Source organism: Peptoniphilus olsenii, assembly GCF_040545475.1.
GTDB lineage: Bacteria > Bacillota > Clostridia > Tissierellales > Peptoniphilaceae > Peptoniphilus_A > Peptoniphilus_A olsenii.
The window spans coordinates 1-91,348 of sequence record NZ_JBEPMA010000006.1; the positions used below are offsets into that span (position 1 = coordinate 1).

General features: G+C 31.6%; 88 protein-coding genes and 1 pseudogene. 21 read left to right on the top strand and 68 right to left on the bottom strand.

Translation table 11 applies throughout. The annotated features are described in order from the left end of the window. The 5 genes from ABID14_RS05875 to ABID14_RS05895 form a co-directional block, all read right to left on the bottom strand. The coding region (locus ABID14_RS05875) for a GTP-binding protein (protein ID WP_354368114.1) at positions 1-188 on the bottom strand (188 nt) is incomplete at its 3' end. Positions 189-261: 73 nt separating this feature from the next. Further along, positions 262-1,611: an MATE family efflux transporter gene (locus tag ABID14_RS05880; RefSeq protein WP_354368116.1), complete on the bottom strand. Its 1,350-nt coding sequence runs from the start codon at positions 1,609-1,611 to the stop codon at positions 262-264. 144 nt (positions 1,612-1,755) lie between these two features. Further along, positions 1,756-2,460 carry a hypothetical protein gene (locus tag ABID14_RS05885; RefSeq protein ID WP_354368118.1) on the bottom strand — a complete coding sequence of 235 codons (705 nt, stop codon included), beginning with the start codon at positions 2,458-2,460 and terminating at the stop codon, positions 1,756-1,758. Positions 2,461-2,746: 286 nt separating this feature from the next. After that, entirely contained in the window at positions 2,747-3,472 is a 726-nt protein-coding gene (locus ABID14_RS05890) for a DUF1835 domain-containing protein (RefSeq protein ID WP_354368120.1), read from the bottom strand. Positions 3,473-3,474: 2 nt separating this feature from the next. Continuing rightward, positions 3,475-3,978 (bottom strand): hypothetical protein, encoded by a 504-nt coding sequence (locus ABID14_RS05895; protein WP_354368122.1) that lies wholly within the window; start codon positions 3,976-3,978, stop codon positions 3,475-3,477. 212 nt (positions 3,979-4,190) lie between these two features. Here ABID14_RS05895 and ABID14_RS05900 point away from each other — a divergent pair, with 212 nt between their 5' ends. The 3 genes from ABID14_RS05900 to ABID14_RS05910 all read left to right on the top strand — a co-directional run bounded on the left by ABID14_RS05900 (position 4,191) and on the right by ABID14_RS05910 (position 7,718). Then, positions 4,191-5,144, top strand: a complete 954-nt coding sequence (locus ABID14_RS05900) for a 2-hydroxyacid dehydrogenase family protein (RefSeq protein ID WP_354368124.1) — start codon at positions 4,191-4,193, stop codon at positions 5,142-5,144. Positions 5,145-5,170: 26 nt separating this feature from the next. Then, positions 5,171-6,211 (top strand): formimidoylglutamase, encoded by a 1,041-nt coding sequence (hutG, locus tag ABID14_RS05905; protein WP_354368126.1) that lies wholly within the window; start codon positions 5,171-5,173, stop codon positions 6,209-6,211. A 205-nt stretch (positions 6,212-6,416) separates the two neighbouring features. After that, a complete protein-coding gene (locus ABID14_RS05910; RefSeq protein WP_354368128.1) occupies positions 6,417-7,718 on the top strand; it encodes a Na+/H+ antiporter NhaC family protein in 1,302 nt (433 codons plus the stop codon). 177 nt (positions 7,719-7,895) lie between these two features. Here ABID14_RS05910 and ABID14_RS05915 read toward each other — a convergent pair whose 3' ends face one another. The 8 genes from ABID14_RS05915 to ABID14_RS05950 form a co-directional block, all read right to left on the bottom strand. Then, positions 7,896-8,045 (bottom strand): FeoB-associated Cys-rich membrane protein, encoded by a 150-nt coding sequence (locus tag ABID14_RS05915; protein ID WP_354368130.1) that lies wholly within the window; start codon positions 8,043-8,045, stop codon positions 7,896-7,898. Further along, complete coding sequence (feoB, locus tag ABID14_RS05920) at positions 8,032-10,185, bottom strand: ferrous iron transport protein B (RefSeq protein ID WP_354368132.1); 2,154 nt, start codon at positions 10,183-10,185, stop codon at positions 8,032-8,034. Before feoB ends, ABID14_RS05915 begins: the two co-directional genes overlap by 14 nt. Positions 10,186-10,193: 8 nt before the next feature. Continuing rightward, entirely contained in the window at positions 10,194-10,433 is a 240-nt protein-coding gene (locus ABID14_RS05925) for a FeoA family protein (RefSeq protein ID WP_354368134.1), read from the bottom strand. 1 nt (position 10,434) lies between these two features. Beyond that, the gene (locus tag ABID14_RS05930; RefSeq protein ID WP_354368136.1) at positions 10,435-10,665 is read right to left on the bottom strand and encodes a FeoA family protein; all 231 of its coding nucleotides are present in this window, start codon (positions 10,663-10,665) and stop codon (positions 10,435-10,437) included. 2,249 nt (positions 10,666-12,914) lie between these two features. Continuing rightward, the gene (locus ABID14_RS05935; RefSeq protein WP_354368138.1) at positions 12,915-13,061 is read right to left on the bottom strand and encodes a YvrJ family protein; all 147 of its coding nucleotides are present in this window, start codon (positions 13,059-13,061) and stop codon (positions 12,915-12,917) included. A gap of 5 nt (positions 13,062-13,066) precedes the next feature. After that, complete coding sequence (locus tag ABID14_RS05940) at positions 13,067-13,285, bottom strand: DUF2922 family protein (protein WP_354368140.1); 219 nt, start codon at positions 13,283-13,285, stop codon at positions 13,067-13,069. A gap of 36 nt (positions 13,286-13,321) precedes the next feature. Further along, entirely contained in the window at positions 13,322-13,522 is a 201-nt protein-coding gene (locus tag ABID14_RS05945; protein ID WP_354368142.1) for a DUF1659 domain-containing protein, read from the bottom strand. Positions 13,523-13,616: 94 nt separating this feature from the next. Beyond that, positions 13,617-14,090: a peptidoglycan recognition protein family protein gene (locus ABID14_RS05950; RefSeq protein ID WP_354368144.1), complete on the bottom strand. Its 474-nt coding sequence runs from the start codon at positions 14,088-14,090 to the stop codon at positions 13,617-13,619. A 1,293-nt stretch (positions 14,091-15,383) separates the two neighbouring features. On the opposite strand from ABID14_RS05950, the gene ABID14_RS05955 reads away from it, so the two are divergent. Then, the gene (locus ABID14_RS05955) at positions 15,384-15,953 is read left to right on the top strand and encodes a sigma-70 family RNA polymerase sigma factor (protein ID WP_354368146.1); all 570 of its coding nucleotides are present in this window, start codon (positions 15,384-15,386) and stop codon (positions 15,951-15,953) included. 139 nt (positions 15,954-16,092) lie between these two features. On the opposite strand, the gene ABID14_RS05960 is transcribed toward ABID14_RS05955, so the two are convergent. The 8 genes from ABID14_RS05960 to ABID14_RS05995 all read right to left on the bottom strand — a co-directional run bounded on the left by ABID14_RS05960 (position 16,093) and on the right by ABID14_RS05995 (position 27,248). Continuing rightward, positions 16,093-18,897: an S-layer homology domain-containing protein gene (locus ABID14_RS05960; protein WP_354368148.1), complete on the bottom strand. Its 2,805-nt coding sequence runs from the start codon at positions 18,895-18,897 to the stop codon at positions 16,093-16,095. A 1,860-nt stretch (positions 18,898-20,757) separates the two neighbouring features. Further along, complete coding sequence (locus ABID14_RS05965; protein WP_354368150.1) at positions 20,758-21,045, bottom strand: GIY-YIG nuclease family protein; 288 nt, start codon at positions 21,043-21,045, stop codon at positions 20,758-20,760. 786 nt (positions 21,046-21,831) lie between these two features. After that, positions 21,832-23,781, bottom strand: a complete 1,950-nt coding sequence (gene tkt / locus ABID14_RS05970; protein ID WP_354368152.1) for a transketolase — start codon at positions 23,779-23,781, stop codon at positions 21,832-21,834. Between the two features lie 11 nt (positions 23,782-23,792). Next, positions 23,793-24,548 (bottom strand): WecB/TagA/CpsF family glycosyltransferase, encoded by a 756-nt coding sequence (locus tag ABID14_RS05975; protein WP_354368154.1) that lies wholly within the window; start codon positions 24,546-24,548, stop codon positions 23,793-23,795. Between the two features lie 478 nt (positions 24,549-25,026). Then, positions 25,027-25,371: a type II toxin-antitoxin system PemK/MazF family toxin gene (locus ABID14_RS05980; RefSeq protein ID WP_354368156.1), complete on the bottom strand. Its 345-nt coding sequence runs from the start codon at positions 25,369-25,371 to the stop codon at positions 25,027-25,029. A 102-nt stretch (positions 25,372-25,473) separates the two neighbouring features. Next, a complete protein-coding gene (locus ABID14_RS05985; RefSeq protein ID WP_354368158.1) occupies positions 25,474-25,746 on the bottom strand; it encodes a hypothetical protein in 273 nt (90 codons plus the stop codon). 54 nt (positions 25,747-25,800) lie between these two features. After that, positions 25,801-25,980: a hypothetical protein gene (locus tag ABID14_RS05990; protein WP_354368160.1), complete on the bottom strand. Its 180-nt coding sequence runs from the start codon at positions 25,978-25,980 to the stop codon at positions 25,801-25,803. 101 nt (positions 25,981-26,081) lie between these two features. After that, on the bottom strand, positions 26,082-27,248 hold the full coding sequence (locus tag ABID14_RS05995; RefSeq protein WP_354368162.1) for an NAD(P)H-hydrate dehydratase: 1,167 nt from the start codon (positions 27,246-27,248) through the stop codon (positions 26,082-26,084). A 208-nt stretch (positions 27,249-27,456) separates the two neighbouring features. On the opposite strand from ABID14_RS05995, the gene tyrS reads away from it, so the two are divergent. Further along, a complete protein-coding gene (gene tyrS, locus ABID14_RS06000; protein WP_354368164.1) occupies positions 27,457-28,683 on the top strand; it encodes a tyrosine--tRNA ligase in 1,227 nt (408 codons plus the stop codon). Between the two features lie 5 nt (positions 28,684-28,688). Continuing rightward, positions 28,689-30,083: a beta-Ala-His dipeptidase gene (gene pepD, locus ABID14_RS06005; RefSeq protein ID WP_354368166.1), complete on the top strand. Its 1,395-nt coding sequence runs from the start codon at positions 28,689-28,691 to the stop codon at positions 30,081-30,083. A gap of 45 nt (positions 30,084-30,128) precedes the next feature. Here the strand turns inward: pepD and ABID14_RS06010 are convergent, their stop codons facing one another. Next, on the bottom strand, positions 30,129-30,419 hold the full coding sequence (locus ABID14_RS06010) for a hypothetical protein (protein WP_354368168.1): 291 nt from the start codon (positions 30,417-30,419) through the stop codon (positions 30,129-30,131). A gap of 1,631 nt (positions 30,420-32,050) precedes the next feature. Here ABID14_RS06010 and ABID14_RS06015 point away from each other — a divergent pair. Next, on the top strand, positions 32,051-32,419 hold the full coding sequence (locus tag ABID14_RS06015) for a Spx/MgsR family RNA polymerase-binding regulatory protein (RefSeq protein ID WP_354368170.1): 369 nt from the start codon (positions 32,051-32,053) through the stop codon (positions 32,417-32,419). 724 nt (positions 32,420-33,143) lie between these two features. Here ABID14_RS06015 and ABID14_RS06020 read toward each other — a convergent pair. The 6 genes from ABID14_RS06020 to ABID14_RS06045 all read right to left on the bottom strand — a co-directional run bounded on the left by ABID14_RS06020 (position 33,144) and on the right by ABID14_RS06045 (position 40,578). Beyond that, positions 33,144-34,673: a ClC family H(+)/Cl(-) exchange transporter gene (locus ABID14_RS06020; protein WP_354368172.1), complete on the bottom strand. Its 1,530-nt coding sequence runs from the start codon at positions 34,671-34,673 to the stop codon at positions 33,144-33,146. Next, entirely contained in the window at positions 34,663-35,877 is a 1,215-nt protein-coding gene (locus ABID14_RS06025; protein WP_354368174.1) for a hypothetical protein, read from the bottom strand. Before ABID14_RS06025 ends, ABID14_RS06020 begins: the two co-directional genes overlap by 11 nt. 60 nt (positions 35,878-35,937) lie before the next feature. Then, positions 35,938-36,849: a CobW family GTP-binding protein gene (locus ABID14_RS06030; protein WP_354368176.1), complete on the bottom strand. Its 912-nt coding sequence runs from the start codon at positions 36,847-36,849 to the stop codon at positions 35,938-35,940. A 151-nt stretch (positions 36,850-37,000) separates the two neighbouring features. Continuing rightward, a complete protein-coding gene (locus ABID14_RS06035; protein ID WP_354368178.1) occupies positions 37,001-38,062 on the bottom strand; it encodes an NAD(P)-dependent alcohol dehydrogenase in 1,062 nt (353 codons plus the stop codon). 529 nt (positions 38,063-38,591) lie between these two features. Beyond that, positions 38,592-39,959, bottom strand: a complete 1,368-nt coding sequence (locus tag ABID14_RS06040) for an MATE family efflux transporter (protein ID WP_354368180.1) — start codon at positions 39,957-39,959, stop codon at positions 38,592-38,594. Next, a complete protein-coding gene (locus tag ABID14_RS06045; protein ID WP_354368182.1) occupies positions 39,952-40,578 on the bottom strand; it encodes an NAD(P)H-hydrate epimerase in 627 nt (208 codons plus the stop codon). The genes ABID14_RS06040 and ABID14_RS06045 overlap by 8 nt, the downstream gene beginning before the upstream one ends. Before the next feature lie 371 nt (positions 40,579-40,949). On the opposite strand from ABID14_RS06045, the gene ABID14_RS06050 reads away from it, so the two are divergent. Then, positions 40,950-41,834: a LysR family transcriptional regulator gene (locus tag ABID14_RS06050; protein ID WP_354368184.1), complete on the top strand. Its 885-nt coding sequence runs from the start codon at positions 40,950-40,952 to the stop codon at positions 41,832-41,834. Further along, entirely contained in the window at positions 41,815-42,345 is a 531-nt protein-coding gene (locus ABID14_RS06055; protein WP_354368186.1) for a phosphatase PAP2 family protein, read from the top strand. Before ABID14_RS06050 ends, ABID14_RS06055 begins: the two co-directional genes overlap by 20 nt. 1,199 nt (positions 42,346-43,544) lie before the next feature. Here the strand turns inward: ABID14_RS06055 and ABID14_RS06060 are convergent. The 9 genes from ABID14_RS06060 to ABID14_RS06100 all read right to left on the bottom strand — a co-directional run bounded on the left by ABID14_RS06060 (position 43,545) and on the right by ABID14_RS06100 (position 53,913). Then, a complete protein-coding gene (locus ABID14_RS06060) occupies positions 43,545-44,219 on the bottom strand; it encodes a uracil-DNA glycosylase (RefSeq protein ID WP_354368188.1) in 675 nt (224 codons plus the stop codon). A 4-nt stretch (positions 44,220-44,223) separates the two neighbouring features. Then, positions 44,224-45,591, bottom strand: coding sequence for a TrkA C-terminal domain-containing protein (locus ABID14_RS06065; protein ID WP_354368190.1), 1,368 nt, complete (start codon positions 45,589-45,591; stop codon positions 44,224-44,226). Beyond that, positions 45,588-47,039, bottom strand: a complete 1,452-nt coding sequence (locus ABID14_RS06070; RefSeq protein WP_354368192.1) for a TrkH family potassium uptake protein — start codon at positions 47,037-47,039, stop codon at positions 45,588-45,590. The genes ABID14_RS06065 and ABID14_RS06070 overlap by 4 nt, the downstream gene beginning before the upstream one ends. Beyond that, the gene (gene trkA / locus ABID14_RS06075) at positions 47,029-48,426 is read right to left on the bottom strand and encodes a Trk system potassium transporter TrkA (protein WP_354368196.1); all 1,398 of its coding nucleotides are present in this window, start codon (positions 48,424-48,426) and stop codon (positions 47,029-47,031) included. Before trkA ends, ABID14_RS06070 begins: the two co-directional genes overlap by 11 nt. An 8-nt stretch (positions 48,427-48,434) precedes the next feature. Beyond that, positions 48,435-49,583 (bottom strand): cation diffusion facilitator family transporter, encoded by a 1,149-nt coding sequence (locus ABID14_RS06080; protein ID WP_354368198.1) that lies wholly within the window; start codon positions 49,581-49,583, stop codon positions 48,435-48,437. Between the two features lie 297 nt (positions 49,584-49,880). Next, positions 49,881-51,077: an AI-2E family transporter gene (locus ABID14_RS06085; protein WP_354368200.1), complete on the bottom strand. Its 1,197-nt coding sequence runs from the start codon at positions 51,075-51,077 to the stop codon at positions 49,881-49,883. 7 nt (positions 51,078-51,084) lie between these two features. After that, complete coding sequence (locus tag ABID14_RS06090) at positions 51,085-51,549, bottom strand: hypothetical protein (RefSeq protein WP_354368201.1); 465 nt, start codon at positions 51,547-51,549, stop codon at positions 51,085-51,087. A gap of 17 nt (positions 51,550-51,566) precedes the next feature. After that, on the bottom strand, positions 51,567-52,433 hold the full coding sequence (locus ABID14_RS06095; protein ID WP_354368202.1) for a radical SAM protein: 867 nt from the start codon (positions 52,431-52,433) through the stop codon (positions 51,567-51,569). Positions 52,434-52,452: 19 nt separating this feature from the next. Continuing rightward, positions 52,453-53,913, bottom strand: a complete 1,461-nt coding sequence (locus ABID14_RS06100) for a nicotinate phosphoribosyltransferase (protein ID WP_354368204.1) — start codon at positions 53,911-53,913, stop codon at positions 52,453-52,455. Between the two features lie 827 nt (positions 53,914-54,740). Between ABID14_RS06100 and ABID14_RS06105 the strand changes: the two genes are divergently transcribed. From ABID14_RS06105 to ABID14_RS06115, 3 genes are read left to right on the top strand one after another with little or no spacing between them, the layout of a single operon-like run. After that, on the top strand, positions 54,741-55,565 hold the full coding sequence (locus tag ABID14_RS06105) for a tRNA lysidine(34) synthetase (protein WP_354368205.1): 825 nt from the start codon (positions 54,741-54,743) through the stop codon (positions 55,563-55,565). A gap of 18 nt (positions 55,566-55,583) precedes the next feature. Further along, a complete protein-coding gene (locus ABID14_RS06110; protein ID WP_354368207.1) occupies positions 55,584-56,348 on the top strand; it encodes an exodeoxyribonuclease III in 765 nt (254 codons plus the stop codon). Positions 56,349-56,360: 12 nt separating this feature from the next. Continuing rightward, positions 56,361-57,563: an FprA family A-type flavoprotein gene (locus ABID14_RS06115; RefSeq protein ID WP_354368209.1), complete on the top strand. Its 1,203-nt coding sequence runs from the start codon at positions 56,361-56,363 to the stop codon at positions 57,561-57,563. A gap of 262 nt (positions 57,564-57,825) precedes the next feature. Here the strand turns inward: ABID14_RS06115 and ABID14_RS06120 are convergent, their stop codons facing one another. Next, positions 57,826-58,218 carry an ATP-binding protein gene (locus ABID14_RS06120; protein ID WP_354368211.1) on the bottom strand — a complete coding sequence of 131 codons (393 nt, stop codon included), beginning with the start codon at positions 58,216-58,218 and terminating at the stop codon, positions 57,826-57,828. A gap of 157 nt (positions 58,219-58,375) precedes the next feature. Here ABID14_RS06120 and rd point away from each other — a divergent pair, with 157 nt between their 5' ends. Continuing rightward, the gene (gene rd, locus ABID14_RS06125) at positions 58,376-58,537 is read left to right on the top strand and encodes a rubredoxin (RefSeq protein WP_354368213.1); all 162 of its coding nucleotides are present in this window, start codon (positions 58,376-58,378) and stop codon (positions 58,535-58,537) included. A 112-nt stretch (positions 58,538-58,649) separates the two neighbouring features. Here rd and ABID14_RS06130 read toward each other — a convergent pair whose 3' ends face one another. Continuing rightward, positions 58,650-59,423 carry a dienelactone hydrolase family protein gene (locus ABID14_RS06130; protein WP_354368215.1) on the bottom strand — a complete coding sequence of 258 codons (774 nt, stop codon included), beginning with the start codon at positions 59,421-59,423 and terminating at the stop codon, positions 58,650-58,652. A gap of 118 nt (positions 59,424-59,541) precedes the next feature. Between ABID14_RS06130 and pepT the strand changes: the two genes are divergently transcribed. Next, positions 59,542-60,753 carry a peptidase T gene (gene pepT / locus ABID14_RS06135; RefSeq protein ID WP_354368217.1) on the top strand — a complete coding sequence of 404 codons (1,212 nt, stop codon included), beginning with the start codon at positions 59,542-59,544 and terminating at the stop codon, positions 60,751-60,753. 229 nt (positions 60,754-60,982) lie between these two features. Here pepT and ABID14_RS06140 read toward each other — a convergent pair whose 3' ends face one another. The 4 genes from ABID14_RS06140 to proC all read right to left on the bottom strand — a co-directional run bounded on the left by ABID14_RS06140 (position 60,983) and on the right by proC (position 65,446). After that, positions 60,983-61,669: a hypothetical protein gene (locus ABID14_RS06140; protein WP_354368219.1), complete on the bottom strand. Its 687-nt coding sequence runs from the start codon at positions 61,667-61,669 to the stop codon at positions 60,983-60,985. A gap of 142 nt (positions 61,670-61,811) precedes the next feature. Further along, the gene (locus ABID14_RS06145) at positions 61,812-63,410 is read right to left on the bottom strand and encodes a Na/Pi cotransporter family protein (RefSeq protein ID WP_354368220.1); all 1,599 of its coding nucleotides are present in this window, start codon (positions 63,408-63,410) and stop codon (positions 61,812-61,814) included. Positions 63,411-64,113: 703 nt separating this feature from the next. Further along, positions 64,114-64,671, bottom strand: coding sequence for a DJ-1 family glyoxalase III (locus tag ABID14_RS06150; protein ID WP_354368222.1), 558 nt, complete (start codon positions 64,669-64,671; stop codon positions 64,114-64,116). Positions 64,672-64,681: 10 nt separating this feature from the next. After that, positions 64,682-65,446: a pyrroline-5-carboxylate reductase gene (proC, locus tag ABID14_RS06155; protein ID WP_354368224.1), complete on the bottom strand. Its 765-nt coding sequence runs from the start codon at positions 65,444-65,446 to the stop codon at positions 64,682-64,684. A 117-nt stretch (positions 65,447-65,563) separates the two neighbouring features. On the opposite strand from proC, the gene ABID14_RS06160 reads away from it, so the two are divergent. Both ABID14_RS06160 and ABID14_RS06165 read left to right on the top strand, forming a co-directional pair. Beyond that, positions 65,564-66,124 (top strand): chromate transporter, encoded by a 561-nt coding sequence (locus tag ABID14_RS06160; RefSeq protein WP_354368225.1) that lies wholly within the window; start codon positions 65,564-65,566, stop codon positions 66,122-66,124. Then, entirely contained in the window at positions 66,117-66,665 is a 549-nt protein-coding gene (locus ABID14_RS06165; RefSeq protein WP_354368226.1) for a chromate transporter, read from the top strand. The genes ABID14_RS06160 and ABID14_RS06165 overlap by 8 nt, the downstream gene beginning before the upstream one ends. Positions 66,666-66,813: 148 nt before the next feature. Here ABID14_RS06165 and ABID14_RS06170 read toward each other — a convergent pair whose 3' ends face one another. The 8 genes from ABID14_RS06170 to ABID14_RS06205 form a co-directional block, all read right to left on the bottom strand. Further along, positions 66,814-67,695 carry a hypothetical protein gene (locus ABID14_RS06170; protein ID WP_354368228.1) on the bottom strand — a complete coding sequence of 294 codons (882 nt, stop codon included), beginning with the start codon at positions 67,693-67,695 and terminating at the stop codon, positions 66,814-66,816. 175 nt (positions 67,696-67,870) lie between these two features. Next, complete coding sequence (locus ABID14_RS06175; protein WP_354368230.1) at positions 67,871-68,854, bottom strand: resuscitation-promoting factor; 984 nt, start codon at positions 68,852-68,854, stop codon at positions 67,871-67,873. Between the two features lie 1,074 nt (positions 68,855-69,928). Then, the gene (locus ABID14_RS06180) at positions 69,929-70,069 is read right to left on the bottom strand and encodes a hypothetical protein (protein WP_354368232.1); all 141 of its coding nucleotides are present in this window, start codon (positions 70,067-70,069) and stop codon (positions 69,929-69,931) included. A 232-nt stretch (positions 70,070-70,301) separates the two neighbouring features. Next, a complete protein-coding gene (locus tag ABID14_RS06185) occupies positions 70,302-70,916 on the bottom strand; it encodes an NUDIX hydrolase (RefSeq protein WP_354368233.1) in 615 nt (204 codons plus the stop codon). Continuing rightward, positions 70,906-71,934, bottom strand: coding sequence for a patatin-like phospholipase family protein (locus tag ABID14_RS06190; RefSeq protein ID WP_354368235.1), 1,029 nt, complete (start codon positions 71,932-71,934; stop codon positions 70,906-70,908). Before ABID14_RS06190 ends, ABID14_RS06185 begins: the two co-directional genes overlap by 11 nt. Positions 71,935-71,979: 45 nt before the next feature. Beyond that, entirely contained in the window at positions 71,980-72,387 is a 408-nt protein-coding gene (gene mscL, locus ABID14_RS06195; RefSeq protein ID WP_354368237.1) for a large conductance mechanosensitive channel protein MscL, read from the bottom strand. Positions 72,388-72,399: 12 nt separating this feature from the next. Beyond that, a complete protein-coding gene (locus ABID14_RS06200) occupies positions 72,400-72,822 on the bottom strand; it encodes a deoxycytidylate deaminase (protein ID WP_354368239.1) in 423 nt (140 codons plus the stop codon). Next, on the bottom strand, positions 72,819-73,397 hold the full coding sequence (locus ABID14_RS06205; RefSeq protein WP_354368240.1) for a ribonuclease H1 domain-containing protein: 579 nt from the start codon (positions 73,395-73,397) through the stop codon (positions 72,819-72,821). Before ABID14_RS06205 ends, ABID14_RS06200 begins: the two co-directional genes overlap by 4 nt. A gap of 89 nt (positions 73,398-73,486) precedes the next feature. Here ABID14_RS06205 and ABID14_RS06210 point away from each other — a divergent pair, with 89 nt between their 5' ends. Beyond that, a complete protein-coding gene (locus ABID14_RS06210; protein ID WP_354368241.1) occupies positions 73,487-74,377 on the top strand; it encodes a fructose bisphosphate aldolase in 891 nt (296 codons plus the stop codon). Positions 74,378-75,072: 695 nt separating this feature from the next. Here ABID14_RS06210 and ABID14_RS06215 read toward each other — a convergent pair. From ABID14_RS06215 to ABID14_RS06230, 4 genes are all read right to left on the bottom strand, one after another. Continuing rightward, entirely contained in the window at positions 75,073-75,492 is a 420-nt protein-coding gene (locus ABID14_RS06215; protein ID WP_354368243.1) for a DUF2188 domain-containing protein, read from the bottom strand. Between the two features lie 9 nt (positions 75,493-75,501). Beyond that, positions 75,502-76,191: a hydroxyacylglutathione hydrolase gene (gene gloB / locus ABID14_RS06220; RefSeq protein WP_354368245.1), complete on the bottom strand. Its 690-nt coding sequence runs from the start codon at positions 76,189-76,191 to the stop codon at positions 75,502-75,504. Positions 76,192-76,429: 238 nt separating this feature from the next. After that, a complete protein-coding gene (groL, locus tag ABID14_RS06225) occupies positions 76,430-78,052 on the bottom strand; it encodes a chaperonin GroEL (RefSeq protein ID WP_354368247.1) in 1,623 nt (540 codons plus the stop codon). A gap of 17 nt (positions 78,053-78,069) precedes the next feature. Then, entirely contained in the window at positions 78,070-78,351 is a 282-nt protein-coding gene (locus ABID14_RS06230) for a co-chaperone GroES (protein WP_354368248.1), read from the bottom strand. Between the two features lie 341 nt (positions 78,352-78,692). On the opposite strand from ABID14_RS06230, the gene ABID14_RS06235 reads away from it, so the two are divergent. Beyond that, positions 78,693-79,676: a helix-turn-helix domain-containing protein gene (locus ABID14_RS06235; RefSeq protein WP_354368250.1), complete on the top strand. Its 984-nt coding sequence runs from the start codon at positions 78,693-78,695 to the stop codon at positions 79,674-79,676. Positions 79,677-79,992: 316 nt separating this feature from the next. On the opposite strand, the gene cas2 is transcribed toward ABID14_RS06235, so the two are convergent. From cas2 to ABID14_RS06295, 12 genes and pseudogenes are all read right to left on the bottom strand, one after another. Beyond that, positions 79,993-80,286, bottom strand: a complete 294-nt coding sequence (gene cas2, locus ABID14_RS06240; RefSeq protein WP_354368251.1) for a CRISPR-associated endonuclease Cas2 — start codon at positions 80,284-80,286, stop codon at positions 79,993-79,995. A 2-nt stretch (positions 80,287-80,288) separates the two neighbouring features. Continuing rightward, positions 80,289-81,323, bottom strand: a pseudogene (gene cas1c, locus ABID14_RS06245) (type I-C CRISPR-associated endonuclease Cas1c). Between the two features lie 8 nt (positions 81,324-81,331). After that, the gene (locus ABID14_RS06250) at positions 81,332-81,595 is read right to left on the bottom strand and encodes a CRISPR-associated protein Cas4 (protein ID WP_354368253.1); all 264 of its coding nucleotides are present in this window, start codon (positions 81,593-81,595) and stop codon (positions 81,332-81,334) included. Between the two features lie 35 nt (positions 81,596-81,630). Continuing rightward, a complete protein-coding gene (locus ABID14_RS06255) occupies positions 81,631-81,852 on the bottom strand; it encodes a hypothetical protein (protein ID WP_354368255.1) in 222 nt (73 codons plus the stop codon). Then, a complete protein-coding gene (locus ABID14_RS06260; RefSeq protein WP_354368278.1) occupies positions 81,842-82,045 on the bottom strand; it encodes a Cas5 family CRISPR-associated protein in 204 nt (67 codons plus the stop codon). The genes ABID14_RS06255 and ABID14_RS06260 overlap by 11 nt, the downstream gene beginning before the upstream one ends. Positions 82,046-82,090: 45 nt before the next feature. After that, on the bottom strand, positions 82,091-82,231 hold the full coding sequence (cas5, locus tag ABID14_RS06265; RefSeq protein WP_354368257.1) for a CRISPR-associated protein Cas5: 141 nt from the start codon (positions 82,229-82,231) through the stop codon (positions 82,091-82,093). A gap of 254 nt (positions 82,232-82,485) precedes the next feature. Further along, positions 82,486-82,611 (bottom strand): hypothetical protein, encoded by a 126-nt coding sequence (locus tag ABID14_RS06270; RefSeq protein WP_354368260.1) that lies wholly within the window; start codon positions 82,609-82,611, stop codon positions 82,486-82,488. Next, complete coding sequence (locus ABID14_RS06275) at positions 82,608-82,853, bottom strand: hypothetical protein (protein ID WP_354368262.1); 246 nt, start codon at positions 82,851-82,853, stop codon at positions 82,608-82,610. The genes ABID14_RS06270 and ABID14_RS06275 overlap by 4 nt, the downstream gene beginning before the upstream one ends. After that, positions 82,834-83,049: a hypothetical protein gene (locus tag ABID14_RS06280; protein ID WP_354368263.1), complete on the bottom strand. Its 216-nt coding sequence runs from the start codon at positions 83,047-83,049 to the stop codon at positions 82,834-82,836. Before ABID14_RS06280 ends, ABID14_RS06275 begins: the two co-directional genes overlap by 20 nt. A 103-nt stretch (positions 83,050-83,152) precedes the next feature. After that, a complete protein-coding gene (locus ABID14_RS06285; protein WP_354368265.1) occupies positions 83,153-84,427 on the bottom strand; it encodes a CRISPR-associated helicase/endonuclease Cas3 in 1,275 nt (424 codons plus the stop codon). Beyond that, complete coding sequence (locus ABID14_RS06290; protein WP_354368267.1) at positions 84,396-84,755, bottom strand: CRISPR-associated endonuclease Cas3''; 360 nt, start codon at positions 84,753-84,755, stop codon at positions 84,396-84,398. Before ABID14_RS06290 ends, ABID14_RS06285 begins: the two co-directional genes overlap by 32 nt. 121 nt (positions 84,756-84,876) lie before the next feature. Next, positions 84,877-86,298 (bottom strand): pyridoxal phosphate-dependent decarboxylase family protein, encoded by a 1,422-nt coding sequence (locus ABID14_RS06295; protein ID WP_354368269.1) that lies wholly within the window; start codon positions 86,296-86,298, stop codon positions 84,877-84,879. 349 nt (positions 86,299-86,647) lie between these two features. Between ABID14_RS06295 and ABID14_RS06300 the strand changes: the two genes are divergently transcribed. The 3 genes from ABID14_RS06300 (at position 86,648) to ABID14_RS06310 (ending at position 90,771) form a co-directional block, all read left to right on the top strand. Next, a complete protein-coding gene (locus ABID14_RS06300; RefSeq protein ID WP_354368271.1) occupies positions 86,648-87,184 on the top strand; it encodes a MarR family winged helix-turn-helix transcriptional regulator in 537 nt (178 codons plus the stop codon). Positions 87,185-87,668: 484 nt separating this feature from the next. Further along, entirely contained in the window at positions 87,669-89,054 is a 1,386-nt protein-coding gene (locus tag ABID14_RS06305; RefSeq protein WP_354368272.1) for a radical SAM protein, read from the top strand. Between the two features lie 232 nt (positions 89,055-89,286). Further along, positions 89,287-90,771, top strand: a complete 1,485-nt coding sequence (locus ABID14_RS06310; RefSeq protein WP_354368274.1) for an aldehyde dehydrogenase family protein — start codon at positions 89,287-89,289, stop codon at positions 90,769-90,771. 111 nt (positions 90,772-90,882) lie between these two features. On the opposite strand, the gene ABID14_RS06315 is transcribed toward ABID14_RS06310, so the two are convergent. Then, positions 90,883-91,348, bottom strand: a 466-nt coding sequence (locus ABID14_RS06315) for an IS3 family transposase (RefSeq protein WP_354368276.1), incomplete at its 5' end; no start/stop codon positions are given.

Here is a 91,348-nt window from a genome sequence, read left to right on the forward strand (position 1 = left end):
GTGATTCCTCTTTCTCTTTCTTCTGGTGCTTTATCTATGTTTGCATAGTCTACGAATTCTCCACCACCGAATCTTTTGTTCATTACTAGCGTTATTGCCGCTGTTAATGTTGTTTTACCGTGGTCAACGTGTCCTATTGTTCCTATGTTTACATGGGGTTTATTTCTTTCAAATTTTTCCTTGCTCATTTTATTCCTCCTAGGATATTATATATAAACTCATGATACAATAAATTGTAAATTTTTTCAAGATTTCGACAATTTAAGTTTGTATTCTCTCTAATTTTTGTCTAACAAATGTGTTCATAAAATATGCTACAAAAATTACTGATGAAATTTCTGCTATTAAATAGCCATACCACACTTCGTTTATGGACATGAACTTTAGTGCAAAATATGCAAAGGGTAAGAGTACTATGATTTGTCTTAATATTGAATCTAATAGTGCCAAAAGTCCATTTCCAAATGCCTGAAAAATAGATGCTCCTACGATTGATATTCCTGCAAATATATATGATGATGCACATATTCTAAGCATTGGAACACCAATTTCTAACATCGGTTTTGTGGCCGAAAATACAGATAATATTTCTTTTGGAAAAATGAATATACCTACAGCTACTATTATTGTCATTAAAATCACTACTTCGAAAGAGAGTTTCATCGTATCTAGTATTCTTTGTTTATTTCTTGCCCCATAATTATATGCTATTATTGGCACCATCCCATTATTAAGTCCAAAGATTGGCATAAATACGAAAGATTGTACTTTAAAATATGCTCCTAGTGCTGCTACTGCCGATGTAGATACTGTAGATAACATTGAATTTAATACATAAATAGTAAAAGACTGAATTGTAAATGTTATTGTAGATGGTACTCCTACTTTAAATATACTTTTAATTATTTTCAAATCTTTGCTAGGTTTTTTAATTGTAATTTCCTCATTAAATTTATATTGAAATATAAATCCACAAATAGCACCCATAATCTGTCCTATTACTGTTGCTATAGCTGCTCCTCTTACACCCATTGCAGGAATTCCAAATTTACCAAAAATAAATATTGGATCAAGTATAATATTTAAAATCGCACCTGTAATCTGAGTTAGCATTGTGAGCACTGATCTGCCTGTGGACTGCAAAATTCTTTCTATATATATTTGTAAAAATACACCCAAAGACATTCCCATCACTATTTGAAGATAGCTTGTTCCATATTCTATAACCAATTGATTGGTAGTCTGACTATTTAAGTATGCATTTGGTAAAATCCTAGACAAAATACAAAATATAATTGCATAAACTATCGCTAAAAAAAGTCCGTTTTCTGCAACTAAATTAGATTTTTCGAAATCTTTCTCCCCAAGATGTCTAGATATTAAAGCATTCATCCCAACTCCAGTTCCTACTCCAATTCCAACAATGATATTTTGAATCGGAAACGAAATAGAAATTGCAGTAAATGCTGCTTCATTTATTTTTCCTATATAATATGAATCCACTAAATTGTATAATGACTGAATAAGCATTGATATGACTATGGGAAATGAAACTTGAAATAGAAGTTTACCTACTGGCATAACCCCTAATTTGTTTTCTTTTAAACTCACTTTATCACCTCTTATCTTTTAAAGTATATAGAAATATATAAATTGTTAAAGTTTCAGATTAAATTTTATCACATAATTAAAAATGAAGCTAAAAAACTTTTTAAATTCACAAATATAAACTATTTAATTTTTTTAATACAAGTTTTAAATCTCAGCTTTTTTGCTAGTACCGACCAAAATTTTTGAATAAAACAAGGTGTCCCAAATCGACATTTTATAAGTATATAATTTATCATCAGATTCATCTAAAGGATAAAACAAAGCCATAATTCGAAAATCATCGTTTGTATTTACATTAAATAAATCTGGATTCTCTATCAAAATTCTTTTATCCAATTCCGTGTTTATATATAATACGCTTCCATCAATTATTTGACAATTGTTCTCTTTCATAAAAAATATTGCCAAATTGATAGGTAGTCTCTTATTGGAATCAATATCTTCTATAAGATTCTCAAAGTATGGTGAGTTCTTTAACTCTTTTTCTATATCAATATAAAAATATGTTTTTTTAGTTTCATAATCATTCCCACCTCTAAAATATATTTCGAGCTCAGAAAATTTATAATCCAACAATGATAAATTTTCCATATTTTTTGATTCTAAATTTTTTTCTTCATATATGTTTTTTATATATACAGGCTCTATTACTGTATCTAATTTTTTTTCATTATTTTTAATCGTAAATCTCTTGTGCTTTATTATATCAATCACATCATTTTTAGTCTCCACAAAAATCAAAATATAATCATTTAATCTTAAGTCTTTATTTTTTGTTCTTAACACCACATCAACAGAAGTCTCTTTTGCTTTTGGAAATTTTATTTTTTGCAAGCTAGAGCTTTTCATACTATTAAATGAAAAATTCACATTTTTAAAATTATTAATTAGAACTGTGTTGAATAATAAATCTTGAGTCGTAGAAAAATTAATATTTAATTTAATTTCATTATCATCAATATTTTTTTGTTATTTAATATTATCGTACGTTTATTATCTTCTAAGTCACATAATTGAATATTAGTGTATTCATAGTTAACAGTCTTATTATTTTTAATATTTAAAAATATGATAAGAAATACAATAATTGAGAATATGCCCACTATTTTAATTTTTTTACTTGTATATTTAATTTTCAACTTATAATCACGCCATTTTCTATTTTTATATTTTTACTATCTAAAAGGCATTTTATTATATAAGTTACAATATTATAACTAAAAGAAAATCTATCAACAATTAAAGATATATTATAATCTACTGAACTTCCCAATTCTAAATTATTATAAACCAATCTACTCAATTCTAAATAGGCTACTGTCATTATTTTATCATTATTGTATATTCTAATAGAACCTGATAAAGCAAAATTAAATTCAAACTCATTAATGTAATTTTGCTTATCAGTATAACTTATTTTCCTAACTTCTTTTGTAATTAAAGGTATGAATTCTTTTCTTATTTCTGAAGTATTTTTTATATAAACAAGAGAATTATTTAAATATAATTTTTGACTACAATTAATTATATAAATGTTTTTAGATTTAATTTCTCTTATTTTATGAAAAAAATATAACATACCACAATACTCATTTGAATCTTCAGAATACCAAACTACAAAATTTTCAAAAATGGAATTTTCTATTATCTTATTAATCTTTTTTAAACTATTTCGTATCTTTATTAAAATAATATCTGGATAACCTAAGTATTTAGGTATTTCAAGTTTTTCTAATTCTTTTAAATTACCAATGTCAAAAATCATTGGAATAGACAATACTGATAATTCTTTATTAAAATCAATTAATACTTCTTTTAAAGAATCAGAAAAACAGATGTTCATAGTCTTGTTTAAACTCATAATTATATATGTTTAGTTATATGTAAGCTTTCACTATATACTTTAACTCCTGCTGAATTCCAACAATTATGAAAGCTTCTAAACTTATAAACATCTCCTTTTTTATATTTAATAGAAGGAGTCGATGAACTAACTCTCCCATAACCTTTTGTAGAAGCAGCACCATTATAATATCTAAAATTTTTAGACATATCTCCTCTTACACTTACTTCATATTCAATTGGTGCTGCAGTAGTTGCCCAAGCACTTATTTTTTTTGTAAATGGGTTTACATCAAAACCCGAGTAAGCTCTTGCTATATCAGGAAGTATAGCTTTAGTATTCATATCATGCCCATCAGTTTCAGTTATATAACCTTCTTTATAACCAGTATTATCTGTTTCTTCTAAAACAAAGTCAGTAGTAATATCATAAAAATCATCTGCAAATTCTCTAGGTACAGTTTCTGCATATACTATATTTAATGTTCCTATTAATATTATTAATGTTGAAATAATCTTTTTCATATATTACCTCCATCATAAATAAAAATTATTCTACTTACCCTACATAACTTAATCTTAATAATTATTCTCCTTCATTAAAAAATTAAATACTGTTTATTTGAATTATATAACAAACAATCTTTTTTTCAATACGTTTTCCTTTCTACCTTTTAAAATATCGTTCTATGATTTTCAAATATATGTGTTAAAATAAAACTAATGAGGTGAATAAAATGAAATTATTAATTACGAGCAAAATACCACAGGAGATTTTTAATGATTTGGACAAGCACTTCGATATAACTTATCATGATTCTAATATTCCTTTAAGTCATGATGAAATTAAGGAAAAAGTTGTGAACCATGATGCTTTATTATGCCCGCTTTCTGACAAGATTGACAGGGATATTATTGATGCGGGCAATAGTTTGAAAATTATCGCAAATTATGGTGCTGGTTTTGATAATATTGATATTAAATATGCAAGACAAAAAGGGATTGATGTTACCAATGCACCTGCTCCCCCTTCTGCTATTTCTACTGCCGAGCTTGCTTTTGCACTTATGATTAGTGCTGCTAGAAAAATTGTTTCTGGAGACAAACTCACTCGTGATGGCAAATTTTATGGATGGAGACCTACTTTTTATTTGGGTCATCAATTATATGGCAAAACTTTGGGTATCATAGGACTAGGCAATATTGGTCAAAATCTTGCCAAAAGAGCTTTGGCTTTCGGAATGAAAGTTATCTATTATTCTAGGACTAGAAAAGATGATTTTGAAAAAGACTATGAGGTTGTATATAAAGATAAGTATTATGTTATTGCAAATTCTGATTTCTTAAGTCTTCATACTGCTTTTGTTCCTGAGTTAAAACACATGATTTCTAAAAATGAACTTGAAATGATGAAAGATAGTGCTATCTTAATTAATGCTTCTAGAGGGCCAATTGTTGATGAAGATGCTCTTGCTGATGCACTTATAAATAATACAATTGCAGGCGCAGCTCTTGATGTGTATGAGTTTGAACCTAAGGTAAATGAAAAGTTACTCACGCTTGATAATGTTATTTTGTCTCCTCACTTGGGCAATGCAACCTTTGAAGCTCGCTTAGTCATGGGCGAAAACGCTAGGGACAACCTAATTCAATTTAAGGAAGGCAAAGTGCCACAAAATAAAATAAATTAATTGTATATTTTAGGAGAGGTAAAAAGATGTTAAAATATTATAGTCCACAAAACATGGACATTTGGTCAGGTAGAATTGATGACGAAGAAGATTTTGAATCTTTTAGATGGCATCAATGGGTAGAGCCAATTGATTTAAATAATGAAAACAATGAGCCCTTTGATGGTGCAATTGGTTTTGGCATACTGGGTTTTGAATCTGACCAAGGTATTGAATTAAACAAGGGACGTTTTGGTGCTGCAGCAGGGCCTGCTTCTATTAGAAAAGAGCTTACTAAACTTCCTTGTCAATTTTCAAAAGAAGTAAAAATTTTTGACTGCGGAAATGTCACAAGTAAATATACTACTTTAGAAGCAGCACAAAACGAGCTTGCTCTTGCTGTTGAAAAAGTTTTGGATTTGAATTTATTTCCTATAGTTCTTGGTGGCGGCCACGAAACTGCCTTTGGCCATTATAAAGGTCTTAGTCAATTTTCAGAAAAACACGAACGTAAAAACCCTGGCATTTTAAACTTTGATGCACATTTTGATTTAAGACCATATACAGAAGGACATGGAACAAGCGGTACAATGTTTAGACAAATTGCCGATTATAACGATGAAAAAGATTCAGATTATAATTATTTTGTAATGGGAATACAACGTCATTCAAACACTCAAGCTCTCTTTAGAGTAGCTGATGAACTTGGGGTTGAATATGTATTAGCAAAAGAGTTAATAAATGGAGATTATCTAGAGATAATTCATAAAGTTGATAAATATATTGCTAAGCAGGACAATATTTATGTGACTATTTGTATGGACTGTTTCTCTACAGCTTTTGCACCAGGTGTATCTGCACCACAACCACTTGGGCTTGATCCCGAAAAAGTTCTTTTAGTGCTTAAGCATATTTTCTCAACTGGCAAACCAATGTCATTTGATATTGCAGAGGTATCACCTCGTTTTGACCACGATTCTGTAACTGCAAACCTTGCTTCTATATTGATTTATACTGTAGTAACTACAATTGCAGATAATCCACAATTATTTAATGTTAAAGATAAATTTAAAAATACAGATAATTAAATCTAGTATGGGACCTTTTGAGGTCCCTTTTTTATTGCATTTTTTTGCATGAACTAAAATCAAATTTTTTCATTGTATAATTTTAACAATTAATGTATCATCTAAAAGTCCTTTTTCAAATATTGTCACTATTAATATTTTAAAATTTCTTAAATAAACATATTCAGTTATTTTATAATATAATTAATATGGAGGTATTATATTTGTGTTAGAAGCTATTACTTTATTTATATTTATATCAACTTTGTTGATTGCAGTATTCATAGAAGCACCAATTTATATCGCCCTTTTAATAAATCTTGTGCTTTTATGTATGTATTCCAAGTATAGAAATTATAATATAAAAGAAATTTGTAACATGATTTTAATTGGAATTAAAGATATCAAAATGATACTTGTTGTTTTTTCTTCGATTGGGATGATAACTGGAATATGGCGATTAAGCGGTACTATATCCTACATAATTTATCATGGAGTTACATTAATTAAAGTAGATTATTTTTATGTGGGGATTTTCGTTTTTAATTCTATAATTTCGTTTTTGACAGGAACTAGCTTTGGTACTGCTTCTACTGCTGGCATTATTTCAATGTCTATATCAAATGCAATGGGTTTTAATCCAATAATATCCGGTGGGGCAATTTTATCAGGTTGCTTTTTTGGTGACAGATCCTCACCCCTTTCAACATCTGCACTATTAGTAGCCAACTTAACTGAAACAGATTTAATTACTAATTTAAAAAATATGCTCAGAACTGCCATAATTCCTTTCATACTTACAATAATTACTTATCAACTTTTTAATATAAGAGCAGAAGCCGTAATTGATGTACATAGTATAGAGGCGATTGCTGATATTTTTAACTTTCATTGGTCGTTACTAATACCCACAATTATTATAATAGCACTGTCCATTGCTAAAGTACCTTTGATTATTACTCTGATAATATCCATTATAATTTCAATATTTTTGGCTATAGGATTACAAAATAGTTCATCTGTTGAAATTTTAAGAACATTAATTTTTGGATTTCACACAAATTCACCTGCAGGAAATTTGATAAATGGCGGCGGATTTATGTCTATGATAAACATGCATATAATTGTGGGTATATCATCAGCTTATTTTGGTTTTTTCAAACATACACCTATACTGAACCCAATTAAAAAATTTGTCAATTGGGTGTTTACCAAACTGCCCCCAATGTTTGTAATTGTAATTTTGAGCATAGTAATTTCAACATTTAGTTCAAATCAAACCTTAAGTGTCATGCTGACATACGAAATGGCGAGAACAAATATAAAAAATAAATATAAATTAGCACTTTATTTAGAAAATTCCGCTATAATGACTGCAACATATATACCATATAATATTGCAGGTAGAACACCCATAGAAATGATTGGAGCTCCAATAGTTAGTTTATACACAGCTTTTTATATACATTATATAGTAGTTGTAAATACAATAGTTTCGAGCATTAATTACTATAAAAATAAAAATTGATAAAGTTCTACTCCCCCTTTTATCCCGAGTAAAAAGCATTACGAACGCATAAAGAGTCTTGCATCTGCCGGAAAAAATCTTCAGAATTTCAAATAAAAAAGCATTCAACCACTCAACTCACAAACAATTATAGCAAAAAAATAGTGCGACAGAACTTTAACTCTGTCGCACCTTATTCTACTTCCCATTTTTTATATCTTTTATAGAACATGCACTGCTACATCCATCACAGCCACAACCACAACCTTTAGTTTTTCTTGTTCTCCTTATGGCAAAAGCAATTGCTGCCACAATAATTAACGCAAGAATTATATTAATAGGTGTCATAATTCATCTCTTCTTTCCTTTTCTTCTTTTTTGAAACAACTTTTGACCTATCTTTTCTAAATATAAGATAAATATATACAAAAAGAATTCCAATAGCTATTGCTGTTTGTATATTAAATTCTCCACCTTCTAGTATTCTGCCAAACTGATATACCATAAGTGATACAGTATAAGAGAACACTAAAAGATATGCTATGGCAAAACCAAACCATTTTTTAGAACCCATCTCTTCTTTTATAGCTCCAATTGCTGCAAAACAAGGTATAGTCAATTGATTGAATAATACAAATGAAAAAGCTGCAGCTACTGAGAAATTAGATGCAATAAATTCTGATAAAGTCTCTGCTCCAGGTGTTACTTCACCAAGACCAGCCACAACTCCATATGCACCTACAACTAATTCTTTTGCCACAAGTCCCAAAACTGTAGCCACTGAAGCCATCCAGTTACCAAAACCAAGAGGTTTAAAAATTGGTGCTATTATTTGTCCTAATGCTGCAAGCATTGAATCGTGTGGGTCCGCTCCAAATTCCATAAATGTTCCATTTGTAGAAATATTTTGTAAAAACCAAACCACAACTGTTCCTAATAAAATAACAGTCCCAGCTTTTGCAATAAATGATTTACATCTAAACCATGTAACTTTTAAAATATTTGCAGCAGAAGGAAGATGATATTCTGGAAGTTCCATAACAAAAGGAGCTGGATCTTCACTAAAATATTTAGACTTTTTCAAAATTAGGCCGCTTGTTATAACAGCGACAATTCCTGCAAAATACCAAAAAGGTGCATACCACCAAGTGCCACCAATAAAGGCTGCAAACATGGCAAGTACATCTAATTTCGCTCCACATGGCATGAAAGATGCAGTCATTATTGTCATTCTTCTGTCATTGTCTGACTCAATTGTTCGAGTTCCCATTATTGCAGGTACAGAACAACCAGTACCCATCAAAATTGGTATAAAAGACTTACCTGAAAGTCCAAATCTTCTAAAAATTCTATCGAGTATAAAAGCAATTCTCGACATATATCCAATATCTTCTAAAATCGCAATGAATAAAAATAAAGTTGCAATTACTGGTAAGAAACCCAGAACTGCACCCACACCAGCAATAATTCCATCAACTAAAAGTGAAATTAAAAACTCTGCTGCTCCAGCATTAACCAAAAATGTTCTCACATTTTCTCCGATAATTTCACCAAAGAAGACCTCATTAGTCCAGTCAGTTATTGGCCCACCAACAAAATTAATCGCCAACACATATACAAAAGTTATCACAGCAATAAATATTGGAATTGCCAAAAATCTATTAGTTACAATTCGGTCAATTTTATCAGAAGTAGTCATACCAGTTCTGCCTTTTTTGACAGCTTTTTTTGTAATATCAGTTACAAAATTATATCTTTCATCAGTTATTATACCTTCTGTATCATCATCAAACTCATCTTCAGAAATTTTAATCATTTCCTTTAACCTTTGAGTTTCGCTTGCAAAAAGAGGATACTCATTTATGATTTTATCGTCTTCCTCAAAAAGTTTAACTGCAAGCCATCTTTTGGAAGGATTGTCTTTAATTAAGCTAAACTCTTCTATTTCTAAAATTCTATCCTCAATTTTTTTAGAAAATAAAGTATAACTCTCATTTTTCTTGCCTACAGACTCAACTACCGCTTCAATTAGCAAATCAATATTTTCATTTCTTAGAGCCGAAATCTCTACAACTTTACAATTTAGTTCTTTCTCCAGCATAGCAACATTGATTTCGTCATTATTTTTCCTAACAACATCCATCATATTTAAAGCTAACACTAGAGGAATATTTAACTCAGCTAGTTGAGTTGCAAGATATAAATTTCTCTCGATATTTCTAGCATCAATTACATCTATAATCACATCAGGTCGTTCATTTACAAGATAATCTCTGGCCACAACCTCTTCTAAAGTGTATGGCGAAAGTGAGTAAATTCCAGGTAAATCCGTAAAATGAATTTCCTTATTTTTTTTGTACTCACCAGTTTTCTTTTCAACAGTAACACCAGGCCAGTTACCTACATACTGGTTTGAGCCTGTTAAAATGTTAAAAAGAGTAGATTTCCCACTATTGGGATTACCTGCTATTGCTACATTAATTGTCATAATATCTCCTACTTTTCAATTTCTTCTATTTCTATTAGTTCCGCATCTTCACGTCTAATAGTAAGTTCATAATTGCGTAAATTTATTTGAACGGGATCACCTAATGGAGCAACTTTTCGTATGTATATTTCTGTATTCTTAGTAATGCCCATGTCCATTATTCTTCTCTTCAAAGGACCTTTGCCCGTTATTTTTTTTATTATATAATATTTTCCTACTTTGGCATTTTTTAAAGATTTGACCTCCATACTACATCTCCTCTACCATAATTTTTTTGGATAAATCTTTTCCAATAGCTACCTTGGTATCTTCAAATGAAATTATCAGATTGCCTTCATTTTTATTAATAATAATTCCAATTGCACCTTCCTTAATACCTAAACTCGCAAGCTTTGATATAGAAATATCATCACTATCTAAAGGTCTTATTCTAATAATTCTAAAATATGTATTTAAAGAAAGCCTATCTAATTTTAACAAACGCATCACCCCAAGGATAAACTCTATGAATTTGACATTCATTATCAATATAATAATATTATAACATGATTTTTAAAAAATTAAAGGGTATTGATACAGTTTTTCAATTAAAAAAGTGTCCTCAGCCAAAAAACTTGTAAAAAAATCGAATGAATCTGCATGTGACGGTGAGAATTTTTCCCCTCCCATGTCATCCTGAGCGAAAAAATCTTGTGAGATTCAGAAGTCGAAGGATCTGCATGTAATGTAGAGATTTTGTTTAGGTAAAAAAAGAAGTGTAATGGAAAATATAATAGAAAAGTTTTCTACCTATATCTACAAAACGGCACCTCTACAGGCAGATTCCTCGATTACAGAAAATTCGGAAGAATTTTCTTCCACTCGGAATGACAGTTATAGGGGTTGTCGTTGCTCTTTCCAGTGTCATCTCGACTAAGTGAGCGGCAGCGAACGCATGGAGAGATCTGCATGTCGTGGAGAGAATCTATGGAGTTTTAAAACAAAGTATTCAAGCACCCAAACCACGAACAACTATAGCAAAAAGTCGAATATGATTTTTAACTGTTCGAGCGACAGCGAGTTTTAAAAATCCGACTTTTTGCGAGGGAAATGAAAAACTAAAGAGGTAAAAACTTTGTCTAAAAAAGGCGTGGGGGTTTGGTTGCTTGCTCGAAGGAAGGAAAGGGGGCCTCGCAGCGAAAGCGGAATGCCCCCTTTCCTTCCTTCGAAATAGAATAGAAAATGGTGATTTAGAAAATATTTATTAAAAAAGATTTTTAATTATTCATACAGAACGGCTCCTACACAGGCAGATTCCTCACTCTTCGAGTACACGGCGATTCCAGAAAATTCTTACGCATTTTCTTCCACTCGGAATGACAGTTGTAGGTGTTGTCGTTACCCTTTCCAGTGTCATCTCGACTAAGTGAGTGTAAACGAACGCATAAAGAGTCTTGCATGTGACGGGGAGAATCTGCAGAGTTTAAATAAAAAATGTTGTGAAATAAGCATAAGAAAAGTCTTCTATTTATATTTACAGAACTACCCCTTTACAGGCAGATTCCTCACTCTTCGAGTACACGGCGACTTTCGCCTTGCTCGCTCGGAATGACAGTTGTGGAGGTTGTAGCGGTTTAAAGACTTCAATTCTTGCGAATTTTCTTTTGTGTATTCTAATGACAATAGTAAATCTTAAATGAAATCCTCTTATAGTGTCATCTCGACTAAGTGAGCAAAGCGAACGCATGGAGAGATCTACATTTAATGGAGAAAATCTGTAAAGTTTTAAATTAAAAAGTATTCAAGCACCCAAACCACGAACAAGTATAGCAAAAAGTCGAAAATGATTTTTAACTGCTTGAGCATCAGCGAGTTTTAAAAATCCGACTTTTTGCGAGTAAAATGAAAAATTAAAGAGGTAAAAACTTTGTCTAAAAAAGGCGTGGGGGTTTGGTTGGTTGCTCGAAGGAAAGGAAAGGGGGCCTCGCAGCGAAAGCGGAATGCCCCCTTTCCTTCCTTCGAAATAGAATAGAAAATGGTGGTTTAGAAAATATTTATTAAAAAAGACTTTTTAATTATTCATACAGAACAACCCCTCTACAGGTAGATTCCTCGATTACAGAAAATTCTCTCGAATTTTCTTTCACTCGGAATGACAGTTGGGGGAGTTGTTACGGTCTATAGGCTTCAATTCTTATGAATTTTCTTTTGCGTACTCTAATGACAATAGTAAATCTTAAATGAAATCCTCTTATAGTGTCATCTCGACTAAGTGAGCGGCAGCGAACGCATGGAGAGATCTGCATGTCGTGGAGAGAATTTTTCCCCTCCCATGTCATCCTGAGCGAAAAAATCTTGTGAGATTCAGAAGTCGAAGGATCTGCATGTAATGTAGAGATTTTGTTTAGGTAAAAAAAGAAGTGTAATGGAAAAAATAATAACAAAGGACTTCTATTGATTTTACAGAACTACTCCAATACAGGCAGATTCCTCGACTCGCCTTGCTCGCTCGGAATGACAGTTGTAGGGGTTGTCGTTGCCCTTTCCAATATCATCTCGACTAAAAAGCGTGCGAACGCATGGAGAGATCTGCAATTAGAGGAGAGAACATGTAATTATGAATAAAAATAGTAGTCAAAAGAATAAAATAAAAAAACACCAATCCTCCCCCAACCACATTACAACTAACATTAATATAATAAAAAAAGGCAAAAAAATAAGACAGTAAAACTGCCTATCCAATCACCAACTCATCTATTCATTTTTTCAAAAGCTCGACTCAGTTCCAAAATTGCATCTCGGAGTTCGTCAAGTTTTGTTTCGTGCCTAACCAAAATATAACAAGAAATGGCAATTGGAAAACCAATATTAGACACAAAAGATAGTAACTCTTCCATAATCATCACACAAGCTCTTCTTCTGTTCTCTTAACGATTGTGGCACCGTTATATTTATTTAGAAAACCTGCTTTACCTTTAATAAGTTGCTTTTCAACTGCAAACTCACCAAAGTTATTAGCATCAAGAGCCGATAAATCAGCTTTCGGTTCAGATACAGAAATAACTTTTTTATTTCCTTCTTCATCAACGAAATTTAATCTAACAGTCTTTTTAGTATCCATGCTTTTCCTCCTTTACTAAAATTAACTAACACTAACTTACTCACCTAAAACTTCTTCTGTCACTTTAACTGCCATGTCTAGCTCACCTTCAAGCATACCTGCAAGAAGTCCTGCTCCTTGATAAAGGTCTTCATTACCAACACTTTCGTTAATACCATTAAGAGCAACAGATCTCTTTTTAGTATTACCAGAATCATCTTGGTTTGCGACAACAGTTCTCAATTTAATGTCTGCCATATTTTCACCTCCTATAATATACATAGAATAAAATAGCAAAAGTTGCTATGAGTTTTTAAAATTTTTACAAAATTATATAAAATTTCAAAAATCACTATAAACTTTCCTTAAACTTCCACCACTTTTTCCAATTATCACTCGCCATAGAACGTGGGCAAATTTTGTGACTAGCATCAAAATGCCTTACCACATTTTTCAAAGGAATTTGATAAAACTTCATCAATTCCCTAACTAACTTTCGGGCAAACTCAAGGGACTTATCCATATCACCATCACTGTTTACGCATATCTCAATTCCAATAGAATTAGAATTCGTGATGCCATACCTTCCCCTGCCATCGCCACAATGCCAAGCCGCATGAGCATCCTCAATAATTTGCACCACACCATTATCATCAACAAAATAATGGGCCGAAGCATTTCTGTTGCATCTGCCGAAGTATAGAAAGTGGTTAAGAGCATTCGCACCAGCATTAGAATTGCCAGTATCATGAATGACAATATAACGAATCGGAGTAGACCTTCTCGAAGAATAATTGAAGTGGATTAATTTTTTATCAATTAGCATAAATATCACCTCCTATTATGTATATAGAATAAAATGGTAAAAGTTGCTATGGGGGTTTTGGTTTTTCTTAAATAATATAAAGAAAAATTATTAAGAAATGAAATGTAAATATAGTGATAACCTCGTACTCTGTCATTCCGAGCGGAAAACCCGAAGGGTTTGCAAAGTCGCCGTGTACTCGAAGAGTGAGGAATCTGCCTGTAGAGGGGTTGTTCTGTATGAATAATTAAAAAGTCTTTTTTAATAAATATTTTCTAAACCACCATTTTCTATTCTATTTCGAAGGAAGGAAAGGGGGCATTCCGCTTTCGCTGCGAGGCCCCCTTTCCTTTCCTTCGAGCTTCCAACCAAACCCCCACGCCTTTTTTAGACTAAGTTTTTACCTCTCTAGTTTTTCTTTACCTCGCAAAAAGTCGGATTTTTAAAACTCGCTGATGCTCAAACAGTTAAAAATCATTTTCGACTTTTTGCTATAGTTGTTCGTGGTTTGGGTGCTTGAATACTTTTTAATTTAAAACTTTACAGATTTTCTCCATTAAATGTAGATCTCTCCATGCGTTCGCTTTGCTCACTTAGTCGAGATGACACTGGAAAGAGCAACGACAACCCCTATAACTGTCATTCCGAGCGAAAGAAAATGCGTAAGAATTTTCTGAAGTCGAGGAATCTGCCTGTAGAGGGGTTGTTCTGTATGAATAATTAAAAGTCTTTTTTAATAAATATTTTCTAAACCACCATTTTCTATTCTTCTTTCGAAGGAGGAAAAGGGGGCATTCCGCTTTCGCTGCGAGGCCCCCTTTCCTTTCCTTCGAGCTTCCAACCAAACCCCCACGCCTTTTTTAGACTAAGTTTTTACCTCTCTAGTTTTTCTTTACCTCGCAAAAAGTCGGATTTTTAAAACTCGCTGATGCTCAAACAGTTAAAAATCATTTTCGACTTTTTGCTATACTTGTTCGTGGTTTGGGTGCTTGAATACTTTTTAATTTAAAACTTTACAGATTTTCTCCATTAAATGTAGATCTCTCCATGCGTTCGCTAGCTCACTTAGTCGAGATGACACTGGAAAGAGCAACGACAACCCCTATAACTGTCATTCCGAGCGAAAGAAAATGCGTAAGAATTTTCTGAAGTCGAGGAATCTGCCTGTAGAGGAGTAGTTCTGTAGAAATAAATAGAAGTCTTTTCTCATTCTTATCCAAAGAATATATTTTCTTTTTAGAACATATGTTGCTTTTGTGTTCGAAATCCTTTATACTATTATTATAAAAAAACAAGTGTTCACAGGAGGTATTAATGGAACATAAAAATGATTACAAAGAGTTCGACTATTTTCTTCGTCTTGCGATGATTGGGGACGGGTATGGCAAATTAAGGGTTGTGGAAATGCTTAGGCCTCTCATCATTTCTTCTATCAAGAAATACTGCCCCATCATGCGAGAGTTTGAGGATTTGTATGCTGATGGTGTTGAGGTTATTTTAAGTCTTATTGAGACTTTTGACGGCAAGAGGTCTTTTTTGAAATATGCTAAGTCATATTTGAAATATCATTATCTCGACACGTATAAGTATTTGACAAATGTGGAAAGTGATATGCATGAGGATGAGGAGGTGAATATTTTTGATACAATAGAGGCTGATACTCATGTTGAAGATGAGTATCTTAAAAAGGAAAATAAGTGGACTATTAGAGAGGCAATTAAAACACTTTCACCAAGAGAACAACAGGTAATCAATCTATTTTATTATCATAGGCTGGGCCTATCGGAGATTGGAAATTATTTGGGTATATCTAAATGGACTGTTGTCAATTTGAAGAGAAATGCAATAGCAAAACTCAGAAAAGTTTTGGTGAAAGATTTTTAAAAAGGAGAAAGATTAGCTGATTAATTTTTACATAATAATCAACTAATCTTTTTTAATTTTTGGATAATATTATTTAATTTTATGTATAAAAAAACTCAAGGCATGTGCCTTGAGTTTTTGTTTAATTGAAAACACTTAATTATTTAACATAAGTGTGAGCGTCAATGTTGTTTCCTGTTGTAGGATCAACAGCTCCGTCAGTTGATTCAACAACTACTTTAACAGAATTATTAGTTGTATTAACTGAGTCAACTTTGTAAGAAGCACCTGCTGGAGCATTTACTTTGTCAAGTTCTGCTTTTACAGCAGCTCTTACATCATTTTCTTCTGCAACTGTATTTGTTTCGTTATTTTCAACTTTAACATTAGCTAAAGCTTTTGTGATTTTTTCAACATAATCGTCAAATGCTTTTTGTTTTTCTTCTGCTCCTAGAGCTTTTTCAGCATCAGCAATTTTTTCATTTTGAGCTTTAATTCTAGCTTGAAGGTTATCTTTACCTTTACCATCTTTAAGAGCATCTACTAATTTTTGAGCTTCAGCAACTTCTTTTTTAGCTTTAGCTATTTCATCTTTACCTTCTACAGTATCCATGAATTCATCTGTTGCTTTTTGAGCTGGTTTTGCTTTTTCGTCATAGTATTTTTGAATTTCTTCTTTTGCTGCTTTCTTTTCAGCATAAGTGCCTTCAGTTAATGGATTATCAATGTCTTCTTTAGCTTGTGCTAATTTTGCACTAGTTAATTCACTTTCATAAAATCTATTAACTAGTTTTTGAACTGGTGTTAATTCAGTTTGATCAGGTACCTTTTCAATTGGTTTATCTGTAGCATTGATTCTGAAATCAGCTGCATAATAGTTTCCAGCCCATCCCATATCTTTAAATACTTTAAATGCTAGTTTTTCTCCGTTAACATATTTAACTAGAGCTCTTGCATTATCTTTAGATACGTTATAAGTTGCGTATCCATTAGCATCTCTTGTATCAAAAACGTTGTGATCAACTTTAACTACGATTGTTGGGTGTTCGCCATTTACATCGTTAACTTCAACAATAGTACCAACTTGTTGTGCTGCATCTACAGATGGTAGAACGCCTACAATTGATCCTTCAAGTTTTGTGTCTCTTGATAGGATAGAAATAATTTCAGCTACGTTGTTAGCATTTGCTTTTTTGTGGTTTTCTACTACAAATTGAATTTTAGATCCTACTCTTAATTCGTCAAATCTCTTAGCTGAGAAGATGTCTGCATCTCTGATGTCAAGGATTGATTTTTCACCATTGATATCTTTGATTGTAAGTGATTTGTTACCATCTTTAGCTATTACTTCAACGATTGGGTAAGTTCTTGTTGCAGAGTGGTCAAGTCTAGTTTCCATTCTGCTTGCACTTCTTTGACCGTAGATTTCAATTACGTCAAGTTTGTCACCATATTCTAATGGGAATCTTGAAGTATTATTCATGTTATCTCTGTCATAAAGTTTTCCGTCAGTATCTTCAAGTGTAGTTGCGAATTTAGATGAAGAAGATTCGATTACTCTGTAAAGATCTCCACCTTGGTTTTTAGAAACTACGTTAAATACGATAACTTTAGCTGTATTTCTGTATCCAGCATCTTTAAGTTTACCGTAACCTACATGAAGTCCATCTCCGTCAAAACCAGCGTATACGTTAGGAATTTTATATCCATTTTGGTAATCGTGGAATCCGATTAGAGATAATGCTTCGTTAATACCAGAAACTTCTTTCATGATATTGTTGTATGGGTTAGCTACATATACTTCTGTTTTGTCAGTAATTTTTAATGTTACTAATTCTTTTCCATTAGCTTTGTGGAAAGTAATGTTATCTGCTTTTGTTTTATCAGATTTTAGACCAATTGTTGCATATTCTTTATCAATTTTTTGGTCTTTGCCTTTTAATGATACAATATCTTTGTATAATGCTGTTTCTACTGTATCATCAGCTACGCCTCTCCAAACTTTGTTATCTTCTTTAACTTGTCCTTCAGGGTTATTAATAGCTAAATCTTTAGGGTTACCAAGTTCAATAATGTGAGTTACTTCATTTTTATCGTTAACTAAGATTCTTACTAGTGAACCTAGGTAGAATTCTTTGTTATTCATTGTAGTAACTTTAACTAATTGTTCTCTAGCGCCTTTTCCTTCAACGAATACTGTATCAGCAGTGATTTTGTATTCTTTTTTGCTGTCTTGATTAAGAACTAGCTTGTTGTTGTTAAGGTCAGATAGGATACCTCTTGTTTCGTTAGCAGGTACTCTCTTGAATTCTTGCATTTTGTAAAGTGCATTGTACATCATAGTGAATGCGTCTGCTCTGTTTGCTGCTTTATTTGAATCAGCAACTGTTACGTCATCAAGAATTCCAAGTTCTGCTGCCCAAGTCATCCAAGAAGATGCCCATACAGCGTTTTTAACCATTTCTGGTGTTAAATCTTTTTTAACTAGAACTACTAACATTTTAGCAAGTTCTGCATAAGTTACGTCTCTTTCAGGTTTGAAAGATCCATCTGGGTAACCAGCTAGCATAGCAATTCCGTTAGCATCTGATGGTCTTGTTGTACCTACAGTGATAACTCCGTTTGCCCAGTGAGCTGTGTTAACGTCAGAGTAAACTTGCATTGATCCTTGTAATTTTTTAGCTAGGTCTTCGTTACCGTTAGCTATTACAAGAAGTCTTGTGATTTCTGATCTTTTGATATTTTTGTCATATCCGTAAGATCCATCTTCGTAGCCTTCAACAAATTTTTTGTCGATAATGTATTGGATTTTGTTTTCTTTTCCAACTACTTTTTCAACTTTTTCGCCAGCTTCAGCTTTTTTAGCTTCTGCTTTCTTTTCTGTTGTTTCAGCCGCGAAGACACTTGTGAATGTTCCTAGTACCATTACTAGTGCTAGTACTAGAGAAATAATTTTTTTGTTCATTTGTCTTTCGACCTCCTTAAAAGTTTTGTAGATTCTACAAAAGTCTTAAACTTTTGCGCCGAGACTGAACAATCTCGACTTAAGAGGCGACAAATAAATTTCACCCTTTGGTTTATTTAGTTGTCATGTTCCTCTTGTGATTTATATTATACACCAGTTTTACCGTTTTTAAATTACAATCATATTACATAATTATTCATTTTTGTAATATTGTGAAATATTTGTGCAATATTTGGTTTAATATTGTAGAATTTATTACATTTAATTGCCATAAATATTGCTGTGGGTTTGCTTGTGTATAATATGTGGCGTGACTACACACCATTTTTTTATTATAGCAAAGATATACGATTTTTGCAAAGTTTGGGTTGGAAGGTGGTGTGGCGGGATTGGGTTTTTGGATTGGAATGGGGGTTTGGGGGTTTTTGCTTAAATAATTACAGTAGTGGGGGTTGGCTTGGTCTTTTCCAATGTCATCTCGACTGAGTGAGCAGTAGCGAGTGCTTGGAGAGTCTTGCTTGTGAGGGAGAGAACTTTTCCCCTCCCATGTCATCCTGAGCGAAAGAAATCTGTCAAGATTTCTGTAGTCGAAGGATCTGCATGTAATATATAGAATTTGTTTAAGATGAAATAAAAAGTGTAGTGAAATAAGCATAAGAAAAGTCTTCTATTTATTTTTACAGAACGGCTACTATACAGGTAGATTCCTCGACTCGCTTTGCTCGCTCGGAATGACAGTTGTGGGAGTTGTTGCGGTCTATAGGCTTCAATTCTTATGAATTTTCTTTTGTGTATTCTAATGACAATAGTAAATCTTAAATGAAATCCTCTTATAGTGTCATCTTGACTAAGTGAGCTAGCGAACGCATGGAGAGATCTGCTTTTAATGGAGAGGATTTGTAAGGTTTAAATAAAAAAGTATTCAAGCACCTAAACCACGAACAATTATAGCAAAAAGTCGAAAATGATTTTTAACTGTTCGAGCAACAGCGAGTTTTAAAAATCCGACTTTTTGCGAGTAAAATGAAAAATTAAAGAGGTAAAAACTTTGTCTAAAAAAGGCGTGAGGGTTTGGTTGGTTGCTCGAAGGAAAGGAAAGGGGGCCTCGCAGCGAAAGCGGAATGCCCCCTTTCCTTCCTTCGAAATAGAATAGAAAATGGTGGTTTAGAAAATATTTATTAAAAAAGACTTTTTAATTATTCATACAGAACAACCCCTCTACAGGCAGATTCCTCGATTACAGAAAATTCTCTCGAATTTTCTTTCGCTCGGAATGACAGTTGTGGGGGCTGTAATCATCTATAGGCTTCAATTCTTATGAATTTTCTTTTGTGTATTCTAATGACAATAGTAAATCTTAAATGAAATCTTCTTATAGTGTCATCTCGACTAAGTGAGCAAAGCGAACGCATGGAGAGATCTGCTTGTGAGGAGGAGAATTTGTTAAGATGAAATAAAAAGTGTAGTGAAATAAGCATAAGAAAAGTCTTCTATTGTTTTTTACAGAGCGGCTACTACACAGGTAGATTCCTCGACTCGCCTTGCTCGCTCGGAATGACAGTTGTAGGCGTTGTCTTTGCCCTTTCCAATGTCATCTCGACTAAGTGAGCAAAGCGAACGCATGGAGAGATCTGCATGTGATGGAGAGAATATGTAATGGTGAAATAAAAAGTGTAGTGAAATAAGCATAAGATAAGTCTTCTATTTATTTCTACAGAGCGGCTACTATACGGGCAGATTCCTCGATTACAGAAAATTCTTATGAATTTTCTTTCACTCGGAATGACAGAGTATGAGGTTATCTCTTTATCTACTTTTCATTTCTTAATAGTTTTTTTGTAATATCTTTTAGAAGACTTTTTATTCTATTATTTCACTCCACAAGTCTTTCCACTCGGGATTTTCTTTTTCAATTAATGCGTTCTTTTTCTTTCTTGACCAATTTTTTAGTTGTTTTTCTCGTTCTATGGCTAGGTTTATATCTTCATATATTTCGTAATAAACTAGTTTGTGGATATTATATTTTTGTGTAAATCCTTCTACTGCTTTACTTTTGTGTTGATATACTCGTTTTATTATATCTCTTGTGACTCCAATGTAAATTGTTTTATTGTTTATGTTACTTAATATGTATATGTAGTAATTCATTTTGACACCTCTATTTATTATATCAACTGTTTGGTCTTATTTGAGGTTTTTGTTTTATTTTTAATAAAAGTCTTATATTTGTTTCTACAGAGCGGCTACTATACAGGTAGATTCCTCGACTCGCTTTGCTCGCTCGGAATGACAGTTGTAGGCGTTGTCTTTGCCCTTTCCAATGTCATCTCGACTAAGTGAGCGACAGCGAACGCATGGAGAGATCTGCTTGTGAGGGAGAGAGTATGTAATTATGAATGGAAAAAGTAATTGAAAGAATAAGATAAGGACTTCTATTGTTTTTTACAGAGCGGCTACTACACAGGTAGATTCCTCGACTCGCTTTGCTCGCTCGGAATGACAGTTGTAGGCGTTGTCTTTGCCCTTTCCAATGTCATCTCGACTAAGTGAGCAAAGCGGACACATGGAGAGATCTGCTTGTGAGGAGGAGAATTTGTTAAGATGAAATAAAAAGTGTAGTGAAATAAGCATAAGAAAAGTCTTATATTTGTTTCTACAGAGCGGCTACTCTACAGGTAGATTCCTCGACTCGCTTTGCTCGCTCGGAATGACAGTTGTAGGGGTTGTTGTAGTCTATAGGCTTCAATTCTTACGAATTTTCTTTCACTCGGAATGACAGTTTGAAAGGTTATCACTTTATCTACTTTTCATTTCTTAATAGTTTTTCTTTATATTTTTTTAAAAAATTTATATTTATTTCCACTCAACTAAAAAAGAGCGACCTTCTTCGCTCTTCTTCATTTTCTAATTTTTATTATTTTTTAATAATTTTTATTAATATTTTTCAATTTTCTCTTTTATGTTTTCTACTGTAAATCCAAATCTTTGGTATACTTCTTCGCCTTTGCCACTTGCTCCGAATCCGTCTATTGATATTGCTAGTCCGTCTAGGCCTATATATTTTTGCCAGCCGAAGGATGATGCTGCTTCTATTGATATTCTTTTTGTGATATTTTTTGGCAATATTTCTTCTTTATAATCTGATGATTGGGCGTCAAATAGTTCCATTGATGGCATGGATACTACTCTTATTCCTTGTAGTCCTTGTGCTGCTTTTAGTGCTATGTCTACTTCTGATCCTGTGGCTATTATTATTTTTTGTAACTCGCCTTCTTCTTTTTTGATTATATATGCTCCTTTTTTGATGTCACGGGAGGAGTTTTCTAGTTGTGGCAAGTTTTGTCTTGATAGTGCGAGTACTACTGGTGAGTTTTTGGAGTTTAATGCTAGGTTAACTGCTGCTGCTGTTTCACGGCCATCTGCTGGTCTAATGACTATCATGCCTGGGATTGATCTTAGCATTGCTAGTTGTCCTATTGGTTGGTGTGTTGGTCCGTCCTCACCCACTCCTATGGAGTCATGTGTGAACACGTAGATATTTGGCAGATTCATCAGTGATGCTAGTCTGATTGTTGGTTTTAGGTAGTCACTGAATATTAAAAATGTGGCTGCGTATGTTTTTAGTCCTCCATGCAATAATATTCCGTTTGTGATTGCTCCCATGGCATTTTCTCTGACTCCAAATGCGAGGTTTCTGCCACTTCTATTTTCTGCTGAGAAATAGTCTTCGTCTTTTAGGAGTGATTTGTTTGATGGGCCAAGGTCTGCTGATCCTCCAAATATTAGTTTGTTTTCTTTGGCTATTTTGTTTAATACTTCGCCAAATACTGCTCTTGTCGCCATATCTTTTGTGAATGTGTTGTAGTATTCTTCGTCTAGGTATTCTTTTTTGTCAAATTTTAGTGATTCTTGATATTTTGCATATTCTTGTGGATATTTGTCGGCGTATTGTTTTTCTATTTGTAGTTTTTCTTCTGCTTTTTTTGTGTTTCCTTCTATTAATTTATCAAAATGTGTTTGTACTTCTTCTGATATATAGAAGTCTTTGTCTGGGAATTCAAAAAATTCTCTTGTTTTTGATGTGTTTTCTGCTCCTAGTGGTGAGCCATGTGCTTTTTCGGAGTTTTCGTGTGGTGAGCCGTATCCTATTTTTGTTTTTACTTCTATGAGTGCTGGTCGTGGTGATTTTTTGGCTTCTTCTATTTTTTGGTTGATTTCTTCTAGATTGTTGCCGTCTTCTACTAGGAATGTGTCCCAGCCAAGTGCTTCATATCTTTTGCATACATCTTCTGTGAAGGCAAGGTCTGTGGAGCCTTCGATTGATATTCTGTTGGAGTCATATAATGCGATTAGTTTGTTTAGTTTTAGTGTGCCTGCCAGTGATGATGCTTCGTTTGATATTCCTTCCATTAAATCGCCATCGCCAACTATTGTGTATGTGTAGTGGTCTACTAGTTTTAGGTCTTCTTTGTTGTAGATATCTGCTAGTTTTTCTTCTGCTATTGCCATACCTACTGCCATGGCTATTCCTTGTCCTAGTGGTCCTGTGGTTGCTTCGACTCCTTTTGTGTGTCCATACTCTGGGTGGCCTGGTGTTAGTGAGCCAAGTTGTCTGAAGTTTTTTAAGTCGTCCATTGTGAGTCCATAGCCAAATACATGGAAAAGTGAGTATAATAATGCACTACCATGTCCTGCTGATAGTATGAATCTATCTCTGTTTGCCCAGTCTAGATTTTTGGAATCTCTAAGTATATGGTTTTTGAAAAGTTCATATGCCATTGGGGCTGCTCCTAGTGGAAGTCCTGGATGGCCTGAGTTTGCTTTTTCTACTTGGTCTACGCTCAACATTCTAATTGTGTTTACTGCTAAATTATCGATATTCAAATTTACACTCCTCACTCTACTGAATTTTTATCTTTTAATATTGCTAACAAAAATTTTGGTAAATCTATTTGTCTTTTTATTCTTGATGGGTTTTTGATTAATCTATATAGCCATTCGAGTCCCAGTTTGATAAATATATTGGGGGCTCTGTTTGCTCTACCCGATAATACGTCTAGCACACCGCCGTTGCCTATGATTATTTTTGCATTTATTTGGTTTTTGAATTGGTCTATCCATTTTTCTTGACGAGGGAAACCAAAACCTACAAATATTATGTCGATGTCTTTTGAGTTGATTTCTCTGATTATTTTTTCTTCTTCTGATGTATCAGTTTTGCCGTCAATGATGGAGTTAAAGTACCCGTTGTGATACCCTGCGACTTTTAGATTTTTGTACTGCTCTTCTACTCTTTCTTTGGCTTCAAAGGCTACGCCTTCCTTGCCGCCCAAGAAATAGAGGTTTAGTCCTTTTTCGTCTGCGAGTTCTATTAGTTTGATTGATGTGTCGAAACCTGTAACTCTTTCTTTTATTGGTTTGTTTCGAATTCTGGATGCGTATACAAGTCCTATGCCATCGCAAAGGACAAGGTCGGCAGAATTTACTAAATTACAAAGATTATTATCTCTTTTAGCTGCCATTACTATTTCGGTGTTGGGTGTGAAAATTGTGTTTAACTTTTCACTTTTTAAAAAACTGCGTAGAATTTTTTCCGTTTCCTGTTGGTCTATGTTAAAAATCTCTACGCCAAAAATTTTTACTTTTTCCATAATATTCCTCTCCAGTGTTAAGTTTACCATATACGAATATAGGTTTCTAGAGAGAAAGTATTTTTTGGAAGTTTTGTGTGGAATTTTTATGCGTGTGGGTTGGGGTTGTGGGTGGGGGGTGGGGTGTTTTAGTGTTTTTAACTGTCATGTTGACTAAGTGAGCATAGCGGACGCATGGAGAGATCTGCATGTGGTGGGAAAAACATGTGATGGTAAAATAGAAAAGGTAATAATAGGAATAATAAGAAAAGACTTCTATTTATTTTTACAGAACTGCCCCTCTACAGGCAGATTCCTCGATTCCAGAAAATTCTTGTGAATTTTCTTTCACTCGGAATGACAGTTGTAGGGGTTGTCACTTTATCTTCTTTTTATTTTTTTATAATAAATAAAACAATAACAGTTCTATTTATTATAAAAAAATAAAAAAAGGACTATTTCTTTTATTGAAATAGTCCTCGTTATGTATGCTGCCCAATTATTTTATTCCCAAACTCACTTTAATACCATTATCTACATCTTTCATTATATCTTGGTCGAATCTGCCGATTTTCTCTCTCAATCTTTTTTTGTCTATAGTTCTTATTTGCTCCAAAAGAATTACTGAATTCTTGGGGAGTGGAACTTCTTTTGCTCTAACTTTAACGTGGGTAGGCATCTTCGCTTTATTTAATTGAGATGTGATAGCTGCTACTATTGTCGTTGGAGAATATTTGTTACCCACATCGTTTTGGACAACCACAACAGGTCTCACTCCGCCCTGTTCAGACCCAATTACAGGTGAAAGGTCGGCATAAAAAATGTCTCCTCTTTTTACCATCATATTTCCTCACCTAGTGAAAAGATCGATAAGAGTCCCATATCATTATATCCAAAATAAAATTAGTTGTCAAAATTTTATATTCTACTATTCTGTAGGTTTGTGTTATTTTAAATACATTGGTATTATGAGGTTTATTGCTACAAAAACTGCCAAAGGTATGGCGTATTTTTTGCTTTCTTTTATGTTTTCACGTCTCCCACCTGGTATATAGTGAACTAGTGCTGGCGATGCTAATACTATATATCTCAGTATGTATAGTAAAAAGCTATCCCTTGTGTATCCATGAAAGAAATGTGCTTTTCCTTTTATTGCTAGATATGTATATGCTATATCTAGTGCTAATAATATTATAAAAATTATTTTTCTATTTTTCATTTTTTAACCTCTAGATTTTATTGCCGGAAGAATTCTCTCCCGGCTTTATTTTTACTATGCACTAAAATAATAAAAAATTGATGTCACTATTATCCAAAATATAATAAAAATTATTCCTGGTATTATGACAGTAAATGCTGGATAATGTTTTTCAAATAATTCCCACATCACATAAAAAGTTATAATATTCGATGCATGTCCTATTGCATACACATACCATGGATATTGTTTCATAATTATTACCTCTTGTTGATTATTTGTTAAATGCTGATGTGTTTTTATTAATTGTTAACGTTATTATATTATTATTATTCAACAAATATTTTACAAGGTTTTTATAATAATTTTTCTATATTTTTAAAAACTATATCTAGTTCTTCTATCAAGTCTCGTGCTATTATTGTCGTCATTGATTTTCGCTTGGCTGCTAGGTCGCCACATAGTCCATGTATATATGCTCCTGTTAGTGCTGAGTCAAATGTTGTTTGTGTTTTTAGAAGTGTGGCTATCATGCCTGTTAATACATCTCCGCTACCTGCTGTTGCCATGCCGGGATTTCCTGTTTGATTTATGTGTATTTTTTCTCCGTCTGTTATTACTGTTTGATGTCCTTTTAATAGCAAAACTACTTTATATTTTTTTGCAAATTCTGTGGAAAGTTTTATTCTATTTTTTCTTATTTCTGAGACTTCTGTGTCTATTAGGCGTGCAAATTCGCCTTCATGTGGTGTGAGGACTGTGGTATATTCTTTCCTTCTTTGTAATATTTCTAGATTTTTAGACATAATGTTTAGTCCGTCTGCGTCTACGATTATTTTTTTGTCTACTGAGAGTGCTGTTTTAAATATTTGGACTGCTCTTTCGTCTAGTCCCATGCCTGGGCCTACTGCTAATACGTCAATTTCTTGAAGGAAATTTTTTAAGTCATCTAATTTTTCAAAGCTTTTGGCTATTGGTTCTACATATTTTATGCTCATGATATTTAGTATTTCTTCTGGGACTATATTATATACAAGCCCTGCTCCCATTTTGAGTGCTGCTTTTGTGGATAAAAATGCTGATCCTGTCATGCCAAGGCTGCCTGCTATTATTGCTATTTTGCCAAAATCGCCTTTGTGGGAATACGGATTTCTCTTTTTGAATTTTTTTAGTATTTCTTCTTCTATTTCTATTTTTTTATCGCCATAAATTGCCACTGCTATGGCATAATTTTTTTCGTGGCTGATTGATAGGTAATATTTTTCTCCTTTTACTTCTGCATGTGGCACTTCTTCTATATATTTTAATTTGATGTCGTGAAATGTGGTTTTGCCTATGCCTGTTCCTATTGCTTTTGATACTGCTTCTTTTGCTGCATACATGCCTGCAATGCGTTCGTATGGTGTTCTTCTTTTTTGTATTCTTTGTATTTCTTCTTCTGTGAAGACTTTTGGTAAAAATTCTGGGTGTTTTTGGACTATGTTTTTTATTCTTTCTACTTCTACTATATCTATGCCGTACATTTTTTCACTTCCATTTGACTTTTTTTGTGTTTTCGATTATTATATCATACAATAATATGAATATTTTTGACGATGAAAATATACAGTAAGCGAAAGCTGAATTACAATATTGGAGTCAATTTAATTTTTAAGGCCTCGGCGAAGAAAGGTGGTACCACGAATGCGTCCTTTCGTTTCTGTGGCTTTTTTTATTTTTTTGGAGGTTATTATGGAAAATGTATTTGATATTTTGACTGAGAGGGGCTTCCTCGACCAATGTACTTACGAGGATGAGCTAAGAGAAATACTCGGCAAAGAAAAAGTTCCTTTTTATATTGGTTTTGATGCTACTGCCGATTCTCTAACTCTAGGACATTTTTTGCAAATTAGAGTTATGCAACATATGCAAAGGGCAGGTCATATTCCTATTGCTCTTTTGGGCGGTGGTACTACTACTATTGGTGACCCATCTGGCAAGAGCGATATGAGAACTTTAATGGATAGAAAGACTATTGACTATAATGCGAAAAGATTTCAAGAGCAAATTTCTAAATTTTTAGATTTTTCGGATGGCAATGGCTATATTGAAAACAATGCTGACTGGCTCACTAAATTAAACTTTTTGGATTTTGTGCGTGAAATTGGTATTCATTTTTCTGTGAACAGAATGCTTAATTTTGATTGCTACAAGAATAGAATGGAACAAGGTTTAACTTTTTTTGAATTTTCTTATATGCTAATGCAGTCTTATGACTTTTTATATTTGTATAGAAAATATGGTTGTAAGCTTGAAGTTGGCGGCTCTGACCAATGGTCAAATATATTGGGTGGCTACGAACTTGTGCGTAAACTTGAAAATGACAAAGTGTATGCTATGACTTTTAAGCTTCTTACTACTGCAAATGGTATAAAAATGGGTAAAACTATGGCAGGAGCAATTTGGCTTGATGAGAAAAAGACCTCTCCTTATGAAATGTTTCAATATTTGAGAAACTGTGACGACAGAGATGTAATTAAATTCATGAAGCTTTTGACAATGCTCCCATTAGAAGAGATTAGCAAATATGAAAAACTTGAAGGCTCTGAGATTAATAAGGCCAAAGAGGTATTGGCATATGAAATTGTAAAAGATATCCATGGTGAAGAAGCGGCTAAGTCTGCACTTGATGCTTCCCATTCATTATTTGGAGGCAACCAGGAGTCAAATGATATTCCTGCTACTGAAATGAATAAAGATGATTTCAAAGAACCTATGGGTCTTTTGAATCTTATGACAGAACTTTCTCTTATAGGCTCAAACTCAGAAGGTAGACGCCTTATCAAGCAAGGTGGGGTTAGTGTAAATGATGAAAAAGTGACTAATCCTAGTATGGTAATTTCTCTTGATGATTTTGTAGACGGAGAAATTATGATTAGAAAAGGCAAGAAAGTTTATCACAAAGTTATTATTAAATGAGGTGAATGATGAATTTAGAACCAAAAAAAGTTTTTGATTATTTTGAAATGCTGGCACAAATTCCTAGAGAGTCTGGAAATGAAAAGGAAGTTTCTGATTTTCTAAAAAAATTTGGTGAAGAAAAAGGATATGAAACTGTACAAGACGAATCATTGAATGTGATTTTTAGAGTGCCTGCTAGCAAGGGATACGAGGACAGAAAAAGAGTTATATTGCAAGGTCACATGGATATGGTGTGCGAAAAAGGCAAAAACTCTGACCACGACTTTTTGAAAGATCCTATTGAACTAATAGTAGATGGTGACAAACTGCACGCCAATGACACTACTCTTGGGGCTGATAATGGAATTGGCCTTGCTATGGCAATGGCTCTTGCTGAAGAAGAACATGGCCCTATGACTATTATTGCAACTGTATCTGAAGAAACGGATATGCATGGAGCAAAAACTTTGGACGCTTCTCATCTTGATGGAGATTATTTAATCAACATCGACTCTGAAGAAGAAGGTGTGCTGACAGTATCATCAGCAGGTGGAAAGCAATTTTTTGGCAAATTTGATGCTGAATTTGAAGAATATGTTGGTGAAATATTTAATATACACCTACATGGTCTACTTGGTGGTCACTCTGGAATGGAAATTGCAAACAACAAAGGCAACATGATTAAAATTATCGCCGACTTAGTTAAATCCACTCCTAATTCTCAATTTGCAAATATAGACTGTGGTACAAAACAGAATGCTATACCTCGAGAAGGAATACTTGCACTTGTTTGTGATGAAAATGATTTGAAAAAATCTATAAATGAGATGTTAGAAAAATACGCATCTTTAGATGGCAAACTAGAAATTGAATATAAAAAAGATACACTTGACGGAAAAATAATGAGTAAATCATCTACAGAAGAACTTGTAAATCTGCTAGAAGAATTACCAACAGGACCTAACACATTCTTAAACGAAGAAGAAAAAGTCCTTGAATCATCATCTAACTTAGCAATAGCTAAATTAAAAGATGATGTAGTTGAGATTTTAGTATCACTTAGATATGCTAGCTCAAAACTTGCAGAAGACTTTGGCAATAAATATATAAAAATTGCCGAAAAATATCCAATGACTTATGAATTTACAAATCCTTATCCAGAATGGGAATATAAAGAAAACTCTAAATTTAGAGATATAGTGGAAAAATTGTATCAAAAAATCAATGGTGAGGAAATGAAAGAAGAATTTACTCACGGTGGATTAGAATGTGGAGTATTCTTTGAAAAAAACAATAATCTAGATATAGTATCCATTGGCCCAGATACAACTGGAGCTCATACACAAAAAGAAACACTTTATATTTCATCTACAAATAGAGTTTATGAACATCTTAGAGAAGTATTAAAAAATATTTAAAAAATGAAAGAACTGCCTAGACAAAAGTTTAGGCAGTTTTTATGTTTAGAAAAATGAATAAATATAAGTAGCGTATCTTGCAAATGCTGTTAACAATGCTAGATAGAATACTAATCCTTTGAGAAAAATCGCAATTTTAGAATTGCTTTCTACATCTCTTTTTAGCGTTGCAAAAAAATAATATCCCGAGTAAGCACAGCCAATAGTTAAACTTATTAAGCTGAGAATAAAGCGGTTAGCAATAAGAGACTCATTAAAACCAATTACTGCCAATAGAATGAGGGCAATAATATAGTAACCAACCGAGACAAATTTGTAGTTTAAATTTTTTTCCATAAATTACCTCCCGTTTTAAAAATTTAATACGTTAATACTTATTAATAGCATAGCATAACATAAAAAAAACAACAAGAGGAATTTAGCGGGATTGGCGTAGTCTTTTCAACTGTCATCTCGACTAAATGAGCGGCAGTGAATGTATAAAGAGTCTTGCTTGTGATGGAGAGAATATGTAATGGTGAAATAGAAAATGCTGTGGAATAATAAGCAAGGATTTTTATTTATTCTTACAGAACGTCTACTACACAGGCAGATTCCTCGACTTCAAACCCTTTGGGTTTTCCGCTCGGAATGACAGTTGTAGGGGTTGTCTTTGCCCTTTCCAATGTCATCTCGACTAAGTGAGCAGAGCGAACGCATGGAGAGATCTGCTTGTGGTGGAGAGATTTTGTTTAGGTAAAAAAGAAGTGTAAAGGAAAAAATAGTAAAAAGATTTTTATTTATTTTTACAGAACTACTCCTATACAGGCAGATTCCTCACTCTTCGAGTACACGGCGACTTTCGCTTTGCTCGCTCGGAATGACAGTTGTGGGGGTTGTCGTGGTCTATAGGCTTCAATTCTTACGAATTTTCTTTCACTCGGAATGACAGTTGTGGGGGTTGTCGTGGTCTATAGGCTTCAATTCTTACGAATTTTCTTTCACTCGGAATGACAGTTGTGGGGTTGTCGTGGTCTATAGGCTTCAATTCTTACGAATTTTCTTTTGTATATTCCAATGATAATAGTAAATCTTAAATGAAACCTCTTATAGTGTCATCTCGACTAAGTGAGCAAAGCGAACGCATGGAGAGATCTACATGTTGTGGAGAGAATTTTTCCCCTCCCATGTCATCCTGAGCGAAAGAAATCTGTCAAGATTTCTGAAGTCGAAGGATCTGCATGTGATGGAGAGAATCTGCATAGTTTTAAATAAAAAAGTATTCAAGCACCTAAACCACGAAAAATTATAGGGATAAGAAAAAACTTATATTTATTGACAAAAAAAGAATGCCATTTCTATTTTTATAGTAAAATGACATTCTTTATATTGTAGCTGAAAATCCCATCCAATGGTTACTTTTAGGTTCTAACACTCTTTCAATCACTCTTTCTTAATTTAGTAAGTCTATTACTAAATATCATCATAAGCTTACAATCTTGTATAAAATTAAATTAATATTTGGAAAACTCGAATCAAAGTTCTTTCTCTTAAACTTTGCATCTCTCAAATAAACCTAATTGTTATACATCTACATACATTTTAATTCTTAGCTCGATTAAATATCTATCTATATTAAAAGTCGTTGACTTAAATTTGTTAAAATCTATCAAAAACTTTCTACTGTTAATTGTATTCGCCGTGTTAATTATTTTGATTTTAATTGGATGGAATTTTCAAGCTACGCACCAAATATATTACTTTGCTATTGCTTTAGTATGTTATTTGGTATTATTATTATACCCCGTGATTTAAAATAATAACATCTTTTTTTTAAATCTTTTTAAATTTTTTCTAATTTTTTTATAAAACATGTAAAATTAGCCATTTTAATATAAAAACTTTTTTATATTTTTCGTACTTTTATTGTTAATTTGTAAATTTTTTTAAATTTTTATATATGGGTATTATATTATAGAGGTGATTTGATGAATACTTTAATCGGTTATAAAAAATGTAGTACTTGTACAAATGCTGAAAAAATGTTACAAGGAAGTTCGCTTGAGTATAATTATAGAGAGATTGACAAAGATCTTTTGAATGTTGATGAACTTCGTGAGATTAGGGAAAAGGCTGATATTGATTTAAATAAGCTTTTTAATTCTAATGGTAATGATTATAGGGAATTAAATCTAAAAGATAAGAAGAAAGACATGACGGAAGATGAAATTTATGATTTGCTTTCTAAAAATGGAATGCTCGTTAAAAGACCTATTTTAATCACTGATGAAGGTACTTTTGTGGGGCCTCAGGTCAAGAAATATTTAGAATCAATGAAAGATGAAAAAGATAAATAATTTTTAAATCGCAATGTGTTAAGCGTTGCGATTTTTTATTGTTATAGGGGTTTGTTTTTTTCCGCTTGGAATGACGGTTTGGGGGTTGGCGTAGTCTTTTCAACTGTCATCTCGACTAAAAAGCGTTGATAACGCATAAAGAGTCTTGCTTGTGGTGGAAAGATTTTGTTTAGGTAAAAAAAGAAGTGTAAAGGAAAAAATAGTAAAAAGATTTTTATTTATTTTTACAGAACGACTCTTCTACAGGCAGATTCCTCGATTACAGAAAATTCTTGCGAATTTTCTTTCACTCGGAATGACAGGGTGTGAGGTTAACACCATATTTATATTTGATTTCTCAATAATTTTTCTTTTTATTTTGTAATAAAATTTTTTTATTTATTTTTACAGAACGACTCCTCTACAGGCAGATTCCTCACTCTTCGAGTACACGGCGACTTTTCAAACCCTTCGGGTTTTCCGCTCGCAATGACAGGGTGTGAGGTTAACACCATATTTATATTTGATTTCTCAATAATTTTTCTTTAATTTTTATAAAATTTCAAATTTAATTGCAACAAAAAACTCCCCAAATATTGGAGAGTTATTGTCCGTTTTCACGGTGTAAAAAAAGTAATTTATTTCATTTGTGTTTGCAAATTTGAATATATTTTGTAAATAATTTCAAATATACAAAATAATATTTTTAATATCTTAACACCAATATTTTTATTCGTCAAGTTTTTTATAGTTCTTTTGAAAAAAACTTGTCAATTTCTAGGAAGTATTCAGATTTTGCAAGTACTAGTAATTTATCCCCTGATTTTATTACATCATTTGCTATTGGCACAAATTCGTAATTGTCTCTTTCTACTGAAATTATTATTAAATGTCTTGGGAAATCTATTTCTGATAGTCTTTTGCCAACTATATTTGATACTGGGTTTACTCCATACTCAAATACTGAATAATCTCCTAATTCTCGCTCGGGAGTTTCTAATAGGTTTTTGTCTTTTAATTGTCTTTCGAATAATGTTTCATAAATTGGGTCTACTTTTAATACTTCTGCTACATAGTAAGCTACTAATACTACTATTGATAGTCCAAGTAAATGTTCAAAGGTAGAGGTCATTTCGCTTACTAATATTATTGATAGTATTGGGCTTCGCACTACTGATGCGAGTATTCCACTCATGCCAAGAATTATGAAATTTACATAATAAAATTCTAGTCCTGCTTTTGCTCCAACTAGGGAAAATACCATTGCTCCGCATGCTCCGCCTATGACAAGTACTGGCAAGAATATCCCACCTTGCACTCCACTTCCATAACAAAATGTTGTGAATAGTAGTTTTATTATAAGTATTAAAAGTAAATATTTTAATGGAAATTCTTCTTTTGCAAGTTCTTCTAATAGTCCATGTCCGCCTCCAGTCATTTCTACGAAGCTATATCCTACTATTATTGTAACTAGCATTAAAATTATATATTTCCATATTGGTTTTTTTAACTTTTTGAAAAAGTCTTGGCTTTTTACAATTAATTTATTAAATATTACTCCAATAATTCCAGTAAAAATGCCTATTAATATTGCCACCCACATATGTTTAATGGGAAGTGAATCTTTTACTGCAAATGAAAATGATGTGTCATAGCCCATAAGTACAAAAGAAATGTAATTTGCTATTATTGAAGCTATGAGAGCTGGTAGTAGTACAAATTTGGAAAATGATTTGTGAAGTTCTTCCATTGCAAAGATGCAACCTGCCATTGGTGCATTAAAGGCTGCTGCAAGTCCTGCTGATGCTCCGGCCGTTATCATATATTTTATTTCATCGGGAGGTCTTTTCATTATTTTTCCTATTATTTTTGCACCTGCACCTCCCATTTGAATTGATGGGCCCTCTCTGCCGAGTGAAAAGCCCATTAAATTTCCAAGTACTCCTCCAATTATTTTAGAAATTAGAGTGGGTGTTGCATTCATATCAAACTTTCCTAGTATCTCTCCTCTTATTTGAGGTATTCCACTGCCTCCAGATAATGGTGCTAGTTTTAATAAATAATGAATTATAAGAGATATTATGGCCGCTAAAAATATTAAAGTGAGCACAGTTTTGAATTCAAAATTTGCATAGAGAGTGCCCCTAAATATTCCCATTTGAGATATTATATATCTATAAAATACTGAAAATAATCCTGCAACTATGCCTACAACTATTGATTCAAATAATATTACTATTATCAATTTTTGTTTTTTAAAAAAATTATCCCGCATTATCAATCTTCCTTTTGTTTTTTAAATGATTCCATTGTTTTTGATTTAGTTTTAAAACTTCTATTGTGTCTTTATCTCTTGATATATCCTTAGGTTTGGTGTATAAGTTGAAATTTATGTGATTTATTAATGAACCTTTGATATCTGAGGTTAAATTGAAGGAGCGTCCTTTATATACATTGATGAAATTTGCTTTTATTAAAATATTATTATTGTCTCTATATATTAAATTTTGTTCAATAGGATAGTAACTCATCCTAATGTGAGTACTGTCAATATAACCTGCAATTGTATTATAATACTGGCTGTCATCTCTTTTAAGTTTCATGTGTAAATCTGGTAAATGTATGCTCAGTCCGTCATCCATGTCTAAAAAATAGAGCAAATCTTTGGAATATAGTTTTTTTAGATTTCCGTCTTCATCTGTTATCAGATACAATTTTAGTTTATCTCTGTTTATTAAATCGAGGTCTAGCTTCATCTTTGTCTTATTTAAAAATTCTGCAATTCTCTCGTAAGAAAAATCGTCTCGGGTAGAATAAAATTCAAAAACTTTGTCTACAAGAGATTTAAACTTTTTTGAATCAAGTACAATCTGATATTTATATGTGTCCGTTGTCCTCACTTTAGTTGAACGCAATACATCATTCCACTCTTCTTTTACATATTTTTTGAGTTCATTATTTTGCTCACTTAAAGAAAGAGGAGGCTCAAATAAATTTGGTTTATTAGTGTCATAACCTAAATCCTCAAGTGCAGTTGAGTTTTCTGATAAACTCTTCATTGTATTTCTGTCTATATAGAATACATTTGGAGCATACTCTGGGTCAATTATATAGACTTCATTGTTGATTACTTTTTCCTCGTGTACTTCTTCATAATTTGTACCTCTTCTATATTTTTTGTAGAGATACTTAGATTTATTAGTAACATCAGTAGTACTTATATAGTTCCACTGCTGTCTATAAAAGATTCCCTTATCGATTAAAATCGAAAAAGTTGCATCACCATCGGCTTTTATTTTGTTATACATTTGTCCGAGTTCTAAGCCTTCAAAATAGTCATCTATAGCAGAAATAGCACGTGTTTCTACAGAATACAATGCACTTGCAACTATTTTTTTTGGATATGTGTTGAATTTATAGTAACTGAAGATAGCAATTAAAAATGCTGCGATTAAAATTAAGTATTTTTTCCATTTCATTTTATACACCTAATAATAGTTTACAACAAAGTCAATAAAATACCAATAAAAAAGCCAAGCTCAACTTGGCAAATCATTTTTTATAAGTTTTTGAATTTGTTGATTTTTTAAGTTCTTTCCTATAACTACAAATTTGGGGCTGGTTATATCGCCTATATCTCCTATTTTGTAACTTCCATTTACATAATCAAATCTAATGTTGCCAGCAGATGTGGCAAAAAACCCTTTAGAGCGGATAATATTTCCATATTTTCCCATAGAAAAATTTTCTAAAATATAAATTAGTTCATCGACTGATTTTATATTGACATCTTTGATGCCTAAAGTCTCTAAATCTTTGTCATATATATTTTCGTTTCTTTGGATTGCAAGTTTGCCTTTTTTGCTCAAAATTCTTGACCACTGCTTTTTATTCCAATTTTTGTAGTGCGTGAACATATCTTCTGTAGGATTTATATTTAAATTTTTATAAATATTTTTAAAGTCATCTTCAGAAAAATTTTCAGATTTAGAAACTACAATATGTTTTGAATTATCTAGTTGGTTAAAAAAGTAATCGCTAAATTCATTTTTAGACGAGATATAATTCTCTCCATCTATTATCACTACAGGATCAAGCAGTCCAATTCTATCATATAAAACAGGTTTTAGATTGCCTAAAATATTGCTCAGAAAGGCAACTCCACTTGGTTCTACTACTAAGACATCGGGAGATAATGTGTTTTCAATAGTGACAACTGTACTAGAAAAATCTATTTTACTTGAGCAACAAATGCAGCCTTCTGATATTTCTTCTATTTTCAGATTATTTAGCGAATTTACTTCTGATTTTCTGAGTACTTCTCCATCAATATCCAATTCTGAAAATTCATTTTCCACTATGACAAAATCCCTGCCAGTAGCTTTTGCCATTTCTTTAATGAATGTAGTTTTGCCTGCTCCCAAAAATCCTGAAATTATCAAAATTTCCATAATACTCTCCATTTTTAATAAAATTTAAAGCCGAATACATAAATAAGAAATGTATCCGACTTTATTTTATACTAATATTAGATTGAAACAAGACAGAAAATTAAGTTCTGTATGAAACAAGTTTCGTTTTAAAAAATTCTAGTATTAATATTTATTCTTCAATAACAACAACTGGTTTGATTAAGTCTTTTGGTTTATCTTTCATTAGCATTAGTGCTTCTTCTACATGTTCAAACCCATTGAATTTGTGAGTTAGAAGAGGTTTTACATCTAGCTTTTTATTAGAAATTAAACTTGCTAATTTTTCAAGTCTATATCTTCCGCCAGGCATTAGTCCCCCAATAATTTGTTTGTGACCCATGCCAACGCCCCATTCTGCACGAGGAATATTGATATAAGTTCCTGAACCAAGATAATTAACATTTCCAATTTTGCCGCCTGGTTTAAGTGCTTTTATAACAGGTTCAAAAGTTTCTACTCCTCCACCTGCAATAATAGCTTTGTCTACTCCTTTTCCATCTGTGAGTTTGAGAACTTGTTCGTCAATTGGACCTTCTTTATAAGATATAAAATCTGTAGCACCATAACCTTTTGCCGCTTCAATAGTAACGGGACGTGAACCGACAGCGATAATTCGAGATGCTCCTCTTAAATTAGCACCTGCCACTGCCATAAGTCCAACTGGACCAATTCCTACTACTAAAACTGTGTCTCCAAATTGAATGTCGGCAAGTTCGGCTCCATGAAAACCAGTTGGTACCATATCTGATAGCATACACGCTTCAGCAGTTGTGATATTATCTGGCAAGTGGGCTAGGTTTCCATCTGCGTCATTTACATGAAAATATTCTGCGAAAACTCCATCCTTAAAATTGGAAAATTTCCATCCACCAAGCATCTCGCCAGAATGCATAGGAAAACCGCTTTGTGCCTCTACAGAATTCCAATCAGGAGTGATAGCTGCAACCATTACTCTGTCGCCAACTTTGAAATCTTTAACAGATTCGCCGACTTCATCTACAACTCCACAACCTTCGTGGCCAAGAATCATATTTTCACGCTCACCAATGGCACCTTCCCATACTGTATGAACATCAGAAGTGCATGGAGATAAGGCAAGTGGTCTAATTATTGCATCATTAGGACCGCAAACAGGTCTTTCTTTTTCAATCCAGCCTGTTTCTCCAATTTTTAACATTGCATAACCTTTCATTACTTCCTCCTTGTTTGTTAGAATTTTCAAATAAGTTTATTAATAAAGTATATTATTAATACTTATTTAATTATTACCACAACTTTGATATTGTATTCACGAGTTTTTTATTCTTGTGACTACTTTTTCTATTTATAGTTATATATTCTCTCCACTAATTGTAGACTCTCCATGCGTTCGCAACGCTTTTTAGTCGAGATGACAGTTGAAAACACTTGAAAGCCCCCACAACTGTCATTCCGAGCGAGCAAAGCGAAAGTCGCCGTGTACTCGAAGAGTGAGGAATCTGCCTGTAGAGGAGTCGTTCTGTAAAAATAAATAAAAAAATTTTATTACAAAATAAAAAGAAAAACCATTAAGAAATGAAATGTAGATAAAGTGACAACCCCTACAACTGTCATTCCGAGCGGAAAACCCGAAAGGTTTGCAGTCGAGGAATCTGCCTGTACTGGAGTAGTTCTGTGTGCATAAATAAAAAGAGCCGCAATAGTATGCTACCAAATCGACTCTTTTTTTAAATACTTTTTATTTATTTTGCGGCATTTGCTGTGACTTCTTGTCTCCAATTTCCAAATTTATAATATAATAAATTCAATATCATATTTAAAGCATAGGATACTGGATATGCTACACTTATTACTCTAATCGAATTAAATATTGGCATTGCAAAATGCACTGCTACCAGTCTAAATATACAAATAGAAAATAGTGAAATAATCATTGGTGGCATTGCTTTTCCGCACCCTCTGACAAAACCCGATACTGTTTCGGCCACGCCAAAAGACCATATGCCAAGACTTATTATTTTCAAGAAATCTGCTCCATAATCTACTACAATAGGATCGGAGTTAAACATGGCTATGAGAGGCCTTGCAAAAACTATTGCGATTATAGATAAAATAGCCGACAATCCAATAACTATTATAACTGAAACTTTGACTCCTTCTCTTAGTCTTTCAATTTTTCTCGCACCAAAATTTTGCCCTGCAAATGTAGTTACCGCAAGTGCGACTGCTTGTAGCGACATGAATATAAAACCATCGATACGTCCTTCTGCAGCTATTCCTGCAATGGCCGCTGAGCCAAAAGAGTTTATCTTCGCTTGGAACACAACATTGGTAAATGATAGTAGTGCAGTTTGTAGTCCTGTTGGTATACCTATTTGAAAAATCTGCTTTGCTTCTTCTTTGTAGAGTTTAATTTCATCTGTTCTCAGTTTATAACTGGCATCAGTTTTCAAAAGTGAAACAGTTACAAGTATTGCAGATACTACTTGTGAGCCTAGTGTTGCAAGCCCCGCTCCTAATACGGATAAATTTAAATATCCCACTAATAAAAGGTCCAAAACTATATTTACAACTGCTGAAACGCATAAGAAGTTAAAAGGTCTCTTCGAATCTCCTGCAGCTCTTAGAATTGAAGCTCCCATATTATATATTAAAATTGGAATAGTGCCCAAGAAAAATACTCTCATATATGTTGCTGCATCTTCAGCAATCTCGGGAGGGGTATCTAAGAGTTTTAAAAATAATGGAGTGGTAAGAATACCTACCAAAGTTATACCAAGCCCCGATACTATGCCGAGAAAATATGAACATCCTACTGACTTGCGCAGTTCTTCTCTATTATTAGATCCATAATAGAGAGAAATTATTACAGACGCACCAGTAGTAAGACCCAAGAAAAGACCAATTAATAAGTTTGATATTGGTCCTGTTGCACCAACGGCAGCCATAGGATTTTTACCTGCAAATTGTCCAACTATCATAAGGTCGGCAGTATTATAAAGTTGTTGCAAAAAATTGGTTAGAAGAAGAGGAATAGCAAACTTAATCAAACCTTCTGCTATTGAGCCAGTTGTCAGATTAATATTTCTACTTATCTTCTTTTTACTCATCTCGGTACCTCACAATCCCAATGTAGACTGGTGTAATCTTGCCTACATTGCTATTTAAAAGTTCGCCTTCTTTTATATCAGTTATTGCAAAAGTTTCGCGTGCTCTGACACATTGTCCATATTCATCGCCAGTATTCGAATCCATACCGCTTGGAATATCCACAGAAACAACATAATTTCCGTGCAAATTAATATTAGTTATAATATCATTGTATAATTTTGATAATTTTCTATTTAATCCTGTTCCAAAAATAGCGTCAACAGTTACTTCGGCAACCTCTAAAGACTCTATCAAATAATCATATTCGTCTTCTTCAATATAAAAAACTGAATCTGTTAATTTTTTTATAATTTCAAGATTAGTTGAAAAATCCTCAGAAAAATTGTCTCCAACTACAAAAATTTCAACTTCTTTGCCATTTAATATTAAATGTCGTGCAATGACAAGTCCATCACCGCCGTTATTGCCAGCACCACATATAATTGTAAAAGATGAATAATCATTTATTTTATTAAAAATTGCCATCCCTGCATTTTCCATCAAAACTAAGGAATTTATACCAAATTCTTCGATTGTTCTTTTTTCTAGCTCTATCATTTTTTCTCTCGAAATTGCCATAGCTTTCACCCCTTAATATTTATATGATATACGATATTAAAAGTTATTTAAAGAGTTTAAAAAAATTTTCACAAATATTTTTACAATTAATTTAAAACTCTTGAATAAATATACCGCCAAACTTTTATAAAATTAGAATTGTAATTTTTAGAAAGATAATTTAAAATACAAAAAGTAAATAATTTTGGTACAAAAATCTCATTTTATAAAGCTTATAACCCAATAGAAAATTTGATATAAGAATTATATATTCATAAATATATTTAATATTAATGAAATTAACACATTTCTCAAAATTTAGTATTAGCTTTTTTCTATAATTCTTGATTTTTAAATATATTCATATTAAACTAATATTAAGGGAGGTAAACATGACAATTCGCGATTTAGAAATATTTATTGAGGTAGTTAGGACAAAAAATATGTCTGGTGCTGCCAAAAACTTAAATATATCACAACCAACTGTTTCTCATGCAATATCACAGATTGAGAACGAGTACAATGTAAAGCTCTTCGATCGTATATCAAAAAAACTTTACATAACAGACGTGGGGCTTAGGCTTTATAATTCTGCACTAGTCCTTTTAAGAGAATTTGAAGACACAATAATTTTTCTTCATGGTTCGTCAAAATCTCACAATATAAACCTTGGAGTTAGCTCAAACTTTGGTTCAAATCTACTGCTTGAAATAGTAAATGAATTTGAAGAAAAAAACAAGGAGGCAAGTGTAAGAGTTTATGTTGATTCTAGAGAAAATTTATTAAACAAAATTAAATCTGGTGAAATGAGCCTTGCTATAGTTGAAGGCGAGGCGGGTATAGAAAAGACAACGTCAATTCCATTTTTTAAAGACAAATTGGTGGTAATATCTAATGAGAACTATAGCTTTGGCGATAAAAAGTGTTTGAATGCTGAAGATTTAAAAGATAGAACTTTCATTATGGGTGAATTTGATGAAAATTCAAAAAAAATTTTTCTAAATTATCTTAAAGGCAAGAATATATCAATTGATTTAAAATATATTTGCCAAAACAATGATATGGTTTTAAATATAATCAAAAATTCAGATACAATATCTCTCGGTTCACGATACTTCTTGAGAGATAAAAATTTGAAGATGCATGAATTTTGCGACCTGGAAATTGAGCGTAATTTTAATATTATTTATCATAACGACCAAATTTTGAAAAAAGATATCAAATCATTTATCGATTTTATAGAAGAGAAATTTAACGATGAGAGTATTGGATCTTAATATATTAAGATTCTTACAAAAGTTGCGATTTCCACTTTTGGATTTACTGATGACTTTTGTAACTACAATTGGAAATGGCGGCATAATATGGATTGTCATAAGTTTGGTTTTACTGATACAGAATGATAAGAAGAACAGAATGGCTTTTACAATAATTTTGTCGTTGATAATATCATCAGTTATTGGTTTATTGATACTTAAACCAATAATAGCAAGACCAAGACCTTTCTTGACAGCTAATTTTAATGATTTGCTAATAAAAGCACCTATTGGATATTCCTTTCCATCAGGACATACCAGTTCATCATTTGCAGCAGGCACGGCAATATATAAACACAATAAAAAATTTGGGCATTTAGCTTTTGTACTTGCAACTCTTATAGCTATATCGAGAATGTATCACTTTGTGCATTATCCTACAGATATAATTGGCGGAGTATTACTGGGGCTCGCAAGTGGAATAGTTTCTTATAAAATTACAAAACATATTGAAAATAAAAAGAAGGATTGACCTTCTTTTTTTATTATGGAAATAAATGTGTTTTTGGAATTAATATTAATGAAAGATTTTTTATTTATCTTTACAGAACTGCTCCTTAAGAGGTAGATTCCTCGACTTCAAACCCTTCGAGTTTTCCGCTCGGAATGACAGTTGTAGGGGTTGTCGTTGCCCTTTCCAATGTCATCTCGACTAAAAAGCGATAGCGAACGCATGGAGAGATCTACATGTGGAGAAGAGAATATGTAATGGTGAAATAAAAAATGTAGTGAAATAAGCATAAGAAAAGTCTTCTATTTATTCATACAGAGCGACTCCTACACAGGCAGATTCCTCGACTTCAAACCCTTCGGGTTTTCCGCTCGGAATGACAGTTGTAGGGGTTGTCGTTGCCCTTTCCAATGTCATCTCGACTAAAAAGCGTTGCGAACGCATAAAGAGTCTTGCATGTGATGGAGAGAATTTTTCCTCCCATGTCATCCTGAGCGAAAGAAATCTGCGAAGATTTCTGAAGTCGAAGGATCTGCATGTGACGGAGAGATTTTGTTTAGGTAAAAAAGAAGTGTAATGGAAAAGATAAGAAAAAGACTTCTATTATTATTTACAGAGCGGCTACTATACGGGCAGATTCCTTGACTACAGTAAATTCTTTTCAAGAATTCACTTCCGCTCGGAATGACAGTTGTAGGGGTTGTCGTTGCCCTTTCCAATGTCATCTCGACTAAGTGAGCGGCAGCGAACGCATGGAGAGATCTACATTTAATGGAGAAAATCTGTAAAGTTTTAAATAAAAAAGTATTCAAGCACCCAAACCACGAACAACTATAGCAAAAAGTCGAAAAAGATTTTTAACTGTTCGAGCGACAGCGAGTTTTAAAAATCCGACTTTTTGCGAGTGAAAAGAAAAATTAAAGAGGTAAAAACTTTGTCTAAAAAAGGCGTGGGGGTTTGGTTGGTAGCTCGAAGGAAAGGAAAGGGGGCCTCGCAGCGAAAGCGGAATGCCCCTTTTCCTTCCTTCGAAATAAGAATAGAAGATGGTAGTTAGAAAATATTTATTAAAAAAGGACTTTTATTGATTTTTAGAGAACGGCTCCTATACAGGCAGATTCTTCACTCTTCGAGTACACGGCGACTTCCGCTTTACTCGCTCGGAATGGCAGTTGTGGGGGTTATCACTATAGTTACTTTTCATATCTTAATAGTTTTACTTTTTATTCTTCAATCTCCCAACTTGGGGCTTTTCGTCCATTTTCTTCTAAAAATTTATTGGCTCTTGTAAATGGTTTTGATCCAAAAAATCCTCTGTTTGCTGAAAATGGGGATGGATGTGGTCCTTCTATTATTAGGTGTTTTTTATTTGTTATGAGTCTTTTTCGGTTTCTTGCGTGATTTCCCCAAAGTATAAATACTACTGGTTCTTCTTTTTGGTTGATTTTTTCTATGACTGCGTCCGTAAATATCTCCCAACCTATTTTTGAGTGACTCATTGGTTCGTGAGCTCTGACTGTAAGTGTCGTGTTTAGGAGCATTATTCCTTGTTTTGTCCATGATTTTAAGTATCCTTCTTTTGGTATTTCTACTCCTAAATCGTCATTTAATTCTTTGTATATATTTCTTAAGGATGGTGGAATTCTAACTCCTTTTTTTACTGAGAAAGCGAGTCCGTGAGCCTGACCTACATTGTGGTAGGGATCTTGACCTAGTATTAATACTTTTAAGTCTTTGTTAGAAGTGTAATTAAATGCATTAAATATATCTTCTGCTTTTGGAAATATTTGATAATTTTGATATTCTTTTATCAATAGTTTCCTTAAATTTTGATAGTATTCTTTTTGAAATTCTTCTTCTAATATTTCTTGCCAATCATTTTTTATTATTTGTTTCACTTTTTCACCTTCTGAAAAATTCAAATATGGATCTTTTTAGCACTGGATCAATTAATTTTTCTAGTTCTCTTCTGCTTTCATTTGTGCAGAAAATTACTAATCTATCGCCTTTTTTGATTTCTGTATTTCCACGTGGTATTACTGCTGAATTATCAAAACGAATTATGCCACCAATTATTATTCCTTCTCCTAAATCTATTTGCGATAATGTCTTTCCTATATATTCGAAGTCCTCGGGAATTTGTATTTCATAAACTCTTGCTTTGCCTCCAAACATAAAGTTTATTGAAAGTTTCATTCCAAGATTTAGAGATTTTATTATTTCGTTTGCTACTAAGACTTTTGGATCGATTATTCTGTGTATTTCAAGTGGATCAAGTATTTGCGAATAGTTATTTTCGTTTTGTATGACAATATTATTTTTTATTCCATGATTTTTTGCCATGAGTCCTAGCACTATATTCAGCTCGTCTGATTCTGTCATGGATATAAATGTTGCTTCTTTGGAGATGCTTTCGTCTATAAATAATTTATCATTTTTCAATTTTTTGTTTACTACAAAGGCATTACTATTTTTCGCTCTATATTCTTTTGATTTTTCTCTATCTGGTTCTATTATTTTTAGATTTACATTTTTTAGATTGGATATCATCTCATTTACAATGCTATCGCCTGATGCTATTACTACATCTCTATCTATCTTATTTTTTTGCAATTCAAAATGTGTGTTTTTAAAATTTCTAATATCACGTGATAATCCCATTAAATAAATGAAATCTTCGGATTGTAATATGGTATCTCCATTGGGCACCAAAAGCTCTCCCTCTCTTAACACTCCAACTACGAGAATTGTTGCTAGGGAACCTATGTCTTTGATTTTCATATTTTCAAATTCTTTGTCATAATCTATCAAGTGACCTGTTACTTCTATTTTTCCTCTGCCAAAGTAATCTGCTTGATAATAGTCTGAATGGCCTATTAGTTTTATTAGAAGTTTGGCTGTTTCTAGGCTTTTGTTAAATACATGAACTACATTATCAAAAGTTTTCTTTAGATATTTTATTTCATATACGCTCTCAAGTTCATCTAGTCTAAGTACTACTTTTGTGTCTACATCTTTTAGTACAGATGCTATGATTATATTTGTCTTATCGCTATCTGTTCCTATTATTATATAGTCATATTTTTCTAGGTCAAATGTTTTTAAAAAGCTGCCGTTTAATACATCTCCTGTAAATGCTGTAACTTCTTTTGATAAATCTTCGAAGTTTTCTGATACTCTATCTACTATATCTATATCAAAATCGTCAAGTGCCAAAGTGTTGGCAATTGTCTTGCCGACCTTACCTGCTCCTATGATTAATATTTTCAATTAAATGCTCCTTTTTTTCTATATCTCGGTGCGAATAATCCCATAATAGTGAAAAATTCTAATCTCCCAAGTAGCATCAAAATGCTAAAATATATTTTGTAAAAATCGCTATAAAATGCGAAGTTTTTTGTGGGGCCTATATCACCAAATCCCGGCCCTACATTTGAAAGTGTAGTTGCTACTGACGAAAAGCTTGTCAATATATCTCTACCTGATGATGCGACAATTGCCGTTGAGAAAAGTGCTATTATGAAATAAATTCCAAGATATGCACTGATTCCCAAAACTATATTATCGTCTACATTTTTGCCATTACTTCTTATTGGCAAAACAGCTTTTGGATGGGTTGCTTTTTTCATCTCTCTAGATATTAATTTTAATAATACAGAAATTCTAACTATTTTAACTCCTCCACCTGTAGAGCCTGCACAGCCTCCAAATATCATACATACTAATAATAAAAAACGGGAAAAGTTCGGCCAAAGGTCATAATCTGAATTAGCAAAACCCGATGTAGATGATATTGAAGTCACTTGGAATGCTGAATCTCTTAGTGATTCTCCAATTGTTCCATAGCCTTCTTTGTAAAGATTTAGTGCAATTGCTATGATTACAAATGCTATAAATATAAACCAAAATTTTATTTCGCTACTCATGAATATTTCTTTAAACTTTTTCTTAGATAATAGTGCATATACTTGAAAATTAGTGGCACACATAAACATGAACACTGACATTATAATGGGTATAGCATAACCACTATAAGACATAAAAGAATCATTTTGGGAAGAGAAACCTCCTGTTCCTACTACTCCAAAAGTATGCACTATGGAATCAAAAAAACTCATGCCAGCAATTTTTAAAAATATAAAAAGTATCAAAGTAATAATTAGATAAATAATATAAAGTCGCTGTGAAGATTGTGATATTCTTGATTCAATTTTACCAGAGACTGGTCCTGGGGATTCTGCTTTATATATTTGAAAACCACCAACTCCTAGCTTTGGCAATAGTCCAACTGTAAAAACCAAAATTCCCATGCCGCCAATCCAATGAGTTGTTGATCTCCAAAGTATTATGGATTTGGGAAATTCTTCTATTTCACTTATTACTGATGCTCCAGTTGTTGTAAATCCAGAGACAATCTCAAATAGTGAATCTATATAAGTCATTGCAGTTCCAATAAAAAGAGGCAGCGCTCCAATTATTGAAACAGCCACCCACGTAACTGTGACAATCATAATCCCATCGGTTGGCGACAGTGATCTTTTGTCAATTTTTATATTAACGAGTATTAGTCCTATAATTATTGCCAATGCCATAGATATTATAAAACCACGCGCTGAACCATCATCATATACTAAGCCAAGTATAAGTGATGGAATCATGAAAGCTGTTTCTATAATCAAAATTAATCCTAATATTTTTGAAATTAATTTATGATTCATTAAAACCCCTACTTCTTATTGTATTTATGGCATTAGATATTCTGCCTTCTGAGTAAAATATTTTCTTCATTTTTACAACTTGTTCGTGTTTTGAAAATACTATTATCCTGTCATCTTCTTTGAGTTCGGTTGAACCATTTGGCACTATCATTTCCATATTTCGAACTATTGCTATTATTAAAATCCCTTCAGGAAGTTTTAATTCTTTCAATGTCTTGCCGCATACCACATGCTTTTTCTTGATAATAAGTTCGACTCCTTCAACTTGACCATTTAAAAATAAGTTAAGTGAAATGGAATCTTTTCCTCTAATTTCTTTTAGCATTTCTGCTGCTGTTATATAAGATGTATTAAATACACAATCTATATTTAGCTTATCCAAAACTTTATCATAATTAGTTCTAGATATTTTGGCAACAGATTTATATATTCCACTTTGTTTTGCAACAAGTGACATAAGTAGATTTACTTCATCTATTCCAGTTGCTGCCAAAAACGAATCATAGCTGTGAATCATCTCTTCTTCTAATAGCGAAATATCAGTTCCATCGCCATTTATTATTTGAGCCTCTGGCACAAGTTCTTTTAGCATCATGCAGCGTTTTTTATTTATTTCTATTATTGTCACATTGACATTTTCTTTTAAAAGCAAAAGTGCTACATAAAGCCCGGTCTTGCCACCGCCCAGTATCATGGTATTCTTGAGGTGTTTTGCCTTTTCTACTCCTGTATGAATTTTATCAAATTCTTCAATTGTTCTAGACCTGCCCGCAAGTATTATGTTGTCATTTTCCATTAAAACTGTCTTGCCATTTGGTATAATTGCCTCACCTTCACGAGATATTGCGGCAATTAATAGTCCATTTATGCGTTCTATTTCCATTATTTTTTTGCCGACAAAACTCTCGTCTTTTCCTATATTAAATTCTACAAGGGAAACTCTTCCTCCAGCAAATTCGTCTGAGTATAACTGATATCTTTTGAGTAGATATTTAACTATGGATTTTGCTGTTGCATGATCTGGATTTATTATTTTATCTATATTAAGTTCATCTCCAATAAATTTAAGATGCCTTCTATATTCAGGATCACGAACTCTTGCTATAGCAAATTTTGCACCCATCTTCTTTGACATGGTACACAAAATTACATTTGCTTCATCATTGGTAGTTGTAGCTATAACATAATCGTAGTCTTCAAGCCCAATCTCTTCTAATACAGCAAAATCTAATGCATTTGCATTTATACTCATCACGTCAAGTGATGTGGTTATATTTTCAATTACATCTTTATCGTAGTCGACAACCGTAACTTCATAGTCTTCATCTATAAGTGCAGATGCAAGTCTATGTCCAAGTTTGCCAACTCCCACAACTAATGCTTTCATAGTTCCTCCTAAAAAATCGGATCTAATATTATACAGAATTTATAATTTGGATAAATCTTTTCTAATTTTTCTTCTAAACTTGTTTTTAGTTTTTGCGTTTCCTCTCTCGTTGTCAAGCTTTCAGCATTGTAGTCTACATCAATATAAAATTTATTATCATCAAGAACTATATCATGACAAGAATAAATATTTAGACTTTCCCTTATAATCTTGCTAAGTTCTTTTTCAACATCATTTATTATATCGGCACTACTTCCAAGTGGATCTGGGTGTATGATAAGTTTTATATCTAAAAGCTCAGATACTTCTCGTTCTACTTTATCTACAATATTGTGCACTTCTTCTAATGTCATATCATATGCCAATGCTGCATCTATTATAACGATTATATTTTCTGGTCCAAAATCTGTCACCATAATATTGTGCACATTTGTTATACCTTCATAACTAGCCACTTTAGATTTGATTTCATGCTTTATATCTCTTGGTAACCCTCTGCCAAGTATTATAGATATGGTTTCATTTATTAAATCGAGAGCCGTATACAAAATAAATAATGCAACTACAACTCCCACATATCCATCTAATGTTAGATTAAATAATTTCTCTATAGCTATTGATATAAGCACAACCCCAGTTATTATAGAATCACTAAGCGAGTCTTTTTCCAATGCCTTAAGTGTGCCAGATTCTATAGCATCACTTACATTTTTATACAAATTTGCCTGCCACAATTTTAAAATAACTGTAAATATTAAAATTGCCACAGTATAAGATGGGTAACTAATTGGCACAGGAGATATTATCCTATTAATTGAAGCCCTCAAAAATTGAAAACCTACAGTCAATATTATCCCGCTTACTACAAGTGATATTAAATATTCGAATCTACCATGCCCATAAGGATGTGAGCTGTCACGTGGTTTTGAGGCAAGTTTTATACCTATAATTGAAATTATAGAACTGGCACAATCGGTGATATTATTTACTGCATCTGATAGTATTGAAATTGAACCCGTAAAAATATAAAGCAGTACTTTTACAGCTGCAGCAATAAGGTTTGAAATAAGGCCAAGAGTTGAGGTTTCTTTTGAAACTTTTTCTCTATTGTATCCATCTTTTTCTTTGCCTCTTTTTAAAATTAATTTCCAGAACATTTTTACCTTCCTAAATATTTTAAAATTTATTAGTTGAAATAATACTTCTTTTTCTTTAACGATTATACATTATTAAAAAATTCTTATAATAAGGGTTTCAATTTTTAGTATTGATATTTTCTTTGTTGAAATTTTAGAATCGTATACTTATTCTAAAAAACTCATCCTGTTTCATTTATTATAGCATTGATAAAATGAGAATAAAAGGAAAAGAGACTTTCCCATAATTTTGAGAAAGTCTCGCAATATTTTATACTAATTTTTAATTGAAATGGTTACAAGTATAAAATTATTAAATTAGATTTTTTTCATGTGTAGATTTATATTTTTTCCATTTATTTTATACTCAGTATATTCTCTTAAAATTGCATATATCGTAGACACAAGAGGAATAAAAATCCACATACCAACTACTCCAAAAAGTGAACCGCCAACTGTAATAGCAATTAGTGTCCAAAGTGATGGCAATCCAACATTGTTCCCAACAAGTCTAGGATAGACAATATTTGACTCAACTTGTTGCAAAATAATAATGAGTATAACAAATGCAACAGCCTTGGCAGGTTCTTCTAACACAATTAATATAAATCCCATAGCAGCACCAATAAATGGCCCTACAACTGGAACTAAATCAGTAACACCCACTATAACCCCAAGAGTTGCTGCATTTGGAAATCGCAGTATAAATGAAAATATTGAAGTCGCCACTCCAATAAAAAATGCCACTGTAAGTTGCCCTTTTATAAAACCAAAAAAGTTTTCGTGCACGAGATGTGCAACATGAAGAGTTTTGTGTGCAATATTTTCACTGAAAAATGAATAAACAAGCCTTTCTCCTTGATAAGAAAGTCTTTCTTTATCTGCCAAAATATAAATGGATGTTATCATAGAAAGAGCAAAAGTGACAAGCCCACCAACTATACTTGTGGCTGTACTTATGGCACTACCTACAAAATTAGATGCATTTTTGGTTGATAAAAAAGATTCGACTTCTTTAAATGCCTTTTGCCAACTTAAATTATTGTATTCTGTCTGCATTGCATCTGAATATTTATTTATATATGGAATTTGACGTGATTTATCTATTACTGCTTGTACAAATGTTGGAAGTGATTCTTCTAACCCTTTAAAAGACTTAATCAATTGTGGCAAAATAATTCCAATAATTATTGCTATTGCCAAAATAATAAGAACAAAAGACAAAAGTATGGATAGAGTCCTCTTATATTTTTGAAACTTTTTGTTTTCTATCTTGTCAAAAAATCTTCTTTCAATTGAATTTAGAGGTATTTTCATTATAAAAGCTATCACAGCACCTATGATAAATGGTGTCAAAATACCAAGTATTCTAAGAAATCCACTTCCTATGCTTCTAGAATTTAGAAATAAATACATGACAAAAAGCAGAGCTAATCCAGTGATAAATATCTTTTTATATACATCTGTCTTAAAATAAATTTTACCTAGAAATTTGTCGTTTGGTTCTCTTTGCACTATTTACCTACCTCAAAAATTTGTCCATAAGATTTATATACTCTTCAATAAATTCATCTTTTGTAGAATCATCATTTAACAAAGACAGTCTACTATATTTTAAAAATAATTCTATATGTTTTTTAAAAAACTCAAAAGAATTGATGGTAAAATCTTTGTTTTTTAGCATTCTAGGTAGATGATTTTCTTTTAACACAATTGATTGTTCGCTTGGCTCATCAATATTTTCATGCATTTCAAAAATTATATCAAAATCAACATTTGAATCTTTTCTATCTTTTTTCTTATATGAAATTTCAATTTGTCTCTTTTTCTCACTATTATCTTTTGAATTAATTGGCAATAAAAATCTGCTTGGACTCAATGCCAACATATTGCCAGAATCCTCTTCTTTAGTGAACACAATTTTTCCACTATTTGCATATTTTTCTAATTGTTTTTTTCTTTGAGACATATTCGATTTATCTTTCATAAAATCACCTTTTAAATTTAGAAACCTCTGAGCACATCTGGCCTAAAAGTTTTCTTTTTCAAAGTTGTGTCGATTGCATTTATCAAAGACTCTTTATCTTCATTCAAAGTACCTGCCAATAAAATATAATTGGAAGCATGATTTGATCTAAAAACAGTACCAGGAGAATCTACATTTTCCAAGAAAATCTTCATTTCTTCTAAAATTTGACCTGCATCTGGCATTTCAAATTTACCAGAAAGATAATCTTCATATATTGGTGCATTTTTATAAATTCTCATTGTCAAATATCCTAAATAATCAGGATTTGTATCTGATATAAGTTTAGCCGTACCTATTGCATTATCACGCATGCCTTCTACTCCACCAAGGCCTGCTATTATTGTAATAGAAGAAGTAAAACCAACTTCTTTTACTTTTTTCATAGCAGTAACATATTCCTCGTAGGTAACACCTTTTTGTATTTCTTTTAAAAGTTTTCTATCTCCAGTTTCAAAACCAATATATAACATCTCAAGCCCGTTATCGCGTAAGGCTTGTAGCTCTTCAATTGATTTTCTATTGATGTCTTGTGCTGTAGCATAGGAAGAAACTCTCTTGACATTTGGAAAATACTTTTTAATAGTTTTCAAAATTTCTATCAAATCTTCAGTTTTTAGAACAAGAGCATCCCCATCTGCCAAGAATATTCTTTCAAAATAATTTCCATAACTTGACATCTCTTCTAAGTCTTTTTTTATATCTTCAAGTTTTCTTATTCTAAAATTGTCATCTTTATACATATAACAAAAAGTACATGAATTATGTGAACAACCAACTGTAGCTTGAATAATTAAAGATCTAGCTTCAGAAGGCGGTCTAAATACATTTCCGTAGTATTGCATATTTCTCCCCTTTTCTATATTATTTAAATCTCTTGCCGTGTTTTTTTAATAAAGTATTTTTAAGGTTCCAAAGATCGGGTGATAAATCCACAATATATTGATTTGGATTATCTATTCTTGTAGTTTCATCCCATAAAGTCTCTAATTGGTCTTTTGTTCTTTGGCGAATTTCCTCTAATTTTGGAAGTTCGTAAACAAGTTCTCCTCTATCATAAATTTGTACAAGAACTTTCTCTACACGGTAATTAGTAAGAGTTTTTCGTTTCCAGGTATAAACTGGATGGAAGATTTCATAGTCATCTTCTGGTATGATTTCATCTTTTAATGCTACGACATCTGCCATCGCTTTATTGTTATCTTTGTCATAGAATCTGTAAAGTTCTTTAAAACCAGGCGTTGTGATTTTGGCTACATTTTCAGAAATCTTAATTTTCGGAATAATATCTCCATTCTCGTTCACAACTGCTGTAAGTTTATACACACCTCCAAAAACTGGAGATGATTTTGAAGTTATAAGACGCTCTCCTACTCCAAAGGAGTCAATCTTAGCTCCTTGATTTAAAATATTTCTTATAGTATATTCATCTAATGAATTAGAAGCCATTATTTGTGCGTCAGGATAGCCTGCATCATCTAACATTTTTCTTGCAATATTTGAAAGATAAGTCAAGTCCCCTGAATCAATTCTAATCCCTTTTGGTCTAAATCCTCTTGGCACTACTTCTTCATTAAAAACTTTAATTGCATTTGGAATTCCTTCACGCAAAGTATCATAAGTGTCAACCAAAAGTAAACAATTATCTGGATAAACTCTAGCAAAAGCTCTAAAAGCTTCAAGCTCAGTATCAAACATTTGTACCCATGAATGTGCCATAGTTCCCATTGAAGGCACACCAAACATTTTGTCGGATAAAGTATTTGCAGTACCTGCACAACCACCAATATAAGCAGCTCTTGCTCCTAAATTTGCACCAGAATAACCTTGTGCTCTTCTTGAGCCAAATTCAACAACTGGTCTGTCACCTGCTTGTCGAACAATTCGTGCAGCTTTTGTGGCTATCATGGATTGATGATTTATAGTAAGAAGTATCATTGTTTCAAGCATTTGTGCCTGAACTGCAGGCCCTTTAACAATAAGTAGTGGTTCACCTGGAAAGGCTAGAGTACCTTCTGGCATTGCCCAAACATCACATTCAAATTTAAAGTCTCTTAAATATTCTAAGAATTCATCTGCAAATATATTTTTATTTCTTAAAAATTCAATATCCTCTTCAGAAAAATGAAGGCTCTCCATATATTCAATTAATTGTTCAAGCCCTGCAATGATAGTATATTCACCATCGTCAGGAACTGCTCTAAAAAACATGTCAAAAACAACTTCGACATCTTTCATGCCCTCTTCGAAGAAACCATTTGCCATAGTGAGTTCATAGAAATCAACAAGCAAAGTGAAGTTCTTCTTTATATTATATTTTTTCATTAATAGCTCCTTTTTGTCCAATTAAAATATTAATTCGATTATAACATAAAAGTGATTTTTTGAATAATTTTACAATTAAAATATTAGATTTTCTCCTTTAAATTCATATTTCTCAACTTGTTATATGGACATCATTACTCTTTCTATTTAATCATTACAGATTCTCTCCATAAAACGTAAAACTCTTTATTCGTTCACACGCTTTTTAGTCGAGATGACACTATAAGAGGATTTCATTTGTGATTTACTATTGTTATTAAAATACATAAAAAAATAATTACCAAGAATTGAAGCCTATAGACCGATACAACTTCCACAACTGTCATTCCGAGCGGAAAACCCGAAGGGTTTGAAGTCGAGGAATCTGCCTGTGTAGGAGCCGTTTTGTAGATATAAGTAGAAAACTATTATAATGCTTATTTCCCAGCATTTTTTATTTCATCATCACAGGTTCTCTCCACCACATGCAGATCTCTCCATGCGTTCGTTTACACTCACTTAGTCGAGATGACAGTTGAAAACACTTGAAAGCTCCTCCAACTGTCATTCCGAGCGGAAAATCCGAAGGGTTTGAAGTCGAGGAATCTACCTGTAGAGTAGCCGCTCTGTAGAAATAATAAAAGTCTTTTTCTTATTCTTTTAAAAATATCTGTGTTTTCTACTATATTTATTAGAATTATATTTTTCTGTGTATTATAATTTAATTTATATTGTTTCAGTGCAATTATTCTCAAATTTTATATGATAATTTGAGGAATTAATTCTACAATATTAATACTAAGTTTTAATCTATGGTATAATGAAAATTAGATTGGTAATGGTGAAAAATGGAAGAAAAATCTATAAAAGAGATAAAGGATATTGAAAGATCTTTAATAAAAACTTATAGACGCGATATTTATAGAAAATTTGTAAAAGTTATAGACAAATATGAAATGATAAGCGCCGGCGATAGGGTTGCCGTCGCAATTTCTGGCGGAAAGGATTCTTTAACTTTGGCAAAACTTATGCAAGAGCTCAAGAGACACAACAAAGTGCCTTTTGAATTGGAATTTATTGCAATGGATCCTGGTTATTTGCCGGAGAACAGAAAAAGGCTTGAGTATAATTGCCAAAAACTCGGCATTCCTGTTAGAGTTCATGATTCGGATGTTTTTGAGGTTGCTGATAAAATGGCAAATGGCAAAAGTCCTTGTTATATGTGTGCTAGGATGCGACGCGGCAATTTATATAATAGAGCACAAGAACTAGGTTGCAATAAACTGGCTCTTGGTCATCATTTTGATGATGTTATAGAGACTGTAATGTTAAATATTATTTATGCTGGTGATTTCAAAACTATGATGCCAAAACTCAAGTCTCAAAATTTTGAAGGTCTTGAGCTAATCAGGCCAATGTATATGGTTCATGAAGAGGCTATAATAAGATTTATGAAATCCACAGGGCTTCAGGCTCTTGATTGTGCTTGTACTGTGACTCAAAAGAAATCTGGCAACAAGAGATTTTTTATTAAGGAACTTATCAAAGAACTTAAACTCGAGAATGAACATGTAGACATTAATATTTTGAGAGCTACTGAAAATGTCAATTTTGAACAGATTTTAGGTTTCAAGAAAGATGGCGAAAAACATAGTTTTCTTGAATTCTATTAATCTAATAGGAGGTACTAATTGGAAGAGTTAAAATTTATTTCATGGAATGTGAATGGGCTTCGTGCTGCTGTTAGAAAAGGCTTTTTAGAAAGTTTTTCAGAACTTGATGCCGATATTTTTGCACTTCAAGAAATAAAAATGCAAGAGGGACAACTTGAGATTGATCTACCTGATTATTATGAGTATTACAATTACGCTGAAAGAAAAGGCTACTCTGGTACTGCAATTTTTACCAAGAAAGAACCTTTAGATGTCTTTTATGGTATTAAAATGGAAAAACACGATACTGAAGGCAGAGTCATCACTCTTGAATATGATAATTTTTATTTTGTGACAGTTTATACTCCAAATTCCAAAAGAAAATTGGAGCGTTTAAACTACCGTCAAGAATGGGAAGATGATTTTAGGGATTATTTAAATACTTTAAGAGAAAATAAACCCGTTGTTCTTTGTGGCGATTTAAATGTTGCTCACAAGGAAATTGACCTAGCTAATCCTTCAACTAATAGAAGATCAGCAGGTTTTACAGATGAGGAACGTGAAAAATTTAGCACTCTATTAGATAGCGGTTATATAGATACTTTTAGATATTTTTATCCTGATTTAAAAGACGAATACTCTTGGTGGAGCTATTTTGCTAAATCACGTGAAAGAAATGTAGGTTGGAGAATCGACTATTTTGTTGTATCAAATGAGCTAGAGGACAATTTGATAGACGCAAAGATTCATCAAAATATAATGGGTTCAGATCACTGCCCCGTTGAATTAAAAATAAATTTGTAAAGGAGAATATTTATGGAAAATCTATTATCAGTGCCTATTAAAGATGATATATATTTTATAGGAACAAATGACAGACAGACACCTCTATTTGAAGGAATGTGGCCACTACCTAATGGGGTTGCATATAATTCATATTTAATAAAAGGTGACAAAAATATTATAGTTGACCTTGTTAGAGTTAATACAGTTTCAGTTTACATGAATAAGATTAGAGAACTACTTGATGGCGAGGAACTTGACTATATCATAATAAATCATATGGAACCTGATCATTCTTCAGCAATTAAGGCTGTGCTTGATATATATCCAAATGTAAAGATTATAACAAATAAAAAAGCTGTGGATATGTTAAATATTTATTATGAAGTTACTGAAAATATTGAAGTTGTCAAAGAAGGCGACACTCTAGAACTTGGAAATAGAAAATTCACTTTCTATATGACACCAATGGTGCACTGGCCAGAGTCTATGGTAACTTATGAAGAAGCTACTAAGACTTTATTTTCACAAGATATTTTTGGTGGTTTTGGAACATTAGATGGTGCTATTTTTGATGATCAAATAGAATTTAGTAAACACTATCAAGAAGAAATTACTAGATATTTTATTAATATTGTAGGAAAATATTCATCACAAGCTTTAAAAGCTTTACAAAAACTCGAAAGCCTAGATATAGAACTAATTTGTCCAGTTCACGGACCAGTTTGGAGAGATAATCCTCAAAAGGTAATCGACCTTTACACTTCTCTTGCAAAACAAGAAACTGTTGACGGTTGTGTTGTTATTTATGGTTCAATGTATGGAAATACAGAACAAATGGCAGAAGCTGTTGCTAAAGGTCTTGCTAAAGGCGGAATTAAGGATATTAAAATTCGCGACATAACTAAAACTTCAAACTCTTACCTACTTTCTGATATCTGGAGATATAAAGGCGTTATACTAGGTTCTTGCTCATATGACAACAACCTATTCCCTCCAATGGACTATTTATTGTCAGAAATTTCCCATCAAAGAATGAAAAATAACTATTGGGGAATCTTTGGATCATACTCCTGGAGTGGTGGAGCATTAAAAAATCTGAAAAAATATATGGAAGATGGCAAATATGATGTGCTAGATACACAATTAGAAATCAAAGGTGCTGCAACAGACGAAGAGATTGAAGCTTTAATTAACTTTGGTAAAGAAATGGCAGCAAAAATTTTAAATAAATAATTTTTATATGATAAACTCCTCAGCCGAGGAGTTTTTTATTTGCCGATAATTCAAATAATTTCTGTTAATATAATTATTTAAACTTTTATAATATATATTAAAAATTTTTTAGCGATTAAGTTATAATCAAATATTTTAATGTTATAGATATTTAGAATTCCACTTTCCTTTAAATCACGCAAAAAAATCCTGAGGCTAACTCAGGATATCAATATGTAATTTGTGTTATGTAAACTCAGCTAAATCGTGCAATTCCACTGAGTTATATATTTTTGATTGCTATTACTTCGTTATGATTTAATATAAGTTCGTCTGTCAATGCTTCTACTATCAATAATCCCCGTCCACTGCATTTAAAATCTTTGCAGTTGTACTCTGTCTTATTGTTTTTTACTCCTAAGCCTTCGTCACGAACTTTTATTTTGATACAGGTTCTGTTTAGTGATAAGTCCAAAAAAACTTTCTTGTTATATTCTTCTTGGTTTCCGTGCATGGCACCATTGACCACAAGTTCATTTAGTATTACCTTTATATCAAAGAGCTTGTCATCATCTTCAATAAAGGTGTCTAGATTACCCATAGCCTTGTCTAGAAAGGATTTAATACAGGACAGATCACTATTTACGAAACCATTATATTCGTATAAAATGTCCATTTTTCTCACTCCATCTACTGTAGATTTACCCAGTAATATATTTTTTAAACCAAGTTATTTTAACATAATTTTAAATAAAATAGTGGTATATTTTTATAATTTGGGTATAATAAAGGTGAGGCACGTATGTGCACTAATCTATAAGGAGGACTTTATAATGCAAAAATATGAATGTACACTTTGCGGATATATTTATGATCCTGAAGTTGGCGATGAAGAAAATGGTGTTAAGGCAGGAACAGCTTTTGCTGATCTTCCAGCTGATTGGGTTTGCCCACTTTGTGGAGCTGAACAATCTGATTTTGAACCAGTAGAATAATAATAAATTAGAAGGCTTGGCCTTCTTTTTTTTTACAGTTTTAAATGTAAGAAGATATGGAGTGAAAGACAATTTTTTATTAAATCTGCTATCACTCCAAAAAATAATATAATTAAAAACCAGCTTTCTCCTTTGAAAATATAATAGCTGTTTCTAACATTTGTGATGTCAATTGATGTGCTGTGCTTTCGAATATCTGAAAGTCTAGTAACTCTTTTTTTGTATAAACTTTTTCTAATTCTTCTGCAAAATTTTTTTGTCCTTTAGGGTCTATTATGTCATCTTCTTCGCCGTTATATAATACTATAGGTCTATCTTTAAAGTTTTCTAGTTGATTCATTGGATTCATATCCAAAAAGAAGTCATTGACTCTAAGTTCTGTATAACTTACTTTTTGTATATCTTTGTCCTTGTTTATATCTTGAACTAACTTTGCCCAATCATTTACACCATTGAATATAAATGCCATTTTTAAATCTTTTTTGAAATTATAAAGTCCTCCAGCTGTAATTGCTCCCATGGAATGTCCGCCGACAGCTATTTTTCCTCCACAGTCTTCTTTTATATATTTAAAAATTGCTGGTGCTTCCTCGATATTGTGCATTATAGTCTCTAGCATATATTTTCGGACTATTTCTTCATCAGAATAATCAAAATTCTTTATACTTCTCTCGCCATGATATTGAGCTTCAGGTAAGATTACACGATAACCATAGCTTGCGAATATATTTGCTCTAAATACTTGATTGCCTTTATTTGAACTCCATCCATGGTAAAAAACAATTGTCTTATCTATATTTTCTCCTTTGGGCGTTATTATATAGACAGGAGTTTTCCCAATTTTTGTTTCTTCAATCGTAGAGTAATTCATATTAAGATATTCCATCATATACCTCCCTCATCGTATTATAACCCAAAAGAAAGTTTTTAACTACTTCTTAAAGTTTTCAATTTAGTTTAGATTGAGTATAATATATTAAAGAGTAAAAATCGAGGAGGTTTTCATGGATAAATTAGTAGAAAGATTTTTAAAATATGTGAAAATTGAAACAACAAGTGACGAGAATAGCTCTGAGACTCCTTCTACAAAGATTCAACTTAATCTAGCAAAGGAACTTTTAAATGAATTAAAAGAACTTGGAGTGGACGCTTGGAGTGACGAAAATGGATATGTATATGGAAAATTAAAGGGCAATATCTCTAATAGAAAGACTATTGGATTTATCTCTCACATGGACACTGCTCCAGATATGAGTGCCAAAAATGTGAATCCACATATAATAGAAGATTATGACGGCAAAGATATTGCTTTGAATGATGAATTTATAACTAGAGTCAATGAATTTCCTTTTTTGGAAAATTTAAAGGGTCAGACTATTATAACTACAGATGGAACTACACTTCTAGGAGCTGATGATAAAGCTGGTATTGCAATTATTATGACCGCTATCGAAGAACTTTTAAATGACAATAATGCAAGTTATGGTGATTTGAGGATAGGTTTCACACCTGATGAAGAAATTGGACGCGGTGCAGATAAATTTAATGTTAGTGATTTTGACGCTGATTTTGCTTACACAATTGATGGCGGAAAGTTGGGCGAATTGGAATATGAAAATTTCAATGCTGCTCGCGCAGATATTTTCATCCAAGGTAAAAATGTGCATCCAGGTTCATCTAAAGATACTATGGTAAATTCAATGGCAATTGCACTAGAACTTGACAGCATGCTTCCAATTAACGAAAGACCACAATTTACAGAAGGTTATGAAGGTTTTTTCCACATGATTAGCATAGATGGGTCAGTAGAAGAAACTAAGGTTTCATATATAATCAGAGACCATTCAAAAGAAAAATTTGAATTCAAAAAAGATTTATTAAAAAAAATTGGCGAATTTTTAAATCATAAATATGGTGATAGAGTAGAAGTTGAAATTCGTGACGAGTACTTTAATATGAAAGAAAAAATAACTCCTCATATGGAAATTGTAGAACTTGCTAAAGAAGCCATGGAAAAAGCTGGGGTTACTCCACTGGTGGAGGCAACTAGAGGTGGAACAGACGGTTCAAAGCTCTCATATATGGGGCTGCCATGTCCGAATGTTTTTACTGGTGGATACAATTATCATGGACGATATGAGCTTGTATCAGTAGATGCCATGAAAAAAGCCGTGGAGACAGTGAAAAATATTGCAACAATTGGTGTCGAAGTTTGAAATTTTTGATAATTATTTGAAATAAAATTCTAATATTAAATACTTAATTTAAAAAAATAAGGTATTAACTTAGATTAAAATATATTTTAATGCGTTAGAAGATTTTTCCCCTAGATAGCTAGGGGAATTTTTAAATTTCTTAATATAAGTTGCATATTTTTAATAGTATAATTTGGAATAACTTTTATAATATTTATTGAGAATGAAATAAATGTACAAAAAATTATGTTCAATCAATTTTTTCTGCCAACCTGACGTTTAACTCTTCTTGCAAACCTGCATAAATCATTTTATAATCTTCGCACAACTTTTCTAATTTCTTTAAATTAAATTCTATAGCATCATGATCGTTTAATAAATCCATTTGATTGAGTGGAAATTTTTCGAAATAATATGATATTTCATATTCTAAATCTCTTCTTTTGTCCTCTAATTCATCACGAGTGAGTTTTACTTTCTTTTTATCAAGATTCTTTAGTATCTCTTTAAGTGAATTTTCATCAAATGACCTATAAGCCTTTTTTGCTCTTTCAAATTCATTCTCCGTATCATTATAGAGCTCAGGGCTTGTCCTAAATATTATTTCTCTGTAAATATCATCACAAAGTTTTTTGGTGTCTTCATCAATTTTTTGTACCTTGTATTTCAAATTATTTTTTCTGTAGGATAACTCTTCCAATGCTATTTTAAATTCTTTATTTACTTTTTCTTCCATCTGCTGAGGTGAAACTCTTTTAAGGAGTTCAATTTTCCGTCTTAAAGCACGTATATTTAAATTGAGTTCATCAGCCATATATTCCAATTCCCCAAAAATATCTTGGTATTTCTTATAAGTTTGAGGAATCACACTGGTTTTCAAATCTTCTTTTGTAAAAATCAATTCTGATACTAAAAAAGTCAAATACTTTTTGTCCATTTTATCACCTGACTAAATTATACAATAGGATTGCCTTTTATCAAAATTTGATTTTATACTATTTTGAAACATAAAATACTTAATGATAAAAAAAGCCTTTGAACTTTTAATAAAAATTCAAGGGCTATTGTTGTTATTTATTTTATACTGAAAGCTTAGCTGCATTTGATATATAAGAAGAAATTCTTTCTAGTGCAGTTAAAGTTTTTTCATATAGCAGACCACTTTCAGGATCACAGATTTTCTCTCTCATTCTAATCATGTGATTATTTCTAAAGCTTCCCACATCTTTTTGCACTCTTTCGTTAGCTTCTTTCATAAATGCCTTTCTATTGTCTCTGTCAAGTTCTCCACGCACTGTGTCAAACATTTCTTCTAAGATTTTATCTAACTCTTCCAATTCTCCTATAGAACTATCTGTAAATATTAGGCTTTCTTCTGATCTAGATTTAGCAACATCAGCAACATTTTTAGTGTGGTCACCAATTCTTTCTAGGTCTCTTGATATGCGAAGATATGCTGCAAAGTTTGAAGACTGAGTCGCATTCATGGCAAGGTCTAGAGAGTCTATAATAAATCTTGATATCTCCTTATTTAAAAAATTAATCACTTTTTCTCTTTTGAAAATCACATCATATTTATCTTCATCATAATTTTTTAATAATTCAATTGAATCTTTATAATTTTCTCTTACTATATCTAGCATTCTATTTATTTCGGCTCTAACATCAGTAAATGTAGCCGGTGCTTCTTTTGTTATTGTTTTATTAATATATTTAAGTGATAAGTCTTCTTGTTCTTTGTCTATACCTCTTATGATTTCAAATGATAAATCTGCAAGTTTTCTTGCAAATGGGAATAACATAACCGAAGTTGCTATATTAAACACAGTGTGGAAATTTGCAATTTGTGCAGCTGGATAATCTCTAGAGTATTTTAATACAAGCTCTCCTACTGGCAAAATTTGCGATAAAATAATAAATATTAATGTACCAATTATATTAAATAAAACGTGCACTAGTGCAGTTCTTTGTGCATTTTTTGATGCACCTATTGAAGAGAGCACAGATGTTATACAAGTTCCAATATTAAAACCAAGTATAATATACATTGATGAAGTTATTGGTATAATTCCTTGATTAGCTATAGCTTGAAGGATACCAAGAGAAGCTGATGATGATTGCAGCACTGCTGTTATAAGTGTACCTACAGATACTCCTAATATAGGATTTTTAAATTTTAACATGAGTTCAACAAATTCTGGTGAATCTCTAAGCGGCTCCATAGCCGTGGACATAAATTCCATTCCCATAAATAAGAAACCCAAACCTAATATTGCACGTCCAATATATCTTTTTTTCTTCTTTTTAGAAAATGTAGACATGACAAAACCTGTAAATGCAATTATTGGAGCAACTGCAGATATATTAAGAGCAACTAATTGACCTGTAATAGTTGTACCAATATTGGCTCCCATAATAATTCCTACAGCTTGATATATAGTCATCAATCCTGCATTTACAAAACCAACAACCATGACAGTAGTAGCTGATGATGACTGAATAACAGCTGTTACAAAAGTTCCTACAAGTATGGCTTTAAAAAAGCTTGATGTCATTTTTTCAATGACAACTCTGAGTTTATCTCCAGCAACTAGCTCAAGCCCATCACTCATCAGGTTCATACCATATAGAAAAAGAGCCAGTCCTCCGAGCAACTCAAAAAGATAGTGTATCGACATATTCTCCTCCGATTTAATATTCATTTTAATGATATAATAAATCGGAAGTTTTTTAAAGTCTTAGTCTAGTTTTTGTAAATTTTTTGTGTAATTTTTTTGAAAATTGTATGTTTTATGTAAACTATTATGCCGTGATAAATTAAAAAATCTATAATTATGAAATAGAAAGAGTGGTGGAAAGAATAAGAAAAAAATTCTATTTGTGTTTACAGAGCAACTCCTTTGCCGGGAGATACATTCACTCTTCGAGTACACGGCGACTCCAGACCCTTCGGGGTTTCCGCTCGGAATGACTATTGTAAGGGTTGTCGTGGTCTATAGGTCTTAATTCTTGATAATTATTCTTTCTGTATTCCAATAGCAATAGTAAATCTCAATGAAATCTTCCTCCTCATGTCATCTCGACTAAGTGAGCGTTAGCGAACGCATGGAGAGATCTATAAGTTCTGGAGAAGTTTTGTTTTGGTGGAATAGAAAAAGTATTAAAAAGCATAAGAATAATTTCTATTTGTGTTTACAGAGCAACTCCTCTAACGCGAGATTTTTCACTCTTCGAGTACACGGCGACTCCAAACCCTTCGGGTTTTCCGCTCGGAATAACAGTATGAAAAACATTTTTTGTATATACTTATTTTTCTATATATTTTAAAAAAGTATTATAATAAAAAACCCCTAGAAACTAGGGGAAAATAAATTATATAAATTATTTTAATTTTGGTAGCAATATTTCTTCTGCTATTTCATCAGATTTTTCTTTTGATACTAATCTCTCTATTAATTTTAATCCAAGCAATACAGCTGTTGCTGGTCCCATAGATGTTATTATATTTCCATCTTCAAACACTCCTACGTCTGCCGGATTATCAGCTTGAAGTCTTTCTTCAACTCCTGGATAACAAGTGAATTTTCCATCTTGTAAGATTCCTGCTTTGTCTAATACCTGTGGACCTGCACAAATTGCAGCTACAATATTATCACTTTCATTAAATATATTTACACATTCTACTACTTTTTTGCTGTTCATCAAATTTGTAGCTCCAGGTTGACCTCCTGGTATAAAAATCGCTCTGTATTCTTTGATATTTAATTCATCTAAGTTCAAATCAACTTCAACTCGGACATCATGAGCACCTTTTATTATTTTTTTATCACCAAGCCCTACTAAGTCCACTTTTAGTCCTGCACGTTTAGCTAAATCAACAACTGTTAAAGCTTCAATTTCTTCAAAACCATCTGCTAAAAATACCAATAAATCTTTCATAATAAACCTCCTAAGACTTAATTATGTTTTCTATTGCGTCAAATATTGCCGCTCTAAAACTACTTTCCTCCAAACTTTTAACTCCTTTGATAGTGCTACCTCCCGGGGTAGTCACTTGATCTTTTAATACACCTGGATGAAGCTGTGTTTCGTTTACCATTTTCGCTGCACCCATGACTGCTTGTGAAACGCATTTATAGGCCATATCTCTCTTCATACCATAATATACACATGCATCTGCGGCAGCTTCTATGAACATATACACATAAGCTGGCATGCATCCACATGCAGCTTCATAAATTTTTATATTATCTTCCGATACTATCTGAGTCTTTCCAAATGTATAAAATATTTTCTCAATTTCTTTTAATTCCTCATCACTAATATTTTTTCCTGCACAAATACCTGTCATAGATTCTTGCACTTTTGCAGGCGTATTTGGAAGTGCCATCATAAATTTTTTGTCACCTAACTTTTGTTCTAATTTTTCTAAATCAAAACTACTTGTTACAGAAATTATTATTTGTTCTTCTAAAATATCCTCTATTCCTTCCAAAAACTTTTCATAGTGATATGGCTTTATAGCTAAAATTATTGCATCAGCCTGTTTTACGACTTCTTTATCATTAAGTACAATATGTGCATTTTTATATTTGTTAAAAATATTTCTTTTCTCTTCATTTCTATCAAAAAGATATGTTTCAATATTATTATTCAAAAGACCATGAGCCATTGCTTGCCCCATATTTCCTAGTCCTACTATTCCTATTTTCATTCTTCACCTCTTAAATAATTATACCTCAATTTCTATTTTTGAAACTGAACAGTTTTGGGGTAATAATTAGATAAGTTATATTTTGTGATGTTATTAAAAAATTGTTTGGTGGGATAAATGGAAAAGATATCATTAATGAAACTTTTTTGGACTTTATTTAAAATTAATTCTATAACATTTGGCGGAGGTTACACTATAGTTCCTGCAATCAGAGATGCCTTTGTAAAAGAGCTAAAGGTTATTTCTGATAATGACATGATGGATATTGTGGCACTAGCTCAAGGTGCCCCAGGTGCTATGGCAGTATCTTGTTCTGTTCTTTCCGGATATAAAATTAAAGGAGAAATAGGAGCAGTTGTGGGGTTAATTTCATCTGTATTGCCTTGCTTAATAATACTTTCTGTTATAGCAAAATTTTATAAAGAGTTTAAAACAAATTTTTATATCAATGCTGCTCTTGAAGGAATTGGCGGCGTGGTATCTGCCGTTCTTTTAATAACTGTAGCTAATATGGCAATTGCTTCTTATAAAAATAATGGCAGATTTACTATAGGAGTTATATGTATTGCTGCAATACTCGCAATTTTTACCAATATTAATACTGGTTTTATTATATTAATTTCAGGTTTTATGGGAATTTTTTATTTTGGACTGATAGAGAGGTCAAAAAATGTTTGAATTATTTTTTATATTTTTAAAAATAGGATGCTTTGCCTTTGGCGGAGGATATGCAGTCATACCTTTAATTTCAAAATACATAGTTGAGAATAGTTCTATACTCACTTTGCGTGAATTCATGGACTTAGTTTCAATATCGCAAATGACACCAGGTCCTATTGCTATTAATTCGGCAACCTTTGTGGGCCAAACTTCTCATGGCTTTATAGGATCTATTGTTGCAACATTGGGGCTTGTTATGCCTCAATTTACTTTGATGATGATACTTGGATATTTGTTATTTAGAAAAAATAAAAAATACAACACTCTAGACTTTGCTTTAAATGGAATTAAAGCGGGCATAGTTCCACTTATTTTTTTGACTTCGATAGATTTATTTAAAACCTCAATTTTTCCAAATGGTTTTGGCATAAATGATATTAGAGTACCTGCACTTATAGGCTTTTTAATAGGACTTAGTTATATAAAAAAACTAGACTTATTTAAACTAATAGCAATTGGTGCATTTGTAGGAATTGTGACAAGTATTTATTTAAATTAGTAAAGTCAATTATATTGTACTAAAAACTATATGAAATAGAATGTTTTTTAGAATTTGTTATAAATCACAATATCAATTAATTTCATATAAAAATTAATACAAAATAAAAATCTGAACTTGAATAAAACCATTCAAATTCAGATTTTTTTTAATTTTTTCTATCACGTTTTCTCGCTCTATTACTTCTTTTATTAGAGTTTCGTTTATCTTTTATAATTCTATAACTATATATCAACAAATTAACAAAATTTGTAAACATTATTGTCTTAATAATAAAAATATCTGGTATATAAAATTTTGTCAAAATGCTAAAACTTAATATAGTAAATATATCTACAAAGTACTCTACATACATCACTCTTGAATATAAATTATTTTCTGAAATCTTTAAATTATCCTTTAATACATTTAAGAAAAATAGAATCATGATAAATGTATAAGTAGCTGTAGTGATATCTATTTTTGAAGTTATAATATAAATTTGAAGCATAAAAAACATACTATAATTTATTATCATAAATATAATTTTTATAGCTTCAATTTTTAATTTTTTAGAGTCATATAATCTAGATATGTCCCATTCGCTGGTAAGAGATTTTAATACTCTATTTGTCTTTATTTTTTCTGATACCCAAGATGGCAAAATAGATAATATAAATATTGAAATTGCTAGAGTTTTAAGCACAGTAAAAAAGCTGGCATGGGCAAGTCTATTAAAATAATTGAAAAAGAATAATACCAAACCAATTAAACTAGAAAGTGCAAGCATCTTCAAAAATTCTATGAAAATCTCATAATTTTTGCCACTAATCAAAAAATGCCCAGTATTAGTGTATGACGAGGCAAATTGATAGGGGTTGCCTAATTTATTTAAAGCACTAGCTATGTCCGAATCTGTATATCCATTGGGCAATTTTTCCTCTAACATTTTAATCATATTTTCTTTTGCTTCATCTTGTCTATCATAAGGAATGTATCTCAAATAATAATATATATATCTATCAACGAGTTCATGCTCAATTAAATTCATATAATCACCTAATTTTTCCTACTATCTATTATAAAGCATAACAAAAATCTTTTAAAGAAATTTGTCATTATTTGCTATTTTTTTATTAATAAAGTTTACATGAATTTATCTATATGTTTACAAATATACACAAAAAAATCAGAGCATAAGCTCTGACTTTTTAAAACAAATTTTATTAATCAAGCACATAAACTTTTACATTTCTTCTACCGAATCTATTAGCTTGTGCGTTTGTAGAGTAGAACAAATCAATTCTGTTGCCTTTGATTGCTCCACCAGTATCTTCTGCTGTTGCATATCCATAAGATGCAAATCCATCCATGGATTCGATATAAAGTTTAGATCCAAGTGGTATAACTCTTGGGTCAACTGCAACTGCACCAACTCTTGCCCTTGTACCTGAAGCTGTCATAGAACCCGCTGTAGGGTCATAAGCTGTAGCTTGCATAACTATAACTTTTTTAACTTTTTGTCCATTTGGTGTTTGAGGAGCTTTTTTAGTTCCCACTTCTATAACTTCTTTTACAGGTTCTTTAGAAATTTCAGTCTTCAAAACTTCGCTATTTTCTATTTTGCCATTTACATAAGTGTTTAGAACATCCTCAACTTTTTCTCCCACAACACCTGCAGTTATTACTTTAGTTTCACCTTCAAGCATATTTGCATTTTCTCTTTTTTCAGTTTCAAAAGGAATTTCAACTTTGTTTTGTACCTTTTCTTCAACTACTCTGTTGATTATTATAGACATTCCTTCTTTTGCCACTTCATCAAGAGAAGTATTAAGCCTATCTAATTCATTAATTTTTATTCCTAAATTCTCAAGAACTTCACCAACAGTATAACCACTAGCTTCAGTAATTAGAACTCTGTTTCCATCTTTGATGTGGAAAGATTTAGGAGAAGTGATTACTATATTCATGTCATTTTCAATTTCACTATCAATCGAAGGTCTGATTGCATCTTTATTTGCAAGCTCAATACCTTGTTTTTCTAGAAAATCTCCAACTGTCTTTTCATAAGTAAAAATTGTTTCAGTACTTCCATTTATATTTAGATTTACATCATTTCCCGCAACTGTTTTAAAACCCATTGTCAAAGCGGAAACTAAAATAAGCGCAATTGCAAAAAATTTTGCAAATCTAAGTCTCCAATTATTCAAAAATATAACCTCCAAAATATTGTTACAAAATCGTAAATTTTGTTACTTTTTTGTAACCTCTTTTAATCTTTATTGAGTATAATTTAAATAAAATATTTTGTCAAGTTTTTTGTAACTTATTCGTAACTAATTACACAATTGTAATATTTCTGTCATATTACTGTTTAATTGGAGTAATTTTTTTGTTTTAAGTTGACATTAATTTTTGCCTTTTATCATGTTAAATTGAACCAATTTAAATATTTTAAAATTTAGTATTTAGACATTACAATATCTATTGTTCTGTATTAAATTTTTTATTGTTTGATTTATATCATTGATTAGTATCAAACTATTTAATGATAGTATGTTATCTAGATTTTTATAAATACATTGTATGAATTTTGATTTATATAATAAATCTTTTGATATCTTTTAAGGAAGAAAAAGTATTAAGAATATAAAAATTGATATAAAGAAAGCCTTTAAAACTATCATTCCGAGTAGAAAACCCGAAGGGTTTGAAAGTCGCCGTGTACTCGAAGAGTGAGGAATCTGCCTGTACAGTAGCCGCTCTGTATGAATAATTAAAAAATCTTTTTAATAAATATTTTTTAACCACAAATTTACTATTCTATTTCGAAGGAAGAAAAGTGGGCATTCCGCTTTCGCTGCGAGGCCTCCTTTCCTTCGAGCTTCCAACCAAACCCCCACGCCTTTTTTAGAAAAAGTTTTTACCTCTTTAGTTTTTCTTTTTGCTATAATTGGTCGTTGTTTGGGTGCTTGAATACTTTTTTATTTAAAACTCTGCAGATACTCTCCATCACATGCAGATCCTTCGACTACAGAAATCTTGACAGATTTCTTTCGCTCAGGATGACATGGATGGGGAAAAATTCTCTCCACAACATGCAAAACTCTTTATGCGTTCGCAATGCTTTTTAGTCGAGACGACACTATAAGGAGATTTCATTTAATATTTACTATTGTCATTAGAGTACGCAAAAGAAAATTCTAACGAATTTTCTGGAATCGAGGAATCTACCTCTTAAGGAGTAGTTATGTAAGAACTAATAAAAGATTTTTCTTATTCTTTTACCTTTCTTTTATATTATCATGAACTGTAACAATTTTATTTTCTTTCCTATCTTCTACGCTTCTACTCTCTTTAACCAAAATAAAAGATGGTATTAAAATTAAAGTTAACAATATTATTCTACTAATATGCTTTTTCATAAAATCTCTTTCAATTGTAATTATATACTACAATTAAAACTGAACCCTCTAAATCACCAACTATAATATATGAATCTAATGTTTAACACTATATACTTTAAAACTTTTAATTGATAACGTTTCTATAAAAGGTTTAATTTATATGTTTTCATTTGTCAAATTAATAGTGAAATTAAAAAACACCATATCTAAATATTACCAAGTAATAATTAGAGAGGTGTCTTTATATAGATTATTTTATCTTATCTATAAAATTCTTAGTAATTTTTGCGGTAAATCCCCAAATAATTTTGTCTTCATATTGATAAAACAATGTTTCTTCTTGTCCACTTTTAAATTTATAATTTTTGCCATTAGGTATCAAATCATAAGGAAAATCTGCTGCTCTCTCATATGCCAATCTATTGAGATATGCTTTTGGTTTGTTTTCAAAAAAGAAATCTAATGGCACCAAGAAAGCCTCATCCACCTCATCTTTAGATGGTTTTATTTTATCAAAATCCTTTTTTATTTCTCCTATAAAAGAATAAATAATTGCAGAATATGGATTTATCAAATAATCGGATTCGCTATATATTTCAATCTCATTCTTTTTTAATAAAAGTTCTTCACATGTCTCACGAATAGCTGCTTCTCTAGGGCTCTCGCCCACTTCTATCCGCCCTCCAGGAAATGATATTTCCCCAGGCTGATTTCTAAGACTAATTGCTCTTTTTTCATATAATAGATGAGTTTTACCATCTACTTTTATAAGCGGAATGAAAACTGAAAATTTATGTGCTACATCTATTGGTTTTGGTTCTGTTTTTTTGAGTCTTCGCTTTATTTTATGAAGATCAAATTCCATTTAAAATCTCCCTCGTGAGTTCTTCAACTGTATATACTTTAAATCTGTCTATATCTTTTTTATTTGCCTCATGCTCTAAGAGTTTATATAATAAATCATCATAATTAAATGTTTCAGAGAGCTTTAATTCTTTGGCAATTTTAGGTACATATTCTTCTATTACTGCTCTCATTATTTTAGATTCTATGCCTTTTGTTCTATATTTTATTATTTTATAGATATATTTTACCGTCTCTTCAACATCTATTGGCATTATATAGTAATCATCACCACGTAACCCTTTAACTGTTTTAAAAGCATCGAAATATCCTATTTTAATCAACTCTTCTGATCTTTCTGGTGAAAAATCAAGAGTTTTGCCCAATGCTTTGTTGGGTTCTATGACATATTTTGCTTTCGAAAAATCTTCACCTTTTTCATTGTGCAGTCTTATAACTACAATATCTAAATCTCTGCCATCAAACATTTCAATGGGAGCTTTAGATGCAAAACATCCATCTAAATAGAATTTGCCATGCAGTGGTTTCAATTTAAAGGCCGGCAAATAACAAGATGCTATTACATAATCTTTTAGTTGTCCTTGTTTTATATCATCTGTAAAAAGTTTTTCAGCTTTGAAGTCTGTCAAATTAAAAGTACACACTCCAAAGTCAATTGATGAAGCTCTTATTTTATCTTCATCTATATACCTATCCACCAATTGGAAAAGTGGAGATGGCGACTTAACAATTTCGGGGACTTTTATATCCAGCCTTGTGAGTTTGTCTTTGATTTTACTGAACATATCAGCATTTTCTGCATCTCGCAGTTCAGTTTCAAAATTTTTCATTTCCATATTGCGCCAAGCTTTGAAGCACTCATATACATCACCTTGAGCAAACATGGCTCCATTAAATGCGCCTATGCTTGTTCCCACTATAGCTTCAAACTCAAAACCCATTTCCACAAGAGCTAAATATGCTCCTACTTGATAAGCACCTTTGGATCCACCACCTTCAAGCACTAATCCATATCCCATTGCTTTCACTCCCCTTTATTTATGTACGGGGCATAGCCCCAAAAATTATTTTAATTCAGATGTACAGTTTGGACATCTTGTAGCATCAACTGGAATTGATGTTTTACAGAAAGGACAAACTTTTTCTGTAGGATCTGCAATTTCTTCTTTTTTAAATTTACCTTGTAATTTATTTAGTTGTTTAATCATGATAAATATAACTAAAGCAATAATTAGAAAATCAATAATATTTTGAATAAAAATACCATATTGAACAGTAGCAGAACCAACTGTAACAGATAATTCTTCAAAACCTTTACCACCAATAATAATACCGATAAGTGGCATTAGGATATTATCTACAAGAGATGCAACAATTTTACCAAAAGCACCACCTATGATTACCCCAACCGCCATATCCATTACATTTCCACGAGCAATGAATTCTTTAAATTCACTCATAAATTTTTTCATAAGCTTCCTCCGTCAGTCAATTTGTTTCAACAACACATCGTTCTTTCTAATAAGTTCAAGGGCATAGTCGTCTACTCTGTAGGCTTCTTTGTAATAGATCGCAGAAATTCCTGCTTGTATGAGTGCCTTAGTGCAATTTAAACAAGGAAAATGAGTAACATAAGCTCTACATCCTTTAACAGATATACCTTCCTTTGCACAATATAAAAGAGCATTCATTTCTGCGTGAATAGTAGCAATACAATGACCATCTCTAATAGTGTGTCCAACATCACAACAATGAGGATTACCTGTAACTGATCCATTATAACCAGTAGAAACAATTCTATTATCCCTATTTACTAGAACACAACCAACAAAAGCTCTGTCACAAGTAGATCTTGTGGCAACCATCTCTGTAATTTCCATAAAATATTCATCCCAAGATTTTCTCATTTTGCCTCCTTTGCAAGCTTATCAACGAGTTCATTATAGCGAACACCACTATGTGCGGCAACTTTAATAAACTCAACTTCCAATTTATCTTTGACATTATCATAAAACTTTTTATAAGCCTTGGTATCATCTTTATTGGTTTTCCAATAACCAAGTGCCCAAGATCTTATCCCCTCATAATCATAATGAAGATAAATTTTTCGTATATCAAGTTTAATGGCCTCTTCCATGGCTCGCATAGCACCTTTGATTTCGCCAGATACATTTCTCATTTCAGAGTTTTTGAAAAATCTTTTCGAGAAAGAATATTCAGCGCCCTTGCCATACATATATACCCCATAGGAATGGCTCTTATCAGAATTTCTATAAGAACCGTCAACATATACAATTAATTCATCATCAAGAGCCGCTTTAACTTGTTGTTTCTCCTCTTGCGAAATAAAATTTTTAGCATCTTCCAAGTTGGAAAACTTTTTGTAACTCGCACCCTTATATCCATGTACCTGAGCTTTGCAATCGTCCCAAGTATTATAAATACCAGGATTCTTACCCACTCTTACAGCATAATAATTCATTTAACACCTCTATCCAATATCAATTTGTCAATAACACTTACATATTATATAATACATTCATAAAGTAGTCTAAATTTTTTGGAGGTATTATGAATAGAGAACAATTTGAAAGAATGAAAAATGGCAAAGGTTTCGTAGCTGCTCTTGATCAATCAGGAGGCTCTACACCTAAAGCACTTAAAAACTATGGCGTAGATGAAACTGAATATTCAAATGATGAAGAGATGTTTAATTTAGTTCATGAAATGAGAAAGAGAATAATAACTGACAAATCTTTTACATCAGATAGAATATTAGCAGCAATACTTTTTAAAGTTACAATGAACTCAAAAGTTGATGGCAAATATACAGCTGATTACCTATGGGAAGAAAAAGGCGTTGTTCCAATATTAAAAATTGATGAAGGACTAGACAAATTAAAAGATGGCGTACAATTAATGAAGCCTTTTAAACACATAGATGAACTTTTAGAAAATGCCAAAGAAAGAAATATCTTTGGAACAAAAATGCGTTCAGTAATAAAAGAACTTAACGAAGAATCTATCGGAAAAGTTGTAAAACAACAATTTGATTATGCAAAGATGATTTCTGCTAAAGGTTTCGTACCAATTATAGAACCTGAGGTAGATATTCACGCTAAAGACAAAAAAGAGATTGAAGAAGTGTTGAAAGAATATTTAATCAAAGAACTTAAAAATTTAGACAAAGACACTTATGTAATGTTCAAACTAACTCTACCTGAAGAGCCAAATCTATATCATGAATTATTAGACTTTGAGCAAACAGTTAGAATTGTAGCACTATCAGGTGGTTACTCTAGAAACGATGCAAACAAAAAATTGGTGCAAAATGAAGATGTAATAGCGTCTTATTCAAGAGCACTTACAGAAGGACTAAACGTAAATCAAACAGAAGAAGAATTTACAAATATGTTAGATGACTCTATAGAAAAAAATTATATAGCATCAGTAGAAAAATAATCAAAAAAGGGGATACAGAAAAACTGTATCTCCTTCTACTTTTTAACTTCCCTTTGCAAAACCTAACTAGGTCCATAAATTTTATACCCAAAAAACCCATTATTAAAATAATTATTAAATATAAAATTTTATTATATATTATAACTTTTCAATCTTATACTAAATCTTTTTTATTAAATAAATCAACATAAATATACTTACAAAGGCTAAAGCGTGGCCAAATAATATATAATAAATATCTGCTTTTATCATTTCCAAGATGAAGTATGAACAACAGAGTAGGAACAAAACATAAAAAACTAATATAAGTATAAATAAGAAGTATAACCTTTATAAAAGTAATATTTAAATCTATTTCAAAAAAATATATCCCCAACCTACTGTCAAAAAATAATGAAACCATGAATTAGAATTCTATAAAATATATTGGAATTTGAAGGATATTGCCGCATAATCAAATTCAAAAACTTTTGCACCTATTCCACCACCAGTAAATTAAATGAAAATAATGTTAATGATTTATATAAATTAATTAATATTTATCTGTTTAAAAGATTATTAAACAAAATTCAATTGCATAATTCATACAATAAAATTTGGAACTCATCTTAAACCACTGGCAATATAAAGTTCCAAATTTTATTATTTATTTAATTTTAGTGTGAAACAATATACTGTATATATTGTAAAAAAGTCTATTCATTTTTATTTTTTACCATTAACTCACTATTCCTATATTTCATAATTTCTTTAGCTCTTTTTACTGCATCTGTCTTTTTATCATGAAGTGAGTCGGCTCTTTTAGCTCCTTTAGAGATTACACGCCATTTTTCCTTATCTTTTACATATTCTACTATTACATCTGCGTCCTGAAGTTTAGCTGACGAATTTTTACTCTTTTTGTGTTTTGTCACATCTTCTTTTTTAGCATCGGATTTTTCTTTATTAGATGCGTCTTTGTGCCATTCTTTAGCTTGTGAAATAGAAATCGGAATAGCTTTTCTTTCTTCGTATCCATCTTTTAACATAGCATTTAAAATATCAATAGCTTTTATTCTTACTGTTTCGTCCAAGTTTTTCATGGAATCAGGATAATCTTTTTTTGTATAAGGCATATTTTCCTCCTAAAAATCATCTTTTAACTTTCTTAAATCAATGAACTCCTCTAAATCTTTTGCTCTCATGAAAGGATTTATTTGTTTTTCCTTGCCAATAGTTGTTGGCAATGTAATTTTTTCCTTATCTCTTAATTCTTTTATCCTATTATATTCTTCTAGTACCGCAGGGCTTTGTCTATATGCTTTCGTAAATTCAAGATTTGCCAAAGAATATTCATGTGCTGGATAAACCAAAATATTATCATCTAGTTCACTAAATTTCTTTAAAGTATTAAATGCTGACTCATAATCCCCAGTAAATACTCTGCCACAACCTGCCAAAAATAGTGCATCACCGCAAAATAGTTTATCATCTATAAGATAAGACACGTGATGCATTGTGTGCCCAGGAGTGTCAAATACTTTAAAGGATTTACCTAAAATCTCAAAAACTGAACCTTCTTTTACTGTTTCGCTATTGAACTTTTCTGTTTCAGAAGGACCATATACATATACATCGCCATATTCTTCTTTAATCTCCTCTACTCCGCCAACATGGTCTGCATGTTCGTGAGTTAAGAGTATTGCGGCAGGTTTAGTTTTTAAAAACTCTATCACCGGTTTAGCTTCGCCAGGATCTACTACAATATATTCTCCACTAATTTCTATTATCCAAATATAATTATCTGAAAATGATTTAACTGCGTTTATGTTCATTAAATCCCTCCTTTTTATATTTCTACACTCTATTAAAATTTTCAAACAATATTTTTAAAAATTTACCTGGAGATAAATTACAAATTGATTTTTAATCAGCATTAATTTAATTTTAAACAAGTTTTAGTAATTAGAATAAAATTTGTATTCTCGTACAAATTTCTAATCTATAAAAAAAGCATTGTTACAAAATACAAATTTTATAACAATGCTTAATTTATTGTTTAATTTTTAGTTATTACATCATTCCCATGCCTGGGTTCATAGGCATTTGAGGTTCTTCTTTTTCTTTGATGTTTGCAACTGCTGCTTCTGTTGTCAGTACCATTGCTGCAACTGAAGCTGCATTTTGAAGAGCTGATCTTGTAACTTTAGTAGGGTCTACGATACCTGCTTCTTTCATGTTTACATATTCACCTTTAGAAGCATCAAAACCAACACCTGATTCTTTGCCCTTTACTTTTTCCACAATTACTGAACCTTCAAGACCAGCATTTTCTGCTATTTGTCTTAGTGGTTCTTCTAGAGCTTTTAGAATAATATTAGCACCAGTTTTTTCGTCGCTTTCAAGTTCTTCTACAACTTCTTCTACAAATTTAACAGTGTCAACAAGTACAGTTCCACCACCTGCAACTATACCTTCTTCTACTGCTGCTCTTGTAGCTGCAAGTGCATCTTCTATTCTAAGTTTTCTTTCTTTAAGTTCAACTTCTGTAGCTGCACCAACTTGAATTACAGCAACTCCACCTGAAAGTTTTGCAAGTCTTTCTTGTAATTTTTCTGTGTCAAATTCAGAATCACTTTCTTCAATTTGATTTTTGATGTGGTTGATTCTATTTTGAAGTTCAGATTTATCTCCAGAACCATCAACTATAACAGTAAGTTCTTTTTCAACTCTAACTTTAGATGCAGAGCCTAACACTTCAACAGTAGCATCTTTAAGATCTTCACCTAAATCAGAAGACACAACTTTACCGCCAGTTAAGATTGCAATATCTTGAAGCATTTCTTTTCTTCTATCGCCATAACCAGGTGCTTTAACTCCAACTACATTAAGTGTTCCTCTTAATGAGTTAACAACTAAAGTTGCAAGAGCCTCTCCTTCAATATCTTCTGCAATGATAAGAAGTGGTCTTGATTGTTGTAGTACTTCTTCTAGTAGTGGAAGAATATCTTGAATATTTGTAATTTTTTTATCTGTAATTAGAATATATGGGTTTTCAAGTTCTGCAACCATTTTATCAGTGTCAGTTACCATATATGGAGATAAATAACCTCTGTCGAATTGCATACCTTCGACAACTTCTAGGCTTGTTCCCATAGATTTACTTTCTTCAACAGTGATTACTCCATCATTACCTACTTTTTGCATTGCATCAGAAATAAGATCTCCAACATTTTCATCTGCTGCAGAGATAGATGCAACTTGAGCAATTGCCTCTTTAGAAGAAACTTCAGTAGAAAAGTTTTTAATTTCTTCAACAGTTTTATCTACAGCTTTTTTAATTCCCTTTTGTAAAACCATTGGATTTGCACCAGCTGCAAGATTTCTCATACCTTCACGAATAATAGCTTGTGCTAAAAGTGTTGCAGTAGTAGTACCATCACCAGCAACATCATTTGTTTTAGTAGCCACTTCTTTTAGAAGTTGAGCTCCCATGTTTTCAAATTTATCTTCACATTCAATTTCTCTTGCAATAGTAACACCATCATTTGTGATAAGTGGTGCACCATACTCTTTATCTAAAATAACATTTCTGCCCTTAGGTCCAAGTGTAACCTTAACAGTATCAGCAAGTTTGTTAATTCCGTTGATAATTCCTTTTCTTGCATCAGCTGAGAATTTAATTTCTTTTGCCATTTTATCCTCTCCCTTTATTATTCAATAACAGCTAAAATATCTTGGAACTTGATAATTGTATATTCTTCTTTTTCAACTTCAATATCAGTTCCAGCATATTTAGAAAATACAACCTTGTCTCCGACTTTTACAAGCCCTTTCATATCTTCATCTGTATCTAATTTATTACCTGTAGCAATTACCTCAGCAATATTTGGTTCTTCTTTCGCTGAAGAAGGAAGAACAATACCTGAAGCAGTTGTCTCTTCTTTTTCTATTTTTTTGATAACTAATTTATCATCTAATGGTCTAAGTTTCATATAAATAAACCTCCTATAAAAAATTTAGCACTCAATTAGCTCTTCTGCTAATATTTATAATAATACATAACTTTTAAATTTTCAAGTATTTAGAAAATATATTTTGTCAAAATTAGATAAAATATTTGAATAACTTTTGATTAATTATCAAATTAAAAACAAATTTGATAATTATTATAACTATTTAAAATTAGTAGTATATAATTAAGTAGAATAATTATATCAATTATCAAATAGCATAAATTAGCCATTGCAACTAGATGTTTACAATTTGAATACCTAGAGTATATAGAATGCAACCACAATATTTAATAAAATAAAATCACAAGGAGGCGAGAAAAATGATTTTTGCAGATAAATTAATCAATCTTAGAAAGAAAAATAATTGGTCGCAGGAAGAATTAGCAGAAAAGATGAATGTAACCAGACAATCAGTTTCAAAATGGGAAGGAGCTCAATCAGTCCCAGATTTAGAAAAAATAATTAAACTATCGCAAATATTTGGAGTGAGTTTAGATTATTTATTAAAAGAAGAAATTGAAGACGAGGAGTACTTCGACTACGAAGAAGAAACAAGAGTCCGCAAATTTACTCTAGAAGAAATGCACGAATATGTAAAAATACGATTTGAAAACTCCAAAAATGTAGCAACAGGAGTTTATTTATCAATAATATCATCAGTACCATTATTGTTGCTACTTGCAATTAGTGAATCCAAATATTTCCCATTAACAGATAATATGGCCACATCATTTGGTTTAATACTATTGATAATATTTATATCGATATCCGTTGCCTTATTTATCACAAGTTCAAATAAAGAGAAAAAATATGAATTTATGGAAACAGAAATATTCGATACCGCATATGGAGTGGACGATTTAACAAGAGAAATGCAAAACGAATACAAAGATTACAATAATAAACAAAATATAATAGGAGTTGTATTATGTATACTTGCGGTCATTCCAATATTTGTAACAATAATAACAGAAACTATTCCCGACTATATAATATTAATAATGGTGGCAACAACATTAATCATAGTTGGAACAGGAGTTTATATACTAGTCAAAAACTCCATAGTATCAGAAACCTATGATCGAATATTACAAGAAAATGACTATACAATAGACAAAAAAGAAAACCCATCAGTAGCAGGAAAAATCTCTACAATATATTGGTTAATATCCGTAGCAATATATTTAGGATATAGCTTTACGACAAATAATTGGGATAAAAGTTGGATAATAATAACAATACTTGCAGTACTATATCCAGCATTGATGGCCTTAATAAATATAGTAGAAGATAAAAATAAATAAAAATATGTGAAGTGACCAGAAAAATTTGGTCACTTTTTATATTTTTTTTTAAATAAAGTGATTTTATAAGAATAATTATAGAGAATGATTATTTTTATAATTTTAGTATGCACTCATGTAAGAGGAGCGACCATACAGTAGAGATAATACCTGATGCATTAACAAATTTCAATCCACGATCCTACACGAGGAGCGACCGTAATTTTTCAGCATTTTACGGCTAATATAAGTTTTAATTATAATATTTAAGGTTTAAAACTATTAAAAATACCTTTTTTCTTTCGAAGCCTCAAGATTTTCATGTGTAACTGAGGTTCTATAGTATTAATAAATCATTATCAAGGTTATAAGTTTCATCTTTTCCTAAACTTTTAACCCTATGACTCCAATTTTTGCCTAAGTTATAAAATCTGATACTATCTTTTTCATCATCAATTATATCATAAAGTATTTTCTCCAATGAACGTAATTGAGATGGATCTAAACTACATTCAAAAACTGAATTTTGAACTCTTTGTCCATAATTTACACATTGTTTTGCTACTTTCCTTAATCTTGTTCTACCTTCTTTTGTTTCGGTATTCACATCATAAGTTATGAGAACCATCATATTTAATTACCTCTTATCATAAATGGAGGATAACTGTCCAAACCTCCTCTAATATGCCTATTTAATAACCTCGACTGTACATGTGGCAATAATCCTAATTTAATTTTTTCACCAAGAAATGGATGTGTAATTTCTTGGTGTTTATTTTCTTGCCAATATTTTAGTACTTTCCCTCTACCTTTATCATTTAATAAGACTGCTCCATTTTCTTTTACTTCAAAGTCTTTTATATTTATTATCCTTAAATTTATAAGTGATAAGCATAATCTATCAACCATATATGCTCTCATTTCCTCACATAAATCTAACGCCATGGAAATTCTTCCAGGTCGATCAACGTGCATAAATCCTACATAGCTATCTATGCCCTCTGCTTCAAGTGCCGATTGACAATCATAAGTTAATATAGAGTAAAGATATGACAATAGTGCGTTGACTCTATCTAATGGTGGACGTCTATTTCTCCCAATAAAATAGAAATCTTCTCTTTGTTGTATTATCGTTTCGTCAAATATATCAAAATAAGCTCTAGCTATGACTCCTTCTAATCCTCTTAAACTATCTTTATCGTTAGAAAATTTAACATCAATTAATGTCTCATCTATTAGCTCTAATGCTTTATTAATCCTAGGTATATCGACTATATCTTTATGATCTTTTATAAAGTTTTTTATAATTTTCTTTGAATTATAACCTTTTGCATAAATAATATTTCTAAAAAAACCAACAGAATGTTCATCATCTGCCATTCTATACTGTTCTCTTCTAACAAGAACATTTCATACACTTGCAGAAACATATCTACCACAGAATTTTCCTTGAAGAGTTAAAAATGAAATTATTATATTATTTTCTCCACATAATTTAACAAGATCCGGACTAGCTCCTTGATAATTGAAACATATTATACCTTCTAAGATATGAATTGGAAACCTTCCTATAACTTCACCATATTCTTTTATTACAATATTCCCGCCCTCTTTTGCAAGATACGCTTCTTCCCTTGTAACATATAAGGTGTTTAAAAGTTTCTTCATATTATTCTTTATTCTCCAAAAATATAATTATAAACAGATTTCTTCTTTTTAGTAATGCGTGGCATGCATAAATCGTAAAGTGAACATAATGTACAATTCTTAAAATATTCTGCATCTGGAGTTATTCTATTATCAAACATTTTGTGCATCTCTTGAGCTGTCTTATATACAAATTCCCTTTTTTCTTCATCTATTTCTACTTCTAACCTTTTATTGGTTTTAAAGTAATAAATATAGGATTTATTGATTTTACAAGATAAATCCTCTTCCAAAGAGATTCCCTGCGCAATTAATTGAGAAATGTCTCTTAAATCCGGTTTTCTTTTCCTCTTTTATATTCTACTATATATGGTGTCCACTTTCCTTTTTTACCTGGAATAATGATGCCATTCTCATCTTTTAGGAATTCTATGACATCAATTATACCAATTAATCCAAGTTTCTTAGAAGATATTGGGACAGCTCGAGAATAAAAAATATTTTTCCTTTTTCCTTTTATAAAAGGGTCATCAACTTTTTCATGTTTCAAGCGATCTTTCCATTATGGCTTCATGTTTTTTCATATTTCTATCTTGAGCCATATCATCTCTATCTAAATTCCATTCAAAATGAAATTTAACTAGATATTCGACATTTTCTAACACTGTGATGTAATTTAAACCTGGAGAGCCATTATTATATAAAGCTCGAGAGCCCATAGTATGAGTTTTTATTTGATTAATTACCTTTACTTCATCTACTACATTTCGTAGAACAGGTTTAAAATATCATGCATCTACTATTCCGTGTAGGGCTTGCCTTGTTGGTATTGAGTATGTGAAGGATTCAGATCCACCTTTTGACTCGGGAGAAGTATATAACGCGTAATCACCTGTGATTTTAATATAAAAGTATTTGGATTTTTCCATATAGCACCTCCTTTATTTTCTCTTTTAGATGTTAATTCCTACTTCGGTTATAGTATGTTGAGTATAATAGGTTTTGTCAAGCATATTTGTTTTATGTTATAACATATGTTTAACAGTAAACTGTGTGGATTGAAATGGTTATAGCATATTGAGATTGTATCATCTAAATATTTCATCAACTTATCTTCTATTTTTTGGATCTTTATATACATTAACTGTATATGGTTGCAGTTTTTTCAAGACTCTTTTAATTTTTAATAAAATATTTCCATCATAATTTTTTCATACTCATTAATATTTTGTATTAATTCTTCAATTGTTTCATCATTATTACCATAATAAACAATTACATCTCTTCTATTAGCATCATCATCAATCAATTCAAACTTATCTGCAATTTTTTAAATGGATTTGCAATCATATTTTCAGGATTAATCTTCTGTGTATTAATAGAGTTTTTAAATTTAAAAGGTCTGTTTCCTATTGACATCAATTCAAATAAATCTGTATCAACTTTTTCAAGTGAATACCCCATCTTTTTTATATTATTACCAAAATACATATTATAGAATCTATCGTTTAATTTATTTAAGTCGATATCTTCATTTTTTTTCGTGTCCAAATAATAACAAATTTGTTGTCTCTTTTTTATCATGAATACCTTTTAATCTTCTTGTAGATTCTATTTGATTAGGCAAATAAGCAAGCTTTACAATACCTTTTTCTAACTTACCACCTCTGTTTACTCTGCCGTCAGATTGCATAATTGAATCTATACCAGCAAATGATCTAATAAGCATATTAAAATCCAGATCCACGCCAGCTTCAATTAACTATGTACTTGAACAAACTACAGGTAAATTATCCTTTAACATGATTTTAATTTTTGCAATAATATCACGTCTATGCTCTGGACAAAAATCAGTAGATTAGGTAAAAACAGTATTTATTGCTACCTCTTACTTTTTCAAAAATATCTTTCGCAACTTTCTTCGTATTGACAATCACAAGTCTGGATTTATCTTTATTTCCTTGCAATTCTTCTACAATATCGTAAACTGTTGCAGAATCCTCTTTTAAAAGATTAACCTTATTTCTTTCAAATACTTTATAATCATTTTTCGTCATTTCATAAAGTTTAGGTTCTTCACCTTTTAAACCACCATAATCAATTTTGTATTCAATATTTTTATTATCAAAAGTCGGTTGTGTTGCAGTGCAAAGCACAAGATTTGCACCCATGACTTTAACTAAAAAGTTAGCGATTAAATTGAATATATACGTAGTTTCTATTGGAAGTGATTGTACCTCGTCTACAATAATCACAGAATTAATTAAAGAAGCAAATCTCCTTAAATTTGCAGATTTCCCTTTTATTAAAGAATTAAAAAACTGAACCATAGTAGTAGCTACAATACGTTCATTCCAGGTCTTCATAAGATATTCCTTATTCTTAAATTCTATTGTGTCTTCATAATTTTCATCATAGTTTTCATTATCATCAACAACATTTGAATGATGTTCAAGGACATTTTCTTCACCAAATACATTTTTTAGTTCTTGTGCATTTTGCTCTAAAACAGATAAAAATGCGGTCACATAAATGAGTCTTTCAAATTTTCCAGTAGATATTGCTGCAGCTGCATATCTTGAAGATGCTAAAGTTTTTCCAGATCCTGTAGGGATATCTAATTTATATATACCAGGACCATTCTCTAACCCTCTGTTTTTAACTACTTGAGAAATATTTGTTTTTATTTTATTAATTTCTTCAGTTGGTTTTCCAAATTTTTTATAAGTTTCTTCTATTGAATTTAAGAGTTCTTTTCCACTTATAACATTTTTATCTTTTACAATTATTTCCTGAGTAGCATTAATTGTATCTGTCACATCAGCCGTTTTAATTATCGATAAGAGAAGTCTTACCATCATAAATCTATAAAAATAAATTTGTTCATTGTTTATCTTTTCCCCCTGAAAATTGGATATAACTAAATCATATTCTTTATACGCTCTCAAAAAACATTCTTGTAATGTTATTTTTCTTTTTTCAATAACTTCTTTTTCTAAACTTTCAACAAAACTGAGCACCTCTTCAGCATAGTTGTAATCACCCTTTGAATTACAAAAAAATTTATCATATAATGTATTTATGTATTCATTATCATTTTTTTGTGTCCAATCTAAAAATATCATATAAACCATGATGAGCACTTATCACATAAGCGCCAATTTCACAAAAATTAGAAAAGTTATTGAAATTTGGTTTATATAACTTTTCAGCAAGATGATAAAAAAACTTAGCTCCTGCACTTGAATGTATGACTCTATCATTAGTCAAATTAATAATTTTATGTTGACAACGTCTGTCTGCTTTGCCAATATCGTGCAGCAACCCTAGAATATAAGCAAATTCACCTAGACTTATTTTATCTCCTATTTCTTTACAGTGATTCGCAACATTCATAGCATGTTCAATAAGACTTTGAACATTTCCTTTATTGTCTTTATGAGCTATAATCATACCTTCACCTCCAATAAAATTATACCACTCTCGAAAACCTTTTCCTGAATATTGTAAATAATTATTAATATATTTAATTTTTAAATAAGGGATTCGTCACTAAAGACAAATCCCCCCTATTTTATAAACTCAAACTCTCTATATCTCTTTTTAATTTTTTATACACATCTTCTATATCTGCATCTGTAAGCTGTGGATGTATTGCACAAAATCTAAGTGATGTTTTGCCTCTAAGAGTCGTTGTGTAATAGACTTCTTCGTTTCTTTTTGATGCTATTTCTGATAGTTTATGGTTAATTTCATTTAATTCTTCTAATGTGTATTTTTCATTTACATATCTTACATTAATAGTGCTAAGCATAGCTGGGGAAATTATTTCAAAGTCTTCATCTTTTTTAAATAATTCTTCAAATTTTTTGGCATTTTCAAATCCTCTATCTATAGCTTCTCTAAATGCTTTGGTGCCGACTCTTTGCAATGTATACCAAAGTCTCATTCCTCTCGCTGGACAAGTTAATTCTATACCTATGTCCCAAAAATTAATATTGGAATCTTGTGATTCTACATCTTTTAAATATTCTGGATTGGCATTAAATGTTCGCGCCATAGCTTGCCTGTCTTTGCATATTATTGTTGCACATCCATAAGACTGAAATAGCCATTTATGCCCATCCCAACTTATTGAATCTGATTTTTCTATTCCTTTAAATAATTCTTTATGAGATGATAAAAGGCCACTCGCTCCATATGCTCCGTCAACATGAAACCAGCAATTATATTTTTTTGCTATTTTTGATATTTCTTCAAGTAAATCTATTGACCCTGTATTAGTTGTCCCAGCTGTTCCCACTATTAAAAATGGTATGAATCCGTCTTTTATGTCTGCTTCTATCTGTCTTTTTAAATCTTCTACATCCATTCTAAAAATATCGTCAGTTTTTATTTTTCTGATATTTAGAAGAGGAGTGCCCATTATATGAATTCCCTTGGCTACTGATGAATGTGTCTGATCAGATATATAAACAGTTCCTTTTGGTATCTCTTCATCTTTCAGTTTTTCATTTCTAGCAATTACCGATGCTGTTAGATTTGCCATTGAGCCACCTGATACAAAAATACCACCCAATTCTTTTACTGGATATCCTATTTGTTCACCCATCCAATTTATTAGCCATTTTTGTGCAATTGCTACTCCTTCACTGAGAACATGTGCCCCACCATAGGGGGAATGAATTGAGTTTATTATGTCTCCAACTACTGATACTGGAGAAAGAGCCAAAGGTATGAACGAAAAGAATTTTGGATGATTTTGTATTGTTCTATATTTATAAAGAAGTCTATCCATTTGTTCTATTACTTCACGTGGTTCTCTGGGTTCTTCTCCAAATTTTATAGATTTTATTTCATCTTCTCTTTCTTTTGGAATTGGATTTAATATCTTCTTATTACCGACATCTATTTGTCTTTGTATTATTTCTGGCAAGACTTCTCTTAGTAAGTTTTGTGCTTCTTGCCAATCATATAATAATTTTAGATTGTCCATTCTATTCCTCCATATAATTTTTTCATTTCATGTAATAGTGTATCACTTTTTTTGATATTTTGAGTGATATTTTAGCTATTTATTTAATTTTGAACCTTCCCTTTGCACTAAAAATGCCTAAATTTTTGCATCAAATTAAATGCAGATTATTCTTTAATAATTGTATTTTCTAATTAAATATGATAAAGAATTGAATATAATTGAAATATAAAATTTAGCTTTTTTATTTTTTCATTTTTGTTTAAATGTGCAATCCAAAAATTTTATTTATTCAGTTGTGATTATAATCTTATTTTTGATGATATTGCTAACTTATTAATTTTGTGATAATCTTTTTTTGAGGTGAATCATGAATAAGGATGTTTATTATACTGAAATTATAGATAAATGGATAGATAAAAATATGGAAGACGATGAGGCCAGCAAAAAATTTGACAAACTCAATAAAATAATGATTCCAATTTATAATTTTATTTTGGCGTATTCTAATTATTTTAATAAGCGTCGAGATTACGGCAAAGGCCCAAAAATGACCATGATTGAAATTCATATCCTCACTCAAATATCTGATAATCCAGGTATTACAGTTACCGAACTAGCTAAAATTTGGAATATAACTACTTCTGCTATTTCTCAAACTGTTCGAAAATTAATAAAACAAGAACTAATATATAGGAAAAATTCAACCACTGATGGCAAAGTTTTTCATCTTTTTACTACAGCACTTGGCAAAGAGGTTTCAATATCACATAAAAAATGTGATAATGTCGATATTGTAAAGACAAATAAAAAATTACTTGAAAAATTTTCCGTTGATGACCTTATTAAATTCAATGAGATATGTGAATTTTATTACAATATTTTATATAATTCAGATAATGAATAGGTAGAACTTGAGCAAAACTCAAGTTTTTTTTTGCTCATTTTTCACTTTTAAAAAAATTTTTATTTTTAATGCAAAATCTCTTTAATTATTTCTATTTTTGTATTATAATATGTATAAAATAAAAAGTGAACAAAGTTCAGAAATTTATCCAAATCCTGAATATCCTTGTTTTATTCGGGTAGAATAATTATAGAGTTCACATTACTATATTAATATTTTGATATTTAAAACTAAGTGAACCTTTTTATTTTAAAATACATTTTAATGTATTATCAAATTCACTGTAACTCTAGAGAGGAATTAGATAAAGTTTTCACATACAAATTTTTGTATATGTTATTAGGGTTTTGTGTACGGAATCTATAATGAAGTTATTGCCTTATTTAACAAACTTAATTTCCTCTAAGGCATTCTTTATAATAGTATAATCTTGTTTTTCGTATTATTTTTATAATACATTTTTTAAGACTAAGGAGGTCTAATTATGGATACTATGCTTAAAGACAAAGCAACTAAAACTGCGTTTTCCATGGCTGTTGACCTTGCATTCAAACACATTAAAAAAGATCCTCATAAGGGAATGGTTGATGTGGTCAACATCTTTGATAATTATTTAATGCCCGAATCAAGCGAGATGAACAGTGGTAAAGAAGCTATCGAAAGAATGAGAAAAGAAATGGCTGATCCTAATTCTAAATGGGTTTCATTTGGTACGGATATTATTAATGAAATAGATGAAAATATAGTTAAAACTTTCGTCATGAATACTGGTTACAATGCGGCATACAAAGGAAATAATTTGCGTTGTAAATTACAAAAAGAGCATGACTGTAATATTCCTTGGGCAATTCTGTTTGATCCTACTTCTGCTTGTAATCTAAAATGTAAAGGATGCTGGGCTGCTGAATATGGACACAAAAATAATCTTACTTACGATGAAATGGCAAGTATTGTTAAACAAGGAAATGAACTTGGCACTTACTTTTTTATATTGACAGGCGGAGAACCTCTTGTCAGAAAAGATGACATAATAAAACTTGCTGAAGAATTTAACGATAGTGAATTTCATATTTTTACAAATGGAACATTAATTGATGAGAAGTTTTGCGAAGACGTCAAAAGAGTTGGTAATATTTCATTTGCACTGAGCATCGAAGGCACAGAAGAATCAACTGACTTTAGACGTGGTGATGGTGTTTACCAAAAAGTTATGCAAGCTATGGACTTAATGAAAAAACATAAACTTCTTTATGGTGTTTCTATTTGTTATACAGGTCAAAATTATAAATATGTTACTGATGATGATTTTATTAAAATGCTCGTAGAACATGGTTGCAAGCTTGCTTGGTATTTCCACTATATGCCTGTTGGTGCTGATGCTGATGTAAGTCTTTTACCTACTCCAGAAGAGCGTGAATATGTATATCACAAAGTTAGAAAAATACGTTCTGCTGAATATCCAAAAAATATTTTTACTATAGATTTTCAAAATGATGGCGAATTTATCAACGGATGTATTGCAGGAGGCAAGAATTATTTCCATATAAATTCTTTGGGTGATATGGAACCTTGTGTGTTTATTCATTATTCTGATTCTAACATCAAAGACAAGACTATAAAAGAATGTTTGACAAGTCCTTTGTTTATGGGATTTCACAAAAATCAACCATTTAATAAGAATTTATTAAAACCTTGCCCAATGCTTGAAAATCCTGGTAGACTTACTAAAATTGTTAATGATTCTGGTGCCAAAAATACAGATTTAATTGCTTCAGAGAGTGCCGAAGAATTGCAAGAAAAGACAACACCATATGCAAAAGCTTGGAACAAAACTGCAAATAAATTGTGGTCAACTACTCGCAATAAATAATTTATAAAAGTGATAAAAGAGTCCTAATTGGTTAGGGCTCTTTTATTTTTAGTGTGACATATTTAAATTTATTATGTAATATTTTTAAACTCAATTTTGTTGAAATCATGCCATTTCATGTGTTCCATGAAATTTGTTATTATTTTAACTTATTTGATAAGTGTTATTAATTAGTTTTAATGGATATATATGAATTGACTGATTTTTTCTATTTTGTTTAAGGAGTGTTTACATGAAAAGACCAGAAGTTAATTTATTAGAAAAGTACGATTTGTTTATAGACGGAGAATTTGTAAAATCTTCTGGAGGACAATATTTTGATTCAATTTGTCCTGCAGATGGCAATTTACTTGCCAAGGTAACTGAAGCTACTGAAGAAGATGTTGATAGAGCTGTTGATGCTGCATGTAAGGCTTTTGAAAGCTTCAAGAAAACTACTAAAGTTGAGAGAGCTAAACTTTTAAATAAGATTGCAGATATAATAGATGAAAATGCTGAACATCTTTCTATGGTTGAAACTCTAGATAATGGTAAACCTATAAGAGAGACATCTGGGGTTGATATTCCAGAGGCCGCTGAGCATTTTAGGTATTTTGCTGGAGTTATTTTAGCAGAAGAAGGAACGCTAAATGCATTTAACGATAATACTATTTCTCTTGTTCTGCGTGAACCAATTGGGGTTGTAGGACAAATTATTCCATGGAATTTTCCATTCTTGATGGCAGCTTGGAAGATTGCACCAGCTCTTGCAGCAGGGGATACTATTGTGATTAAACCTTCAAGTTCCACTTCTCTTTCACTTTTAGAACTTGCAAGACTTATTAAAGATATATTGCCTAAAGGTGTTTTAAATATAGTTACTGGTACCGGCTCTAAGGCTGGTGAATATGTGCTTGCCCACAAAAAACTATCTAAACTTGCATTTACTGGTTCAACTGAAGTTGGATATAATGTGGCAAAACACGCTGCCGATAAATTAATTCCTTCAACTTTGGAATTAGGTGGCAAGAGTGCAAATATATTCTTTGATGATTGTGATATGGATCTTGCAATAGATGGACTTGCACTTGGTATTTTGTTTAATCAAGGTCAAGTTTGCTGTGCTGGTTCTAGAGTTTTTGTACAAGAAGGAATTTATGATGAATTTGTAAAACGTGCTGTAGAAAAATTTGAACAAGTAAAAGTAGGATTACCATGGGATCCTGAGACACAATTAGGTGCACAAATAAATGGCAGACAAAAACAAAAAGTTTTAAAATATATTGATATTGCAACAGAAGAAGGGGCAAAAATTATAGCCGGTGGTAAAGAATGTGTAGAAGGCGATCTTGCCAATGGTCATTTCACTATCCCGACTTTGATTGCAAGTGTAAATAATGACATGAAAGTCGCTCAAGAAGAAATCTTTGGCCCTGTTGCTGTTGTGATTAAATTTAAAGATGAAGAAGAAGTAATAAAACTTGCCAACGACTCCGAATATGGACTTGGCGGTGGAGTGTGGACAAAAGATATCAATAAAGCTTTAAGAGTTTCAAGAGCAATGGAAACAGGACGTGTTTGGGTAAACACTTATAATACAATCCCTGCTGGAGCTCCTTTTGGTGGATACAAAAAATCTGGTATAGGCAGAGAAACTCACAAGCTTGCACTTGATGCATACAGTCAAGTTAAAAATATAATTATTGACACATCAGAAAAATCTCCAGGACTTTACTAAAAGTTCTTTTATACAAATTCCTAATGGGCTAGGCTTTTTTTGCAATAAAAAAAGGGCTTAGCCCTCTTTTGATATGCACCCTTAAACACGGACATTAATATTTGATTTTTACTAAGCGGACTGAAGCCTAAATTCAATAGGTGAAAGTCCGTTTAGTTTTGCCTTAATTCTATCATAGTTATACCAGTTAATATATCTTTCTATTTCTCTACATAATTCATCTACGCTAGTATATTTAATTCCATAATACATTTCTTGTTTTAACAACCCAAAGAAGTTTTCCATAGGAGAATTGTCTAGACAATTCCCGCATCTGGACATGCTTTGTATAATTCCATTTTCTTCCAGACATTTAACCCAAGATATATGTTGGTAATGGAATCCTTGGTCTGTGTGAATCACTAATTTATGTTTAGACGGAAGCTTAGCTATCGCTTTTCTTAAAGAGTTGTTGGTAAAAGCTACGTTAGGTGATGTACTTAAACTAAAGGAAATAATCTCGCTGTTAAATAAATCCATAATCGGAGATAGATAGAGTTTAACGTCTGAGTTATGTATCTTAAACTCAGTAACATCA

Coding starts and splice junctions, on each gene's coding strand:
- ABID14_RS05885 (WP_354368118.1), bottom strand. CDS start 2,460: ATGAAAAGCTCTAGCTTGCAAAAAATAAAATTTCCAAAAGCAAAAGAG.
- ABID14_RS05890 (WP_354368120.1), bottom strand. CDS start 3,472: ATGAGTTTAAACAAGACTATGAACATCTGTTTTTCTGATTCTTTAAAA.
- ABID14_RS05895 (WP_354368122.1), bottom strand. CDS start 3,978: ATGAAAAAGATTATTTCAACATTAATAATATTAATAGGAACATTAAAT.
- ABID14_RS05900 (WP_354368124.1), top strand. CDS start 4,191: ATGAAATTATTAATTACGAGCAAAATACCACAGGAGATTTTTAATGAT.
- hutG (WP_354368126.1), top strand. CDS start 5,171: ATGTTAAAATATTATAGTCCACAAAACATGGACATTTGGTCAGGTAGA.
- ABID14_RS05915 (WP_354368130.1), bottom strand. CDS start 8,045: ATGACACCTATTAATATAATTCTTGCGTTAATTATTGTGGCAGCAATT.
- feoB (WP_354368132.1), bottom strand. CDS start 10,185: ATGACAATTAATGTAGCAATAGCAGGTAATCCCAATAGTGGGAAATCT.
- ABID14_RS05925 (WP_354368134.1), bottom strand. CDS start 10,433: ATGGAGGTCAAATCTTTAAAAAATGCCAAAGTAGGAAAATATTATATA.
- ABID14_RS05935 (WP_354368138.1), bottom strand. CDS start 13,061: ATGGAAGAGTTACTATCTTTTGTGTCTAATATTGGTTTTCCAATTGCC.
- ABID14_RS05940 (WP_354368140.1), bottom strand. CDS start 13,285: ATGGATACTAAAAAGACTGTTAGATTAAATTTCGTTGATGAAGAAGGA.
- ABID14_RS05945 (WP_354368142.1), bottom strand. CDS start 13,522: ATGGCAGACATTAAATTGAGAACTGTTGTCGCAAACCAAGATGATTCT.
- ABID14_RS05950 (WP_354368144.1), bottom strand. CDS start 14,090: ATGCTAATTGATAAAAAATTAATCCACTTCAATTATTCTTCGAGAAGG.
- ABID14_RS05955 (WP_354368146.1), top strand. CDS start 15,384: ATGGAACATAAAAATGATTACAAAGAGTTCGACTATTTTCTTCGTCTT.
- ABID14_RS05960 (WP_354368148.1), bottom strand. CDS start 18,897: ATGAACAAAAAAATTATTTCTCTAGTACTAGCACTAGTAATGGTACTA.
- ABID14_RS05965 (WP_354368150.1), bottom strand. CDS start 21,045: ATGAATTACTACATATACATATTAAGTAACATAAACAATAAAACAATT.
- ABID14_RS05975 (WP_354368154.1), bottom strand. CDS start 24,548: ATGGAAAAAGTAAAAATTTTTGGCGTAGAGATTTTTAACATAGACCAA.
- ABID14_RS05980 (WP_354368156.1), bottom strand. CDS start 25,371: ATGATGGTAAAAAGAGGAGACATTTTTTATGCCGACCTTTCACCTGTA.
- ABID14_RS05985 (WP_354368158.1), bottom strand. CDS start 25,746: ATGAAAAATAGAAAAATAATTTTTATAATATTATTAGCACTAGATATA.
- ABID14_RS05990 (WP_354368160.1), bottom strand. CDS start 25,980: ATGAAACAATATCCATGGTATGTGTATGCAATAGGACATGCATCGAAT.
- ABID14_RS05995 (WP_354368162.1), bottom strand. CDS start 27,248: ATGTACGGCATAGATATAGTAGAAGTAGAAAGAATAAAAAACATAGTC.
- tyrS (WP_354368164.1), top strand. CDS start 27,457: ATGGAAAATGTATTTGATATTTTGACTGAGAGGGGCTTCCTCGACCAA.
- pepD (WP_354368166.1), top strand. CDS start 28,689: ATGATGAATTTAGAACCAAAAAAAGTTTTTGATTATTTTGAAATGCTG.
- ABID14_RS06010 (WP_354368168.1), bottom strand. CDS start 30,419: ATGGAAAAAAATTTAAACTACAAATTTGTCTCGGTTGGTTACTATATT.
- ABID14_RS06015 (WP_354368170.1), top strand. CDS start 32,051: ATGAATACTTTAATCGGTTATAAAAAATGTAGTACTTGTACAAATGCT.
- ABID14_RS06020 (WP_354368172.1), bottom strand. CDS start 34,673: ATGCGGGATAATTTTTTTAAAAAACAAAAATTGATAATAGTAATATTA.
- ABID14_RS06025 (WP_354368174.1), bottom strand. CDS start 35,877: ATGAAATGGAAAAAATACTTAATTTTAATCGCAGCATTTTTAATTGCT.
- ABID14_RS06030 (WP_354368176.1), bottom strand. CDS start 36,849: ATGGAAATTTTGATAATTTCAGGATTTTTGGGAGCAGGCAAAACTACA.
- ABID14_RS06035 (WP_354368178.1), bottom strand. CDS start 38,062: ATGAAAGGTTATGCAATGTTAAAAATTGGAGAAACAGGCTGGATTGAA.
- ABID14_RS06040 (WP_354368180.1), bottom strand. CDS start 39,959: ATGAGTAAAAAGAAGATAAGTAGAAATATTAATCTGACAACTGGCTCA.
- ABID14_RS06045 (WP_354368182.1), bottom strand. CDS start 40,578: ATGGCAATTTCGAGAGAAAAAATGATAGAGCTAGAAAAAAGAACAATC.
- ABID14_RS06050 (WP_354368184.1), top strand. CDS start 40,950: ATGACAATTCGCGATTTAGAAATATTTATTGAGGTAGTTAGGACAAAA.
- ABID14_RS06055 (WP_354368186.1), top strand. CDS start 41,815: ATGAGAGTATTGGATCTTAATATATTAAGATTCTTACAAAAGTTGCGA.
- ABID14_RS06070 (WP_354368192.1), bottom strand. CDS start 47,039: ATGAATCATAAATTAATTTCAAAAATATTAGGATTAATTTTGATTATA.
- trkA (WP_354368196.1), bottom strand. CDS start 48,426: ATGAAAGCATTAGTTGTGGGAGTTGGCAAACTTGGACATAGACTTGCA.
- ABID14_RS06080 (WP_354368198.1), bottom strand. CDS start 49,583: ATGTTCTGGAAATTAATTTTAAAAAGAGGCAAAGAAAAAGATGGATAC.
- ABID14_RS06090 (WP_354368201.1), bottom strand. CDS start 51,549: ATGAAAGATAAATCGAATATGTCTCAAAGAAAAAAACAATTAGAAAAA.
- ABID14_RS06095 (WP_354368202.1), bottom strand. CDS start 52,433: ATGCAATACTACGGAAATGTATTTAGACCGCCTTCTGAAGCTAGATCT.
- ABID14_RS06100 (WP_354368204.1), bottom strand. CDS start 53,913: ATGAAAAAATATAATATAAAGAAGAACTTCACTTTGCTTGTTGATTTC.
- ABID14_RS06105 (WP_354368205.1), top strand. CDS start 54,741: ATGGAAGAAAAATCTATAAAAGAGATAAAGGATATTGAAAGATCTTTA.
- ABID14_RS06115 (WP_354368209.1), top strand. CDS start 56,361: ATGGAAAATCTATTATCAGTGCCTATTAAAGATGATATATATTTTATA.
- ABID14_RS06120 (WP_354368211.1), bottom strand. CDS start 58,218: ATGGACATTTTATACGAATATAATGGTTTCGTAAATAGTGATCTGTCC.
- rd (WP_354368213.1), top strand. CDS start 58,376: ATGCAAAAATATGAATGTACACTTTGCGGATATATTTATGATCCTGAA.
- ABID14_RS06130 (WP_354368215.1), bottom strand. CDS start 59,423: ATGGAATATCTTAATATGAATTACTCTACGATTGAAGAAACAAAAATT.
- pepT (WP_354368217.1), top strand. CDS start 59,542: ATGGATAAATTAGTAGAAAGATTTTTAAAATATGTGAAAATTGAAACA.
- ABID14_RS06140 (WP_354368219.1), bottom strand. CDS start 61,669: ATGGACAAAAAGTATTTGACTTTTTTAGTATCAGAATTGATTTTTACA.
- ABID14_RS06145 (WP_354368220.1), bottom strand. CDS start 63,410: ATGTCGATACACTATCTTTTTGAGTTGCTCGGAGGACTGGCTCTTTTT.
- ABID14_RS06150 (WP_354368222.1), bottom strand. CDS start 64,671: ATGAAAGATTTATTGGTATTTTTAGCAGATGGTTTTGAAGAAATTGAA.
- proC (WP_354368224.1), bottom strand. CDS start 65,446: ATGAAAATAGGAATAGTAGGACTAGGAAATATGGGGCAAGCAATGGCT.
- ABID14_RS06160 (WP_354368225.1), top strand. CDS start 65,564: ATGGAAAAGATATCATTAATGAAACTTTTTTGGACTTTATTTAAAATT.
- ABID14_RS06165 (WP_354368226.1), top strand. CDS start 66,117: ATGTTTGAATTATTTTTTATATTTTTAAAAATAGGATGCTTTGCCTTT.
- ABID14_RS06170 (WP_354368228.1), bottom strand. CDS start 67,695: ATGAATTTAATTGAGCATGAACTCGTTGATAGATATATATATTATTAT.
- ABID14_RS06180 (WP_354368232.1), bottom strand. CDS start 70,069: ATGAAAAAGCATATTAGTAGAATAATATTGTTAACTTTAATTTTAATA.
- ABID14_RS06185 (WP_354368233.1), bottom strand. CDS start 70,916: ATGGAATTTGATCTTCATAAAATAAAGCGAAGACTCAAAAAAACAGAA.
- ABID14_RS06190 (WP_354368235.1), bottom strand. CDS start 71,934: ATGGGATATGGATTAGTGCTTGAAGGTGGTGGATCCAAAGGTGCTTAT.
- mscL (WP_354368237.1), bottom strand. CDS start 72,387: ATGAAAAAATTTATGAGTGAATTTAAAGAATTCATTGCTCGTGGAAAT.
- ABID14_RS06200 (WP_354368239.1), bottom strand. CDS start 72,822: ATGAGAAAATCTTGGGATGAATATTTTATGGAAATTACAGAGATGGTT.
- ABID14_RS06205 (WP_354368240.1), bottom strand. CDS start 73,397: ATGAATTATTATGCTGTAAGAGTGGGTAAGAATCCTGGTATTTATAAT.
- ABID14_RS06210 (WP_354368241.1), top strand. CDS start 73,487: ATGAATAGAGAACAATTTGAAAGAATGAAAAATGGCAAAGGTTTCGTA.
- ABID14_RS06215 (WP_354368243.1), bottom strand. CDS start 75,492: ATGCCTTATACAAAAAAAGATTATCCTGATTCCATGAAAAACTTGGAC.
- gloB (WP_354368245.1), bottom strand. CDS start 76,191: ATGAACATAAACGCAGTTAAATCATTTTCAGATAATTATATTTGGATA.
- groL (WP_354368247.1), bottom strand. CDS start 78,052: ATGGCAAAAGAAATTAAATTCTCAGCTGATGCAAGAAAAGGAATTATC.
- ABID14_RS06230 (WP_354368248.1), bottom strand. CDS start 78,351: ATGAAACTTAGACCATTAGATGATAAATTAGTTATCAAAAAAATAGAA.
- ABID14_RS06235 (WP_354368250.1), top strand. CDS start 78,693: ATGATTTTTGCAGATAAATTAATCAATCTTAGAAAGAAAAATAATTGG.
- cas2 (WP_354368251.1), bottom strand. CDS start 80,286: ATGATGGTTCTCATAACTTATGATGTGAATACCGAAACAAAAGAAGGT.
- cas5 (WP_354368257.1), bottom strand. CDS start 82,231: ATGGAAAAATCCAAATACTTTTATATTAAAATCACAGGTGATTACGCG.
- ABID14_RS06285 (WP_354368265.1), bottom strand. CDS start 84,427: ATGATATTTTTAGATTGGACACAAAAAAATGATAATGAATACATAAAT.
- ABID14_RS06290 (WP_354368267.1), bottom strand. CDS start 84,755: ATGATTATAGCTCATAAAGACAATAAAGGAAATGTTCAAAGTCTTATT.
- ABID14_RS06295 (WP_354368269.1), bottom strand. CDS start 86,298: ATGGACAATCTAAAATTATTATATGATTGGCAAGAAGCACAAAACTTA.
- ABID14_RS06300 (WP_354368271.1), top strand. CDS start 86,648: ATGAATAAGGATGTTTATTATACTGAAATTATAGATAAATGGATAGAT.
- ABID14_RS06305 (WP_354368272.1), top strand. CDS start 87,669: ATGGATACTATGCTTAAAGACAAAGCAACTAAAACTGCGTTTTCCATG.
- ABID14_RS06310 (WP_354368274.1), top strand. CDS start 89,287: ATGAAAAGACCAGAAGTTAATTTATTAGAAAAGTACGATTTGTTTATA.